Consider the following 113,518-nt stretch of genomic DNA (forward strand, 5'->3'; position numbering starts at 1 on the left):
GAATCTCTATCCCCGACAACGCCTGCGTCTCGAGGCGACGCTCCTCAGCGAAGAGATGGAAGCCAGTGCCCAGCTGTCCGGCGTGGTGCTCGGGCGGGCGGCGTTGCGTGATGCGCTGTATCAGGCGCTGGGGCTGGAGTCCGGCCATCAGGAGTCACCGCGCGGGCCGGCACCTGGTGTCGACGTCTTCGTGGATGTGACGCTGGAAGTCGTGCGCACGGCATTCCAGCCGCTGAGCCGCCAACAGGTGCTCGAGTGGCATCGGCGTCTGGGGCCTTTCCTGCCGCGCAGCAGTGGTCAGCCTCTCGGGGCATGGCGCGAGGCGCGCTACGAGGCGGTCAGCGGTCGTTACGGTCTCAAGCGCTTGCGTTATCGCGCTCCGGCGGAGAACCCCGATGCGTTGGACCGGGAGCTGGATGTCTTCTGGCAGCGTCTGGCGACGGAAGAACCGGATGTGGATAACTCAGGGGTGTTGAATGCCCTGCAGCTGCATGCGCACTGGCAGGCGCTCGCACCGCTGGCCTTGGGCAACGGCTTGATCGGGCGCTTGCTGCTGATGCGCTGGCTGACACGAATCGATGCCCTGGCCGCGTTGCAGCAGCAGGGCGAGTTTGTCGGCAAGGCCGCCGAGCGCTGGGAGTCGGAAGCGCTGGAGCAACTCTGCTGGCGCCGCCAGGCGCTGTTCTCGGTGGTGCTCGAGCATCAGGACGAATTGCGCGAGCTGGAGCAGCGTTATCTCGGCAAGCCCCAGACCTCGGCCAGCGGCCATCCGCTGCCGCCGCAGCTGGACCGCGCGCTCAATGGTGAGGGGGAGGATGCAGCGCCCGGTGACATGAATGTCTGGTCCGAGTGGTGGCTTTTGCGTCTGCGCGACGCCGGTCGTCGGACGGCCTTCCATTACCAGCGCGTCCAGCGCGCCGAGCGACTGTGGCTGGAGCACGCGCGTACGCCGCTGAATGCCCGCCAGCGCGAGCTGGTACTGACATTGTTGGAGCGAGACGACGAAGAGGGCGTGGGGCGCGCCGAATACCGCGCCCTGGTCGATACCTCCGACCCTACCGCCGCCCGCGATCTCGCCGATCTTACCGCCAAACAAGTACTGGAAAGTTACGGTGTCGGGCGCGGTACCCGGTATCGCTTGCCGGTCTTTGCCCCTCAGGGAGATAGCCCTGTGAGAGACGAGCCCTGAAGCGTCAAAAAAATCGCGAAAAAAAGCGGGAAGGGTCATGACGACTCTTCCCGCCTTTTTGAGGTGGCTTGCCGATGTTCTCAGTGCCGTGTTCTCAGTGCCGTGTTCTCAGTGCCGTGTTCTCAGTGCCGTGTTCTCAAGCCGGTGTGCTCAAGAGCGCCGGCCAGCGTGGCGGTTCCCCGATCACGTCATACGGAATACGGCAGCACTGCGGTATAGATGGCGAAGAAGTGGCAGGTACTGCCGCCAAGCACGAACAGGTGCCAGATGGCGTGGTGATAGCGCAGGCGTGTCATCAGAAAGAAGATCACGCCCAGGGTATAGGTGATGCCGCCGGCGACCAGCAGGATGAGCCCCGTCTCGGAGAGCTTCTCGACCAGCATCGGCGAGGCGAACACGATCAACCAGCCCATCAGCAGATAGACGCTCACGCGCAGGGCACTGAAGCGTTCAGGCCAGCGCAGCTTGAGGAAGATGCCGCCCAGCGCGAGCGACCAGATGATGGCGAACAGTGTCCAGCCGGTCGGGCCGCGAAGATTGACCAGCAGGAAGGGCGTATAGGTGCCGGCGATCAGAAGATAGATGGCGCAGTGATCCAGCAGCTGGAAGGCATATTTCAGGCGTGGGTGACGGATACCGTGATAGAGCGTCGAGGCCGCATACAGCACCACCAGGGTCAGGCCGTAGAGGCTGACGCTGACGATCTTCCAGGGGTCGACTTCGGCAGCGAGGCTGGCCATCACGATCAGCACGATCATGCCGACGAGGCCCATGAAGGCGCCGATGCCGTGGCTGGCGCTGTGCAGCCATTCCTCCAGCCGGGTATAGAGAGCAGGCGTTGCGGAGGTGTCGCGTGAATCTGCGTCATCGGCAGGCGATGCGCTGGAAGAGGGTGATGCCTGAGGAGGTGTCGAGGCGGGCCGTGTTGACGAAGGCTGTGATGACTGAGGTTGCGATGAAGAAGGCTGTGATGATGCAGCCGTTGAGTCTTTGCGCATGGCGATGTCTCCGGCGCGGGTTCGACTCCAGCCTACTCCCTGGCGGGTGACGTCGTCATGTCACGCTCGCTGTGCCAGCCAGTCAATTTGCCTATAAAGGAAGGGGGAACCAGTCAGGCTCCCCCTGCGCGCGGCTACTCGCTGCGTTCGATATCCACGTCGCTTGCCTGGGTGAAATCATCCAGTGCCATCATGTGGCCCAGCTTGCCCGCCTTGGTCGAGAGATAGTGCTCGTTGTGCGGATTCAGGCCCGTGGTGATCGGCTGGCGCTCACTGATGGTGACACCATCACGGGTAAGGGCATCGACCTTGCGCGGGTTGTTGGTCATCAGCTTGAGAGTGCTGACGCCGAGATGCTCCAGCATCGGCACACAGATATCGTAGCGGCGCATGTCAGCCCCGAAACCGAGGCGCTCATTGGCTTCGACGGTATCGGCGCCGCCATCCTGCAGCTCATAGGCGCGAATCTTGTTGAGCAGACCGATGCCGCGGCCTTCCTGACGCAGATAGAGCAGCACGCCGCGGCCTTCGGCGGCAATGCGCTTGAGCGCTTCCTGCAGCTGATAGCCGCAGTCACAGCGCATCGAGAAGAGGGCGTCGCCGGTCAGGCACTCGGAATGCACGCGGCCCAGCACCGGCGCGCCGTCATCGATGTCGCCCAGGGTCAGGGCGATGTGGTCCTTGCCGGTGGTCTCATCCTCGAAACCGTGCATGGTGAAGGTCGCCCAGGGCGTTGGCAGCCGCGAGGCGGCGATGAATCGAATGGTCACTGTTCACCTCGAACGCCCGGACAATCGCCGGGCTGAAAAAGCGCGGGCATGCGGTGGTCCGGCAATGTCTCGATGAGTCGCTCGAGATACCGTCGGCCAGCATGCAGTCATGTGGCGAGTTTACCAGTCTGTGGCCGATGACTCATCGCTCTGTATGGAAAAGCGTTGTTGCCGCCACCACCACAATGGTCGGATGACGCCAGCAAAGGAACTATAAAGGCGGGGCGATTTGCCAATGCATTTGTTGCATCACCACGATGGGCGGGATTTTTCTCAGGCTCTGATAGAATGCCGAGACATTCCCCGAGCTGATGTGTGATTCCGATGACCTTGAAGAATGATCGCTTCCTGCGCGCGCTGGCCCGTCAGCCGGTCGACCGTACTCCCGTCTGGATGATGCGCCAGGCTGGCCGCTATCTGCCGGAATATCGCGAAGTCCGCGGTCAGGCCGGTGGCTTCATGGACCTGTGCATGGACACCGCGCGTGCCTGCGAGGTGACGCTGCAGCCGCTGGAGCGCTTCCCGCTGGATGCCGCCATCCTGTTCTCCGACATCCTGACCATCCCGGATGCCATGGGGCTGGGCCTTTACTTCGAGACCGGCGAAGGCCCGAAATTCCGCAAGACAGTGCGGACTGCCGAGGAAATCGCGGCGCTGAGCGTGCCGAATGTCGAGCGTGATCTCGATTACGTCATGCGTGCCGTGTCCACCATCCGCCGTGAGCTGAACGGCCGCGTGCCGCTGATCGGTTTCTCCGGCAGCCCGTGGACACTGGCCACTTATATGGTCGAGGGCGGTTCCAGCAAGGACTTCCGTCATGTGAAAGGCCTGATGTATTCCAATCCGGAAGCCATGCATCAGTTGCTCGACACCCTCGCACAGGCCGTTACCGACTACCTGAACGCCCAGATTGCCGCGGGTGCTCAGGCGGTGCAGATCTTCGATACCTGGGGCGGCACCCTGTCCACGCCGGCCTATCTCGAGTTCTCGCTGCGCTACATGGAACAGATCGTGGCCGGTCTCAAGCCGGACAGCGAAGGCAACCGTGTGCCGGTGATCCTGTTCACCAAGAATGGTGGTCAGTGGCTCGAGCACATCGCTGCCTCTGGCTGTGATGCCGTGGGCCTCGACTGGACCACCGAGATGTCCAATGCGCGTGAGCGTGTCGGCCATCGTGTGGCCCTGCAGGGCAACCTGGACCCGAATGCGCTGTTCGGTACGCCGGCCGCCATTCGTGCTGAAGTCGGTCGCATCCTCGACAGCTATGGTCAGGGGCCTGGCCACATCTTCAATCTGGGGCACGGCATCAGCCAGTTCACGGACCCGGGTAACGTCAATGCCCTGATGGATGCGCTGCATGAGCTGAGCCCGGCCTACCATCAGGATGACGCCGCCAATGCGACACCGGTCGCCCGCGGCTGATGGGAGAGCCCGTCATGGTCTTCTCTGCTGCCACCCCTGTTGCTGCCTATAGAAGGTGGCAAGTAGCAGTGCAGCAAGCAGAAGGGTGCCGGGCAGCGGGGGTGTCAGCATGACGCCGGTCGAGCAGCGTCTCATCCCGCGCCGCGGTTGGGCCTTCGTGGCGCTTCTGTGTCTGTTGCTGATCCTGTTCGGCACGCTCTCCCCGGGCGTGCCGCATCCGGAGCAGACCTTCCCCTGGGACAAGCTGCAGCATTTCTCCGCCTTCGCGTTGCTGGCGCTGACGACACGGCTGGCGGGCTTGACCAGCTTGATCATCCTGCCGCTCCTGCTGCTGCTGGGCGTCGCCATCGAATGTCTGCAGCTGGCGATTCCCTATCGCGGCGCTGAGGTGCTGGATGCGCTGGCGGACCTCGCCGGCATCCTCATCGGGCTGGGAGTGTTTCAGTGCGTCAGACTGATTCTCCATCTGGTCCGCCTCGGACCGGCCTCTCGCTGAGCCTCTCCCCCGGGCCGCGTGTCATCGATACGCGGCCTGTCTGAAATTGTCATGCATCAACACTTTCCACTCCGGCCGTCTTTGGCTATGGTGCAGCGCCTGCGCCATGTTGGCGCTTGCCCGGCATGTCGCGTATCACGACATCACGCCGCGTGGGCGTCATGCGGGCCGTGAACTGCCGGCCTGACGCTGGCGCAGTGCTGATTGGCGCAATTTCCGATGGCCATCGTGCCGTCTCTATCCATACCTTGATATCCCGTCTGTGATATCCAATGCGAGGGTCCCCCATGACCGAACGTCTCGATGGCTCCTGGTTTACCGAAATCTTCGATCGCCACGGCAGCGCCTTCTCGCTCAAGGTCAGCCACAAGCTGCATGACGAGCAGACCCCTTATCAGCACCTCGAAGTCTATGCCACCGAGACCTACGGCAACCTGATGGTGCTGGACGGCTGCGTGATGCTGACTGACCGTGACAACTTCCTCTATCACGAGATGATGTCGCACCCGGCGCTGTTCGCTCATGCAGACCCCAAGCGTGTCGTCATCATCGGCGGTGGCGATTGCGGCACTCTGCGTGAGGTGCTCAAGCACCCGGGCGTGGAGAAGGTCACCCAGATCGATATCGATCCGGCGGTCACGCGTGCCTCCGAGCAATTCTTCCCGGCACTGGTCGAGTCCAATGACGACCCGCGCGCCGAGCTGCTGTTCGAGGATGGCGTCAAGTGGGTCGACAACTGCCCGGACGAGAGCATCGACGTACTGATCGTCGATTCCACCGACCCGGTCGGCCCGGCGGAAGGTCTGTTCAAGACCGACTTCCTCAAGCGCTGCCATCGTATCCTCAAGCAGGGCGGCCTGATGGTGCAGCAGAGCGAGTCCCCGCTCTATCACACCGATTCCATCATCAAGGACCTGCGCAACGACATGGGCGAAGCGGGCTTTGATAGCGTCGCGACCCTGCCGTTCCCGCAGCCGGTGTATCCGTCCGGCTGGTGGAGCTGCACCCTGGCGGGCAAGGGCTGTGACGTGAAGTCCTTCCGCGAGGAAGATGCCGCTGCCGCCACCTTCGCGCGTGACTTCTATACCGTCGAAGGCCATCGCGCCGCCCTGGTGCTGCCGCCCTTCATGCAGCGCCTGCTGGAGAAGTGATCTGCATGCACCTTGCGGTGGCACGGGAGTCCCATCAGGCACGAAAACGTGCCTGACGGGATGAACAAGCGTTGAGTCAGGCAGACCGAGACATTGGTCGCAATCTGCCACTCGCGCCACATCGCTGCACCGCCAACGGCCGTTTCGCAATGAAACGGCCGTTTTTATTTTGCACCGATATGAGGCGAACTGGTCTCGCCATGAGCCTAACTGCGCGGCAATCGCGCGGAATGATCCGCCGCCCCACTCCGAGGCTTTGGCCTATATCACTGGGTTTTAGCGCTTTTTTCAGCGTTGAACGCAGCGGATCACGCGATAGGCGGAAATTGGAACGCGGCTTGCTATTGTCGGTAGGTGCCATGCAATGCATTGCACCACTTCTGACTCGAGGCTGATCGAGCGGACTCCAGACTTTCGCGAGGGAATCACGATGCATAACAACAAGAAGCCACTGCTGATCGCTAGCGCCGCTGTCCTGGCCGCCTCCATGGCGACAGGCGCCAGTGCCGCGACCCTGGATAGCGTCAAGGAAAAGGGCTTTGTCCAGTGTGGCGTCAGCACCGGCTTGCCGGGCTTCTCGGCACCGGATGACGCCGGTAACTGGCAGGGCCTCGATGTCGATGTCTGCCGCGGCGTCGCCGCCGCCGTGCTGGGCGATGCCAGCAAGGTGCGCTATGTACCGCTGACGGCCAAGGAGCGTTTCACCGCGCTGCAGTCCGGCGAGATTGATGTCCTGTCCCGCAACACCACCTGGACGGCGACCCGTGACACCTCACTGGGCCTCAACTTCGCTGGCGTGAACTATTACGACGGCCAGGGCTTCATGGTCAGCAAGGACCTGGGCGTCGCCAGTGCCAAGGAGCTGGACGGTGCCGCCGTCTGCATCCAGTCCGGCACCACCACCGAGCTCAACCTGGCGGACTACTTCCGCCTGAACGACATGTCCTTCGAGCCGGTCGTCTTCGATACCTCCGACCAGACCGTCAAGGGTTTCGAAGCCGGTCGTTGTGACGTCCTGACCTCCGACCAATCCCAGCTCTACGCGCTGCGTATCAAGCTCTCCGATCCGGCGTCCGCGATGGTGCTGCCGGAAGTCATCTCCAAGGAACCGCTGGGCCCCGTCGTCCGTCAGGGCGATGACCAGTGGTTCAACATCGTCAAATGGACCCTGTTCGCGCAGATCAACGCCGAAGAGATGGGTCTGAGCTCCGACAACATCGAAGAGAAGAAGTCGGACACCAACCCGAACGTCGCGCGCCTGGTCGGTGCCGATGGCAACTACGGGGAAGCCATGGGGCTGCCGGCTGACTGGGCCTACCAGGTCATCAAGCAGGTCGGTAACTACGGTCAGATGTTCGAGCGCAACGTCGGTACCGGTTCCGCACTGGGGATCGAGCGCGGCTTGAACGCACTGTGGACCGATGGCGGCGTCCAGTACGCCCCGCCGGTTCGCTGATGCGCGGGCTCGCCCTGTACTGCGGGTGGGCCTTGCCCCTCATGACAGGCTGAGCAAGGACGCTGGCCAGGGGAAGTGAGCGCCTTGCTCCACTTCCTCTGGCCAGCGTCATGTGGGGCCCGGCAACAAGAAGTCCTACATGAGTCCCAGCCTGTGAGTCCCAGCCTGTTCCTCATGACCCATTCATCGAGTGCCGAGAGATAACTGATCTGCCGTTCGATAGGACGGCAGGCGGAAGTCGCATAGCTTTCCGGCGGAGATTGCCTGTATGACACAACCTGCTTCTCGCCCGCCGGCCACGGTCAAGCCGCCATTCTGGCGTGACCCGGCCAAGCGGGCACTGATCTTCCAGCTATTGATGCTGGCAGGCGTGTTCGGTGTGTTGGCGATCATCGTCAGCAATACCCTGACCAACCTCGAAAGCCGTGGCATCACCACCGGCTTTGCCTTTCTGGACAACACCGCAGGCTTTGGCATCCTGCAGAGCCTGATCGACTATTCCGAGCAATCCACCTATGGCGATACCTTCATCGTCGGCCTGCTCAATACCTTGTTGATATCCGCACTGGGTGTCATCGCCGCGACCGTGATCGGCTTCGTCATGGGGGTCGCGCGTCTGTCCCCCAACTGGCTGATCTCGCGGCTGGCGGCGGTCTATATCGAAGTCTTCCGCAACATCCCGCTGCTGCTGCAGATCTTCTTCTGGTATTTCGCCGTCCTGAGAACCCTGCCGAGTCCGCGTGGCTCGCTGTCGCTGGGCGAGGCGTTCTTCCTCAACGTGCGCGGTCTGTTCGTGCCGGCTCCCATCACTTCCAGCGGTTTCTCGGTGGTGATTGCGGTGTTCGTGCTGGCCGTCGTCGCCAGCGGCATCTTCAGCTACTGGAACCGCCAGCGTCAGGCCCGTACCGGTCAGCGCCTGCCGGCGGGCTGGATCTCGCTCGGTCTGATCATCGTGGCGCCGCTGCTGGCCTACTTCGCGATGGGCATGCCGCTGAGCTGGGAGCTGCCGGAACTCAAGGGCTTCAACTTCCGTGGCGGCATCACGGTCGTCCCCGAGTTCCTCGCCCTGTGGGTCGCGCTGTCGGTCTATACCGCAGCCTTCATCGCCGAGATCGTGCGTTCCGGCATCGAAGCGGTACCGCACGGCCAGACCGAAGCGTCACGGGCGCTGTCGCTGTCCGGTGGCATGACACTGCGTCTGGTGGTGGTGCCGCAGGCGCTGCGCGTCATCATCCCGCCGCTGACCAGCCAGTATCTGAACCTGATCAAGAACTCGTCGCTGGCCACGGCCATCGGCTATCCCGATCTGGTCTCGGTCTTCGCGGGTACCACGCTCAACCAGACCGGTCAGGCCATCGAGGTGATCGCCATGACGATGCTGGTCTATCTGACCATCAGTCTGCTGGTCTCCATGTTCATGAACTGGTTCAACGCCCGCATGGCGTTGGTCGAGCGCTGAGGGTCTGCCCATGTCGATTGAAAAGACCCTGTCACGGGTCACCGAGAAGATGATCGATTCCCGTCCGGCGCCGAGCGACAGCATCGGCGCGGTGGCCTGGTTGCGCAGCAATCTGTTCGCCGGACCGATCAATACGTTGTTCACGCTGTTCGCGCTGTATCTGGTCTATCTGCTGGTGGTGCCCAGCCTGCAGTGGGCGCTGATCGATGCCAGCTGGAGCGGCACCTCACGAGAGGACTGCACGGGGGAGGGCGCCTGCTGGGTCTTCATCAGTGCGCGTCTCGATCAGTTCATCTACGGCTTCTACCCGAGCGAGGAAACCTGGCGGGTCGATATCGTCTTCGCCGTCTTTGCGGCTCTGATCGCCTGGCTGGCGATTCCGAAGCTGCCGGCCAAGGGCTGGGTCGCCATCGTCAGCCTGGCGGTGTTCCCCTTCATCGCCTACTTCCTGCTGCATGGCGGCAGCTTCGGCCTCGAGATCGTCGGTACCCACGAGTGGGGCGGTCTGATGCTGACACTGGTGCTGGCGGTGGTGGGTATCGTGGCGGCACTGCCGCTGGGGATCCTGCTGGCGCTGGGGCGTCGCTCCGAGATGCCGATCGTGAAGAGCATCTGTGTGGTGTTCATCGAGTTCTGGCGCGGTGTGCCGCTCATCACGGTGCTGTTCATGGCCTCGGTGATGCTGCCGCTGTTCGTGCCTGGCGAGGTCAATCTCGACAAGCTGGTGCGCGCGCTGATCGGCATCACCCTGTTCCAGAGTGCCTACATGGCGGAAGTGGTGCGTGGTGGCCTGCAGGCGATCCCCAAGGGGCAGACCGAGGCCGGCATGGCGCTGGGGCTGGGCTACTGGCGCAACATGGGGCTGATCGTCCTGCCCCAGGCGCTCAAGCTGATGATTCCCGGCATCGTGAACACCTTCATCGCCCTGTTCAAGGACACCTCGCTGGTACTGATCATCGGGCTCTTCGATCTGCTCGCCATCGTGCAGGCCGGTCTCGCCGACCCCAAATGGCTGGGCTACTCCATCGAGGGCTACGCCTTCGTGGCGCTGGTCTTCTGGGTCTTCTGCTTCAGCATGTCGCGCTACAGCCAGTATCTCGAGCGCCTGCTGCATACCGGTCACAAGAAGCGCTGATCACGGCGCCAAGGAATCTTCATCATGACAACGACAACATCCGCCTCGCAGGGCAACACCGGCGCCGATGAGCGCCCGATGATCGAGCTCAAGGGTCTCAACAAGTGGTACGGCGACTTCCACGTGCTGCGTGACATCAACCTGAGCGTGCGCAAGGGCGAACGTATCGTCATCTGTGGCCCTTCGGGGTCCGGCAAGTCGACGATGATCCGCTGCATCAATCATCTTGAGGAGCATCAGGAAGGCGATATCGTGGTCAACGGCATGCCGCTGACCCAGGACATCAAGCAGATCGAGGCGATCCGTCGCAACGTCGGCATGGTGTTCCAGCACTTCAACCTGTTCCCGCACCTGACGGTGCTCGAGAACTGCTGTCTGGCGCCGATCTGGGTGCAGAAGCGGCCGCGCCGCGAGGCGGAAGCCGAAGCCATGAAGTACCTGGAGCGCGTGCGCATCGCCGATCAGGCCCACAAGTTCCCCGGTCAGCTGTCCGGTGGCCAGCAGCAGCGTGTCGCGATCGCGCGCTCGCTGTGTCTGAGCCCGGAGGTGATGCTGTTCGATGAGCCGACCTCGGCGCTGGACCCGGAGATGATCAAGGAAGTGCTGGATGTCATGGTCGAACTGGCCAATGAAGGCATGACCATGCTGTGCGTGACCCACGAGATGGGCTTCGCCAAGACCGTCGCCGACCGCGTCATCTTCATGGATCAGGGCCAGATCATCGAAGAGAACGCGCCGGAACCGTTCTTCAACAATCCGCAGTCCGAGCGGACCCAGCTGTTCCTCAGCCAGATTCTGGGGCATTGAGGCCACGGACTGATCGGATGCTGTAAGCCGAAAAAGACAACGCCCCGCGTGATTTCCATCACGCGGGGCGTTGTCGTGTGTGAGCCGAAAGGCAATCAGTGGGTGCTCACTATCAACTCATTCCGCTGAATAAAGAGGCTCGCCTAGAGGCTGGGCTCGGTGCGGCGTACTTCGCTGCTGTTGGTGTCTGGCAGCTCTTCATCGCTGCCCAGGCTTGGCTCCTGCGGCTTGGCCGCGGCCTTGGGCGAGGCAGCGGCAGGTGTATCGGCAGATGTCGCCGTCGCCGCTGTGGCAGCGGGGGCTTCTTCGCCTTCGCGCGGCCAGGTGACGCTGCGTGGCTTGCCGACCCAGCTGTCGTCATTGTCGTGCACCGCCGGACGGCGCGAGATGGAGCGCGTCACCAGCGCCGCGGCATCCAGGGTGTGGTTGCCCCCGCGAATGCTCAGCAGGTGATGCGGCGCCATCAGCAACTCGAACAGCAGGCGCGTCATCACGAAGGCCAGCAGGAAGCCGCCGACACCTTGCGCCAGTACCGGCCACTGCGCGACCAGCGAATTGTCAGGCCCGATGGGCGTCAAGTGCTGCAGCGTCCAGCCGCTGGCAGCCGCCAGCAATCCCAGCTGCAGCATCAGGTGAGCGGTGACCAGCACGCGCCGGGGCAGCGGGCGGCGCATCAGGAGCAGATTGCGCATCGAAACTTCTCCGAGAAAAGACCACAGGATGAGGGGAGCGGTGGCAGACGGGCAGGCGGCACCCCGCGTTGGGCGGATGTTAGCACGCACTTCGCCATCGACGTCATGTCCGGGAGTCGCGACGCCAGTGTCGGTTCCGGCGACGATGGAGGAGCGTTGCATGTGGCTGGCGGGGTAAAGGAAAGGCCGGGCATGCCGATACAGAGGGCGGCACGTACCGATGATGACGCCGGTACACCGCATGCCTGCATGCCTTGCCACCGAGGGGCAGACCGACGCGCTCTGCGCTGGCGCCCCCGGCCCCCTTCCCGATGGATTTGAACCAAGGAGTGGCGATGTTTGCCTCGTTACGTGCGCGCATCACGTTAGCCTGTGTGGCGATAGTGCTGGTGGCGCTGGTGGTCGTCAGCAGCCTGAATGCCTGGACCACGTTCCGCAATACGCATGCCGATGAGAGCGACTACCAGCAACAGTTGCTGAGATCGAACGCCGCCCAGCTGAGCCAGTGGTTCAGCGTGCATATCAACGCGGTGAGCGGCATCGCGGCCAGTAGCCTCGAGAACTTCCCCGATGCCGCCTTGACCCAGGCGATGAAGCAGGGTGACTTCAGCAAGACCTATGTCGGCTTCCCGGATGGTCGCTTCCGTTACTTCGATGGGCGCCCGGGGCGGGCAGGTTATGACCCGCGCCAACGTGGCTGGTATCAGGCGGCGGTGGCGACCGGTAAGCCCGTCATCACGGCACCCTATGTCGGTGCCACCAGTGGCGAACTGGAAATCAGCGTGGCGGCGCCGGTCTATCGCGGCTCACGGCTGGTCGCCGTGGTCAGTGGTGATCTGCCGCTGGCGTTCATCACCCGCACGGTCGCCGAACTCTCGCCGACGCCCAACAGCTTCGCCTTCCTGATCGACGATACCGGCACGCTGATCGCCCACCCGGATGATGCCCTGGTGCTCAAGCCGATGAGTGCACTCGCATCGGCCCTGACGCCCGAGACCCTGGCCAGCAGCAATCGCCTGGTGGCCGCTGGCCAGTCGGCACTGGTGGTCGATATCCAGCAGCGTGATTACCGCATGTTCAGTGCCGAGCTGGATTCGGCAGGGCTGGGAGACACCGGTTGGCGTCTGGCGCTGGCCCTGGATGTGGCCGACTCGGATGCACCGCTTTATGCCCAGCTGTGGACCACGCTGGCCATGACGCTGCTGGTGTTGCTGGGGGCGGCCGCCGTGATGTCGTGGATCGCCAGCCGCAGTCTGCGCGGCCTGGCACTGGTGCGTGATGCGCTGGTGGATATCGCTGCAGGCGAGGGCGATCTCACGCGGCGCATTCAAGTCAGCGGGCGTGATGAAGTCGCCGAGATCGGCAATGCCTTCAATCGCTTCGTCTCGACCCTCAATGGCGTGCTCAGCGAGATTCGTCTCGCCAGTGGTGCGGTGCAGACCGCCGCCGCCGAGATCAGCCAGGGCAGTCAGGATCTGTCGTCACGTACCGAGCAGGCGGCGGCCAATCTGCAGGAAACCTCGGCCTCGATGGAGCAGATTTCCGGCACCGTCGCCCAGTCCGCGGACTCCGCACATGAAGCTGACGGGCTGGCCAAGTCGGCCAGTGAGGTCGCGCGTCGCGGCGGCGAGGTGATCGGAGAGGTCGTCACCACCATGCAGGGCATCGATGACGACTCGCGCAAGATCACCGAGATCGTCAGTGTCATGGACTCCATCGCCTTCCAGACCAACCTGCTGGCATTGAATGCCTCCGTCGAGGCGGCCCGCGCCGGCGAGCAGGGGCGTGGCTTCGCGGTGGTGGCCGGTGAGGTGCGTACCCTCGCCCAGCGCTCTTCCGAGGCCTCGCGGGAAATCGCCACGCTGATCAGCTCCGCCAACGAGCGCACGCGCAATGGTGCCGAACAGGTCAGGGTGGCCGGCAGCACCATGAACGAGATCGTCGCCAGCGTGATGCGTGTCAGTGAGGTGATCGGCGAGATCAGCCATGCCACCCAGGAGCAGAATCACGGTGTCGGACAGGTCTCCAGCGCCGTGGCCGAGCTGGACCAGGTGACACAGCAGAATGCGGCACTGGTGGAGGAATCCGCCGCGGCAGCGGATGCGCTCTCCGAGCAGTCGGCGCGTCTGGCCGAGATGGTGGGCCGCTTCCGTCTGGATGGCCCTGCGCAGCCGCCCGCAATGGCGCCGCGTAGCGCAGGCACCCTGTCCGCACAGGGCTCCAGTCCCCGTGCTGCCAGGCCCGTCGCATCGGAGGAGCTGGATTGGCAAGCCTGGTAAGGCCGTCAGCACGCGAGCCTGTCAGTCGCCAGTGACAGGCATCAGACGCCAGGGCCGCCCTTCGGGGCGGCCCTGGCGTTTTTGGTTATCTGCTTGCCTGTCGACCTTCAGGCGTCGGGCTGGCGGGGTGGTGTGCGGGAAATGAGCGGCAAGGGTTGAATGTGCGCAAGGGTGCCAGCATGTAGTCAATTGAAAGCGAAGCGATGATCGTCATTCTTCATCAACGACGCCTCACGAGAGACAGGGAGTGTGTAAATGGTTACTTACATCGTTGCTGCCGACGCCGCACGTGCACGTATCTTTGCCCGTGCCGCTGGCAAGGTCACCGAAGTGGAAAGCCTTGTACATCCTGAAAGCCGCCAGCATACCGGTGACCTGAGAACCGGTGGCAAGGGTGAATCCAGCGGCGGGCACGGTAGCCTGCATCAGACTGGCGATGATGGCGCGACCTCCGACAAGCATCAGGACTTCTTCGCCAAGGAAGTCGCGCAATACCTCAAGCAGACGGCCAATGACGGCAAGTTCGATCAGCTGATCATCGCCGCCGCGCCCAAGTTCCTGGGGGCGCTGCGCGACAAGCTCGACAAGCCGGTCGCCAAGCTGGTGACGGAAACCGTCGACAAGGACCTCTCCCACGAGAGCGCTGATGAGATCAAGGCGCGTTTCACCGGCCTGACTCACTGATCACTCCCCCGTCATCCAGAGACCAGGACGCCGCCAGCGGAAACGCTGGCGGCGTCTGTGTGTGAGTGGTCACTATTCTTATTGTTCCCGTGATAATAGGGATGGTGTCTCAAGGCTATGGTGTCATTCAGGGCTGGTGACAGCAGGCTCGGTTGCTGAAGGCCGTGAATATGCGAATCACGGCACCTGCGGCAGGATGATCTCGTCACTGCGTGAGGCGCTGCCGCTCAGGTTGCGGCAACCGGCGACGAATTCGCGCATTGCCTGGGTGATGAAGCGATCACGATGGTGGACGAAGCGATAGGCGCGCGTCAGCTCCAGCCATGGAGTGGGCAGCTCGACGAGGCTGCCGCGCCGAAAGGCATCTCTCAGCGCGAGGCGCGAGATGCAGCCGATGCCGAGCCCCGCTTCCACGGCGCGCTTGATGGCTTCGGTATGTTCCAGCTCCAGCATGATGTCGAGGCGCTGGGAGACGCTGGTCGAAGGCCCGTCCAGATGTGGGCGCAATGCCTGCTCGAAGGTGCCGCGTGTGCCGGAGCCACGCTCGCGCATGATCCAGCGAGCCGCCAGCAGGCGCTCAAGCGTGACCTCGCCCTGTGCCAGCGGGTGTGACGGCGCACAGAAGATGCTCAGCCGATCACTGACCCAGTGGGTCGCCTCCAGCAGCGGGTGCTCCACCTCGCCTTCCACCAGCCCGATGTCCAGTTCGAAGTGCACCAGCTTGTCGATCAGCTGATGGGTGTTGTGCACGTGCAGCTCGACGCGGCTGGCGGGGTGATGATGCAGAAAGTCACCGATGATCTGAGGCGCCAGATAGTTGCCGATGGTCAGCGTCGCGCCAATCTCCAGCGAGCCGGTGGCGTCCTGCTGGCCGAGCAGCTGCTCCAGCTCCTCGGCCTGGTCCAGCAGCGCGATCGCCTTGGGCAGCAGCTCACGCCCCAGGCCATTGAGCCGCAGGCGCTTGCCATGGCGATCGAACAGCCGGCAATCGAACTGACGCTCCAGCTCGGCCAGTGCCGTGCTGGCCGCTGATTGCGACATGGCCAGACTGTCGGCGGCCAGCGAGACATTGTCATGCCGCGCGACCGCCACGAAGACGGCCAGCTGGCGAAGGCTGTAGCGCATTCGACCTCCCGGGGCATGCAGTGAAGGGGCAGAGATGAGGAGGCGAAAGTGAACGCAACGCAGGATTCGCCGTCAGAGCGGGCGGACCCTGCACGATCAAGGTTGAAATGCGATTCATTCGCAACCAATATTGGTAAACTAGATAACCTATATCCAGATAAACCATTTAACGCATAACCCTACAGTGACTACAATCGCTGCATAGTTCATTGGGTCATAAGCTGTTATTTGTTTATGCCAATAGAGAATATCGAATTCGAGGGGCCACGCCCCGGGAGGCCATCAGGTGAGCAGTCTGACCACAACCGAAGTCATCGACGTCCATCACTGGAACGATTCGCTGTTCAGCTTCCGCACTCAGCGTGAAGACAGCCTGCGCTTCAAGAACGGCCAGTTCGTGATGATCGGCCTGGAAGTCGAAGGCAAGCCGCTGATGCGTGCCTACTCGATCGCCAGCCCGAACTACGAGGAGCACCTCGAGTTCTTCTCCATCAAGGTGCAGGATGGCCCGCTGACCTCACGCCTGCAGCACCTGCAGCCGGGCGATCAGATCATGGTCTCTCGCAAGCCGACAGGCACGCTGGTACTGGACGACCTGCTGCCGGGCGAGAACCTTTACCTGTTCTCCACCGGCACTGGCCTGGCGCCGTTCCTGAGCGTCATCCAGGACCCGGAAACCTATGAGCGCTATGACAAGATCATCCTGATGCACGGCGTGCGCCATGTCTCCGAGCTGGCCTATGCCGACATGATCGCGGAAGAGCTGCCCAAGCACGAGTATCTGGGCGAAGAGATCGCCGAGAAGCTGATCTACTACCCGACCGTGACGCGCGAGGAGTTCCGCAACCAGGGCCGCATCACGGATCTGGTCGAGAACGGCAAGCTGTTCGAGGATATCGGCCTGCCGCCGCTGGACCCGAAGCGTGACCGCGCCATGATCTGTGGCAGCCCGGCGATGCTCGACGACATCAGCGCCATGCTGGATGCGCGCGGCTTCGCCATCTCGCCGAAGATGGGCGTGCCGGGTGACTACGTGATCGAGCGTGCCTTCGTCGAGAAGTGATCCGCGAGCAGCACGCATGAGCGACAAGTGCTGAAACGAAAAAACCGCAGGCCGATGGCCTGCGGTTTTTTGTGTGCTCATGTCACCCGTCGGGGCAGCACGTCACAGTGCCAGGGGCTTGCACCAGAGGCTCAGACGGCGTCCTTGCCGGTCTCGCCGGTACGGATGCGAATGACCTGCTCCAGCGGCGAGACGAAGATCTTGCCGTCGCCGATCTTGCCGGTGTTGGCGACATTGGTGATCGCCTCGATCACGGAATCGATCATGGCGTCATCCACCGCGACTTCCAGCTTCACCTTGGGAAGGAAGTCGACCACGTACTCGGCACCCCGATACAGCTCGGTGTGGCCCTTCTGGCGGCCGAATCCCTTGACCTCGGTCACGGTGATACCCTGCACGCCAATCTCCGACAGGGATTCGCGCACGTCGTCGAGCTTGAATGGCTTGATGATGGCAGTGACCAGTTTCATCGTGTCTCTCCTTGGGTGATGGTGCGGGTAACGAGGCCTGCTCGTCACGCCGGTCTCTGACTCAAGCATACACCGCTTATCCAGTCAGGAAAAAAGACTCCCGCCAGGTGGCGGGAGTCTTGATGCTGCAGGTGCTGTCGCGTCCAGGCTTACTTGCGGCTGGAGGTGAATTCCGGATAGGCCTCCATACCACATTCGGCCAGATCCACACCTTCGTACTCTTCTTCCTCGCTGACGCGAATCCCCATGATGGCCTTGATGATCAGCCACACCACGAAGCTTGCGATGAACACCCAGGCGAAGATGGAGGCGGCGCCCAGCAGCTGTGCGGAGAAGGTGGCATCGTCATTGGTCAGCGGCACGGCCAGCAGACCCCAGAGACCGACCACACCGTGCACGGAGATGGCGCCGACCGGATCATCGATCTTCAGCTTGTCGAGACCGACGATGGAGAACACGACCAGCAGACCGCCGACGGCACCGATCAGGGTGGCAGCACCGACGCTCGGTGCCAGCGGACCCGCAGTGATGGCGACCAGGCCAGCCAGTGCGCCGTTGAGGGCCATGGTCAGGTCAGCCTTGCGGAACCACAGACGTGCGAGGATCAGCGCGGCGATGACACCACCACAGGCAGCGGCATTGGTGTTGACGAAGACCTGAGCGACCGCGTTGGCCTCATCGATGTTGGACAGCACCAGCTCGGAGCCGCCGTTGAAGCCCAACCATCCCAGCCACAGGATGAAGGTACCCAGCGTGGCCAGCGGCAGGTTGGCGCCCGGGATGGCATTGATCTCGCCATTCTTGCCGTACTTGCCCTTGCGAGCGCCCAGCAGCAGCACGCCTGCCAGTGCGGCGGAAGCGCCGGCCATGTGCACGATGCCGGAACCGGCGAAGTCGCTGAAGCCCGCTGCGCTCAGGAAGCCGCCACCCCAGGTCCAGTAACCCTGCACCGGATAGATGACGCCGGTCATGACTACGGCGAAGGCCAGGAAGGCCCACAGCTTCATGCGCTCGGCGACCGCACCGGAGACGATGGACATGGCGGTAGCCACGAACACCACCTGGAAGAAGAAGTCGGAACGTGCGCTGTAGTAGATGTCGCCACCGGAAGCGAGCGCTTCCTCAGCGGTATTCTCGGCACCGATCAGGAAGCCCAGGCTCGGCAGGAAGCCGCCTTCGGCGCTCGAGTACATGATGTGATACCCGACGACCATGTACATGGTGCAGGCGATGGCGAACAGCGCCACGTTCTTGGTCAGGATCTCGGTGGTGTTCTTGGCGCGGACCAGACCGGCCTCGAGCATGGCAAAGCCGGCTGCCATCCATAGCACCAGGGCGCCACAGACCAGGAAGTAGAAGGTATCAAGTGCGTACTTGACCTCGATGATCTCGTTCATGCGGGGTTCTCCTTGTTATTGTGCGCGGGGCTCAGACAGCGTCGGCGCCGCGTTCACCGGTGCGGATACGGATGACATCGTCCAGCGGAGTGACGAACAGCTTGCCGTCGCCGATCTTGCCGCTGTTGGCCGCCTGGGTGATGGCGTCCAGTACCGATTCCACACTGCTGTCATCGACAGCCACTTCAATCTTGACCTTGGGAAGGAAGTCGACGACGTACTCGGCACCGCGATACAGCTCGGTGTGCCCCTTCTGACGTCCGAAGCCCTTCACTTCGGTGACGGTAATCCCCTGCACGCCGTTGTCGGCCAGTGCTTCTCGCACGTCGTCCAACTTGAAGGGTTTGATGATGGCGGTGATCAGTTTCATGTGCTGCCCCCGTTCGCTACCGGAATGATCATTCTTGTTAAGCATGGCCAGTCAGATGAGCTGGCGGCCTGTTCCTGACAAGTGCATCGCACGAGATGTGCCATGCGGCTGAAAATCCTTGTAACTCATCTGGTTATCGCAGGATGGCTGACAGTCTTTCGGCCTGTGCAAAGATGGCTGAATCCGAAGGTCACCTGGCATGCACCGTAATGGTGCTGTTTCTGCGCCTTTGGGTGTGGGGGCAAGTGCTAATGTGGTGCAGGTGTGTGCCTGCCGATGAGGATTGGTTGGTGCAGGACGATGCGGGGCATGCACCCGACTCCAGGGTTGCGTATCCTTGCAGCAGGACACGACGGCCCCATGTACAGGGGTGTCATCATTTTCTGACCGGCAGTCCGCACGACGCGGCCGCCGGCCCGCAACGGCTGAGGTGCAGCATGTTCAAGAATGACGTCATCGGGCGTATGGCCCAGCAGATCGGTGAGCGCCTGCAGGATGCCTCGCATGGTCCGGAAGAGCTGCAGAAGTCCGTGCAAGGGGTGATGCGCGGTGCCTTCGACCGCATGGAACTGGTCTCGCGTGAAGACTTCGACATCATGATGGATGTGCTGACGCGTACGCGCAGCCGCGTCGAGTCGCTGGAAAAGCAGGTCATCGCCCTCGAGGCACTGCTGGAAAAGCAGGGGCTGGTAGCGGCCAATGCGCCGGCTGCCGAGGCCACTACGCCAGTGGATGACGAGGGGGAAGCCGCGGTAGCGAAGCGTGAAGCCGCCAGTCACGCCGCGGAAATCGAGCGCCAGCGCGACGCCTGATTCCCTCAGGTGACGGCTGAACCAAAACCGCCACGCCCTTTCGGGGCGTGGCGGTTTTTTGCGTCATGGGCGCCGCTGATTCTGAGGGGCGGCCTCAGGCAGTCTGGGGACGAGTGCCCAGCATCCAGCGCACCAGACCTACCACTGAGGCGATGATCCAGAAGATCTCGATCACGAAGCTGGCGAGGTTGAAATTGATGCACAGGCTGATCAACAGCAGGATCGCCCCGCTCAGATTCATCAGGTTGTAGGTCAGGCTGCGGGCATCGAGTCTGCCTATCTGCAGCAGGAAGAAGGCGCCGACGACCAGAGTGGTGCCTAGCATGCCGATCACATCCGCCAGGGATGCCAGCGGGGCAAGCATGTCTTGCATGGGTAGTGCTCCTGAAACAAGCCGAAGTCGTCCTGAATGGCTGGCCCTTTCCGTGGGTTGGACGATTCTCTGCCGCGCATCGGCGGCGTTCCGTGAGACAGCTTGGCGGTCATCCCGGCAAGGCCGGGACAACCGATCAAATATACAGCAGTCCCCGTCCGGCGGCACTCTTGTGGCTCTCTCGAGGGCGCTATCGCCCCTGTATGAGCACTTTCTTGGTGCAGGCAGGTCTCGAGCTGGTCTCACACCTTGCCCATGTGACGAATGGTGGCGCTGAAATGCGCCAAAACAGGCGCTTTTGCGTGGAAAATGCTGCCAAAACCGCTACTTTTAACTCGCCGCGAGCGTTTGTCGGCAATGCCGGCAGCGTAAGCATCATGGCGGTGAGCGATACGCAGATGCAGATGCAGATGCAGGGCACCAGACGCTCTCAATCACCAGACAGCAATAAGCCGTCACCCAGCGCCAGGCCCTCAGGCGCCAACCCCCGGCATCAACGACCCGATGCTCGTGCAAAGTCCTCGAACGCAGCGCATGCACCTTCTCTGACTCCTCTCCGCCAGGCGCCTCATGAGCTCCTCTGGCTCAATCTGATCTCTGACATGGCTTTCATCACTCGACTGAGTCGATCGTCGAAGCACCCTGCCTGCAGTTATTTAGTTTAATTTCTGTTGGTTGGTGCCTGTGAGTTGAGATCGGGCTGTTGGTGTCCTGGTCCGACGTTGGCTCGCTTGATCATCGATGGTATCAGTGCCTTGAATGATGAAGTTTTGAGCGCTCAAAAAATGTCCACAAGCGATGATTATGTAATGTTATCCACAGTCTGTCTGTTTGTTACGTATCCAGTAATTGCGGGAGCCTGGGGCGTAAGGGAATTTACGTTATAGACGCGAGAATCGTCACCTGAACACGTATTTCCAGGCGGCGCATGGCAGTGTCGTGGGGGTATGCGAAGCCTTGCGGCAATTGTCGAGCGCCCGAGCGTTGAGGCGCTCGCCTTCTGGGGAGTATGAGGTTTGCCATGCTGGGAGGGTTGGCAGCGGTGTGTGCCTTCGCGCTCATGGCAGGCCGGTGCCTGCTCCGATTGCGCCGTGCAACTGAGAGGCGGCATCACGCAGGGAAGGCTCATGTCATTGGCAATGTTGCGCACGCGCGCGTCACTTGGTCTCGAGGCACCGGAAGTTCAGGTGGAGGTACACCTTTCCAACGGCTTGCCGGGGCTGTCCATCGTCGGCTTGCCGGAAGCGGCGGTGAAGGAGAGTCGCGAGCGGGTGCGCAGTGCGCTGCTCAATGCCGGGTTCGAGTTTCCGGCGCGCCGTATCACCCTCAATCTGGCGCCAGCGGACCTCCCCAAGGAAGGCGGGCGCTTCGATCTGCCCATTGCGCTGGGGATTCTGGTTGCCTCCGGGCAGATACCGGAAGAGGCCGTGGCAGCGATGGAGTGCCTCGGCGAGCTGGCGCTCGATGGCAGCATCCGTGCCGTGACCGGTGTGCTGCCAGCCGCGCTCTGCTGTCGCAAGGCGGGGCGGACGCTGGTGGTGCCGCGCGGCAATGCCGACGAGGCGGCACTCGCCGAGGAGTTGGAAGTACTGGCGGTGGGCCATCTGCTGGAGCTGGTGGCTCACCTGCTGGGGCGCGAGCGCCTCACGCCGCATGTGTGCTCGATCATTCCCCAGGCGCGCCTGCCGGAGCCCGACCTGAGCGAGGTGCGTGGCCAGCATCAGGCACGCAGGGCATTGGAGATCGCCGCGGCCGGCGGCCACAATCTGCTAGCGTTATGTGTCTGGAGACCCATTGTGTGCGCGGAATCTCAGAACAGGGTCTGATAAGGGATTGTCCTTGAGAGGCCCAAACTCTTGGGACATCCACTCCATCGCAGAGGTGCAGTTTCCGTTACTGATAGATGTAAAAGAAGCTCTATGTCTCTTGGTGTCAGGGGCGGAGTACCATAGTTTCATTTCACATTTGAGGTCATTGCTCATGCCCGCGCTAAGGTTCAAGTTGCTGATGCTGAAAGGTTCTTCTCCATCGCTGAAATTCCAATCAGCCCAGTTGGCTTGGTGAGAGTCATATCTGATGTTGATGGTCTGATTCGAGGAAGGGGGGAGCGGGACGGGAGTCTCTAGACTGAAGTATGCGTGTCCCTCATGTAACGTGCTGCGTTCGAGGTAAGTGCTCAAGTCAACGGCAGTCAAGATGGTAGGGGCTTCGCCATAGTTATATACGAGAAAGCTGAAGCCTTCGTCAGTGTATGCAATCACTTGGGCGTCCAGTTTCGGGGAAGCCGGTGGAGGGTTGTTGGCCTTCCATGCAACTACGAATGAGCCTAGGGCTATAATAATCGACACAGTTGAGACTGCTACGGAGGGATGAGCTAAGAACCAGTGCCTCTTCTTCTGAGGCTGTTGGCAGCTTGAACACATATAGGCACTCGGCTGAATCTCCTTCTTGCACCATCTACACGTCCTGCTTTGACTGGGCTGTACACACCATTTGTATGCCTTGTTTCGGCTAAGCAGCTTGCGCCACTTGCGCTCCTTGCGTTGGCTAGGCTGCTTCAGCTTGCTGTTGAACTGCTTCAGCCGCTTGAGCTTCTCTTCCATGAGCTTCTTCTTCCCTTGGCGATTCTATGAGCAGCCTTGTTGTCAGGCTGTCTGGTCTGCTATCCGCTGAGAGCTTCTGTGCGCCTCTCTGAGCTTCACTATGCCATGGCTGGTGTGATTGGGCAGGTAAGGATGATCAACTCTCATGGCTCCACACAGCGCCACACAGTGACTGTCGATTCGTGCCCATTCATGGAGAAGAGCGCTTCGCCTCTCCCTCCGTGCCCCTCTGTGTGCCTCCCTGAGAGCCTCCCTGAGCCAGCGATGGACGTTATCCCCATCATGGATACCCACCCCTGAGAGCGCCTGTGAGAGAAGCCCTGAGACGCCCGTGTGACGTGAGCTAGCGATTAGTGCCCATTCACGGGGGAAACAAAAGGCCAACCTGTTTGTTACCTATGAGAGAGCAGAGAGATTCCTCTTCTAGTCCATCTGCTAGTTCACCTCCTTGCTTTCCCTTAGTGCCTCTCTGGGGAGTATCACCCTCCATGTACATACCTCTCATGAGCCTCCCTCAGTGAGTCCCACGGTAGGCGCTTCGCTTGGCTGACACTCGGCCCAGAGAGAAAGGCTCCATCGAGGGAAGGTGGTATTGGATGATCCCACCACTCACCGGCAACGCACCGACAGCACAGCGACAGCCAACAGCCTCGGCTCAAGACGGCCTTGAAGGCTCACCACTCGCGCTCTCTCGCTCAATCGGCAAGGCGAAGGCCCAGGATCTCTCATGGATTTCACACAGCGACGCCTCTCAGCCCCAGCTGGCGGGCATCACAGCGCAGCAGCACCAGAAGAACAGCACATCGAACATCTCTAGGTCGGATGCTTACGGACTCACTCACCGTTGGCACCGGCCTATTTTTTTGGCGCACATCTCTGAGCCGATATCTATGGGGGTGAACGCGCACAGCTACCCCGTTAGCCCCGTCTTCGTTCGTCGTTAGCCACCCACCCATGGCCACCCACTGTGCTTGTTCATCGCCAGCCTCGTTGCTTCCCTCGCTAACGCGGGATTTCACGCATTACCTACCAGCCAGCCTCGTTGCTGCTCCTCTTGCTAACTTAGGCTTTTCTAAGTTTCCAGCCAGCCTCGTTGCTCTCACTGCTTCTCGCTTAGTCAGGATATCCTGACTTTGCCGCCAGCCAGCCTCGCTGCTCCTCTCACTGCCTAACGCGGGACATCCCGCATTCCCTACCAGCCAGCCAAGCCGAGAGCCTCGCTACTCCTCGCCGTGTTCCCTCTGTCCGTCACGTCCGCCAGCCCTGCCGCCAGCTTAGATCAGAAGGTACACCCTGAGAGCCATGCTAGGGAGTTACCATCATCATGGATCAATAGTGTTTGACATGCCAATGAGCCACTCATAGTATTGAGCCATAGATTGTGATCCACCAAGGAAGGTAACCAACCATGGCAGCAACCATCGCTTACCTGCGCGTTAGCACTGACGACCAGACCACAGCCACACAGCGAGCCTCCATCGAGGAGAAGTACAAGATCGATACGTGGTTCACCGATGAGGCAACCTCGGGAGCGATCAAGGCAGAGCAACGTGAAGGGCTGAGCAAGCTCCTCCAGTACGTGCGCAAGGGTGACACCGTCGTGGTCTATGCGATTGATCGCCTTGGCCGTAACACCATCGATGTGCTGGAGACAGTCGAAGCGCTGGCCGCGAAGGAAGTCGCTGTGATCTCGACTCGTGAAGGCTTCGATCTCTCAACGCCCATGGGAAAGATGATGCTGACAATGCTCGCCGGTATGGCTGAGCTGGAGAGGAGCAACATCAAGGCGCGGCAGATGGCAGGGATCGAACGGGCGAGGACTGAGGGTCGAGCGCTGGGCAGAGAGAAGACCATCGATGACGCTCAGGTGGCTCAGTGGCGTAGTGAGAACAGCGCCAGCATCAAGGCCACAGCAGAGCACTTCGACATCTCAACGGCATCAGTGAAGCGTGCCTGTAGAGCAGCTGGTGGAGGAGAAAGCAAAGCCACTATGGCAATGAAGAGCGCCATGGCTTGGCCTTCAGAGAAGCAGTAGGGCAGCTGTAGAACGGCAGTAGTAGGGCTATCCGCTTAACATCCTGGCCATCCTTGTGACGACTCGCAGGGATGGCTTTTTGCATCAGGGAACAGCAGTGGGTAGATGTATTTTTGTGATCACCCACCCCAGAGACAGCGCCTGTAGATATACATGCCCCTCAGTGGATCACACAGGCTTTGTGAGGGGCTGTACGTACGTCGATGAGTGTATGTTCGTCTTAGGCTAGGTGGCTCTCATGTGGCTTCTGTGAGGCTTCTCTAGGGTCTACCCATTCTTCATCGAGGAAGGTGTAAGTGATCAGGGTTTCCTCACCGCCTTGCTGCCAGTGAAACTCCAGTAGCCCTGTAGTGAAGTCGACGACCACCTTGGAGAAGCACCCACGCATGAGCGTGTTGATCTGTGCCTTGTCCTCCCAGTTCTCCTGTACTGCTGCCACTAGCTTCTGTGCTCGTCTCTGAGCCACGTCATTGTTGAAGCTGATCCTTTGTTGCCCCATCTGATCGATCTCTTCCTTGAGGGCTTCCTGTTGCTCCTGTAGAGCAGTGAGACGCTCACCGATGGCAGGGTGCTTGCTTGGATCAAGACCATTCTCGATAGAGGTTACGATGTTATGAATCAGTCCCTCGACACCTTCGAGCTGCCCAGTGAGGTCATCGAAGCGCTCATCAAAGTCGTCGTCACCAACAGGGCAATGAGCAGCGATGTAGGAGATGTTTTCTTGAATGAGAGGCTCGACCATGTCCACTCTCACAGCGTTGTAGACGCAGCCAGCTCCTTGCTTGGCTCGGTGGCAGACGAGGTAGACCCATCCCTTGGCCTTGTTCTTAGTGACCCTGATCATCCTGCTATCACATAGAGGGCAGACAGCTATGCCACCAACGATGTTCTGTACTGGTGACGATGAATGTCGTCCTCTCCTCGGGGAAGCACTGGCCTTGAGCATCTGGACAGCCTCGAAGGTCTCCCTGTCGATCACCGCTGGGTAGTAGCCCTCGATTGGCTCACAGGCTTCCCTGTGCTCCTTCCTGTCGGCACGGCTGGTGAAGGGAGTGAGTGTTCCGTAGGTGGCAGTGTTGGTGAGGATCTTGCTCACGTAGCTGGTGTGCCACAGCTTCCCTCTACCGAAGATCGGAGCGCCTTCCCTGTTGAGCCTCGCAGCGATGGACTGCTTGCCTGTGCCTTCCAGTGTCCACTTGAAGATGTTCCTGACCACCTCGCCACGCTCAGGGATGATGTCGAAGCTCACACCGTCATCGGATGGCTTGAGCCACTGAGGAGCGCGAGAGGTGAGGCGTACAGGCTTACCCTCAGCGATCATCTTCCTCTTGCTCTCCCACACAGAGCGAAGCCGCTTGGCCTTGGTGGCTGACTCCTCGTTGGCTCGCTGGAAGGTGACTACGGCCTGTAAGAAAGTCATCGGGTCTTGCGATAAGGTCTCTCTGCTGTAGACCCTCTCATCGAACAAGGTCACGACGTTGACGCCCATCTCACAGATGCTGCTGAGGACGCTGGCGGCCTTGTGGGGTGACTGTCGGGAGATCCTGTCGAGTGACTCCACTAGCAGGTAGGAGCCTTCAGCGATGATCTCGTCCTCCACAGCACGGAGGAAGATCCCTAGTGAGCCTGTCTGTCTGTTCTTGCCTTGGTAAGCGGAGATACCTAGATCGTGGAAGCTGTGATCGTCCAATGTGAGGCCGAGCTTCTGGGCGTAGTCCTTGGCTAGCTTGGTCTGTCTTCGGAAGCTGTCACCCTTCATCTGCTCTGGTGTGGAGAAGCGAAGGTAGCTGTAAGCCTTGATGGCTGGGGCTTTGGGCTGCTCGGGGGTCATGACTCAGCTCTGTTACTGCGTGTGTTGATGGCGGCAGCCTACATTGTAGGTCTTCACGTCCACAACCTGCTATTCGCTGGTCCGCCGGGCACCGGCAAGACGATGCTGGCCAGTCGCCTGTCCGGCATCTTGCCGCCACTGGGCGAAGGAGAAGCACTGGAAGTCGCGGCGGTGCGCTCGGTATGTGGTCTGCCGATCATGGAGCGCTGGGGGCAGCGGCCATTCCGTGCCCCGCACCACACGGCCAGTGGGGTCGCGCTGGTGGGAGGTGGCTGTCATTTCCAACAATTGTTGCGACTAAACAATAATTACTGCGACAATCTCTATGTTGAGTTTACATAGAGCACGCCCTTGTGACCGTTTCTCTCAAACAATGCAGAACCTTTAGCTTTCAAGATGGCACCCTTAAAGACGAAACTGAGCGCTTGGTCGTTTGGTGGTACGGGCCTATCTTCAAAAATATCCGCTCACAAAGCGTCCCTAAAATTTATGTATTTTTAAGACCTATTGATCAGGAGAACAAATTAGGAGATGTGATTAAGCGAACGACGGTCTTAACGCATGTCGGGCTATTGAGAATCGGCTCCGTCTGGGAAAAGGGCGTGAGCAACTCCCGCATCGCATTTGAGGAGAAAACATTCCCTGTTTCGTTCTCTCCGGGCGGCTGGCGGATTGTCTCCTTAGACGACTTACACAAAGCAGGGCGCAGCCTCTATACCTCCTTTCATGAGGCAAGCTATTTACCGCTGGACAGAAAACACAAATCGTACCTGATTGAATTTTACCTCCCAGGTGGCAAACATCTGCTCATCCCTTGCACCGAATTTTTTGCACGCGTTTACGGTCGATCATCTGAAATCAAGCGGGTGCTCGCCACTTACCCTTGGGAAGAAGTAAAAGAGCGTCTTTATCGACCGCTTAACGCGCCTGCATCCCCAGGTACGTGGCCTGTCAAATTTACGTATCGTGTTCATAAACACGATGCTATTTTGCTCGCGCATATGCTGTACGATCCCTATGCTGAACAGGCTGCCAGAAGCATTTACTCACAGATTGAAGCCCGCTTCCCCGCAGATAGGATACTTTTTGAGGTCACGCCTTGGTTCCAGGGCAGCGGGGAAATCTCTGTTTCTGGCGTTCCGATTGATGGTGGCAACACATTTCTAGGATTGCAGATATTAGGCTGTACGCAGCCCGACGGTGCCACGATCCACCGCGAAAGAGAGAAGTCAACGACAGTACCAGCCACCGATGGCGATGATGCTCCCACTCAATTTCCCTATCATCAGCTTCAAGACATCCCCGATGTCATTGACCTGACGGATGATGAAGAGCCCGACCATGGCTCTTCTTGGCTAGACCTTCCTGAGGACGAATTCGTTATTTTAGGTAAGCCTCGCGCTGTCTTGGATAAACGATATACTCGAAAAAATGTGCCCGATACACGAGGCGTCCCCGTTCCGGGTGACGAAACCATTTTCTCCACTGGGGAGCCACATGGATCAGGAAAAGGGGTCGGACAGGCCTCTATTCATGCTCCTATTACACTGGAATCACAGGGCTTTCTACGTGATATGTGGAATGCGCTTCTCTATTTACAATCGGCCTATCCCGCAACGATTCGTGGCGTTAGCTGGTTTACCTTTGAAGACGGCTTTAGCACTTCCCCCGACCCTCGGTTGATCAGCCTCGAACCTTTCGAAATAGACGAGGAGGTGAAAACGACAGTCGCTAATTGGGTTTACATTGATACTCAGACCAAGCTACCTCGCGGGGTGCTCGTCATTAGGGTGCATGTGTTAGATCAAACACTCTATCTCATGGAGATTCAACGACGCCCTCCAAAACCCAGAGCTGGCGGTAGCGAGGAGGCATCCAAGCCTCCTTCCTATAAAGGTTTGGTCTTCACGCTGAGCCACCAAGGCAGCTTCGAGCAGTGGTTACGCCAAGTGCTGTCTAACGTGCGGCACGTAGAAGGTGTTGTCCAAAAACTAGTTCGTCACTGCCCAGGATTCGCCGATACGTTTAAGCACCCTAAATCCAAAAAGGAACAGATACCCTGCGAAGCCTCTGTGTTAAATGCTTTTAGCAAGGTCAGTATTGGTCGCAGTGACTTAGCGTAGGTACTATTTGTAACCTTATAAGTAGGCGGTATCTGTTTTGTCGGTAAGAGCAACCAGTACACACCGTGTGCAGGTTGCTCTTCTGACGGAGAACCGATACGGCCATCCCTTCAGTGACGGGCGAGAATCTTCGCTGCGATGGGCGAAGTGATCATTTGAATCACGGCAAAAAAAGCGGCTGGAATCGCGATTTCTGATGGCAAACCGGAAGCAGCGACAAACGCTGCGGCAATGCTGAATTCCTTTTTACTGACCGTGAAAAGATAGGTAATCACCTCTTTGCGATCAGAGGTGAGTAACCGTGAGGACATACCTACCAGGTAGCCAATCAAATTGAGGCACAGGGCCGCGCCCGCAATCACAAACGCATACCAGCCATAGCCAATGATCGTGGTGGCATTCGGCCCGACCACGGCGAGTAGGATCAGCAGATACAGAATTGACCCTATCCCTGCATACGCTGAATCATGCCGTGCAAAGAAAGCCGAAAACTTTGTCCGCAAGCTGACCCCAATCACGGTAGGAACAAGCACGATTAGTGTTAATTCAAGAATAATTGAACCAAGCGGCACGTCCAACTGGAGGCCGGTGAGCCATAAAAACAGGAAGGGGACAATGAACGGACATAACGCGGTGTTGACTGCGTTGAAAACAGCGGCAAGCGCCACATTGCCTTTCGCCATCAGTACCAAAAGAGGAGAGGACACATCCGTCGGCAGAGTGCCGAGCAAGATTTGGCCAGCAGCCAGTGGGCCGCTTCCAAAAAATAGACGGCCCGTTAGCCACCCGGCAATCGACATCGGCCCATAGACCAGCCCCAATGCCAACAACTGCCGTGACGGCTTACGGAACACGATGCGCACTGCATGCGCATCGAATGTGAGGCTGATGATCAACATCAGTAATGCCAGTAATGGCCCAATCGCGAACTCAAGCATTATTCCGGTGGCCGGAAAGAGTAAGCCTACCCCCGCGACGACGATTACAAACCAGACAAGGTGCGCCTCGACAAAATAAATGAATCTACTCATGGTGGATTGGACGTTACCGGTTGAAGTGGATTGAGCCCCGCACCTAAAACATGATCACTTCGGCCCAGCACGCCATGACTTGCTTGGGAGCAAGGGACGCTCTTCCCAATCCAGCGATGCAAATAGACAATGCTCAAGGGTTGAAGCTTTAGTTGCTAGAGGTTTTATAGTACCAAGAACAGATAATTCGAGAGAAGGTAACAGATGGGACATCATCATGATCATCCTCACATTGATCCTGCCTCTGGCGACCGGCGCGTCAGCATCTCCATATGGGCCAATGGGCTCTTAACCATCGCTCAAATCGTCGGTGGCATTATGGCGGGAAGCTTATCGCTGATCGCTGATGCGTTACATAACTTTTCAGACATGGCAGCGTTAGTCATTGCTTTTTCCGCTCGTAAAATCGCCAGACGGCCCGCCGATGCGCATATGACCTTTGGCTATGGCCGCATCGAGATAGTGGCAGCACTCATCAATTACACCACCCTCATTATTGTCGGCGTCTACCTGATTTACGAAGGCGCTATGCGGATGATCGATCCCCCTGAGATAGAGGGATGGACGATCGTGATTATTGGTGGCGTCGCGCTCGTCGTCGATGCCCTTACCGCCATGCTCACGTGGTCAATGCAAAAAGAGAGTGTCAATATCCGCGCCCTTTTTCTGCATAACTTATCGGATGCGTTTGCCTCCATCGCTGTGATTATCGGTGGTTCGCTTATTTTACTGTACGACATGCGCTGGGTAGACCCCGCCATCACGATAGGGATTGCGCTATATATTCTTTACCTTGCCTTCTCTGAAATTGGTGGCCCTATCCGTACGCTAATGCTGGGGTCTCCCCCGGAAATTGACGGGCAGGCAGTCGTTGATACCGTCCGAAATATCGAGGGAGTCCAGGATATTCACCATGTGCATCTATGGCAGATGCAGGAAAACATGGCAGCCCTTGACTGCCACGTGGTTCTGACAGAAACCGGCTGGCAGCAGCTTGAATCCGTCAAAGCAGAGATCAAGGAGCAGCTTAAAATGCGCTTCAGTATTGCTCATTCTAGCCTAGAGTTTGAGCATAGTGATCACGCGCATCAAAATGCCAATCTATATGGGCACGAGTGACAGACCGAGGCCGACTCCCGGCTCAGGTAGGTAGCGATCGACTTACTCCCATAGCGATTGGCTTATTTTTCAACCCTACTTTTCCACCCCATCGTTGAGACAGAGAGAGAAACATGTTCAAAAAAGCGTCTTTTATATTAGCTGGTACGTTAATGCTGACCGCTGCAATCGTCGCCGTATCGAAGCCTGCCCTCTTAGACATGCAAGCTCAGGCAGCAAAAGAGAGCGGTGTCCAGGCCGAGGACTCCTTGGTGCGTCCACACTCCCCCATCTTGGGACGAGAAGACGCGCCGGTGACGATTGTGGAATTCTTCGATCCGGCTTGCGAAGCCTGCCGTGCCTTCTACCCACTGACAAAAAGTATTCTGGAAACCTACCCAGAAAAAGTGCGGCTCATCGTGCGCTACACTCCTTTCCACGGCGACGTATCGGACAAGGCCATTCGGGTATTAGAAGTTGCTCGTCGTCAGGGCGTCTTTGAACCGGTACTGGAGAGGCTGCTGGCTCGCCAGGATCAATGGGCTTCACATGGCAGTTTTGATGAATCCGCCATCCTCGATATCGCGAGCCAAGGAGGCCTTGATTTAGCGGCTGCCGAAGAGCAACTGACTTCTGCTGAGGTGCAGGCGGTGATTGACCAAGACATGGCGGATGTCAGAGCCAATCAGATTCGCCAAACACCCACCTTTTTTGTCAATGGCGAGCCTTTAGACCCCTTTGGTATGCAAGAGCTGATTGATGCCGTCGAGAGTGAAGTAGCGGAGATCTCTGGGGAAGGGGATGGCCAGTGATGCAGCGCTGGTGGTTATTAGGCTTGGTGGGCTTTTACCCCTTGCTAGCCGAAGCCAATTGGCAAACGCATCTGCCATTGCCGCCGTCTGAACTTAGCCCTGTCAAGTTACAGGCGGCTAGCGAGCAAGAAGGCACATTACCGCTCGATAGCGTTGATACCCTAACCTTTGGGCGTGATGTCGTCATTGATACCACCCTCTACGAGGCCTTGGCTGCAGAAGGTGTCCCAACGCGTTTCGCCACTAAACTGGAAACACTGCTCAGCGAGTTTATCGAAGCGCCGTTGGAGTTTTCTGGCAGTGAACGTATTCAATTAGTGTGGGAGGAAGATCGACGCCAGGACGGCACCCGTGTTGGGCCACCACGCCTCAGTTATGCCGCTCTGCCTGATCAGGCAGAGCCCTTGGAGGTCATTTGGCCGGTCACCCAAAAGGGGGACGTAGCTCTTTTCAAAAGCGACACCCTGCTAGGCACGTTGCGGTTGCCCGTGCTTAGTGCCCGCTTAACGTCTCGCTTTGGGAATCGGCGACATCCTGTGTATGGAGGGATGCGTCCTCATAATGGAATTGACTTGGCTGCGCCGACAGGAACGCCGGTCATTGCCACCGCACCTGGGCGCGTATCCTTTATGGGTCGCCAAGGGGGATATGGGCAGGTGATCGAGGTGGAGCACGACACAGGGGCAATCAGTCGCTACACACACCTTAGCCGATTTTCCCCACAGTTAGTGGTTGGGAATTTAGTCAATGCGGGAGAGTCGCTCGGAGAGGTAGGTGCCTCTGGGGTCGCCACGGGGCCCAACCTGCATTACGAAGTGAGAGTCAATAACCAGCCTGTTGACCCCCTTGGTCAAGGTCAACGCATCATGCTAGGCGAACAGCCGACTCAAAGTGAATATCAAGCGTCACTTTACGAGGCAAGAGATCGCTTAGAACAAGCTATCGGTACGGCGTCACTTTATGACTTGATCTCGTTTAACGAGCCGTAACCACTCGTGCTTAACAACGTTGCATGGGGGTTAGTAACGTGAAAGTGCGCTTGTCTCGTTATGGAACCCAAGCCGTGTAATCACTCATCTATCACAACACAGGTAATCGGTATGGAAGAGGTTTCTCCCGTCACCATGGGGGTATTGGCAAGCCTTGCGGCGGGCTTGATGACGGCTGTAGGGGCGCTTCCTGTCTTGTTTACCAAAACACCGAATCGTGGTGTTCGCGATTTAGCGTTGGGGTTCGCCGCTGGTGTCATGCTAGCGGCCTCTTTCTTCTCACTGATCATACCCTCCTTAGAAGCCTCGGAGCTGCGTTATGGCGGTAGCGTTGTGCCGGCTGCCATTGCTTGTGCGGCCATTTTGCTAGGGATTGGAATGGTCGCACTACTGAACGAGCTCTTACCTCATGAGCACTTCGAATAGGGGCGAGAAGGGCCAGAGGCTGCCTCACTACGCCGTATCTGGTTGTTTATTATTGCCATTACGATACACAACCTGCCAGAAGGGCTGGCCGTTGGCGTGGCCTTTGGCGCAGGGGGAAGCGAAGGAGGCATGCCGCTAGCGATTGGCATTGGACTTCAGAATGCCCCAGAAGGACTGGCCGTAGCAGTATCACTGCTAAGCGTGGGCTATTCACGTTGGCGGTCATGGACGATTGCCGCCCTTACGGGGCTTGTTGAGCCGTTGGGTGGCTTATTAGGCGCTGGAGTCATCAGCATGTCACAAGCGCTACTGCCCTGGGGGTTGGCCTTTGCAGTGGGGGCGATGTTGTATGTGATCAGTCATGAGATTATTCCCGAAACTCATCGTAGCGGGCACCAAAAAAAGGCCACGCTGGGCCTCTCCATCGGATTGGTGCTCATGCTGTTTTTGGATGTCTCGCTGGGCTAACCATGGGGCGTGGGGCGTAGCGTTAGTGCTAACCCAAGTCGTGAGCCCCTCCATGCGAGTTTTCAGTGATACAGAGCTGATGATCACTAATGACCTCAATGATTCGACAGCTTTCCACTTTGCCACCGGCACACTGCGTGACCATCCGTTGAAGCTCCTCACGCAGTGCGGAGAGTCGTTGAAGGCGAGACTCCACTTGCTTTAGGTGATGCGTGGCGATGGCATCGACTTCTTGGCAAGGCATATCAGGTTGATCTGACATGGCCAAAAGCTCTCGCACTGACTCCACCGAAAAGCCAAAGTCTCGGGCATGACGAATAAAGGTCAAACGCCGCACAGCGTCGTCTCCATAGCGGCGCTGTCCTCCGCCGGTTCGGGTCGCATCGCGCAGCAACCCAATACGCTCGTAATAACGAACTGTTTCAGGTTTGCAATCAGCTCGTCGTGCTAACTCACCAATGCTGATACTTTGGCCGATCATCGACATGGTAAAACTCCTTAGGCAGGGCTTGAAGCTGTAGTTGCTACAAGGTTTACACTTCAAAACCATAGCCCATTGGCAGGAGAGGCACCATGAAAACATCGACGCCGACAACAGCGCCTACCGTCTTGACGCTGCGTGTTGAAGGCATGGACTGCGGCGGTTGTGAGCGCAAGGTTGTGTCGGCGCTAGAGCGGCTGGACGGCATTGAGGAAGTCACAGCAAGCTCGGTCACGGGATCGGTGAAGATTCACCACCGCGATCAGGGTGGCCCCTCTCAACAGACCATTGAGGGCATCCTGAACGAACTAGGCTATCAAGTGACTTCCCCTGCAGGCCAAACACGCGCATCTGATGCTTCATCCCCTTGGTGGCAAACCGCTAAAGGGCGCTTGGTCATTATCACAGGCAATCTGCTGATCGTAGCCTTCGCGCTTCGTTTAGCATGGCCTGCGCTGGGTAATGTGCCGTTCATTCTGGCCACGCTGGTCGGCTTAATGCCCATTGCGCAGAGTGCCTGGGGCGCCCTCAAAATGCGCAACCCCTTTACTATCGAAATGCTGATGTGCATCGCTGCGCTTGGTGCATTGGCTATCGATGCTGCTGCTGAAGCCGCGATGGTCGTATTCTTGTTCGCCGTAGGTGAGCTACTCGAAGGGGTAGCTGCGTCACGGGCGCGCCGCAGTATCTCAGCCTTGGCAAATTTAACACCCTCAACGGCAAGGCTGATGGACAATGGCCATCTGCGTGACGTCTCGGCGGAGTCACTTAAACTCGGTCAGCGTGTGCTGGTGCGGCCCGGTGATCGCGTTCCTTGCGATGGACGTATCCTGGTGGGCACGTCCGACCTTGATGAGTCGCCGGTAAACGGCGAGTCCATCCCCCGTTCGCGCTCGCCTGGTGATGACATTTTTGCTGGCACAGTGAATCTTGATGCCGCCCTGGAGGTGGAGGTAACACGAGGCGCTGATGACAATACAATCGCACGCGTTATTCGCCTGGTTGAAGAAGCACAAGCCGCCAAGGCACCCATAGCACGCTTTATTGATCGTTTTGCGTATTACTATATGCCCGCCGTCGTCTTACTCGCCCTACTGATGGCGATAGTGCCACCGCTGGTATCGACCATGGCATGGTCGGAGTCGATTTACCGTGCGTTAGCATTGCTGTTAATCGCATGCCCCTGCGCGTTGGTCATTTCCACCCCAGCCGCCATCGCCGCCGGTCTCTCGGCGGGCGCTCGGCGCGGCCTACTGATCAAAGGGGGAGCCGTTCTTGAACAGTTAGGTAAGCTTCGCTTGGTGGCATTAGACAAAACGGGCACCCTCACTGCGGGTACCCCAAGAGTCACAGATGTGGAGTCTTGGATTGCTGAGGAAGACGATAACAGCGTATTGCGGCTCGCCGCCGCAATAGAGCGGGATTCCAGTCACCCTATCGCCACGGCTATCGTTGAGCATGCTCGACAGTCGGGCATCAACCTCCCCACCGTCACCGGCAGCCGCGCTCTGGCGGGGCGCGGTGTTTCCGGCCAGGTGGAGGGTCGCGAGCTGAGCTTAATGACGCCTCGCCACCTTCACGAGCAGGTCATCCTTGAGGAAAGTCTCAGTGCTCGGATTGTCGCGTTAGAAGAAGCCGGTAAGAGCCTCGCTCTCCTCGTCGAAGGCGAGCATTTGTTGGGCTTGATCGCGGTTCGCGATGAGCCACGCGAAGATGCCATTGAAGGCCTAGCGGCGCTATCCCGTTTAGGCGTACAGGCGGTCATGCTCAGCGGTGATAATGCCCGCACCGTCGCTGCCACGGGGGGGCGCTTAGGCATTGAAGCGTACGGCGAACTAATGCCTGAAGACAAGGCAGCGTATGTTCGAGACTGGCAAGCGGCAGGCCGTGGCCCCGTCGGTAAAGTAGGCGATGGCATCAACGATGCACCGGCACTCGCGGCAGCCGATGTCGGTATCGCGATGGGAGGCGGCACGGATGTGGCGTTGGAAACCGCCGATGCAGCCTTGCTCAAGAACCGCGTTACCGGCATCGCTGAGCTGATAGACCTCTCTCGTGCCACGCTGCGCAATGTGAAAACCAACGTTGTTCTCGCGCTCGGCTTAAAAGCCATTTTCCTGGTCACCACAGCTCTGGGTATTACCGGCATGTGGATTGCGGTGATGGCCGATACCGGTGCTACCGTCCTGGTGACGTTGAACGCCATGCGACTGCTGGGTTACCGCTTTTCGCCCAGTACCGCAATGACAGGCCTGTCACAAGGAAAAGTAACCTCATGAGAACAGTGCAACACGATAGCCCTTCACGTCGCTGGCCATGGTTCATATTAGCTTGCGTGATGGCTCTAGCCGATCAACTGGTCAAGGAAATTGTGCATGCCCAGATGTCGTTTGGCCAAGTCATTCCGCTAACGCCGTTTTTTAACTGGGTTTATACCGGGAATACAGGAGCCGCTTTCAGCTTTCTCGCAGAAGCAGGGGGGTGGCAGCGCTACCTCTTTCTAGGTTTAGCGTTGGTGGTCGCCATTGTATTGATGGTGCAGCTATGCAAACCCCTGCCGCGTTTGGAAGCCTGTGCGTACAGTCTGATTCTTGGCGGCGCGCTCGGTAATACCGTTGATCGCTTAGCGCGAGGGTACGTCGTCGACTATCTGGACATTTACTGGGGCGAATGGCATTGGCCCGCCTTTAACATGGCCGATATCGCGCTATTTGCCGGTGTGTTGATGTTCGCGGTGGCGTTATGGCGTGAAAGTCCTGTTTTTAAGCGCTCTGAGTAACGCTATGGATGTGGTCGATCAAGATAAAGAATATACGCTTTTTGCTGGGCGACTCTCACCAATAATCGATTGCGTTGTAGCGCTCGCCGCTGGGGTACTGACCACCTTGAGTGCCGCCCCCTTTTCCCTATGGTGGCTTGGCCCAGTGGCCGTGGCACTGGTCTATTGGAAGATACAGTCGCTAACGCCCGTCATGGCCACCCTGCGTGGGTGGTGCTATGGGGTAGGCCTGTTCGGTTCAGGCACGTCGTGGGTCTTCGTTGCTATTCACGATTTCAGTGGCACCGGGGCCTTGGTGGCGATGTTCCTCACCACTCTTTTTGTCAGCGTCCTGGCGCTCTTCTTTGCAGTCCCCTTTGGGCTCTATCGACGCATCACGGGGCCACGGTTCGCCTTTCTTAGCTTTGCCGGTATGTGGGTGGTGAGCGAATGGCTACGCACCTGGTTGCTCACCGGCTTCCCCTGGTTATTGTTAGGCACCTCTCAGATAGATTCTCCACTAGCCCCATGGGCACCCGTTGGTGGTGTGTACTTGCTGTCACTTATGACCGCGCTGACAGGTACGTTAGGGGTAGAGGTACTGCGTCGCCGCTGGAGTTGCCTTGTCCCAATGGCCGCCTTGTGGGTCGTTCCATTCTTATTGCCCGCCCAATGGACAACCCCGGCTGGCAAGCCCATCCGGGTGGCATTGCTGCAAGGGAATCTTGACCAACGCATTAAGTGGACTGCCCAAGGGCAGCGCGAGGCGGTCAATATCTACACAACAATGACACAAGAGCAAGCAAGGGACATCGATCTCATCGTTTGGCCCGAGGCAGCCCTTCCCATGCTTGAGCAGGAAGCACAGCGAATACTGGAGCAAGTAGCGTCCGACCTGGGGCCTAACACCGCCTTGTTGACCGGCATTTTGCAACGCGACAGTGAAGGGCGCTCTTATAACAGCGTCATAGGGCTAAATGATGTGCAAGGCGAATACCAAAAAGCGCATTTAGTACCCTTTGGCGAGTATTTGCCATTCCAAAGCCTCCTCGCTGACACCCTTGCTTTTTTCGACTTGCCAACACCCCGGCTGACCCCTGGTTCAGACGTACAGGCTCCGTTACACGTGGCTGGCACTACCATTGGCACTGCCATCTGTTACGAGATCATTTTCGCCGATCATGTCGCCCAACAGGCGCGTAATGCCGAGCTGCTATTAACGGTTTCCAACGATACGTGGTTTGGGCGTTCCATTGGCCCACACCAACATCTTCAAATGGCGCGTTTACGTGCCTTAGAAAATGGTCGTCACCTACTTCGAGCTACCAGTAATGGCGTGACGGCCATCATCGATTCACAAGGTCACGTCACAGCCCGTGCCCCACAGTTTGAACAGGCCAGTTTAACTGGCGAGGTGACCCCGATGCAGGGCCTAACTCCTTTCACACGCACCGGTAGTGGCCCCGCTTGGATACTCGCTGCCTTGCTGACACTGCTCGGGTTACAACTGAACTTATCTCGATCAAAAAACGACGCATTAGATGAAAAATGAACCTAGCGATACTCCTGGCAAAGAACGCAGTAATACTTAAGAGATTCCTCCCATGGCCAATGCAGATCGGCTTCATCGTGAGTGTGGTGGTTTCGTTTCTGGCATGGCCCACTGTCGCCATGGAGACACAACCCGACACAACCCGACACAACCCGACACGACCCAGGAGACGGAATGGCCCAAAGGGCATTACCCGCTACCAGAGGAAGGTAATATTATCGGAGAGGCTGACACCTTTATCGTAAAGGATTACGACGATACCTTGATAGATATTGCCAGGCGTCACAACCTTGGCTATTTGGAGATGATCCGTGCAAACCCAGAGGTTAGCATCTGGGTTCCAGGGGTGGGCACGGAAGTGACTATTCCGGGACGTTTTATTCTGCCGAATGTGGAGCGTACTGGGATCGTTATCAATATCGCCGAGCTGCGGCTTTACTACTACCCAGATGTCAAAAACGGTGAGACACCGCGTGTTGAGACCTATCCTATTGGCATTGGTCGCGAAGGGTTTGATACTCCTCTAGGCGTGACCGAGACCACCATGAACATTAAAAACCCCGCGTGGTACCCGCCTGAGTCGGTAAAACGCGAAGCGGAAGCACGCGGTGAAACCGCGCCCAGCGTTGTGCCACCCGGCCCCGATAACCCGCTAGGAGACCATGCCATCATCCTAGGCTTCGATGGCTATTTGATTCACGGCACCAACCAGCCCGATGGCATTGGCATGCGCGCAAGCCGAGGCTGTATCCGCATGTTACCCAAAGACATCGAATCTATATTTGACCGCATTCCACCCGGCACCCAAGTCAACATCATCAATCAGTCGATCAAGATAGGTTGGGAAGGCGGTCAGCCGCTGATTCAAGCCTTTCCGCCGCTTGGAGAAGAAGAGCACAGTATGACCGCACTCACAGAGACCATGACACGCCTAAACCAATACAATGTCGATAACGTAAACCTCGATTACGAGCAGCTCAGCGATGTCCTGTCACTCTCTAACGGGCTTATAACCCCCCTACATCCAAATCAGGAACAGGAACAGGAACAGGAACCACAGCGCCACAGCCCAGAAGAGAAGTCTATCAAGGCATTTATGAAGACCTGGATCTGATGTCATCTCAACGGTCATGACACGCCTTCTGGCACACCGTTGAGCCCTGGCATATAGGTAGAGAGCCATAGCCCCGTCCAAACGGCGGGGCGACATTCGCGCGGAGCCCTCCCCCCACTGTCACGCTAGTTGGAGTATCAGCGGCTGTTAGACTCTGAACCATATGGGGCGTGATGAGGTTCCGATGAAGTACTCCGACGAGCGCCGGGAGGCCATCCTCAAGAAGCTGCTCCCGCCGCACAACCGCACGGTGGCAGAAGTGGCCCAGGAAGAAGGCATCTCCGCTGCGACACTGTACAACTGGCGCAAGAAGGCTCGGCAAGCAGGCCGTTTGCTACCTGACCAGAGCGATGATCCCGAAGGCTGGAGCTCGCAGGACAAGTTCCACGCCGTTCTGGAGACAGCGGCCCTCAGCGAGGCTGAGCGTGCCGAATACTGCCGGCAGCGTGGCCTCTATCCCGAACAGGTCCAGCGCTGGCGTGCGAGCTGTGAAGGCGCTAACGGCCGAAGCGATGCCGCCACCAAGCAGCAGAGTGAGGCACGCAAGGCGGAGCGCCAGGAGAACAAGGAACTCAAGCGCGAGCTCCGCCGCAAGGAGGCCGCGCTGGCGGAAACCGCCGCACTACTGACATTGCGAAAAAAGGCCCGAGCGATCTGGGGGGACGAGGACGAATGATCAGCACCACAGATCGCCAGGACGCCATACAGCTGATCGATGAGGGGCGTGCCCAAGGGGCACGCCTGCAGTCGGCATGCGCTGAACTCGGCATCGGCACCAACACGTATCGCCGCTGGGTGCGGGGCGATCAGGATCGCCGGCCTCAAGCGGTGCGGCCTGTCCCGCGTCATGCCCTATCGCCGGAAGAGCGTCAGCAGGTGCTGGAGATTTGCCATCGTCCTGAGTTCGCCAGCCTGCCGCCTGGGCAGATCGTGCCGCGGCTGCTGGACGAAGAAGGCCGCTACGTGGCGTCAGAGTCCAGCTACTACCGCATCCTCCGGGAGCATGGTGAGCAGCACCACCGTGGCCGCGCTCGCGCTCCACGTCCCAAGGGCGACCCCCAGCGACACCGGGTGACACGCCCCAATGCCTGTTGGAGCTGGGACGTGACCTACTTACCGACCCAGGTGCGTGGTCAGTTCTACTACCTGTACATGATCGTCGACATCTACAGTCGCAAGATCGTCGATGCCGAGGTCTTCGACCAGGAGTCCATGGCCAATAGCAGCGAGGTAATCCAGCGTGCCGTGCTGCGCGAAGGCTGCATCAACCAGCCACTGGTATTATACGCCGATAATGGCTCCGCCATGAAAGGCTCGACGCTTCAGGCGACGCTGCAGCGGTTAAATATCACTCCGTCGTACAGCCGCCCTCGGGTCTCCAATGACAACGCCTTCTCAGAGTCGCTGTTCAGGACCTGCAAGTACCGGCCCGACTACCCGATGGACGGATACGAGAACCTGTCAGCGGCGCAGCAGTGGGTGACGCGCTTCGTGCAGTGGTACAACCACGAACACCGCCACAGCGCCATACGGTTCGTCACCCCGGGGGAGCGGCATGCCGGCCTGGATAACGAGGTGCTGGCAAGGCGAGACGCCATCTATGCCGAGGCGAAACGGCAACATCCCGGGCGGTGGAGCAGTGCCACCCGCAACTGGACACCGCGCCGGACAGTCTGGCTGAACCCCGACCAGGAAGACCCGCTGGTTCAACAGGATCAGCGATTAGAAGCCGCCTGATTACAGGTTCCAACAAGCTTGACAGACATCGCCTCCAAGTGACTGCGCGCTATCAGTGTCTTAGCACTCAATATCCAGAGGCAGCCAGTAGGTAACGTCACTCATTACCACCTGTATCCCGTCTGTCGTCCGCTCTACGGTCTGTTGTCGAAGCATTTTCTGCGTTACTTTTGTGTCATGGAAATACTCCATGGCAGCAACGATCCATGCCTCCCTCCAGGCCTCTCCTTGATCAGCACACCGGGCCATCGTCATCAGGGTGCGGGCTAGTGTTTCTTTTCGCCGCTTTCTTGCCCGTTTTACATCCACCCGAGGAGCCAACGTGGTGGCATGTTGGCGATTCAAGAAATTAGTAAACCCCGTCACCGAGGCTGCTTGTCCAGGCACCGCCTGCAAATAGTTGTCCACATCGCCCTGTTGAGGCAGTCGCTGCCCCTCCCGGTCAGTAGCGAGTAGCAATGCGGCTGCCGCTCTTAGTGCAAGTCGTGCGGAGGTGTGGGACGTTTTGCCCGCCTCTATACGGGTTTCTAATTGCTGCCAATAAGCATGCAGCGCTTTTTCTGATAAAGAAGCGGACGGCATAGACCTGAGACACGCTTTGATACGTCGTTTCTCTGAGTCGATCTTCTTTGCTTGGTGATCCGGCTCTACCCCTTGCTCTTCATGCAGCCATCGCATAAGAAGTCTTACACGCCGCAACCCCTCCGCCCCGAAGTGATGAAGCAGCTCCGAATAGCTCGGTATCCGTGACCATGCCTGGTCGATCTCAAGGAAGAACGAGAAGAAATGATTGATCTTGAGGGCAGCCTTATGCGGCCCTGTGGTACGAATCAGCCATTCACCAAATTCCCCAAAGGCCTCACTTAACGCTTGGGTAGTGATACCGGCTTGGCCAATGGTGATGCGTTTACGGCATGTTCGCGTCCAATAGCAGGGCTCACAGGCATCGCCTCGACCCGCTGGCATGGGATTGCCACACAATGGACAGGCAATTTTCCCTTGCTCATAACAGACGTTGCACAATGCGTCACCGCTGGATGTCATGACCAATAAGCGATGTCGACGACACGCGGAACAGGTACCGTGATCTGCCGTCGCACAGCGTGGACATAAGCGATGATCATGCCCCATACGCGTCACTCGGGTAAGACGTTGAGAGGGTTCCCCACACTCCTCGCAGGACTCTGACTCTCTGAAATAGGGAGCGCAGGCGATACAGACAGGGCCGTAGGGAGTGACCTTGCCGATGTTGTAGTCTGAACTGGCTTTTCCACATCGTGCACACGGTTTGTCGACTTCGCACTGACGACAGACGGCGTCTGGGTCATTCTTAGGCAAACGAGCTAACTCACCACATCGTGGGCACATCCGCTGCTTAAACTCACGAGCATAGCAAGTTGAGCAGTAACCATGCCCCTTATGGCGTCGCCACAATTTGGAGACTTCTCGACCACACTCATCGCAGTCTACCGTTTTGTGTTGCTTCAAGAGGTTGGCTCCGCTTTCATTCTCCGTTTTAAACGCGCCCATGAGGCTCTCACTGCGCGTTCCGACATGGGGCGATGAGCCGGTAGAGCACGGCGGCGATGCGGCCCATGAGGGTGATGAGATAACCGTGATAACAACGGCAACAATATAACGGGGGGTGACTTTCGGGAATCATGAAGCGCACTCGTTTTGACATTACAAGCGACCAGAGCGCTAAACGTTTCTTCAAGGCCTATACTTAGCAAACGCTCCACCGCCGCTAATAAAGCACAACGCTCGTTGACAGGCAGAAGCTCAAACGCCAACCCAGACACAGGCATTCGGCTATCCGTAATCGAAATGCCCAATGTTAGAAGCGCATCTGCGAGGGGTGACGCAGGCCGCCGACTTGCACGCCGAACAACGCCAACAAAGAAAGTCACCATAGAAAACCAATCGGCGGGTGCGATAGGGGCCTCCCTAAACGTCACGTTGCTTCTTGTTAAAGCACGATCAGCCATCACTTGGAAACTGAACGCTTCTGGTAAAGGCGACGTGCATACCGCCTTTCTAAAATCGTTATAACACCGGCTGCACTGAGCTAAATGTTGATCTTCTGCTGACAGGCGATGAGGCTCTATAGGGGCCTTGCATACCGGGCACTCATCTATCAGTTGCACCCCATGAAAGCGGCACCCAGTGTGCCAAGCGAATCGCCAGTGTCGGCGCAAGTAGGGGGCTGAGTCCTCTGCCAAACACAATGCACAAATCTGTTGTCCTCCATGGCGAGTTCGATTTCGGCTACCAAGGGCTAACAACCAGGGCCAAGTCCGCGTTTCCGGTAATGAGTAACCGGCCACTTTCTCACAATCGTCCCGCATCCCAGCTTTCTGAAACTCAGCGGACGATATCCCCGATGCATTGACTAATGGGCGCATTCTTACGAGGGGAATTTCCCTATCAATATCCCTTGTCCATATACGCCATGTTGGCCAGATAGCCCCGGTGAGCGACAAAGGATCACACCCCTGTCTCAACGCCGCCCGTACCAGCCATGAAGAAAGCGACTCTTCAGGCAACAGAGGCACACTCAGCGCCCAAGGCATTACAGCATCACCTCCCTAATGCCACGGGTAGGTCGCACCCATGATTTACTCTGAATAATTTTCTCATCGATACGTTCAGCCCCGGACAAAATAGCGGCATTGGCACACTCAATCAGCAGCCGGTGCAGGTCGCCAAAATTGCCGCCAGAGATCGCGTGAAGCTGGGTCGCCAATTGTGGCTCATGCAGTTGGGAAGGATGTTTGAGCGGTAATATCTTCTCAAAGCCAGCGAGCAGCTTCTGAAACTCCTGATTGAGCTCCCACTTCGGTAATGCAACCACATCAAAGCGACTCGCATGCTGCGGATCTGAATGCAGTACACGCACAGCATCCTGCGTACCCACACCAACGATGGGAATCATTAACTCATTGCATAGGAGCTTAATGGCATTCATCGTTTCGCGCTGCTTGACGGCACCACCGGTTAACAGTGAGTGGAACTCATCAATGATCAACAAGCGGGTATGGCAAGCCCGCAGTTGATGAATCACTTGGTAGCGCAGCTTAGGTACCGGGTCTGAAGGCCGATAGGGAGCCCAAAAGCTCTCTAACACTGCGATATACAGACTTTTCTCATCGGCACTCGGTGGGGCTTGAGTGACGATCACTGGTTTCACCGGTTCTACGTCTTCATTCACGTAGCCCTCACCGTACTGTTTACGAAACCGTTGAACGATGGTTGTCTTTCCGTTGTTGGAGTCACCCACGAGCAAGAGGTTAGGCATACGAGGACGACTAGGCTTCTCCATCAGCCCACGCATGACCTCAATGACACGATTGGCCAATGGATACCCCAACCATCGCGGTTGATCCATAAACTCCATTCGCTCTCTAGCGGACAGCCCCAAGACATGACGAAGATCAGGATGAAGGTGTGTGCTCATGATATGTCCCAGTTCACATCGATATCACCCGATAAGAGACCATCTTCCTGAGTGGGTGACTCTTGGGGGGCCGCGGTTGAGGGCGCATGTAAAAGGGGATCTGCAGGCGTCACCTTCTTCTCATGCTCTTTACGTCGTTGTGCCTGACGGCGACTTCGCTTGGTACGTGCTTGCGACTCCTCCACATGAGTTCGCAGTTCACTAATAGCGCGTAGGATTTCAGACTCATTGACCGAACTCCTGCCTTCCTGGCGAAGGCGCGCTTTGGCCTGGGCATGCTCCCAAACACTCATCGAGGGGAGGGCGAGATTTGCAAAGGGCACGCGAAAATAGTGCCCGAGCTCCGGGTCTTTGAACCAAACGACGCTAATGTCACGAGGGTCACGCCGAAACACAAAGGTGCGTTTCTTGCTTGGCGTATCTGGATCTTTGGCATTGATCCATGGCCTTAGCGCCTCATCGTAATAGTTCATGCCATCGATGGTCACACCAAAGGTCTGGATCGTGCGCTGAAAGCTGGGCAAAAAATCGAGCAATACAGAAAGTCTATCAGCAGGCCGTGGCGCTAAGCCAACTCCCTGCACGTCAGCATTGCCAAACACACCGATTTCCCATTTCCGCACCGGTGACATACCAATTCCAGAATGAAGACGCTGGTGGTAAACCTTACAAATCAACGTCACCAGCCACTCTTCAAACTCGCTTTTCGTCATGGCCGCGTGCTTCTCTGGATCGTACCCCTCTTTCTCTTTAATGGAGGAGAAGGTCGTCCCAGGCAGGTTATGGATTTCTTTGAGAATAGAGCCCAGCACCCGCTCAATATGGCCACCATAACGAGGCTGCTTAACAGGCCGAAACTCAAGGTTGATCCCATAGGCTAGGCATGAGCGCCGAAACGTCTCTGAGCGAAAATCTGGGCCGTTATCGACATGAATCGTGGCGGGTGTGCCCCATACCGGCCACTCAGCCTCCACATTATGCAGTAGCAACCACTCATCTTTAGGAAGCATGGAGTGCGCCACACACATGCCGACAGATGTTTCAGAGGGCGGGTCAAACGACAAGTAATACCCCGTGACCACACGGGTAAACACGTCCATGGCCAACGTAATCCATGGGCGACCAATCGGCTTGCGATACACGTCATCGACCAAAATAATATCGGCAGGCGTGTGGTCAATCTGCATGACCGCTAGCGGATAGTCAGCATTGGGAAACTTCCCGGCTGCTGGCTGGAACTTGTTAATGGCTTTGTCTCTAAAACCATGGCCACGCAACCGGTCACGCTCTGGGATATCACGCAGACGAGCACGAACGGTACCAGGGCTCGGCGGGTCGATGCGCCGTTCATGGCAACGCCGCATCACTTCCTGTACCGCCTTTTGTGCGGACGGACGCTGCAGCGTCAAATACACCTCTTTGATGACTTCCTGAATCACTGCCTCGGCATGCGCGGGAATACGCGACTTTCCCTTCTTCCACCCTGGCTTTTGAGGAATCAATGCGAGCACCGAGCCCGTCGCTTTATACCGCTTTAACCAACGGTAAATCGTAGCCGTATCAACCCCCGTTTGTTTCGCACGCTCCTCCGCTGCATCCCGCCCCACCGTACGGCGATCCACCAAGGGCTTAATGATCGAAAAGCGATGCTCGGCCTCTTGCCAATCGGCATCCCCAATCTCGGATATATCCTGATCAGGGAGCACAGACCCGCTATTGAGAGGCGCTAGTTCTTTGATGCGAAGCGGGCAACTACGCCCGGACTCAACGGCAATGCCAATGACTGTCTCAAAATCAAGCACCTGGGAAATTCGGTAAACGGTGCCATCTTTCTGAACCTGCTCACCCACCATGATCTGCAAGTGTTGGCGTGTTTGAGCGACGCCGCTATTGGGCTCAGTTGTGTTGCCACGATGATTATTCATAATCGGGTACCCACACCTCTGATAGAGGACTGAAAGATTGAGCCATATCGCAATCTAGCTGTCGGGTCGCCAGCAGATGCCATAAATGCGCAATCCCCTCTGCCCGATAAATATCGCCCATGAAGTGCCGAGACAGCAGGTAATCCAAAGTCGCCACCCCCATCTCCCTCACGGTGTTGAGGACTGCCTGGCTTTCGACAGAAGGAAACACCATCCGCTTATAGCGCGCTAGGAAGGTAATGTTGTCCAAGGTCTTATCACGAATGCGGCTTTCATCATGAATGCGAAACGCCCAGCCCTCGTTGTTGGCATGCCGTATCGCCGCCTTCCATTTAGGCGACCATTCACGCCAATGTGCTTGCCACTTTTCCCGTGGTTTGACCTCCACCAGGAGAGGTTTTGGGTAATCCCTGTAATGACGGTTACCGAGACGGTAATACACCAAATAGTCAGGTGTGTAGGTGTAGCGCCTACCGGTCACGGGATGATGAAACGGGATCTCGCACGGCTGGGAAATCACACCAAGGACGCTCACATCAAAGTCAGCCTTGATGAGGAAATCACGTTCGAGCGTCGACTCGAACGCAATAGACTCCTCCCCGCGAAAGGCATAGTAGCCAGACACACTTCGTCGCGTAGGGCCGATTTTACGAACGGATGTAGGCAGTGGCATGGGCAGTCGCACCAAATGTTGAATAAAACAAGGCCTGTCGCATCAATTGCTATTAATTCTGTCGCACTCAATCCTGTACAGACTACCATAATAGCCCGATATTACGCGCTGAGGGTCGCATCAATTGCTGAAAATGACAGTGGCTCCAAGCCGCGTCCGGGCGAGGTGTCGCTGGCGCATCATGGCGTGCTGTTTCTGGATGAGCTGGCGGAGTTCGACCGTGGCGTGCTGGAAGTGATGCGCGAGCCGCTGGAGAGTGGCCGTATCCTGATCTCGCGCGCCAGCCATCAACGCCGTTTCCCGGCGCGCTTCCAGCTGGTCGCGGCGATGAATCCCTGCCCCTGCGGCTACCTCGGTGACAGTCGCCGCAATTGCAGCTGCACCCCGGCGCAGATCCAGCGCTATCAGGCGCGTCTGTCCGGCCCGTTGCTGGACCGCATCGACCTGCAGGTCGAGGTGCCGGGCCTGCCCGCCGAGGAGCTGACATCCGCCACTCCCGGCGAGGCCTCGGCCGGCGTGCGCGAACGAGTGCTGGCCGCTCGCGCGCGCCAATTGGCACGCGGCGGCCTGAATGCTCATCTGGATACCCACGCGCTGGAAGCCGCCTGTCAGCTGGAAGACGGCGAGCGCCAGTGGTTGGCCGGCGTACTGTCACGCCTCAATCTCTCGGCGCGCGCCTATCACCGGGTGCTGCGTGTCGCGCTGACACTCAGTGATCTGATCGACCAGGACGGTGTGCAGCGGCCACAGCTGATGGAGGCCATCGGCTATCGCCAGCTGGACCGCATGATGGGCAGGGACCCGGCTCGCCTGGGCGCCAGTTCCCAGCAGCGCAGCGCCTGATGTCGGCGGATCAGGATGTCAGCGCTGCTCGGGCTCAGTAGGAAGGTCTGTCCGCGCCGGGAATGCCTGCACGAATCAGGTGTGAGAAGTCGCCGTCCGGATGCTCATCGGCGGCGATGGCGGCGGGATTGATCAGGCTGCTGGCCTTGAGTTCCGCGAAGGGCGCAGCATCACTGAGGGCGTCCTGGTCCGCGACATATTCCGGCAGATAGCCGGAGAGCAGCAGACGGTAGTCCAGCGGCAGACCGTCGGTCAGGCGCGTCATCATCGCGTAGACGAGGGTGGTGCAGTTGCTGGTGGCGGTATTGTAGAAGCGTGGCTGAGTGCGCAATGTCTCGGCTTCGTCGACGTAGGCCAGCAACAGCTCGCGGATCATTTCGCGCGGCATCTGCACCCGATAGAGGTGTACCTGCTCGCCGCGCACGTTGCTGCGCACGCGGATGATGTCGCGTTCGTCGGCGGCGATCACCGCCAGTTCGTACTGCTTGAACATGCCGCCGAGGGTCGAGAACTGCTCGGTGCGCTCCTTGCGGATCTCCACCGAGAAGGCCAGATAGCGGCCATCGGCAAAGCCGAAGCTGACCAGCGTATGGGCGATCTGCGGGCCCATCCAGTGACTGGTCAGCAGGTCCACCGAGGTCAGCTCCTCCAGCGGATAGTCGCGGCTTTCCCAGCGCGGCGTGTAATCCTCGGCGCTGTGCCACACGAAGTTGCGTACCTGCTCGAGATGCAGCACTTCCCCCTGTGTGGCAGCCTCGGCCCTGGCGCTTGCCGGCGATGCCTCGTCCCGTGCTGGCGTGACCATCTGCCCCTCGACCAGATGTGCCACCTCCGGCGCCCAGTCGCGGTCCGCCCGTGGCGTGATGCTGGCCCACCAGGCAAGGCTTGCGACCAGCAGCATCAGGTAGCTGCCCATCAGCCGCCAGCGAATCGCGCTGGCCTGCGGCCACCACAGGACAATCACGCACACGAGGCCCAGCACCGCTGCGAGAGCCGCCACGGTGGTGCGCAGCCCTTCCGGCCCCGGCAGGCGGAACCATAGTGCGGGCACCAGCCAGAGGCTCGCGCCCACCACGGCGAGGCTGCTCAAGGCACGGGCCGCGAGGCTGACCAGCGTCATCGCGAGGCCCTCACGATAAATCGTTCATGAACGGCGCTCTTCGGCGATGGCCTGCTCGAGACGCGCGAGACGGCCCGGCACCAGGCTGTCTTCGAGTGTCGAGATGCGCAGGATATGGCCAAGCGAAGGATGCGGGGAGCGAGTGATCAGCACGCCTTGAGCCATCAATTGCTGCTGCACCTGTGCTGCCAGTTCGGCGCTCTTGAGGCGCACGCAGAGGAAGTTGGTCGCGCTGGGCAGCACTTCCGCGCCCAGCGAGCGCAGGTGCTCGGCGAGACGATCGCGACAGTCGATCACGCCGGCGACGTGCGCTGCCGCCTCTTCAGGGTGCGCCAGCAGCAGCTCACCTGCCGCCATTGCCGGGGCGCTGACCGCGAAGTGAATCCGCACCTTGGTCAGCATGGCGACATCGTCAGGCTCGGCGATCATGAAGCCGAGACGCAGGCCCGCCAGCCCATAGGCCTTGGAGAAGGTGCGCAGGCGGAAGGTGCGTGCCATCGGCGCATGGTCGGCGTGGGCGGCGTCCGGGCGGAAGTCGTGATAGGCCTCATCCAGCAGCAGGCTGCAGTTCTCCGGCAGGGCGTCGCGCAGAGCACGCACATCGGCGTCAGAATGCAGGTGGCCGCTGGGGTTATCGGGGTTGGCGAGATAGACGACGCGGGCATCGTGCTGCCTTGCCGCGGCGAGCAGCGCCGCGAGGTCCGGGGCCAGTCGCGACGATGAGGCGTCATCGGCCGTGGCGAAGCTCTCGCTGTAGGGTACCTCGATGACCTCGGCACCCAGCCCGCGGGCGAAGTACGCCAGGGTCGGATAGGTGCCGGCGCTGGTGATCACGCGCTCGCCCGCACAGACGGTGGCGCGCATCACCAGTGCCAGCAGGCTGTCGGCACCGGCATCGACCAGCAGGTTCTCGTAGGCGACTCCCAGACGCTCAGCCAGTTGCTGGCGCAGTTGCCAGGCATCGGCGTCGGCATAGCTGCGGCTCAGGTCGGCCAGGGCAGTGCCCAGCGCGCCGCCCAGCGTGTGGTGGGGCATGTCGAGCCCTTCGTTGGAGCCATACTGATACGGCAGCGCGTGTCCCAGTCTGCGTTCCAGCGCCTTGATGCCGGGGAACGGGTTATGCGGCCCATCCTGATAGAGGTGGGCAAGAAAGCGACGGGGACTGGCGGTGGTCATGTTGGCTCCGGAAAAGCAGAAAACGATAAAGGGTGTATCAGGGGTGGCGGGGACCTCGGCGCAGCTGGGCGCAAGACTCTGGGCTCAAGACTCGGATCTCAGGGCGCGGGGTGATTGCGCGCCAGCGACTCGAGGGCCGCCTGGTCGAAGGCGCCGCTCAGGGTGAAGGTGCGCGTCTCATTGCGCTCGGCACTGGCGCTGCGGACCAGTGTCAGCTGCAGCTGATACGGCTGCAGCGTTCGGTCTGACAGGGTCAGTGCGACGCCACTGGCCTCGAGAGTGGTCTCGAGACGCCACTGGCGGCTATCGACGGCGGGGCGGTCAGTGCTCCAGTTGAGCACCTGAGGCCCGTTCTTGAGCGCCAGCAGGGCGCGGGTCAGCGCCTCGTTCAGCGCGCCCGGGTTGGCCTGCAGCGTGGCATCCACCTCGGGCGGCGCGAGCAGCAATACCTGTTGCTCGAGCGGGGGTGTCCAGGGTTGCTCGGCGATCAGACGCGCCGCGCTCTGGCCGAGACCATAGATGGGGTCGCGTTCGGCACGCGGCACCTGGTCCAGGCTCATGCAGCCCGCCAGCGTGGAGAGTAGCAGGGTCGCGGCCAGCATGCGCAGGCGATGCATGGCCATCATGCCGTGCGCCCCTGCTGCGGCAGGTCTGACGGGCGCTGCGACAGGGCATCGAGAAAGGCGTCCAGCTCGGCAAACAGTTCCTTGCGAATCGGCTCGGCTTCATTGACCAGGTGGTGCTGGGCCTCGGGATGGCGGTAGATGCGCGCATTGGGGAACTTGCTCGCCAACACGCCGAGGTTCCATTGCCAATCGACGGTGGTGTCCTGCTCGCCCTGCAGGATCAGGGTCGGCAGTGAGCAGGGGGGCAGGGCGCGGAGACGGGGGATCCACTCCCGCATCGCCGTCACCCACTTCACCGCGAGGCGATCGGCCTGCAGCGGATCATTGGTGCTGAGAAACTCGTAGAAGGCCACATCATTGGTATTCGCGCGGTACTTGCGCGGAATGGAGTCGATGAAGGGGCGCGCCATGCTGTGCAGCCAGCGTGACTGCGACCAGCCCCATGGCCGTACCAGCGGTGCGAGCAGGGCGATTCCCTGCCAGCGCGATTCATCGCCGCGCATCAGGGCGTCGGTGGCCAGCACCGAGCCGCCGGTGCTCTGGCCGATGCCGAACCACGGGTGCGGCGCCAGGCTGTGGTCTTCCAGGTAATCCTGGAAGGCCTGCAGGCAGCCGACATAGTCGCCGAAGTCATCGATGGAGGCGGGCTCGCCGGATGACAGGCCATGGCCCGGCAGGTCCCACAAGGCGACCTGCCAGCCGTTGCGCAGCAGGTGCGCCAGCAGATGACGATAGAGGGCGAGGTGATCGAAGTAGCCGTGGACCACGAAGACCGTGCCGCGCGGCTTGCGCGGTGTCCACAGCTGGGCCCACAGGCGAAAGCCCCCGGCCTCCAGGTGGCCGGCATGCACGGCGATGTCCTCGCTGCGCAGCGCATCGAGACCATAATGGCCCAGGTAACGCTCCAGTGGACTGGACGTCTGGCCCGGCAGCATGTCAGGCAGGCGGATAAAGGGGCCGTGGTCGAGCAGTTCACTGAAATCGGGCATGGTCATCTCCATAATGCTGCCATGCTAGCGGCTGGCGCGGCTGCGAGCTACACAAAGAACAGTGTTTCTTCACTGTTTTCCCCGCCTGTCGCCGAGCAACAACAGCGACGCGGAATCAACGCTGGGCGGGTAATCGGGCTCCATGAGCTTGTTCATTGGTCATAGCAGTCCTTTCGCCGGCCTCGCCATCGGGTATGGTGATGGGATTCGTCCCCGCCCGGCAGGTGACAGCGTCTTCCTGCCCGGCGTCTCGATGGCTCACGCTTGTCGGGCAGTCGCGCGTCAGCAGACGCGTCAAGCGCCGTGCCAGTGAGTGCCGTCTGGCGAAAATCCTTTTGAACACCACTGCTTGCAGTGTTGTCAGCCGTGAGGGTTTCCAGCGATTCGTTTTCAGGGAGAGCAAACGCATGACCGACCGTATTCAACTTCAGCGCCTGGCCATCGACGCCAGCCTGCACCGCTTCATCGAGCAGGAAGCGCTGCCGGGCACAGGGATCGCGCCGGAGACCTTCTGGGCGGGTGTCGATTCACTGCTGCACGAACTGGCACCGCGCAACCGCGAACTGCTGGCGACCCGCGAGCAGCTGCAGGGCGAGATCGATGCCTGGCACCGCGAGCATCCGGGCAAGGTAGACCTCGAGGCCTACAAGGCGTTTCTGCACGAGATCGGCTATCTGCTGCCGGAGCCGAATACGGTCGAAGCCAGCACCGCCTTCGTGGATAGCGAGATCTGTCAGCAGGCCGGCCCGCAGCTGGTGGTGCCGGTGATGAATGCCCGCTACGCCCTGAATGCCGCCAATGCGCGCTGGGGCTCCCTCTATGATGCGCTCTACGGCACCGACGCGATCAGCGAAGAAGATGGCGCCGAGCGTGGCAAGGACTACAACCCGGCGCGCGGCGCCAAGGTCGTCGCCTATGCGCGCCAGGTGCTGGATACCATCGCGCCGCTGGCCGGCGGCAGTCACCACGACAGCGAAGGCTACACGATTCGTGATGGTCATCTGCTGGTGCGTGCCGGAGGACGTGACCTCAGCCTCAAGTCGCCGGAACGCTTCCTCGGCTATCGCGGCGATGAAAGCGCGCCGAGCGCGATCATCTTCGCCCACAACGGTCTGCACGCCGAGCTCGTGATCGATGCCGAGCACCCCATCGGCAAGACCGACCCCGCCAATGTCAGTGACCTGATCATGGAGGCCGCGCTCTCCACCATCATGGACTGCGAGGACTCGGTGGCCGCCGTCGATGCCGAAGACAAGGTGACGGTCTATCGCAACTGGCTGGGCCTGATGAAGGGCGACCTGACCGAGACGCTGGAGAAGAATGGCCGCAGCATGACGCGCAAGCTGAATGCGGACCGCGAATACACCGGCGCCGATGGCACCACGCGCGTGCTGCATGGTCGTTCGCTGATGCTGATTCGCAACGTCGGTCATCTGATGACCAACCCGGCCATCCTGCTCGAGGACGGCAGCGAAGCGCCGGAAGGCATCATGGATGCCATCTTCACCAGCCTGATCGCGCTGCACGACCTCAAGGGCGACAAGCAGGACCGCGGTGGCATCTGCAACTCGCGCACCGGCTCCGTCTACATCGTCAAGCCCAAGATGCATGGCCCCGAGGAAGTCGCCTTCGCCGATGAGCTGTTCGCGCGGGTCGAGCAGCTGCTCGGCCTGCCGGACTCCACGCTCAAGATGGGCATCATGGACGAGGAGCGCCGCACCACCGTCAACCTCAAGGCCTGCATCGCGGCTGCCAGTTCCCGCGTGGCCTTCATCAACACCGGCTTCCTGGACCGCACCGGTGACGAGATGCACACCTCGATGGAAGCCGGCCCGATGCTGCGCAAGGGCGACATGAAGGGCGCCGCCTGGATTCAGGCCTACGAGAAATGGAACGTGGATGTCGGCCTGGAATGTGGCCTGCGCGGTCGTGCCCAGATCGGCAAGGGCATGTGGGCCATGCCCGACCTGATGGCCGCGATGCTCGAGCAGAAGATCGGCCATCCGCGCGCCGGTGCCAACACCGCCTGGGTGCCGTCACCGACCGCCGCCGTGCTGCATGCGCTGCACTATCACCAGGTCTCGGTGAAGGACGTGCAGCATGATCTGCTCAGTCGTCCGCGTGCCAGCCTCGATGACCTGCTGACCATCCCGCTGGAGCTCGACCCCCAGTGGAGTGCCGAGGAGATCCAGGCCGAGCTGGACAACAATGCCCAGGGGATTCTCGGCTATGTGGTGCGCTGGATCGATCACGGTACCGGCTGCTCCAAGGTGCCGGACATCCATGATGTCGGCCTGATGGAAGACCGCGCCACGCTGCGCATCTCCAGCCAGCACATCGCCAACTGGCTGCATCACGGCATCGTCGACAGCGCCCAGGTGCAGGACACGCTGGAGCGCATGGCTGGCGTGGTGGACCGCCAGAATGCCGCGGACCCCAGCTATCAGGCGATGACGGATGACCTCGAGGGCTCCATCGCCTTCCAGGCCGCCTGCGAGCTGGTCTTCCAGGGTCGTGTGCAGCCGAGTGGCTACACCGAGCCGGTCCTGCATCGCCGTCGTCTCGAGAAAAAGCAGCAGGCGCGCTGATCGCAGGGCGGTTGGCTTGAGGAAACACTGAACACGACAACGGCGACCCTGGGTCGCCGTTGTCGTCTGTCGCCGAGCAGGAATTGCCCGGCCACTATTTTGCCAGGCGCATGTTTCCCGAGACCGCATTTGCCGCTAGCCTTGCCCCAGAAACCGCGTAACCGCGCGATCGGACCCAGTGTGTCGAGGAGAATGTCATGCCCGTGATGAGCGCCGCCGCCATCGAGGATTTCCTCGATGAAGTCTTCCCCCAGCGTCTGGGTACCATCGAGGCCGTCGGCGATCGCTGGGCGACCATGGGGTTGGCCATCGAGGACGAGCATCTGCGTCCCGGCAGCTGCGTGTCCGGGCCGACGATGATGGCGCTGGCGGATGTCTGCCTGTATGTCGCGATTCTCGGCGAGATCGGCCCGGAGCCGATGGCCGTCACCAGTGACCTCAGCATCCACTTCCTGCGTCGCGCGCGCGGCGACCGCGACCTGATGGCCACCGCGCGTATCCGCAAGCTGGGCCGGCGACTGGCCGTCGGCGAGATCGAGCTTTTCAGCCACGGAGACACCGACCCGGTCGCCATCGTGACCGCGACCTATACCTTGCCGGACAGCGATGACTGACCCCGGGGCGGTCGTGGGCCACGCCTTGGGCCAGTCCGCTACAGCTTGTTGATATCCTTCTCTTCGCTGCCGCGCTGACGCCAGCCGGTGACGGCCAGGCTCAGCCAGCCGGCGATCAGCAGCAGGCCGCCGATGGGCGTGATGATGCCCAGCTGGGTGCGCGCCGTGGTCGCCAGGGCATACAGCGACCCCGAGAACATCAGGATGCCGGCGGCCCACAGCCCCAGCGTCAGCATCTGGCCGCGCAGCGGCTGCACCGAGCGCCAGGCGAGTACCCCGACCGCCGCCAGCACGTGCCACATCTGATAGCGTACGCCGGTCTCGAACACGCGCAGCATGTCCGCGCTCAGGGTGCCACGCAGGCCATGACTGGCGAAGGCGCCCAGCGCGACGGTGGACATGCCGGCCAGTCCCATGGCCAGCCACCAGTGGCGGGAGTGGGAGTCGTTGTGACGCATAGACAATAATTCCTTGAGGGCAGGTGGCGCGGCACGATGTGCCTACGCCTGTCCACGTAAAGCCGCTACAATAGCGGCCTCTTTTCGCGGGAGGACAGCATGCAGATACAGCTCAACGGTGAAGACCACGTGGTGACGGACGACACGACGATTGCCGCCCTGGTCGAGAGTCTCGGTCTCCAGGGCCGCCGACTGGCAGTGGAACGCAATGAAGACATCGTGCCACGTAGCGCGCACGCCGACACCCGTCTGCATGCCGGTGACCGCATCGAGATCGTCCATGCCATCGGTGGTGGCTGATCCGTCCTGTTTCCAGGATTGACACTTTTCACTACTCGCTCGCGCTCAGCGCTTTCACGTCCAGCTCGATGAGGTCATCATGACAGACAGTTCTGCCCCGACATTGAACAACCCCGTCACCCAGGTCGCCGGCGACAGCCCGTTGATCGTCGCCGGCCGCGAGTTCTCTTCGCGCCTGCTGGTCGGTACCGGCAAGTACAAGGACATGGACGAGACACGCTCCGCCATCGAGACGTCCGGCGCGGAAGTGGTCACCTTTGCGGTCCGCCGTACCAATCTGGGTCAGAACGCTGACGAGCCGAACCTGCTCGACGTGCTGTCACCGGATCGCTATACCTTCCTGCCCAACACCGCCGGCTGCTACAACGCGCGTGACGCGGTGCGTACCTGCAAGCTGGCCCGTGAACTGCTGGATGGCCACAACCTGGTCAAGCTGGAAGTGCTGGGCGATCAGGACACGCTGTATCCCAATATCGTCGAGACGCTCAAGGCCGCTGAAGAGCTGGTCGCCGATGGCTTCGACGTGATGGTGTATACCTCCGACGACCCCATCGTCGCGCGCCAGCTCGAGGAGATCGGCTGCTGCGCCATCATGCCGCTGGGCTCGCTGATCGGCTCCGGCCTCGGCATTCTCAACCCGCACACCCTATCGCTGATCATCGAGCGCGCCAATGTGCCGGTGCTGGTCGATGCCGGTCTGGGTACGGCGTCAGAAGCCGCCTTCGCCATGGAGCTGGGCTGTGATGGCGTACTGATGAACAGCGCCATCGCCCACGCGCGCCAGCCGCTGTTGATGGCAGATGCCATGCGTCAGGCCGTGATTTCCGGCCGTGGCGCCTTCCTGGCCGGCCGCATGCCGACTCGCCTGACGGCACGTGCTTCTTCACCGGGCGCTGGCCTGATCACCGGCTGAGCCCTGAAACATTCGAATCCGATGCACGCGCATCGTTCATGCAAAGACCAAGACGACCCCATGACTGACGAGACTTCCAAGCCGCAGGACGACACGTCCACTTCTGCTCCCGCTGACGATGCGCAGCAAGAAAGTGTGCAGAACGAGCGCGCGCAGCCCGAGAGCGTGCAGACCGAAAGCGCGCCAGCGACCCCTTCCGTTGCCGATGAAGCCGTCGCCCGCAAGCGTGGCATCAAGAGCTACGTGATTCGTGGTGGCCGCATGACCCAGGCCCAGACTCGCGGGCTGGAAGAGGTCTTCCCGCGCCTTGGCCTGCGTCACGAGCAGGGCGAGCTGGATCTCGACGCGCTGTTCGGGCGTCGGGCACCGCTGGTGATCGAAGTCGGCTTCGGCATGGGCAAGTCACTGTGTGAACAGGCCCAGGCCAACCCGGACACCGACTTCATCGGCATCGAAGTGCACGCGCCGGGCGTCGGCAAGCTGCTGGATGATGTCGACAAGCTGGGTCTGACCAACCTGCGTGTCTATCGTCACGACGCGCTGGAAGTGCTGGCGGATTGCGTGCCGGCCGGTTGCGCCGACACCTTCCAGCTGTTCTTCCCGGACCCGTGGCCGAAGAAGAAGCACCACAAGCGTCGTATCGTTCAGCCGGCCTTCGTCGAGCTGGTGCGTCGTGTGCTCAAGCCGGGCGGCCACTTCCACATGGCCACCGACTGGGCCAACTACGCCGAAGCGATGGCGGAAGAGATGGCCGAAGCGCCGGGCTTTGCCAACACCGCTCCGGCGGAAACCGCGCCCTACGTGCCGCGTCCGGACTTCCGTCCGCTGACCAAGTTCGAACAGCGCGGCGAGCGTCTCGGCCACGGCGTGTGGGACCTGATCTTCGTCAAGCAGGACTGATCAGCGCCTCGTGCGCAGTGGCGGTGTCTTCATGACGCTGCATCGCGGCCGCCTTCGGGTGGCCGCTTGCGTGTGAGGCCCATCGCCATGGCGCGGTTCTGCGTGCCAAGGCCATCTGCCTGCGTGGCGGTCTGTGCCGCTTGCCGTGTTTGCTGTCCCTTTCTTTCCTCGTCCCGAGAGTTGCTGACCATGACGACGCCTACCGCCGACTCGGCTGATCGCCCGACCATGACCCCGCTGACGGCCCTGACCTGTCCGCTGGATGCCCAGCCGCTGGTACGTGATGGCCAGAGCTGGTGCTGTGCCGACGGGCATCGCTTCGATATCGCACGCCAGGGGCATGTCAATCTGCTGCCGGTGCAGCGCAAGCGCAGCCTGGACCCCGGCGACAGCAAGGCGATGGTGAGCGCTCGTCAGCGCCTGTTCGCCCTCGGCGGCTATCAGCCTCTTGCATCAGCCCTGGCCAGTCGTGTGCTGGCATTGGCAGCGGCCCAGACGACTCAGGCGCCGCTGGCCGTGCTGGATGCCGGCTGCGGCGAAGGTTTCTATCTGCGTCAGCTGGCGTGCGCTGCCGGTGAGCAGAATCTCTCGCTGACGGCGGCGGGGCTGGATATCTCTAAGCACGCGGTGCTGGCCGCGGCGAAGCAGTCACGTGATGCCGCCTGGCTGGTGGGCACCAACGCCGCCCTGCCGCTGGAAGATGCATGTGTGGATGTCGTCATCTGCGCCTTCGGCTTCCCTGTCTGGCAGGAGTTCGCACGTGTCCTCAAGCCCGGTGGCCACGTCGTGCTGCTGGAAGCGGGGGCCGAGCATCTGCTGGCGTTGCGCAAGATTCTCTACCGCGAGCTGAAGCCCGCGCGCGGTGAAGGCGGGCTGAGCGCTGCCGAGTCCGCTGGCTTTGCCATCAGCGGCGAGGTCGAGCATCTGCATGCGGGGCTGTCATTGACCAGCAATGAGCAGATTCGGGACCTGCTGACCATGACCCCGCACCTGTATCGCGCCGAGCGTGATGGCCTTGCGCGTGCGGAAGCCATGACGGCGTTGGAGGTCGAATTGCATGCGGAACTGAGGGTGTTCTCGCTCGAGGGTGCACAAGATAAATCTTAAATAGAAATTCTTCGCATTTGCCTTGCAAAATCAAATGAGAATGATTATCTTGTATGTGCGGTGTCCGGGCAGACATCGCAGGGCGCAAGCCCAGCCGTAGCGGCGGAGTCAGGCCCCCGCTACGGTGTTTCTCCTCATCAAGCTAGTCACGGTCTTGGGCATCCTCATCTGGGGATGCCCTTTTTCTTGTGCGCTTTGCGCATTTTGTTGTGCGCTGCGCACACTGCGCGCTCTCACGTCGCGTTCGGATGTGCGGTCGTCAGCTCGACAGCTCGACAGGAGCTCAGGTCGACAGGAGCTCAGTTCGCCAGCCACAGGGGCAGGGTCAGCATCGCCAGCAGCGTCTGGGCGGTGATCAACGCCGCCATCAGCTCGGCATTGCCGCCCAGCTGGCGGGCCAGAATATAGGCGGAGGTCGCGGTGGGCAGCGCCGCGAACAGAATCGCCACATCGCGCGCCACTCCTTCAAGGCCGAACCACCGGCAGAGCACGACCACCAATGCCGGCATCGCCAGCAGCTTCAGCAGGCTCGCCAGCCACGCCACGCTGCCACTGCTCACCAGCACACGCGGGCGCAGCGCCACGCCCACCGCGACCAGGCCGAGCGGCAAGGCGGCGCGTCCCAGCAGGCTGATGGCGTCGCCACTCCAGCCCGGCAAGCCGATGCCGCTCAGGTTGAGCGCCGTGCCGGCCAGACACGCCAGCACCAGCGGATTGCGGGTCAGTGCCTTGAGCGAGCGCAGCAGGCCGCCTTCGCCCAGGGTGCCTGCCCCGATGAAGGCCATCACGCACAGCAGGTTGGCGGCAGGCACCATCAGCGCCAGCGCCACGGCCGCGACGGTCGCCCCGGCACTGCCATGCAGCGCTGCTGCCCCGGCCACGCCGACATAGCTGTTGAAGCGGATGCTGCCCTGGAAGAGCGAGGTAAAGGAGGCGGCGTCGCCCATATGACGGCTCAGCCAGTCCGGCGCGTGACGCCAGCTCAGCCATAGCGCGGCGGCGAACAGCAGCATCGCGCCCAGCATCACGCTGGCCAGTGCCACGACTGGCACGCTGGCCATGTCGGCACGTGCCAGCGTGGACACCAGCATGGCGGGGAACAGCACGTAATAGATCAGGCGTTCCAGTTCGCTCCAGAAGCCTTCGCCGGGGAAGCGCTTCCACCCGAGTAGCGCCCCCGCGAGGATCAACAGGAAGAGGGGGCCGAGCGCCTGCTGTACACTTGCCATGCTGACTCCTTGTCGGGGCTGAGTGCGAATGCCTTGAGAGCGATGTGGCGTGCGCGTGACATGATGTCTCGCCTGCTGCCGCGGTGAGGCGGGCTGGTAAGCTTGTCATGACTCGCTCAGCGCTGCACTTGGACTCAGGTCTTGTTCGCCGGTCACGCGCTGGCGTCATGTCGTGGCTGAGCGCAGACCATTCCCATCACGTCACTTTCTTTCCCATTCGGGGCGCCTTGCCTGTCGATGCGCTGCCGGACCGTTGCCGGAACTGCCATGTATCGCGTAGAAGAAGACAATGCCCGCCCGCGGCTGCTCAATCTGCTGATCATCGTCACGCTGATCACCATCGTGGTCTCGCTGTATTACCTGATCGACTATTACCTGGTACGCGACGGCAGCAACGGCAAGGTGACCTGGTTTGCGCCCAATCAGTCCTGCGAGCTCAATCATGCCCCCTGTACTGCCGAGCTGGGCCGCTTCGGGCGTATTACCCTGGCGCTGGAGGGCGATATCAGTCCGCTGACGCCGCTGGGCATTCGCGTGATGACGGAAGGCGTCTCACCGGAGGGGGTCGAGGTGGACTTCATCGGCCGCCACATGGACATGGGCGTGAAGCGCAGCGTGCTGAACACCACCGATGCCCAGAGCCTCGAGCGCCAGCATTGGCAGGGGGAAGGGCAGCTGGGGTTCTGCAGCAGCGCGACCATGGCGTGGCGTGCGCAGGTGATCGTGACCACCGAGCGTGGCCGACTGGGCAGCTGGTTCGATTTCGATAGCCACCCGCAGGCCACCACGGCGGAGCAGCTCGAAAGCTCGGTCGATCAATTGTTTCGCAGTGATACCCGCCCGACGCATCAGGGCAGCTAGCCGCTGGCGCTGAGCCCGGCCGGCAGGGACGTCGTTTCAGGCAGAAGGCATCGGGAGGCAGGGATGGGCGCAGAGCGAAAGTCACAGGACGGGCAGGCAAGCACTCGCCGACAAGAGAGCCATCAGCTGGACAATAGTCGACAAGAAAGCCATCAGCTGGACAAGGGCGTCGCCAGACGCTGGTGGTTGCTGGGTGCCGTCGGCCTGGCGGCCGTGATCGGTGCCGGTGTCGCCTGGCAGCAGGCGCAGCGGGATCTGGCACCGGTCGCGGGAATGCAGGCCTGGGCCAGTCTGGGCGGCCCCATCCAGCTCGAATCACAGCAGGGCGACTTCACGCTCGCGGAGGTGACGATGGGCGAGGCCGCAGATGCGCAGGCCACGCCGGTCGTCGCGCTCTACTTCGGCTATACCCAGTGCCCGGATGTCTGCCCGATGACGCTGGCGGCGCTGCGTCAGGTGATGTCTGAACTGCCACCGCAGGCGGCGGCGCGCGTGGTGCCGGTGATGGTCTCGCTGGACCCCGAGCGCGACACCCCTGCCCGGCTGGCCGAATACACCGGGCACTTCGGGCCGCGCTTTCAGGGCATCACCGGCAGTCAGGCGGCACTCGCCGATGTGGCGCGGCGCTATGGCGTCAGCTATCGGCGTGTCGAGGCACAGGACTCCGCGCTGGGTTACACCATCGATCATGGCGCCGCGCTCTATCTCGTCTCTGCCCAGGGGCGCATCTACGATCGCATTCCATTCACGCCGGGGCCGGCCGGTGTTCGCGCTGGCGTGACGCGTGTCCTGAGCGCGACCGCTGATTGAGCGCTGCGTGGCACCCGCTGAATGCGCCGCGCCTTGAGGCCTTTCTCAGCGGTGAAATACACATTGTCCACAAGTTGGCAAGCGCTCAAGGAAAATTTTGTGGATAATCATGACGCCTCGAACACGCAACGCAGTGCCGTCAAGTGCTGATTTATAAAGACTAGTAAAAACAAACTGTTACGAGATGTCGACTAAAAATATCAAGTCAGTGGTTGCTTTGCGTTCAACCAGCATCACTGCCGCGACAGGCACCGGAAAGGCCGGTTGTCAACCTGTGGTCAATAGCTTCCCCACAGATTTATCCACAGGCTGGCGGCGTCCGCACAGGGCCTTCTGGAGGGGAGAATCAGCGGACATCAGCCATTGCCGTAGTGATGGCATGCCCCGTTGTCCTGTGCGCAGCATGCGCCTAGATGAGCTTGCCGCTGGCCCTCATCCGGCCTTGCCAGAAACGCAAAGAGCCGCCCGATGGGCGGCTCTTTCGTTGCTACCGGCAGCAGTGCTTGCCGGTTACCAGCAGGGGAGGCTCACGCCGCCATTACTGCTTGGCGTCGGCCTTGGTCACGTCGAGCAGCTCGACCTTGAAGGTCAGCGTCTCGTTCGGGCCGATCGGGCCGCCAGTGCCAGCCTTGCCGTAGGCAAGCTCGGCCGGGACGTAGAGCATCCAGGTGTCGCCGACGCTCATTTCCTGCAGTGCTTCCTGCCAACCCTTGATGACCTGGTTGACCTTGAAGCTGACCGGCTCGCCACGCTGATAGGAGCTGTCGAAGACGGTGCCGTCCAGCAGCTTGCCTTCGTAGTTCACCTTGACGGTATCTTCAGCGGACGGGGTCGCGCCGTCACCGGATTCCAGCACCTTGTACTGCAGGCCGGAATCCAGCGTCTTCACGCCGTCCTTCTTGGCGTTATCGGCGAGGAACTTGTCACCCTCTGCCTTGTTGTCGGTCGCTTCCTGCTCGACCATCTTCTTCTGCTCTTCCATCTTCTTCTGCTGGAAGCGGGAAAGCGAATCCGCGATTTCCTGGTCGCTCATCTTCATGTCGCCCTTGGCGTAGACATCACGCACGGCTTGAGTGAAGGCGTCGAGATCCAGATCGGTGATGTCCTGGGAGAGGCTCTTGCCCAGAGTTGCACCGATGCCATAGCTGAGCTGTGCCTGCTCGTCTGCGAGGCTGTCATCGGCGGCAAAGCTGAACGGGGTGACCAGGAGGGCGCCGAGCGCGACGGCACTGACCAGCTGTTTCATGAAAACTCCTTCAGGATGGAATGGGCCTGAGACGGGCCCGAAACACGCAATTGGCACCGAGGCGGCATGGCCTGCCTCGGGCACTAGTGTTACTCCGACTCTACCAGCCGCGTACAAGTTCCGCATCTCGCTGGCGTTGTCAGGCGCCGGCGGGCACGCGGGCCAGTGCCAGCCTGCGCAGGGCACGTGCCGACGGGTGGTCCCCCGCGGTGAGCGTCGTCTTGCCGCTCAGCAGGGCCAGCGATTGCTGAAAGGCCTGCAGCGGGTCCGCGACATGCGCGAAGGGCGCCCGCAGGCCGGTCGCGCCTTCGGCTGACGACAGCGCAGGACTCAGCTCTTCCAGCTGGGCGAGGGTCTCCTGCTCGGCGGAAAGCTCGCAGGCCTTGAGCTGCTGATAGAGGCGTTCCAGGCGTTGCACCGCGGCCGGGGCCTGGGTCGCGGGCAGCGTCGTCAGCTCCTGCTTCAGCTGGCGGCGCCGCTCGCGCAGCATGCCGGTCATCCAGCCCTGCCAGTCGCGCACACCTTCCAGCAGGCGAGTGGGCGAGGCGGCCAGGGCGATGCCGTGGGCGGACAGCCAGTGAATCCACAGCAGCTCGCAGACATCGAGGCCCGCCTCGTCCTGCAGCAGCAGGCAGGTACTCATCATGTCCGGCGTCGGCTGAGGGTTGCCCGCAGAGCCGACCTCGCCGGGCAGGACATACAGAGACAGCGCGTAGTCCCACAATCCGATAGAATATGCGCCCATCAAGTCGGCCTCTTCGTGTGTCACGGATGATGTCTCTTCATGTGCCACCGATGATGTCTCTTCACGAGTCGCGTCCAGCAGCTTGCTGAGTCGTAGCGCTCGTGTCGGTGGCGGTGAACGGGAGCCCGACGTCCCCCGTATTTTCTGATCGAGGTTGTCATGATTGCACTGCGCCAGCTCGCCCTGCAACGCGGCGGAGCACCGCTGATCGACGAAGCGGACCTGACGCTGCATGCCGGTCACAAGGCCGGTATCGTCGGCCCCAACGGCGCCGGCAAGTCGAGCCTGTTCGGCCTGATCCTCGGCGAGCTGACGCCCGACAGCGGCACGGTATCGCTGGCCGGTGGCGTGCGTGTCGCGCACATGGCGCAGGAAATCGATGCGCTGGAGCGTCCGATCGTCGACTACGTCATGGACGGGGACCACGCGCTGCGCGAGACCGAGCGCGCCCTGGCGGCCGCCGAAGAGAGCGGCGAGCACCAACGTCAGGCCGAGCTGCACGCCCATTTCGACACCCTCGATGGCTACACCGCACGGGCACGTGCCGAGCAGCTGCTGGTCGGCCTCGGCTTCAGTCAGGCGCAGCTCAGTCAGCCGCTGGCGGCCTTCTCGGGGGGCTGGCGCATGCGTGCCAATCTGGCGCGCACTCTGTTTACGCCGTCCGACCTGCTGCTGCTGGATGAGCCGACCAACCACCTGGATCTCGATGCGTTGCTGTGGCTGGAGCAATGGCTGGCGCGTTATCCCGGCGCGCTGCTGCTGATCTCCCACGATCGCGACTTCCTCGATGCGGTGTGTGATCACATTATCCACTTCGACCGCCGCAAGCTGGTGGTCTACAAGGGCAATTACAGCCGCTTCGAACGCACACGTTCCGAGCGTCTGGTGCGCGAGCAGGTCGAGCACGAGAAGACCATGGCGCGGCGCGCCGAGATCGAGGATTTCGTGCGTCGCTTCAAGGCCAAGGCCACCAAGGCACGTCAGGCCCAGAGCCGCATGAAGATGCTGGAGCGCATGGAAGAGACGGCGGCGGTCAAGGCCGATTCCCCGTTCCACTTCACCATCCCGTGCTCCGACAAGATCTCGCATCCGCTGCTGGGGCTGGACCGCGCGGTGATCGGCTATCCCGGTCAGCCGCCGCAGCTCTCCGGGGTGCGCTTCTCGCTGCTGCCGGGGCAGCGCATCGGTCTGCTCGGCCCCAACGGCGCCGGCAAGTCGACGCTGATCAAGGCGCTCACCGGCGAGCTTGCGCTGGTCGAGGGCCAGCGGACCGCCGGCGAGCATCTGGCCATCGGCTACTTCGCCCAGCATCAGGTGGACGGGCTCGACCTGTCCTCGACGCCCTTCAATCATGTGCTGCGCCTGTCACCGTCGGCGGGTGAGCTGGAGATCCGCACCTTCCTCGGCAGCTTCGGCTTCCACGGCGATGAGGTCTACGCCGCGGTGGAGTCGTTCTCCGGTGGCGAGAAGGCGCGTCTGGCGCTGTCGCTGATCGCGTGGCAGAAGCCCAATCTACTGCTGCTGGATGAGCCGACCAACCACCTGGACCTCGACATGCGCGAGGCGCTCACCGATGCACTGGCGACCTTCGAGGGCACAGTGATTCTGGTCTCCCACGACCGCCACCTGCTGCGTGCCTGCGTCGATGAATTCTGGTGCATCGCCGATGGTCGCGTGACGCCCTTCGATGGTGACCTGGATGACTACCGTGCCTGGCTCAAGGCGCGGGTCGAGGGCGAGCGGCGGGAAGCGCGCGCCCAGAAGGATGCCGATGCGGGGACTGACAGCACGCGTACGCCGGACCGCAAGGAAGCGCGCCGTCAGGCGGCTGAACTGCGCGAGAAGCTGCGTCCGCTCAAGAAGGTCAGCGACAAGGCCGAGCAGAAGATGAGCAAGGCGCAGGGCGAGCTGGACAAGATCGAGGAAGCGCTGGGCGACGCCACGCTCTACGAGGCGGACCGCAAGGCGGAGCTGACCAAATTGCTGGCCAGCCAGGGCGAGATCAAGAGTCGCCTCGATGAGGCCGAAGCCGAATGGTTCGAGGCTCAGGAAGCGCTGGAAGAGATGGAAGCCCAGCTCAAGGCGGCGGACTAGGCCATGCGGCTGGACCGCTGGCTGACACGTCAGCCACAGCTCAACCGTCGTCATGCGCTCTCGGCGCTGGCGGCGGGGCGTGTGCGGGTCAACGGCGCGACGATCAGCGACCCGCTGCATGAGGTCGGCCCCTTCGATGACATCCACCTGTCAGCGCCTGACGCGACCGTCTGCCTGCAGATCGCGCGGCGTCCACGTCATATCCTGCTCAACAAGCCTGCCGGGGTCGTGACGGCCTGTCATGACCCCGAACTCCCCACCGTGATCGATGTGTTGCGTGACACGCTGAATGCACGCGGCGAGGACAGCGGCTGGCTGGCCGAGATCCACCATGTCGGGCGTCTCGACCGTGCGACGACCGGTGCCCTGCTGCTGACCAACGACGGCGATGTCTCGGCGCGCATCAGCGATGCCGGGCTCGAGGGCCCCGCCAAGCGCTATCGCATGGGGCTGGAGCGGCCCCTGACGGAGGCCGAACAGGAAAGCGCCATCACACAGGTTCGTCAGGGGGTGCTGCTCGAACATGATCCGCGCCCGACACTGCCGGCACAGCTTGCGTTTCTCACCGCGGATCAGGCACGCCTGACGCTGCACGAGGGACGCCATCATCACGTCAAGCGACTGTGGCGCAGCCTGGGCAATCGCGTGGTGTGGCTGCACCGTGAGTCGGTGGCGGGCTTGAGTCTCGAGGGGCTGGCGCCGGGGGAGTGGCGCGAGCTTACCCGCGAGGAGTGTTCACGGCTGGGGGCCGCGCAGCCTCGCGGGTGAGGCCACCCGGCGGGTGGCGTCTTGCCGACACCGGGTTATCCACACCCGCCTGGTGCGCCGCCAGCGCGTGACGGCTGCGATGGGGTGTGGATAGATCGTTCTGAATCGTCGTCAGCGCTGCTCAGCTGCCGGTCGCCTGACTGGGCAGGTCCTCTGCCGTGATGCTCGCCTGGTCATCGTCGACGGGGCTGGCATCAGGCGTCGACAGGCTGACCAGCTCGCCCTCGGCGTTGCGCGTGAAGTTGCGCACGATGACCCCGATATCCTCCGGCAGCGGCGCAAACTGGCTGCAGCGGCTCAGCACTTCCTGCATGTCCTGATAGCCACTGTCGCGACGCGAGTCGATGGTCGCGCGCGAGAAGTCGATATCCTTCAGTGAGGTCTCGCCCGGGCGCGCCGAGGCCAGCAGACGCACCACGTTGATCGAGGGCTGCTGGGTCATGGCGAGGATGCGCTGGATCTTCGGCGACTGGCGCAGCTCTTCCGGCAGATGGTCGGCGAGATTCTCGATTCCCATGCGCAGCGCCTGATTCTCTTCCAGCAGATTGAGGTGCTCGCCGGCACGGCTGGAATACTGGATGTCCTTCTCGCGCAGCTGCGCCTCCTGCAATGTCTCCGGCACCTTGCCATCGGCACTCCACAGGTCGATCACGTAGCAGTTGACCACCGTTTCGCCATGCGGTCGCTCCGACAGCACCCAACTGACGGGCGTATTGGAGTACAGGCCGCCATCCCAATAGGCTTCGCCATCGACCCACACCGGCGGGAAGGCCGGTGGCAGGGCGCCGCTGGCCAGAATATGGCGGTGGTCCAGCGCTTCATGCGAGGAGTCGAAGTAGCGCAGTGCGCCGGTGCCGATATTCACTGCCCCGACCGACAGGCGAACGTTCTCCGGATGGCGGGCATCGAGGCGCTCGAAGTCCACCAGCCGGTTGAGCGTGTCGCCCAGCGGCTCGGTGTCGTAGAGGCTGGGCGGCTCGCCGAAGAAGCTCTGCCAGATCGGTACCGTCCACAGTGGGCGCGGGCGGAAGAAGCCCGGAATGCCCCACAGCATGGCAGAGGTGCGCGCGACACTGCGCTCCCACGGATGAAAGGCGGGACCCATGCTGGCAGCGGGTTGGGCGATGCCATACCAGAATGACTCGAGGGCCTTGAGGCGCTCGCCCTCCGGATTGCCGGCGATCAGGGCACCATTGATGGCGCCGACCGAGGTGCCGACCACCCAGTCGGGCTGGATGCCGGCTTCGGCCAGCGCCTCGAAGATGCCGATCTGGTAGGCGCCGAGCGCGCCACCGCCTTGCAGCACCAGAATGTTGAGCGCATCGGCGCAGAAGTCGCAGGATGTATCACGCATGAAACCTTCTCCTCTCTAGCAGTGCAGCACTCCGCCGGGGAATGCCCGAGGTCAGGGGGACCGTCGCGAGCGAGACGCCATGTGATGGGGGAGGCGTGGACTCGTGGAGGCGGCGAAAGGGTGACGAGGTGCATATCAAGGGCAATGAAGCACCTGATCAAGGCAATGAGGCACTGGTGAAAAGCAATCGAAGTGCTTTTATTGTGCAGTGCAGCATGGCGCTTGTCAGCATAGCACGCATCCTCGCCTTGCGTGTCTGCGATCTCATTCAAGCGACTGACTGAGGCTGCAAGGGCAGTGGTAAAGGTGAGGGTGAGGACAGGAGCAGCGGCCGTGCGGCGGTCATTGGCACCAGGGCGTCAGCCACAGGTCGGCTGCCAGCAGCAACAGGGCATAGCGTCCGCCCTTGGCGATCACGATCAGGACGATGCTCTTCCACCACGCCAGCCGGAAGACGCCTGCCAGCACCGTCAGCGGGTCGCCGATCAGCGGGGCCCAGCTCAGCAGCAGGCTCCAGGCGCCGAAACGGCGATACCACAGGGTGCCGCGCGCCAATGCGCGCCGCGAGACCGGAAACCAGCGCCGTGTGCGCAGACGACGGGCGCCACGCCCCAGGGCGACGTTGATCAGGCTGCCGAGCGTGTTGCCCAGCGTCGCTGCGACCCACAGCGCCCAGGGCGCGTGCCCCTGGCACCACAACCCCGCGAAGGCCGCCTCCGATCCGCCGGGCAGCAGGGTGGCGCTGGCCAGCGAGATCACGGCGAGCGAGGTCAATGCCGGCAATGACAGTAGGGCCACTTCACTCATATCACTTTCTTCTGTTTTTCACGGTGGCAGGGCGCTGGGGGTGGCTTTCTTCCCTCCTCAGCTCGGGTATGCTGTTGGCACGTCAAAGCCATATTTCGGGAGCTTCCTGCATGCATATTCCGTGCGTCCTGACGATAGCGGGCTCAGACCCCTCCGGGGGAGCCGGCATTCAGGCGGACCTCAAGACATTCTCTGCGCTGGGCGCCTACGGGGCCAGCGTGATCACGGCGCTGACGGCGCAGAATACCTGCGGCGTGCGCAGCGTGGAGGCGGTCTCGCGGGAATTCATCGCCGCACAGCTGGACGCCGTGCTGGATGATCTCGATATCCGCGCCGCCAAGATCGGCATGGTGGCCGATCCGCTGGTGGTGGAAATGCTTGCCGACCGCCTTCAGCAGCGTCGCCCGCGCTGGGTCGTGCTGGACCCGGTGCTGGTCGCCAAGAGTGGCGATGCGCTGGTCAATGATGCTGCCATCCAGTCGGTGGCCGAGCACCTGGTGCCGCTGGCCGATATCATCACGCCCAACCTGCATGAAGCCGCGGTACTGCTGGGTGAGCGGCGCCTGATCGGGCGCTCCGACATGCCTGAGGTCGCCCGCGAGCTGCGTGCCAGAGGCGCGAAGGCAGTGTTGATCAAGGGCGGGGCGCTTGAGGGGCAGGCCTGTGATGACCTGCTGGTCAGCGATGCCGGCGAGCAATGGCTGTGCGCACCGCGTATCGAGACCGACAACCTGCACGGCACCGGCTGCTCGATGTCTTCCGCCATCACGGCGCGCCTGGCGAATGGTCTGCCGTTGCCACAGGCGGTGGTCGAGGCACGCGAATGGCTGCTGGGCGCGCTGCGCGCCTCCGACCAGCTCAACGTCGGCAAGGGCCGTGGGCCGGTGCATCATTTCCACGCCCTGTGGTAAGCCAGCGAGAGCCAGGCCCGTGAAACCCGGTCTGCAGGAGTGATGAACCCCGCAAGCTCACCTTGATCACTGCCAGCCAACGAGTAGATGCCATGCCTATATCGCCGCTGTATCGCTTGTCCGTGTCAGCTGTCCGTGGCGCCGCTTGCAGCCTGAACGCCGCCTGTCATGCCGTCAGCCTGCCGGTGGCGAGTGCGCCGCGCTGGCTGGCTGCGGGCGTGATGGGGGTGCTGCTTGCCACCACCAGCCCGGCGGCGCTCGCCGTCGAGATCAAGGGGATGACCTTCGCGGATCAGGTGACCACGCAGTCCGGCCAGCCGCTGACGCTGATCGGCAGTGGGCTCTTCACCTACCTGCTGTGGGACGCCTATGTCGGCGCCTATTATCAGGATGCGCGTCGCCCGCGTCCGGCGCCGCTCAAGGATGTCTCGCGCCGCCTGGTGCTGGAGTACTTCCATGCCATCGATGCCGAGGACTTCGCCAAGGCGACCACCAAGGGCGTGCGCAAGAACCTGTCAGCGGCGGATTTCGCGGCGATCGAGCCTGAATTGACGCGCTTCAATCGCGCCTATCAGGACGTCGTGCCGGGGGATCGCTATGCGCTGCAATGGCTGTCCGCCGGCAGCGGCAGCGGCACGCTGTCGCTGGTGCTGAACGGGCAGGTCATCTTCGAAAGCGATTCACTGGCGCTGGCCAACGGCCTGTTCGCGATCTGGCTGGGCGACGAGCCGGCTCAGCAGGATTTCCGTACCCAGCTGCTGGGGCAGTAGCGCGCCTCTCCATCTGGCCCCTCTCTAGCTTATCTAGCCTATCTGGCCCATCTGTCGCGGCATCGCCATCGTCTTGCACCTCTATCGCGCCTCTATCGAGACACCACGAAAAACGCCCCTGCCGGGAGTCCCGGCAGGGGCGTTTTTTCATGCTCGTCTTTCTATCTTTCTAACATTCTATCTTTCTATCACTCTTTCGATCCTTGCTATCTACCTGGCGGGGCTGACGCGCTTGCCAGGGGCTTACTTGCCTTCGGCAGCCTTGATGTCGGCCTGCAGGGTGTCGAGGATCTTGCTGCCGCGCTCACCGGATTGCTCACGATAGACTTCCCAGCCCTTCTCGCCGACCGGGCGGAAGGCTTCGCGCTGCTCATCGGTCAGTGTGATGATCTCGATGTCGCTGTCTTCCTTGATCTTCTCCAGACGGTCGGCGTTGTACTCCTCCTGCTTCTCGAAGATGTACGGACGCATCTCGTTGGTGACCTTGTCGAGCATCTGCTGCTGCTCGTCATTCAGACCGGAATAAAAGTCACTGGAGGCCACCAGCGTGGTGATGAACTGCGCCTGCTTGGCCTGGATCATGTAGTCCTGAACTTCGTAGAAGCTCATTTCCTGGATGGCGAACACCGGGTTCACCTGGCCGTCGATCTGGCCCAGCTGCAGGCCGGAGTAGACCTCGGAATAGGGCATCGGCGTCGGGTTGGCACCGTAGCCGCGATAGCTCTCGACCAGAATCGGCGAGGTCATGGTGCGGATCTTGAAGCCTTCCATGTCCTCGGGGGTCTTGATGTCGCGGTTGCCGGTCCACACCATCCAGCCTTCCGGAATCACGCCCAGCAGCTGGAGGTTCTGCTCGGTGTAGGCCTCGGACAGCATGTCGATGGCCTTGGAGTTGCCAAGCACCTCTTCATTGACGGCATTGTCGTCGGAGAACAGGAAGTGCAGCGTGAAGACGCCCGACTCCGGGATCACCGAGGCCAGGTGCCCCGGTGAGGCAAAGGTCAGCTGGATGGCATCGCTCTGCACCAGTTCGGTGAGCTGTGAGGAGGTACCCAGTGCACCGTAGGGGTAGATCTCGACATCGATGTCACCGCCGGAAGCCTCTTCGATGCGCTTCTTGAATTCCTGGGCGTAGGCATCCTGCACACTGCCGGAGACTTCCTCCAGCGCGAAACGCCAGGTGTCAGCCTGCACGCCCGCGGAGGCCAGCGCCGCCATGCCCAGGCCGGACGCGAGGGCACCTCCCTTGATGAACGCGGCGAGACGAGAAAGGGGAACAGGAGTCCTGGACGTCTCGCGATTCTGCTCGGGTGACGGGTTCCATTGCATCGTCATCTTGTTCTCCTTGTGTGATTTCCATCAGCGTCGGGCGGCTCTGGGCATACCCGGCGTGCAACTTGCATCATTTAGATAATATTGCCATTCTTAATATAATAAAAAAATTACCAAATTGGATAGTATGATTAGAATTTATTATGAATAAGCTGAGCCTGTGCGCATGAGGCTCTAGTACTCGAGCTCTGGTGCTCGAGCTCTGGTGCTTGAGGCTCTGTCCGTCGCTCGCCAGACCGACATGCCGCGCGTCGGCCGCATACTGATTTCAAGCGCCGCTAATAAAGCTAGAACAAGAGTAGCCAAAGTGAAAATCACGGCGGCGCCGCGGAAAATTTCAATGGATCGTACTGGCAAATGCAGGCTGTCTGGCGCAAACCACTGCGCTCATGACGTCTGGTAGAAAGCCTATCTGGCAGGATGCCACATCAACAGGAAGCTGCTTCATGAACTCGCCCCCCTCCAAGTCTCCCTCCGCTGACGAGACCCGCCCCGCCCCGGCCGAGACGAATGGCGGTCAGGACCCCCTCGCACATCTGCCTGCGCCGCTGCGCCGTCTGGCCGCCTGGTTCGAACGTGGTGACCAGGGCCTGGCGCATGTCGAGCGCTGGTTGATCGCCCTGTGCGTGCTGGGCATGGCGACGGCCAGCATCGCCAACGTCATCGGGCGCAACGTCTTCAACTACAGCCTGCCGTTCACCGAAGAGCTGATGCAGATCCTGCAGCTGTGGCTGACCTTCCTCGGCATCAGTTACGGCGCGCGCGCCGGGCGCCATATCCGCGTGACGGCGCTGCTGGACTTCATGCCGCCGTGGTTGCGCAAGGTGCTGCTGATCGCCGGACAGGTCATTACCTGTGCCTTGCTGGCCTACCTCGCCTGGCTGGCGGTGGATTATCTGCAGAGCCTGGCCAAGTCCGGGCGTGTCACGCCGTCGCTGCGCTGGTCGCTGGCGGCGCTCTATGCCGTGGTCCCGCTGGGACTGGCGCTCGGGGCGCTCCAGTACCTGATGGCGATTCTGCGCAACCTGCTGGCGCAGGGCGCCTGGTTGTCATGGCGTACGGCGGAGATGGACGAGAACGAGGAAGTCGACGGCAGTGGCGCGCTCTAGCCACTGCACCGGGAATGTCTTCCCGATGTCTCGATAGACGATTGATCACACTTCATTGACCCAGGGACGGAAGCTGCGATGTGGATTCTGCTCGTGATGGTGGGGCTGCTGTTGCTTGGGGTACCCATGATGGTGCCATTGAGCGTCGGCACCTTTTTCTTGTTGTTCAGCGATTTTTCCTTCCTCAAGCCGGAGCTGGTGATCCAGCAGATGATCGGTGGCCTGCAGCCGGTGGTGCTGACGGCGGTGCCGATGTTCATTCTGGCGGCCGATATCATGCTCAAGGGCTCCACTGCCCAGCGCCTGCTGGATCTGGTCGAGCGCTTCGTCGGCCACTGGCGCGGTGGCCTGCCGGTGACCACCGCGCTGGGCTGCACCCTGTTCGGCGCGGTGTCCGGCTCCACCCAGGCCACGGTGGTGGCGATGGGGCGCCCGTTGCGCCCGCGGCTGCTGGAAGCCGGTTACAGTGACAAGTTCACCATCGCGTTGATCATCAATGCCTCCGATATCGCGCTGCTGATTCCGCCCTCCATCGGCATGATCATCTATGGCGTCGCGACCGGTACCTCGGTGGGTGACCTGTTCATCGCCGGTATCGGCCCGGGGCTGATGATCCTGGTGCTGTTCTCGCTCTACTGCATGTGGAAGTCGTGGAAGCTGGGCATCGCTCCGCAGCCCAAGGCGGACTGGCCCGCACGCCTCAAGGCCTTGAAGCGCGCCAGCCTGCCGGCGGGCTTCCCGGTGATCATCATCGGCGGCATCTACTCGGGCATGTTCTCGCCGACGGAGGCCGCCACGGTCTCGGTGATCTACGCGCTGATTCTCGAGATGCTGATCTATCGCGGCGTGACCCTGAAGGACCTGCCCAGTGTGGCCTTCTCCACGGGGCTGATCACCGCGGTGGTGTTCATCCTGGTGGCGGCGGGCGCGGGCTTCTCGTGGATGATCTCCTTCGCCAAGATTCCGGATGCCATCCTCGGCGGCTACATCCCCTACCTGTCGGAACATTCGCTGGCGCTGTTGGCGGTGATCGCGGCGGCCTACTTCGTCGGCTGCATGTTCGTGGACCCCATCGTGGTGATCCTGATTCTGGCGCCGGTGTTTGCGCCGGCAGTCGATGCCGCCGGGCTGGACCCGGTGCTGGTCGGCACCCTGGTCACCCTGCAGGCGGCGATAGGTTCGGCGACTCCGCCCTTCGGCTGCGACATCTTCACGGCGGTGGCGGTATTCCGAAAACCGTACATGGAGGTCATCCGGGGGACGCCACCCTTCATTGCCCTGCTGTTGCTGGCGACGGTGCTGCTGATGCTGTTCCCGCAGATCGCGCTGTTTCTGCCCAGCCTCGCCAACTAGCAGCTCGCCCACTCAAGTAGCACCTGTCGCGCCCCGCAGGCCCAGTCTGCGGGGCGTTCGCGTCTGGTATGCTCCCGAACACGAAATGTCATGAATCATCATCCATCTCTTGAAGGAGTAAGCGGCATGCGAGCATTGATCCAGCGCGTCACACGGGCGGAAGTCGTGGTCGAGGACGAGAGCGTCGGCGCCATCGGGGGCGGTCTGCTGGTACTGGTGGGCGTCGAAAAGGGCGATGATGAGGCGCGTGCCGACAAGCTGCTGCACAAGCTGCTGCATTACCGGGTCTTCGCTGACGAGAACGACAAGATGAACCTCAACGTCCAGCAGGCGGGCGGCAATCTGCTGCTGGTCTCGCAGTTCACGCTGGCGGCGGACACCGGCAGCGGCATGCGCCCCAGCTTCTCCTCGGCGGCGCCACCGGCGGAGGGCGAGCGGCTGTTCACCTATCTGGTCGACAAGGCGCGTGAGCGCGGGCGAGAACTCGGGGTGGGAATCGAGACCGGACGCTTCGGCGCCAACATGCAGGTCTCGCTGCTCAATGACGGGCCGGTGACCTTCCTGCTCGAGAGCTGATCGCGCAGACCCAAAAAAGCCGCCCCCGAGGGGGGCGGCTGCAAGCATTGGATGACAAGACTGCGCCGTCTCGCGGGAGCGCGGCGCAGGTAACGCAGTCTTACTGCACGCCTTCCGGATTGCGTGCGTTCAGGTAGGCCTGCTCAGAGACCTCATGCCACTTCTCGACCTTGCCTTCGAAGGTGGTGTAGGACTCGTAGATGCGACCGGCCAGATCGTTGGAGTCGCCGAGTTTCTTGACCACTTCGCCGGACAGCTCGCGTGCCTTGTCGAGCACGTCCTGCGGGTAGCGGCGCAGCTCGACCTTGTGCTCGTTGAGCAGTGTCTCGAGGGCGTCGTTGTTGCGCGCGGTGTACTCGTCGAGCATGTCCTGGTTCACGTCACGTACCGCGGAACGCAGGATGGCCTGCAGGTCCTTGGGCAGCTCGGCCATGGCGTCGTCATTGACGATGGCCTCGAAGGTGACGGTCGGCTCGTGCCAGCCCGGATAGTAGTAATACTTGGCGGCCTGATAGAGGCCGAAGGCCAGGTCGTTGTACGGGCCGATCCACTCGGTGGCATCGATGGCCCCGGACTGCAGCGAGGTGAAGATCTCGCCGCCGGGCATGCTGACCGTCGCCACGCCCATCTGCTGCATGACATCGCCACCCAGGCCCGGCATACGCATCTTCAGACCATCGAGGTCGGCGACCGAGTTGATCTCCTTGTTGAACCAGCCGCCCATCTGCACGCCCGAGGCGCCGCCCGCCATGACTTCGACGCCGAACTTGTCGTAGACCTCGTTCCACAGCTCCAGACCGCCGCCGTAATGCAGCCAGGCGTTCATTTCCTGCGCGGTCATGCCGAAGGGCACGGCGGCGAAGAACTGGGCTTCCGGCGCCTTGCCTTTCCAGTAGTAGGAAGCCGAGTGACCGATCTGCGCGGTACCCGAAGACACGGAGTCGAGGACCTCGAAGCCCGGGACCAGCTGGCCTGCTCCATAGACCTTGATCTTGAGACGGCCGTCGGACATCTCATCGACCAGACGTGCGAGGCGTTCCGGCCCCTGGCCTACCCCCGGGAAGTTCTTCGGCCACGAGGTGACCATCTTCCAGGTGAAGGTATCGGCGGCGTTGGCGACGGCCGGCAGGGTGCCCATGGCGGTCATGGTGCCGACGGCGATGCCGAAGGCGAGTTTGTTGAGTTGCATGGCATGCTCCTTGAAGTGCCCGATTGTTGTTGTGCACCGGTCATGAACTGGCGCTGGGCAAGAGGTGGGCCGCGAACGGCCCCCGGATATGATGCATCTGCATGAGCCGACTGGCGGCTCTCCCATCAGCTGGCGGGGCAGGCCCCGCCAATTCAGTTGCTGCTCTGTCCTTGTTCTGTTTCTTGTCCTGCTCTTGGTTCTGGCCCGTTAGTCGTCGTCTAGAACTGGGCCGGCAGCCAGGTGGCCAAGCCCGGGAAGGCGGCGAGTGCTCCCAGCATGCACAGCTGGATCAGGATGAACGGGATGACGCCCTTGTAGATCTGCTTGGTGCTGACTTCCTTGGGGGCCACGCCGCGCAGGTAGAAAAGCGCGAACCCGAATGGTGGTGTCAGGAAGGAAGTCTGCAGGTTGATGGCGATCATGATGCCCAGCCAGATCGGATCGAGGCCCATGGCCAGCAGCACCGGACCGACGATCGGCACCACCACGAAGGTGATCTCGATGAAGTCGAGGATGAAGCCGAGCAGGAAGATCACCAGCATCACCACCAGGGTGGCACCGATGACGCCGCCGGGCATGTTCTCGAAGATCTCGGTGACGACCTCTTCGCCGCCGAAGCCGCGGAACACCAGCGAGAACAGCGCCGCACCGATCAGGATCAGGAACACCATCGAGGTGACATTGGTGGTGGAGCGCACCACTTCCGTCAGGGTCTTCAGGCTCAGCTTGCGGTTGGCGAGGGCCAGCATCAGCGCACCGAAGGCGCCCACGGCAGAGGCTTCGGTCGGGGTCGCCAGACCGCCGAGAATCGAGCCGAGCACACAGACGATCAGCACGATCGGCGGCACCAGACCCTTCATCAGCAGCCAGAAGATGCTGCCGGTATGTCCCAGCTCTTCCATCAGCGCATCACGATCGACGGCCGGCGCCTTCTCCGGCTTCAGCCAGGCGACCATGGCGATGTAGACGATATAGGCGAGCACCAGGATCAGGCCCGGAATCAGCGCGCCGATGAACAGGTCGCCCACCGAGACGGTCTTCGGGCTCCAGATGCCCATCGACAGCTGCGCCTGCTGATAGGCGGAAGACAGCACGTCGCCCAGCAGGACCAGCGCGATGGACGGCGGGATGATCTGCCCCAGGGTGCCGGTGGCACAGATGGCGCCGGTGGCCAGTGACGGGTCGTAACCGCGCTTGAGCATGGTCGGCAGTGACAGCAGGCCCATGGTGACGACGGTCGCGCCGACGATACCGGTGGAGGCAGCCAGCAGCATGCCGACGATGGTTACGGAAATCCCCAGCCCGCCCCGCAGCGAGCCGAACATCAGCGCCATGGCGTCGAGCAGCGTCTCGGCGACCTTGGACTTCTCCAGCAGCACGCCCATCAACACGAACAATGGCACGGCCAGCAGGGTCTGGTTGGTCATGGTGCCGTAGAGGCGGTTGGGCATCGCGGACAGGAAGCTGGCATCGAATACGCCCTGGGTAATGCCCAGCGCATCCAGCCCCATGCCGAGTCCGGCGAAGGCAAGCGCGGTACCGGCCAGTGACAGCGCCACCGGATAGCCCAGCATCAAGACGATACAGATACACACGAACAGCAGCAGTGGCATGATCTCGAGCATTACACCAGCTCCTCATCGTGGTCAGGGGTGTCATCGCTCGCATGCGGAGAGGGCAGGCGGCCCATCAGGAACAGCAGGTGGCGGCCGGCTTCCGCCACGCCTTGCAGCATCATCAGGATGGCGATGGCCGGAATCAGGGTCTTGAGCAGGTAGACGCCCGGCAGGCCGCCGGATTCGGGCGAGGCTTCCTTGATGCCCCAGGAATCGCCCACGTAACCGAGGCTGGAGAGCAGGATGAAGGTCATCACCGGGAACAGCAGGAACAGGGTGCCGCCGAGATCGACCCACGACTTCCCGCGGTGCGACATGCGCTGATAGAAGATATCCACCCGCACATGGCCGTCGTGCTTGAGCGTGTAGCTGGCGGCGAGCAGGAAGACGGCCGCGTGCATGTACATCACGGATTCCTGCATGGGGATGCTGTTGATGTTGAAGGCGTAGCGCAGCATCACGATGGTGAATTCGACCAGCATCATGATGACGACCAGCCAGGACACGCAGCGTCCCAGCCCCTCGGTCATGCGGTCGAGCCCTGTGAGCCAGCCGGGGGTAGAGGCATTGGCAGACATGGAGTCCCCTTGGCCTGCGGGTAGCAGGTGGTGATTGTTGGTGTTGTTGTTGCTTTGCCGACAGCGTCTGCTGTGTCTTTGCCAAGCGCTTGTGTTGCAAGCAGTTGTGTTGCAAGCGATTGCTGGCAAGGTCGCCAATTCAGATGTTGCTCATGTTGTGGTCAGTCGCGGTGTCCAGCAAGCCGTGATGGCATCGCTTTGAACAACGCTATTCCACGCTTCATCCCTGTAAGTGACGTCGCTCGGATGCGGCATGCCATCAGTCATCGCTAAGTCAACGATTAATCCACGTCATTGGCAGACAAAGAGTAGCGAGCGGCGTCGCAACAACAAATGGATCATTGGTCTGACAGGCGGTTTTTGTCTTTGCTTACAGTGAGATAGGCGAAGAAATACCGGCAGGCAGGCAAGGAAACGGGCAAGTAAGGGCGCGGCAGATCGCGTTATGCGCATCCAACAGCCCGCAAGCGATGCGCCGCAGACGCGGCGGCAGGGGTGAGCATCATGGCGCAGACAGCTGCCGGCAAGCCGTAGCTGAGGGAAGCCTGGGTCGGGAAAGCCAAGCGGGAGAGCCAGGCAGTAGAGGGCGATATGCGAGGGATCGATATCCGAGGGGCAGGCGTCAGAGATGCCTATGCAAGAGAGGCAGGCGTCAGGCGAGCCCGATCGCCTTGCGGCATGCGGCTGGCAGATGGACTTCTACCGCAAGCGGCAGATGGTCGGAGAACAGGTGCGACAGCGTGGTCGGGTGGCTCAAGCGCAGCGTCGAGGAGACCAGGATATGGTCGAGTCCACGGCGTGGCTGCCAGGCCGGGTAGCTGTTGATGGCCTTGCTGGGGCGGGAGTCGAGTGCCTCGCTGAACGCCTTGTGCTGACGAAGCTGGGCCAGCGTGCAATTGAGGTCGCCCATCACGATGACATGCTTGAGGGGCGCGATCAGCTCGCCGAGATACTGCAGCTGACGATGCTGGATACGGGCGCCGAGTGCCAGGTGGGTCACGAAGACATGCAGGGCGTGTTCGCCCTCGCCGAAGCGGGCATGGATGGCCCCGCGTCCCGGCAGCGTCCCGGGCAGACTGTGCTCCTCGAGATGGCGGATCGGCAGGCGCGACAGCAGGCCGTTGCTGTGCTGAGCCAGGCGGCCCAGGTTGCGGTTGAGCTGCTGATAGCGGTGCGGGAATTCGGCCGTCTCGGCCAGTGAGTCGACCTGATTGACGTTGCCGGAGCGGAAACTGCCACCGTCGACTTCCTGCAGCCCGACGATATCGTAGGGCGTGATGGCGGCGGCGATCAGCTCCAGACGCTTGCGACGCATCGGGTGTGGCAGCACATGCTGCCAACCGCGGGTGACATAGTGATGCCACGCCGCGGTATGGATACCGACCTGCATGTTGAAGGTCAGCAGACGCAGGGGAGGTGCCGTCTCGTCGAGTCCGGCACCTCCCGCGGCGCTGGCGGCCACTGGGTCAGCAGCCGCTGCCATCAAGCGGCGTCCTTGCTGCCGGCTTTCTCTTCACGCACCTGCTCGACCAGCTCGTCGGTGATCTTGAGCATGTTCTGCAGTGAGCCAGCCGTGCTCGGCGAGATGACATAGCGGCCATCCACGATCAGTGCCGGTACGCCCATGATCTTGTAGGCGCGCATCTGGGCGTGGGCCTGATTGACCTGGCTCTTCACGCCGAAGGAGGTCAGCGACTTCTTGGCGTCTTCTTCGCTGACGCCGTAGTCGCTGTAGAACTTGGCGATATCATCCGGGTCGGTCAGGCGCTGGTGGTCCTGATGGATGGCATCGAAGAAGGCCTTGTGGGTCTCGTCGAGGATGCCCAGGTCCTTGGCGGCATAGAAGGCATAGGCGTGCTTGACCCAGTCCTGCCCCATGGTGGCCGGCAGACGGTTGAAGGTCACGTCACTCGGCAGCTCGTCGACCCACGGCTCGAGGCTGGATTCCAGCTTGTAGCAGTGCGGGCAGCCATACCAGAACGCTTCGACCACTTCGACATTGCCCGCCGGCGCGTCGGTCTTCACCGGCTCGTCGAGTACCTGGTAGTCCTTGCCAGCTTCAGCGGCGAACACGCTTGCTGACAGGCCAAGGCCCGCCACCAGAGTCAGTAGGGGTTTCCACTTCATGGAACATCTCCATCGGATTGAGGCATGCCCGGGCATGATACCCGGCAACATTAGTGATGCATCGAGTATGCGTGTCAGCCACCACTGCTGTCGAGACTGCCGGGCGGGACACGGCGGATCACTCTCGGGCCAGCCTAGCGTGACAAGGTTGACCGTTGGATGAACGCCGTTCGATCACGCCCAGAACAAGGCGTCGCTCGAACACGCCCCGTGAACGGCGTGCTGGTGGCGGTCGTCATCAAGTCGGTCATACTCGACACCCGGCTGAACGGATGCCTCAGCGCAGGCCGTGGAGATATTCGGCCACCTGCTGCATGTCGCTGTCACTCATGCGCGCGGCGATGCTGCTCATGATGGCGTTCGGGTCGTTGTCGCGGCTGCCGTCACGGAAGGCCTTGAGGGCCGTCACGGTATAGGCGGGGAATTGCCCGGCCAGCGCCGGATAGCCTGCTGAGTCGATGCCTTCACCGCGCGGGCCATGACAGGCTGTGCAGGCCGCGATGCCGCGCTCGAGCGAGCCTGCCCGATACAGCACCTCGCCGGCTCGGGCCGCCTCTGGCTCGGCCTGGCCGCGATTGGCGGGCTGCGCGGCGTAATGGGCCGCGATATCGGCGATGTCCTGATCGCTCAGGTTGTCGGCGATACCGGCCATCTGCGGCACCGAGCGGCGACCATCCCGGATGTCGGCCGTCTGCTTGCGCAGGTAGTGGGCCTGCTGGCCAGCAAGATGGGGGAAGGCCGGCGTCGGCGAGATGCCCTGGGCGCCATGACAGGCAGCACAGACGGCAGCCTTGGCCTTGCCTGCCGCGGCATCGCCGACCAGCGACTCGGCGGCGGCCCCCGTCGGCAAGGTGGCGGCCAACATAGTGGCAGCAAGTGCCAGCAGCAGGCGCAAGGGGCGCGCGGGGGTCTGCCTTGGTCTCATCAGCTCATCCATTTCACTGGTCCCTGTTTCACGAAGAGGCCCGTTCGGGGCTTGTATCATCCGGCGTGGATGGTGGCCTCTGTCATTTCCCCGGTGCCCGCGCCGTGCTGCGCGCGGTGAGAAGTGCACCCCACTCTCGCAGCCCGTGAGAGCAGGGTGGTACACTAGGCCTCATGATCGCCATGCTGACCTTGCAGGCAGTATAGCGAATCCCCTCAGGGCGCGTGAGCGTGCCTGTCGCCAGTCGTGTCATCGCAGTAATCCAGTGCATCTTCCCGCTGTCGTCGGCAAGTTGCAGCGCCGATGACAGGGCATGCGGCACTCTTTTCGTTACACCGGTCGTTTCTTCTGCTCTCTCGTGATGTCGCGCGGGCGAGACGTCCGCCTTCAACAGGTATTCAGAACTCCCATGGCCGAATCAGCTTCTTCGACCCCCAAGCTCCATTATCGTCAGGCGCGCTTCCTGATCAGTGCCGCGACTCTGGCCCAGTGCCCGACGGACGTGGGTGCCGAAGTGGCCTTCGCGGGTCGCTCCAATGCCGGCAAGTCCAGTGCCATCAATGCGCTGACTTCGCAGAAGGCGTTGGCCCGTACCTCCAAGACCCCCGGCCGCACCCAGCTGATCAACTATTTCACCATCGGTGAAACGGGCCGCCATCTGGTCGACCTGCCCGGCTATGGCTATGCCAAGGTGCCGGACAAGGTGAAGCGCGAGTGGCAGTCCCATCTGTCCAACTACCTGCGCAACCGCCAGTCGCTGCGGGGCCTGGTGCTGCTGATGGATGTGCGCCATCCGCTGTCCGAATTCGACCAGATGATGCTGGGCTGGGCCGATGAGGCCAAGATGCCGGTGCATATCCTGCTGACCAAGGCGGACAAGCTGAAGCGCGGGCCTGCTGCGGCAAGCCTGCAGAAGGTGCGTCACGCGCTCAAGGAGTGGGAAGACCTGGTCACGGTGCAGCTGTTCTCGTCGCTGAAGTACTCCGGTGTCGAGCAGGTGCATGCCAAGCTCGACGAGTGGCTGGCGGACCCGTCGGTGATGGATGGCGTGGAAGAGATGGCAGGCGATGAGGCACCGCAGGACCCCTTCGACGACTGACTGAAGGTGTAAGGCGATTTGGGGCGAATCCTCGAACTACGCCACCTTGCATGACGAAACGGCCACCCCTCGGGGTGGCCGTTTGCGTTACGACAGGCGCGTTGTCACTCACATCTGCATTGTTGCCCTTCCCCAAGGGCCAATCACATGAACAGGCTGCGCGGCGCGCTGCTGATGGGGTCAAGGCGGGTCAGGGAGCTCGTCTCCCTGGGCGCCGAGAGAATATGCGGCACCTTTGCCGCGGGCTCGACGACTTCCGGCATCGTCACGGCCTCGCTGGGGACGAGCAGGCTGCGCATGGCCTCCTGTGGTGAGGCCGCCGGCGCTTCCTGCACGCCGGATTGCGATGTCGCGAGGCTGGCACGCCCACTGTAGACCGCCACGATGACCAGCAACGCGGATGCCAGCACGATGGCGACGCCTTTCAGCAGGGCGCGGCTGGACTGACGCGAGGGCGTCATGATCGGCGCACGCTGCTCGCCTTCACCATGCAGGGGCGGCCTCTGGGGAGAGGAAGATGACACACGGTAGCGCGGGAGTGAGTGGGTGCTCATGCTGGCCTCTCCTTTTGAGGTCGAGGTGGCAGGCATCCCCAGCGCAGACTCAGGAACCCCAGACAGGGTTCAATATCGACGACGCTGAGAAACTTGTACATGAAATATGGTTGAGGCGTCATTTTTGTACAAGTTTTAATTCACTCAGCCATTGGGCACATCAGGCGCGCCACACCTTGAGCCTCAGCCGTCGGTTGCTCAGTCATTCCGTCACTCAGCCATTCAGGCGTGCAATCAGCGCCGGCAGTTCGCGGACATGCGTGATGACATGTACGCCTGCCGGGACGGGGCCCGGCGCGCCCTGGCCCTTGACGTCGATCCAGGCGGCCTGCATGCCCAGGCGCGCGGCAGGCAAGGCATCTTCCTTCCATGAGTCACCGACATGCAGGGTGGTGGAGGGGCGGCTGCCCAGGCGTGCCATGGCGGCGAGGAAGGGGCGCGCATCCGGCTTGGGCGCCAGCCATTCGCCGGCGGCGATGCTGAACTCGAAATGATGATCCAGCGCGAGGCGAGCAAGGTCGACATTGCCATTGGTGATGGCACCAAGACGGTAATCGCGGGCGAGGGAGTCGAGCAGCTCGCTGGCTTCCGGGAAGGGCGTCAATTCGTGGCGCAGCGCCAGGAAGCGCTCGATGGCGGCGCGTGACCAATGGCCCGCCTGCTCATCATCATGCCCGGCATCGCGCAGCATGGCGTGCATGGCCTCGCGGCGCAGCCAGGTGAAGTCACCGCGGCGCAGCGGGTGCTCCAGCCCCAGCGCCATGCGACGACGCGTGTATTCCTCGAGGGGGAAATCGTTGGCATGCCCGATCTCGCCATCCAGCCAGGCGTAATGCTCGGCCTCGGCGCGCTCCATCACCGCGCGATTGGCCCACAGGGTGTCATCGAGATCGAAGGTCAAGGCCGTCAGGCGAGGCGCATTGGCAGGCGTCACAGGGTGTCATCCTTGAGTGGGGCATCAATAGGGGAGGTGGCGTCGGTGTCTGATGTTGCCGTCGCTGATCCGCGCTGGCGGCGGGCGCGAGGGTGCGCCTGATCATAGGCGCTGGCCAGTTGCTGCCAGTCGAGGCGCGTGTAGACCTGGGTGGTCGAGAGGTGGGCGTGCCCCAGCAGTTCCTGCACGGCGCGCAGGTCGCCGCTGGATTCGAGCAGATGACTGGCGAAAGAGTGGCGCAGGCGGTGCGGGTGCAGATGCTCGGGCAGGCCGCGTTCTTTCGCCTGCGTCACCAGCCTGAGCTGCACGCCACGCTGACCGAGGCGCCGCCCCTGCTGGCCGACGAACAGTGCCGGCTCGTCCTGGGCGGCGAGCTGGCCACGCACCACCAGCCAGGCATCCAGCGCCTGGCGGGCGCGTGAGCCGATCGGCAGCTGGCGGGGCTTGTCGCCCTTGCCGCGTACGCGCAGGCGGCGGGTTTCCAGCATGTCGAGGTCGAGGCTGACCAGCTCCGAGAGACGCAAGCCTGCGCCGTAGAGCAGTTCCAGCATCGCCTGATCGCGGATCGCCAGCGGCGTGCCGTCATGTGGGCAGTCGAGAAAGCGCGCCAGGCTGTCGATATCCACCGGGCGTGGCAGATGGTCCGGCAGGCGTGGTGTCTGCACCAGCCCCGCCGGGTTGTGTGGCAGCACATCCTGCTCGACCAGCCAGCCACAGAAACGGCTGATCGCCGCGCGCCGCCGCGCCAATGAGCGCGGCGCGAGGCCACGACTGCGCTCGGCACCCAGAAAACGCCTGAGCGTCGGTACGTCCAGCGCCTGCCAATCCTGCGGCAGGGGCGGCGCATCCTTTGCACCAGCGGCGCTGCTGTCCGCCGCGGGACGCAGCATGAAGGTGGTCAACGCCTGCAGATCACGCGCGTAGGCGCTGACGGTCGCGTGGCTGCTGTCGAGGGCAAGCTCGGCCAGAAATTCCCGACAGGTCGCGGACAGCCCCTGCTCGGCGGCAACACGCTCGGCGCTGTTCGCTGCGGCGCTGTTCGCTGAGGCGTCGTCGGTGGATGTGTCGATGACCGAGGCGCCGTGGGCCGACTCGAGGCGACTCATCGGCTGGCCTGGTCGTCACGGCTCGAGGAGCGCAGTGGCGGCTGGCCCGGGGCATCGCGGCCCAGGCAGCGGGCCAGCACGTCACCGAGGTATTCGGGAAACAGGGTATCGAGACCGGCACGGAACTGCTCGGCATCGGCACTCGCCACCACCAGATAGCCCAGGCACTCGCCCCGGGTCAGGCGCACGATGACGGCGGAGCCGCGCGTGGCATCGGCCTGGCTGGCATCGACGAGGTCTGCGCAGTCGGCGCCGAGTGGCCACTGATGGTCGGGCAGCAGAGCTTCCCAGCGCGTGCGCGGCATGGCCAGGCAGCGACTGGCGCGACCCTCGAGCAGACGCTCGAACTGCTCGCCGCGCGCATCGTCGAGCGCCTGGCGCGGTGGCTGTGCCGAGGCACCGGCGTCGCGCTGCCACAGACAGACGGCCGCGATGTCGAACAGCTCGCTGAGACGCGTGGCCAGCGTTTCGGCCAGCGCATCATCGGACTCGGCATCGAGCAGATCCAGCACCAGCTGACGCAGACGCTGATAGCGACTCTCGTTGTCGCGCGCGGCGGTCAACAGCTCCTCGAGGCGCTCTTCTGCCTGATCGGTCCGCCCGCGCAGGTCATGTACCAGCCGCTCCAGCAACGAGATGCTGCCGCCGCGCGCTTCCGGGTGTGGCACCCGCATGCGTTGCAGCAACCCTTCACGCCCCTCGAAGAAATCGGGATGCGTGGCCAGCCATTCGGCGACCCGATCCGGGTCCAGCGTGCGCGGGCGACGTGACACGGGTGACTCGGCCATGTGGGACTCCTTGCGGACGGTTGGCAGCGGGACGCCGTCGGCCATGTTTCCGGCAGCGTCCCTCGGCTGGGGCTGGCGCTCTACAGGATGATGCGGCCTTCGAAGACGGTCTCGGCGGGGCCGGTCATGAATACCGGCTGGCCGTCGCCACCCCATTCGATGCTCAGGGTGCCGCCGGGCAGCGTGACATTGACCGGGCTTGCCAGCAGGCCACGGCGAATGCCGGACGCGACCGCCGCACAGGCGCCGGTGCCACAGGCCAGCGTCTCGCCGACACCGCGCTCGAAGACACGCAGGCGCGCTTCATGTGGCGAGACGACCTCGAGGAAGCCGGCATTGACGCGCTTGGCGAAGCGCGGATGCGCCTCGATCAGCGGGCCCAGCGTCAGCACCGGGGCCTGTTCGACACTGTCGACCAGCAGCACCGCGTGGGGGTTGCCCATCGAGACGACGCCGATTTCCAGCGTCTCGCCGTCGACATCCAGGGTGTGCACCGGCAGGTCGGCCTCGGCCTCGAAGGACAGCGCGGCGGGGGCGAAGCGCGGCGCGCCCATGTCGACGCGCACACGGCCATCCTCGGCGACGACCAGGGTCAGCGGGCCGCCGGCCGTCTCGACGCGAATCTCGCGCTTGGTGGTCAGGCGCTGTTCACGCACGAAGCGCGCGAAGCAGCGCGCCCCGTTGCCGCAGTTCTCGACTTCACTGCCATCGGCATTGTAGATGCGATAGCGGAAGTCCATGTCCGGGTCGCGGGGCGGCTCGACCACCAGCAGCTGGTCGAAGCCGATGCCGAAGTTGCGGTCCGCCAGACGGCGGATATCGGCATCGCGCAGGCGGCTGCGCTGCGAGATCAGGTCAATGACCATGAAGTCATTGCCCAATCCGTGCATCTTGGTGAAGTTCACCAGCATCAGGCATCACCTTCCGGCAGCAGTTGCTCACCGGTCCACAGTTCTTCGAGGCGCTCGCGACGACGCACCAGGTGCATCTCGGGGCCATCGACCATCACCTCGGCAGGACGGCAGCGGCTGTTGTAGCTCGAGGCCATCACGAAGCCGTAGGCACCGGAAGAGCGCACGGCGAGCAGGTCGCCCGGCGCGATGGCCAGTTCGCGGTCCTTGCCGAGGAAGTCACCGGTCTCGCAGACCGGGCCGACCACATCGTAGCTGGCGGACTTGCGCGTCTCGCGCGTGTCGACGGTGACGATGTTCTGCCACGCCTGGTACAGCGACGGACGGATCAGGTCATTCATGCCGGCATCGATGATGGCGAAGTTCTTCTCTTCACCGGGCTTGAGGTATTCGACGCGGGTCAGCAGCACGCCGGCGTTGGCGGCGATGGAGCGGCCCGGTTCGAACAGCAGCGTCATCTCGCTGCCGTGCTCATAGCGGGCCAGACGCTCCAGCAGGGCGCTGGCGTAGGCGAAGGGCTCCGGCGGAGTCTCGTTCTGGTAGGGCACGCCGAGGCCGCCGCCGAGATCGAGGTGCTCGATGACGATGCCGCGTTCCCGCAGGCGATCCAGCAGCACCAGCAGGCGTTCGAGGGAATCGAGGAAGGGCGCCAGCTCGGTCAGCTGGGAGCCGATATGGCAGTCGGCACCGACCACCTGCACGTGCTCCATGGCGTTGGCGATCTCGTAGACCTCCAGCGCCTGTTCGACCGGAATGCCGAACTTGTTGGCCTTGAGGCCAGTTGAGATGTACGGGTGAGTGCCGGCATCGACGTCGGGATTGATGCGCAGTGACACCGGTGCGACGCGTCCGAGACGGCCCGCGACGGCGTTGAGGCGCTCAAGCTCCGGCAGCGACTCGACGTTGAAGCACTTGATACCCAGCTCCAGTGCACGCTCCATCTCGCCTGCCTGCTTGGCGACGCCGGAGAACACCACCTTGGCGGGGTCGCCGCCGGCCTTGATGACGCGCTCCAGCTCACCGGCGGAGACGATGTCGAAGCCGGCGCCCAGACGTGCCAGCACATTGAGCACCGCCAGGTTGGAATTGGCCTTCACGGCATAGCAGATGAGATGCGGGTGGTCGCCCAGCGCATCCTGATAGGCCTTGAAGTGGCGCTCGAGCGTGGCACGGCTGTAGACGTAGCACGGCGTGCCGAACTGCTCGGCCAGCGTGGCGAGCGAGACGTCTTCGGCGTGCAGCACGCCATCCTGATAAACGAAGTGATCCATGATCCGGCCTGCAAGATGTCGCGCCGGCGGGCATCACCCGCCGGAGATGAATAAGGGGGCTCAGGCGTCGCTGCCGGAAGTCTCGGCAGCGGCGGTGCTCTCTGTCTCGGAGGCGTCAGGTGCCGGCGCGGGAGCTTCGGCGCGCTGACCACCGGCATCGGCGTCCGCCGGCAGATAGAGCGGGCCTTTCTGGCCGCAGCCGGCCAGCAGGCCAGCACCCAGCAGCAGCGCCGCGAGGGTGCGAAGGGTATGACGGGCGGACTGGCTCATCAGATGACGCATCGGGCGGCCTCCTGGCAGCAAGCGATAGAGCGATGCGGGCCCGGTTGCCATGGGTGGCGACCAGGCCCGAAAGAGGATGATCAGGCGCGCGAGGCCAGGGCGTCACGCGCACGCTGCACGGCAGCGCGGACCTGGTTCGGCGCGGTGCCACCGATGTGGTTGCGCGCCGCGACGGAGCCTTCCAGCGTCAGCACGTCGAAGACGTCCTGCTCGATGGTGTCGGAGAACTGCTGGAGCTCTGCCAGGGTCATCTCGGACAGGTCGCGCTGCTGTTCGATGCCGAAGGCGACGGACTTGCCGACGATCTCGTGGGCATCACGGAAGGCGACGCCCTTGCGCACCAGGTAATCCGCCAGGTCGGTCGCGGTGGCGAAGCCCTTGCTGGCCGAGGCGTACATGTTGTCGGACTTGGCGCGGATCGCCGGAATCATGTCGGCGAAGGCACGCAGGCTGCCGCGCACGGTATCGATGGTATCGAACAGCGGCTCCTTGTCTTCCTGATTGTCCTTGTTGTACGCCAGCGGCTGGGACTTCATCAGGGTCAGCAGGCTCATCAGGTGGCCATAGACACGGCCGGTCTTGCCGCGCACCAGCTCCGGCACGTCCGGGTTCTTCTTCTGCGGCATGATGGAGGAGCCGGTGCAGAAGCGGTCCGGCAGGTCGATGAAGTCGAACTGGGCGCTGGTCCACAGCACCAGCTCTTCGCTCATGCGTGACAGGTGCATCATCAGCAGGCTGGCGAAGCTGGTGAATTCGATGGCGAAGTCACGGTCGCTGACCGAATCGAGGCTGTTCTCGGTCGGACGGTCGAAGCCGAGCAGCTCGCTGGTGACGTGACGGTCGATGGGGAAGGTGGTGCCGGCCAGCGCCGCGGCGCCCAGCGGCAGCACGTTCATGCGCACGCGGCAGTCACGCAGGCGGTCCTGGTCGCGGGCGACCATTTCCTGCCAGGCCAGCAGGTGGTGGCCGAAGGTGACCGGCTGGGCGCTCTGCAGGTGAGTGAAGCCCGGCATGATGGTGTCGGCTTCCTGCTCGGCCAGCCCCAGCATGCCTTCGCGCAGACGCGTCAGTTCGGCGTCGATGGCGTCGATCTCGTCACGCAGATAGAGGCGGATGTCGGTGGCGACCTGGTCGTTGCGTGAACGGCCGGTATGCAGCTTCTTGCCGGTGATGCCGATCTTGGCGGTCAGGCGTGCCTCGATGTTCATGTGCACGTCTTCCAGTGCCACGGACCACTCGAATTCGCCCCGCGCGATCTCTTCACTGATTTCCTTCAGTCCCGCGATGATGACGTCGCGTTCTTCTTCGCTCAGCACGCCGACACCGGCCAGCATGGTGGCGTGGGCGATGGAGCCCTGGATGTCGTGCTGCGCCATGCGCTGATCAAAATCGACGGAGGCGGTGAAACGTGCCACGAAGGCATCGGTCGGCTCGCTGAAGCGGCCGCCCCAGGACTGATTGGTAGATTCGCTCATCGGGATCTCGAATTGTGGTGACGTGTCCAGAGTTCGGCGTCCGGTGCACGGTCGCGCAGCCGGTATCGTTGACCTTGGAGTGTACCAGACTCCTGCGCGTGGGCGAGGGGCCGCGGCCAGTCCGGCGGATCGCAGGAAAGCGTGCCACGGATTTTCCCCCTGAGGTGACTGGCTTTATGATAAGTGTCATCAGAGGGCAGCGCTGTTCGTCAGTCAGGTTTGCTCAACAACTTCGAATCAGATGGCGTGCGTTGCGCGCCAGCAAGGAGAATGCCGTGCCCCGCCGTGAGATTCTGCGTATCGCGACCCGCAAGAGCCTGCTCGCCCTGTGGCAGGCCGAACACGTCAAGGCGCGACTCGAGGCCCTGCATCCTGGCTTGAGCGTCGAGCTGGTGCCGATGTCGACGCGTGGTGACAAGATTCTCGATACCCCGCTGGCCAAGATCGGCGGCAAGGGGCTGTTCGTGAAGGAGCTGGAAGAGGCGATGCTCGACGGTCGCGCCGATATCGCCGTGCACTCCATGAAGGATGTGCCGATGCACTTCCCGGAGTCGCTGGGACTGGCGGTGATTCTCGAGCGTCACGCCCCGACCGATGCCTTCGTGTCCAACACCTGTGCCAACTTCGATGCCCTGCCGCAGGGCGCGCGCCTGGGCACCTCCAGCCTGCGCCGTGGTCTGCAGGCCAAGGCGGCACGCCCGGACCTGGAGGTGCTGAGTCTGCGCGGCAATGTCCAGACGCGTCTCGGCAAGCTGGATGCCGGCGAGTTCGACGCCATCATCCTGGCCACCTCCGGCCTGCAGCGCCTCGAGCTGGATGCGCGCATCACCGCCGAGATGGACGCCGAGACCTGCCTGCCAGCCTGTGGCCAGGGCGCGCTCGGCATCGAGTGCAACCTGCAGGACGAGGAGATTCTTGCGCTGCTCGAGCCGCTGGCCCACGAAGACTCCAGTCGGTGCGTGCTGGCCGAGCGCGCCATGAACACGCACCTGGAAGGTGGCTGTCAGGTGCCGATCGGCGGCTATGCCGTGCTCGAGGAAGGCGGCAGCCAGCTGTGGCTGCGTGCGCTGGTCGGCAACCCCGACGGGACGGTCATCCTGCGCGCCGAAGCGCGTGGTCCGTCCGATGCGCCGGAAGCGCTGGGCGTCGCCGTCGCCGAAGACCTGCTCTCCCAGGGTGCCGGCGAGATTCTGGCGGCGGTCTACGGCGACGCTCGTGGCTGAGGTGTCAGCGATGGCAAAGGCGTCGCGTCTTGAGGTGTTGACGACGCGGCCGGGCTCGCGCGGAGCGGTTCTCGATGCGATGCTGAGTGAGGCCGGCTGCGAGGTGGAATGCCTCAAGCTGATGGCGCTCGAGGCCTTGCCGCTGGAACCCGCCGCGCGCCAGGCGATCATCGATGTCGATCTGTATCGCGGCGTGATCGTGATCTCGCCCCAGGCCGCCGGCTATCTGGCCGATTGTCTGGAGGAGTGGTGGCCACAGCTACCCGAAGGCGTCAGCTTCTATGCCGTCGGCGCGGCCACGGCCGAAGTGCTGCATTCGCGGCTGGGCGTGCCGGTGCGTGTTCCGCCGCGCGCCACGCGCGGTGAGCATGCCGAGCGCGATGCGCCAGTCGGCACCACCAGCGAAGCCTTGCTGTCGCTGCCGTCGCTCAGGGCGCTTGCGGGTCAGCGCTGGTTGCTGGTGGCCGGTGAAGGCGGGCGTCCGCTGCTGGAAGAGACGCTGGTGGCACGGGGTGCTCAGGTCACGCGTCTGGCACTTTATCGACGCCTTCCGTTGGCTTTGTCGCCGCAACAGGCTGGCCGTCTGGCGGCGGGCGCGTATGATGCAATGGTGGTGACCAGCAATGAACTGCTCGAGACGGTGATGGCATCGGTGACGCCGCAGGCCTTGCACCAACCGCTAATCGTGTCGAGCCACCGTTTGGCTACACTGGCACACGCTCATGGTTTCGAGCGCGTGACGGTCGCCGAGGACGCTTCACCCGGGGCCCTGACGCAGGCAGTACTTCGCGCCTGCGCCCCCATCAGCAAGACTCGCCATGCAGTGACCGGCGCCACTGCGCCTGGTCCGCGTGAGGCCATCGATTCCCAAGAATCCGGAAAAGGGCAAGCGTAGATGAGCAACCGAGAACACGATCAGGAAGATAACGGCTCTGCCGGCATGACGCCCGGCAAGTCGGGCGACAAGGATGCTGCCGCTCGCGCATCAGATGCTTCTTCCGCTTCCGGCGTTTCCGCCGATGACACTGCCTCTGGCCGCCCTGGCGCCGAGGCCTCCCGTTCGTCCTCTTCCTCGTCATCCGACACGGCTGATGCCCCGCGCGAGCGCCGCTCGCGAGGTGGGCGCAATCGTCGTGGGCGTGGCAAGGGGCAGGGCAGCTCCTCCTCTTCAACCTCATCCTCCACTGCCAGTGAGTCCACGCCCGTGAGCCAGACTTCAGACGACAACGCATCGACGCCTTCCGGCGCAAAATCGCCGCTTCCGGAGCGTAGCGAACCCGCCAAGGAGGCGTCTGCCGCCAAGCCGAGTGCTGGCAAGGCCTCTTCCAGCAAGGCGACTCCCGGCAAGCCCTCCACGCCGGCTGGCAAGACGGCCAGCGCGGGTGGTGCAGGCCTGGGTGGCACGACGGCACCCGGCACGCCGCCGCCCGGCGAGCCGCAGGGCAAGAAGAGCAAGGCCGGCAGCATCGCGCTGATTCTCGTCATCGTGCTGGCCATCGTGGTCGCGGTGCTGGCGTGGTTCGGCTGGCAGCGTCTGAATGCGCTGCCGGATGCGCAGGGCCTCGACAAGCAGGTCAGCGAGAGCGTGACCCAGCAGGTCGGCCAGGTCTCCAGCAAGGTCGAGGGTCTGTCGAGCACGCTGGAGAAGAACGAATCCCGCGTCAGCGAACTCGACAAGCGTCTGTCCAGCGAGAGCCAGGACACCGAGCAGGCCCTCAACAAGGTGCTCGAGGAGCTCAGCAAGTCCCAGCAGACCGACGCGCGTGACTGGCACTACGCGGAAGCCGAGTACCTGCTGCGCCTCGCCAACCAGCGTCTGCAGCTGGAGCGTGACGTGAACGGTGCCGATGCGCTGCTCGAGAACGCGGATGCGCGTATCGCGGCGGCCAACAACCCGGCGCTGCTGCCGGTGCGCAAGGCCATCCAGTCCGAACTGGCCAGCCTGGACAGCGTGCCGCGCGTCGACCGCAGCGGTATCTATCTGGCGCTGCTCGCCGAGCAGGAACAGCTGGCGCGTCTGCCGCTCAAGCAGGACGTGGCCGAGATCGCCGCCAAGGTCGAGAACGACGCAGCGCCGACAGGCGGTTGGCAGCAGCAGCTGGCCCGCTTCGGCAACGAGCTGAAGGACTTGGTCACCGTGCGTCGTCATGACGAGGCTCTGGAAGCCCTGATCACGCCGGAGCAGGAATCCTACCTGCGTCAGAACGTGCGTCTGGTGCTGGAGCAGGCGCAGCTGGCGCTGCTCAAGGAAGAGCCGAAGCTCTACCAGGCCGCCATCGACAAGGCCATCACGCTGGTCAATGGCTACTACGACACCAAGACCGATGGCGTGCAGAATGCCGTCGCCAAGCTGGAAGAGCTCAAGAGCAAGACCATCCGTCCGGAGCTGCCTGACATCTCCGCCTCTCTGAGCAAGCTGCGTGAGCTGATCGAGCGTCGCGCCCAGCAAGGGGGTGGCAACGCATGAGAGTCCTGATACTGCTGATCATCATCGGGCTGGCCATCGGTGCCCTGTTCGGGCAACTGATGCAGGCCTTCCCGGGCTACTGGTTGATTCGCGTCGGCGATACCTCGGTCCAGACCTCCTTCTGGTTCGGCTTGATCCTGCTGTTCGCGGGCTTCGTGGTGCTGCACTTCGGTCTGCGCCTGCTGTCGCGCTTCGCGCATCCGTTCTCCCGCCTCAAGGTGTGGAACAGCCGTACCCGTCACCGCAATGCCACGCGCAAGACCGTACGGGGTCTGGTGGCGCTGGCCGAAGGCCGCTGGAAGCGGGCCGAGAAGTCGCTGACCCACTCGGCGGAAGATTCCAGCACGCCGCTGGTCAACTACCTGTCCGCCGCCCTGGCCGCGCACTATCAGGGACGTTTTGAGCAGGCGGACACGCTGCTCAAGCGGGCGCACGAGTCCACCCAGGGCTCCGAGAGTGCCGTGGGTCTGGTGCAGGCGCAGCTGATGCTGGACCGCCAGCAGCACGAACAGGCGCTGGCGACCCTGACGCGTCTCGACAAGCAGCTGGGCGAGCACCCGCAGGTGCTCAAGCTGCTCAAGCAGGCCTATCTGGCGGTCAATGACTGGGATGGTCTGCGTCGTCTGATGCCGCGTCTCGACAAGCAGGACCTCATCTCCCCCGAGGAGAAGAAGGAGCTGGAACAGCGGGCCTATGTGGCGCTGATCCAGCAGGCCGCGCGCAATCCGGAAGACATCGAGCGCGTGCGCAACCTGTGGGCCGACATGCCGGACCACCTGCGCACCGACGTGAATCTGGTCGCGCTCTACGCCGAGGCGCTGATCGCCGGTGGCCAGGAAGGTCTGGCCGAGCGTCTGCTGCGTCACTCCCTCAAGGAGTGCTGGGATTCGCGTCTGGTACTGCGTTACGGCCTGCTGGACGTGGATGCACCGCGTCAGCTGGTGTATGCCGAGAAGTGGCTGCAGGAGCGTCCGAATGATCCGGACCTGCTGCTGTCGCTGGGCCGTCTGGCACTGCGCAACGCCAGCTGGGGCAAGGCTCAGGAGTACTTCGAGGCTAGCCAGCGCCAGCGTCCGAGCGGTACGGTGTGTGCTGAACTCGCGCGTCTGTTCGCCAACCTGGGCGAGCACAACAAGAGTCAGCTCTACTACCGTCAGAGCGTCGAGCTGCTGGATCGCTCACTGCCGGCCCTGCCGCAGCCGAGCAAGGACAACGCCTGAGGGGCGGCCGCCGAGTGTTAGTCAACCGTCGAGCGCCAGCCGTCTAGTGCCAGCCGTCTAGTGCCAACCAGGGCATGCCAGGCGTCATGAGGGCTGGCGGACAAGACACTCGGCGGCTTGCACGATGTTTCCTTGTTTGATGAAAGGTATTGCCCAATTGCACCGGTCGCGCTGTCGGCCGGTGATGCAGGTTTCTCTCCAGGGTATCCACGTTCACACGCTGTGTGACGGGATGCCCTTCTTTTTTGCCCGTGTGACGGGCGCTGAGGGCATTCTCGCCCAGGCTTTCGCCCTGTCAGCACGCCGCCGTGAGATGTCGGCGGGTGCATGCTGGCGTGGGCATGGCCGGTGCCGGATTTCTCGTTGCTGATCCGGCAACGATGCGTCCGGGACTGCACGGCCAGAGCGTGAGCGTGTGGCGCTGGCTGGAAGCGATTCCTCCGTGCGATGATTCTGCGTGTCGGATGCGCCCATGCACGTGGCGCATCTACGGGCCGAGTCCGGTCCGTTTCCCCAAGCGATGATGGAGTCTGCATGTTGCATAAGTCCCTGGCCCTGATGGGCGCCTCTGTACTGGCCGTGTCACTGGCCGGTTGTGCCGCTACCGGTAACAGCTCTTCCAGCAACGCCGCCAGCTCCTCCAGCTCGTCCAGCTCCATGATGAGCCTCGCCAGCAGCATGCTGAGCAGCCAGACAGGCCAGACCCTGCCGGCAGCCGACCTGATGTCCAGCCTGACTTCCCAGCTGGGTGTGTCCTCCACTCAGGCGCTGGGTGGCTCTGCTGCCATGCTGGCACTGGCCCAGTCCCAGCTTGGCACCAGCGCGACCTCCGAGCTGTCCACTGACGTGCCGCAGCTGTCCAGCCTGACCAGCAGCAGCTCGCTGTCCACGCTCTCCAGCCTGGCGAGCCTGAGCGGCAACGACAATGCCACGGCATTGGCCAGCACCGTCGGCAATGTCGATGACAGCGCATCTCTGGACAGCGCCTTCTCCGCGCTGGGCATGGACAGCAGCATGGTCTCCCAGTTCGCGCCGGTGCTGCTCAGCTACATGGGTGGCGAAGGCGTCAGCTCGACGCTGCTGAGCTCGCTGTCCAGCATGTGGGGCACCGGCTCCTGAGCCAGTCCCTTGCATGAGGTGTGAGGCAGTGTTTTATGCCCGCACATGAAAACGCCCCCAAGCCACTGGCTCGGGGGCGTTTTCGTTTCAGTACGGCTGCCTGCGCAGGCAGCCGTGTCGGGGCAGCCGTGTCGGAATACCGCAGGCGCTTGATCAGTCGCCGTCGGCATCCGGCTGGGTGGTCTGACGGATGCGCTGTTCCTCGGCATCCACGACTTCCCCGTCTTCGGTGGCATGACGCGTCAGCGGATTCTCCTCGCGACGCTTGGCGACCTTGGCGGCTGCCTCGCGCTGCTCGGGGGTCTTCGGCTGACCGGCGGCGGAGCCATCGATCACGAACGGTGCCTGCATGGTGCGCACGTTGGCCGGCGGCGCACCACCGTCCTTGTCCTGACCGAAGTACATGGTCATGTGCGGGAACGGGATCTCGATGCCAGCGGCGTCGAAGTGCTGCTTCACGAGCTTGTTGTACTCGCGGCCGATGGCCCACTGGTTGCCCGGGCTGGTCTTGATCATCACGCGGATATTGACCGAGCTGTCGGCCAGGGCCGAGACGCCGGCAATGGTGACCGGCTCGAGAATCTCCGGACCATAGCTGCCTGCCTCGAGCTCATCGAAGGCCGCACGCAGGTGCACGATGGCGTGGTCGACATTCTCGCGATAGGAGATGCCGTATTCGCCGACATGGTAGGCGAAGTCACGCATGTAGTTGGAGACGGTATCCACCGACGAGAACGGCACGATATGGAAGGTGCCGGACAGGTCGCGGATGCCCACCGAGCGGATGGTCAGGCGTTCCGCGGTACCGGTCACGCCACCGGCAGAGACCACATCGCCGGTGTTGATGGCGTTCTCCAGCTGGATGAACACCCCGGTGATGATGTCCTGCACCATCTTCTGGGCGCCGAAGCCGATCGCCAGACCCAGTACCCCGGCACCGGCCAGCAGCGGCGCGATGTCGATGCCGATCTCGGACAGCACGATCATCGCGGTGAAGACGATCATCGCGATGGCGATGGCATTGCGGAACAGCGCCAGCAGGGTTTCTACCCGCGAGGACGGCTTGCCCTTGCCGGTGTCCGGATTGAGCTTGTGCTCGATCAGGCTGGCGATGCCGACCCAGACCGCGATGGCGAAGGCGAGAATGAACAGCACATGGAAGATGCGCGACAGCAGCAGGGCACCGGCATCGGTTGCCAGCCACTCGCCGAGCGCCACGATGTGCCAGGCATTCAGCACCATGCCGACCACCACGATCAGGATGATGGCGCGCATGATGCGCAGCGCGGTGGGGATGTAGGAGTTGAGGCGCTTCTCCAGCAGCGGCAGCTGGCCGCGCAGCTTGTCGGAGATCTGGATGCGCTTGCCGATCAGCTGTGTCACCACGCGTGACAGCAGAGCCCCGCCGCCGATGGCGAGCAGCGTCTTGAGCGTCGCCCCCATCATGAACGGCAGCGCCTCTTCAGGCGTCGTCTGCGAGATGATGAACAGGGTGGCGAAGTAGGCCAGCGCGATCAGATGCCAGGTGCGCGCCAGAATGCGCAGACACACGGCGATGATCGCGTTGTTCGCCTCGCGGGCTTGAGTGAGCAGGCGGTCACGCAGAATGATGCGATTGCGCGAGATCACCACGATGGCCCAGACGAGGGTGATGGCCATGATCAGCAGGTTGACGAAGCTGCCGACGGCCGGCGCCAGGTTGTTGTTGATCATCGGCACCACGACCAGGATGCCGTAGCCGATGAAGCCGGCCAGCATGGCCAGGGAGCGGTTCCAGTAACGCGCCACGTCATCCGGCATCGGCAGCAGACGCAGCCCCTTGTAGCCTGAGGAGAACAGCATGCGCATCAAGGCCTTGAACAGCTCGATGACCAGATAGGCGTTCAGGAACATCGACTCGCGCTGACCGATCACGCCCTGTTCGCCATAGGCGAAGATGGCGAGCAGATAGCCGCCGAGGAAGGCGAGGCCGATGACCGCGATGTCCACCACCGCCGCGACCAGTACCGCCAGCAGGGTGCGCAGCAGCGGGCTGCGGTGCTGGCCATCCAGTGACCACTGGCTGACACGTGAGAACAGCGGCTTGGCGAGTCTGCGCAGCACGAGGAACAGCGCGATGGTCGAGATGACGACCAGCCCGAGGCTCACGGCCTCGCTGGTGAAGCGACTCCAGTCGATCTCGTCGGCGTCCTCGTTGGCCAGGCCATCGAGGGTGCCCAGCATGCGGTCCAGCGTGGCGGAGAGATCCGCGACCAGGTCCTGGCTGATGGCCGCCAGCTGGCGCGACAGTGACGGCGAGTCCTCGCTCAGGGTGACGTCTTCCCCTGCCACCTCGACGGCTTGTTCACTCGCCTTGCTGTCCAGCTGTCGCAGGCCTTCGATCAGGGCCTCGCGCTGACTGGGGTCTTCCAGCAGCGTGGCCAGGCTCTCGTAGGAGGATGTCGCGCCATCGCCGCTGCCGTCCTCGGCCGGGGCGGCATGGGACAGGCTGCTGAACCCGAGGCTCAACACCATCAACAGCATCATCAGGGCGGACATCAGCCAGGCAGGTCGCCATGAGTCCGGTTGGCACGAGGCAGCAAGGGCGGGAGGGGAATGCGGGGGTGTCGGAATCGCCACAGATGGCTTCTCCATGTCGGTGAGTGTGTGAGGCGTCGGGGTAGAGAGTGAGAGCAGGCTCCGGTGGTGCATCAGAGGCTCGCAAGCGTCCCATCACTAACGCGAGGATCTGTCAGGTAGATGTTGAAGGGGCGTCACGCGCGTCCTGCGCGCACGCCGAGCGAGAGTCCATCCTTCAGTTATCGGGGCACTTGGGGCTATCCCAACCCCTGCGGGGACTCCGCCAGAGACATTCTTGCGCACAGCCTGCGGCAGGCGCCGCCAACCTTCAAGGTCTTCAGGCGCTGCTCGGGGGAGAGACGTGACCTGCTGCCACGCAGGATGTTGCAATGTCGCGTTGCATGAACTGGTGTGGTGAGTCACAGGATGAGCCGGTATTGTTGCGATTGATTATTATTCGTTGCTCGAGTGTGATAGTCATGCGCACAGGGGTCACCTTGCGGTATCGTCCTGCGCAGGATCACGCCTGCCTTCGCTTGAGTGCGAGATCATTTCCTTCATTTCGGAGTACTGCATGACCGTCTCGTCGACTGCTTTTACTGCTCGTGGCATGACCCGGCCTGCATGGTTAAAACAGGGCCTGATGGCGACCTTGGCGGTAGCGCTGATGGGGGCTTCCCTGTCTGCCGAGGCACGCAGTGTCGAGACGGCCTACGGTGAGCTGGACATCGAGGGCACGCCGCAGCGTGTCGTCACCCTGTACGAAGGCGCGCTGGATGTGGCCGTCGCCAGTCAGGTGACGCCGCTGGGCACCGTGACCACGCGTGGCGGTGATGGCGTGGCGAGCTATATCCAGTCGCAGGTGCCGGACATCAAGATCATCGGCACGCCGCGTGAGTTCAATCTCGAGGCGATCGTCGCGCTCAAGCCGGACCTGATCCTGGCGCCGCCGGGCCTCGACAAGACCCAGTACCAGCTGATGTCGCGTCTGGCGCCGACCGTCGTGCCGAGCGCTTCGGCGCTGAGCCAGCAGGGCTGGAAGGAGCAGAGTCGTGTCTATGCCGAGGCGCTGGGCGAGACGGCCGAAGCGGAACTCGAGACACGTCTGGCTGCCATCGACGCGCACGCCGCGCGTCTGAAGGCCGAGATGACCACCCCGGAAACCGCCAGCCTGGTGCGTCGCATGCCGGGTGGTCTGATGGCGATGTCCGACCAGCTGTTCGCGACCGGCCTGATGGCGGCCAGCGGCTATGAGCTGGTCGGCGGTGATCTGGTCAAGCCGGGTCGCCCGCATTCCGATCCGCTCAGCGACGAGAACATGGCACGCATCGATGCGCAGACCATCTTCCTCGCCACCATGGACGATTCCTCTGATGCCGCGGTCGACGCCCTGGCGGCAGAGCCGGCCTTCCAGCGTCTCGAGACAGCGGACCGCGACAGCCTGGTCGGCGTGAATGGCCAGCTGTGGACCAGCGCCAGCGGCCCGTTGGCCGCGGAAGCATTGCTGAAGGATATCGACCGGGCGCGCGATGATGGCTAGTCGCAGTCATGTCGGTGCACGACGTTTGACCCCTGCGCAGGCAGGGGACCTCCCGCAACCGCGACGCGGGAGGTGGTATGCAGGCTGAAGAGACCTCTCCACAGGTCCGCAGGCCACGCGCACATGCCGCCCGGATGACCCACAAGGTCTCCGGGCGTCTTGCGTTGCGTCAGGTGATGCCGCTGGCCTGCCTGAGCGCCCTGCTGACCTGTCTGGCCAGCCTGCTGTGGGGGGCTGGCGATGTCGGCCCCTGGCAGGCGCTGCAGGTGCTGGCCGGACAGGGCAGTGATCAGGCGCGCTTCGTGGTGCTCGAGCTACGCGCGCCGCGTACCCTGATCGGCATGGTGGTCGGCATGATGCTCGCCTGTGGCGGCGCCCTGATGCAGGTGGTGGCACGCAACCCGCTGGCGGAGCCGGGCTTGCTGGGCGTGAGTGCCGGGGCCTCCTTTGCCGTGGCCGTGGCATTGTTGCTGGGGATGGAAGCGACCGGCATGCACGTGATGGTGGCGCAGAGCGGTGCGCTGCTGGGCTGCCTGTTCGTGATGAGCACCGTGCGGATGAGCGGCGCACGTCAGGACCCGGTGCGTCTGGTGCTGGCCGGCGCGGCGCTGTCGAGCCTGCTGGTGGCGCTGACGTCTCTGGCCTTGCTGATCGATCAACGTGCGGCCGACGAGATCCGCTTCTGGGTGATCGGCAGTCTGGCCGGGCGCTCGCTGGAGGCGCTTTACAGCAGCCTGCCCAGTATCCTGCTCGCGGTGCTGCTGACGCTGTGGCTGGCGCGGCCGCTCTCCGCGATGGTGCTGGGTGAGCAGGTCGCCAGTGGCCTGGGCCACCATCCCAAGCGCGTGCGCAAGGTCGCGATCCTGGTGGTGGCGCTGCTGGTCGGTGCCGCGACGGCACTGGCCGGGCCGGTGGCCTTCGTCGGCCTCGCCGTGCCCTATGTGGCGCGTGCGCTGTGCGGCGCCGATGTGCGGCGCACGCTGTGGCTGTGCCTGCCGCTGGGCGTGACCATGCTGCTGAGCGCCGATGTGGTGTCGCGGCTGGTCGTGCCGCCCTCGGAGCTGCCGCTGGGGGTGCTGACGACCCTGATGGGCGCGCCCGTGCTGATTGCCGTGGTGCGTGCCCGCCGTCTGCCCACCCTGTAGCTCTGGCGCTTGCGGCGTGAACGATGATGGAGGCCAGGCTGGCGCGCATGCCGGCGCCATCGCCTCATTGCTTGAATCGACCGGCCCTGTCAGGCGTTGTCCTGACAGGGCCTTGTTTGGAATCGATGATGTCTAGACCTTCACCGCTTGATCCCCTCCGCTCGGCCCCCACAGGCACGCTCTGGTGGCGACATGGCAAGCTGTCCCTGCTGCTGTTGCGTGCGCCATTGCTGGCGGCCGGCATACTGCTGCTGGCGCTGCTGATGGCCAGTGTCGCCTCGCTGATGCTGGGCAGCGCCGGCCTTGGGCCGTGGGATGCCTTCAAGGCGGCCTTCGGGCACGGCGAGTTCGCTACCGTCTTCGTGGTGCAGGAGCTGCGTCTGCCGCGCCTGCTGGCCGGCATCGCCACGGGCGCTGCCTTCTCGCTGGCGGGCTGTCTGATGCAGACCCTGGCCGGCAACCGTCTGGCGACGCCGGGTATCATCGGCATCGACAATGGCGCGACCGCCTTCGCGGTGGCCTCCGTGGTCGGGATGGGCATCTCGCTGGCGCCGCCGGTGATGGCGCTGAGCGGTGCCGTGATCGCCACTGCGCTGGCCTTCGGGCTCTCTGGCGGCATCGGCACGCGCGGCTATCGCTTCCTGGTCGCCGGTATCGGGGTCGGGGCGCTGTTCGGTGCCGGCACGCAGCTGATGCTGGCAAGAGTCTCCATCGATGCCGCCAACAGCGCCTACCCGTGGACGGTCGGCAGCCTCAATGCGCGTGACGCCGATTCGCTCACCTGGCTCGGGCTGGCCCTGCTGATCGGCGTGCCGATCGCGCTCTGGCTGGGGCGCGGGCTGAATACGCTGCGCTTCACCGACCGCGTGGCAACGGGGCTGGGACAGCCGGTGTCGCGTGTACGCCTGATCACGCTGTGGCTGTCGGTCGTGCTGACGGCGGCGGCCGTCGCGGTGGCCGGGCCGGTAGGCATGGTGGCGCTGGTGGGCCCCGAGATCGCACGCTACCTGTCGCGTCACAAGGGCGTGCCGCTGCTGGCCTCGGCGCTGGCCGGCGCGCTGGTGATGGTGCTGGCAGACCTCGCCGGTCGTACTCTGCTGTCGCCGCAGGAAATCCCGGTCGGTATCGTGATGGCCGTGGTCGGCAGCCCTTATCTGCTGTGGATACTGCTGCGCAGCCCGCGCTAGCCGTTGCCCCTATTTTCCTGCTGAGCGGCCCAGGGCCAGCCCTTGCCGCTCAGCGTCGCACGACATGTTTCAGCGGCTGATGATGTACCAGCGGCCGATGATGTTTCAGGAGAGTGCGCCATGAGCGCTGAGACGATGCTTGATCCGCGAGCGATGAATTCCCCGGCCGATCGCCACGCCGCGGCCACCACCGATACCCTGCGAGCTAACGAGCTGTCGCTGGGCTATGGCGCGCGCCAGCGCCATGTCACCGTGATCGATTCGCTGACCCTGGGGCTGCCCGACGGCAAGGTGACGGCGATCGTCGGGCCCAATGGCTGTGGCAAGTCGACACTGCTGGCAGGGCTGGCACGCCTGCAGTTGCCTGAGTCAGGCGCGGTGCTGCTGGAAGGCAAGGACATTCACGCCTACAAGCGGCGCGAAGTGGCCCAGCGCATCGCGCTGCTGCCTCAGGAGACGCATTCGCCCGAGGGGGTAACGGTACATGAGCTGGTGCGTTTCGGTCGTCAGCCCTATCAGGGCGCGCTGAGTCAGTGGTCTGAGGAGGATCAACGGCTGGTGGCCGAGGCGATGGCCGCCGCCGACATCGAGAGCCTGGCGGACCGTGAGCTGGCCTCGATGTCCGGCGGGCAGCGCCAGCGCGCTTGGATCGCCATGGCGCTGGCACAGCAGACGCCCTTGCTGCTGCTGGATGAGCCGACCTCGGCGCTGGATCTCGGCCACCAGATCGAGGTCTTCGAGCTGATCCAGCGTCTGGCCCATGAAGAGGGCAAGACCATCGTGATGGTGGTGCATGATCTGGCCAGCGCCTGCCGCTATGCCGACCACATCGTGGCCATGCATGCAGGCCACGTGATCGCCGAGGGCGCGCCCGCTGAGGTGGTGACGCCGGAGCTGGTGCGCAAGCTCTATGGAGTCGAGTGCCGCCTGATCCCCGACCCCGACACCGGCACACCGCTGCTGATCGGCGTGCGCCGCACCAGCGAGCGCCTGAGCGGCAGCGCGACCTGAGGCCGAGACTGTGGCCATGACGGGTGCTGTGGCGCCTGCGTGGCCGCTGCCGGGCCTTGCGCAGGCCTGAGAGAGGGGCTTTAGAGGCCTGAGAGGGTGACTTGAGAGGGCAGCTTGATAGGGCGACTTGAGAGAGCGCTCGGCCTCTGACAGGAAAGCCCCAGCCAGCACTGATCGCCCACAAACAGAAAGGCCTCCCCGAAGGGAGGCCTTTCTGTCACGGATATGGTGGAGGCGACGGGAGTCGAACCCGTGTCCGCCGGCACTCCGCCTTCGGCTCTACATGCTTAGTTTCATTATTTGATTTAACACTACTGCCGCCAATGAACAGGCTACAGCAATGCGATTCTCTGAGTTTTAATCTCGACCTTAGAGACGTCGGCCAAGACGATCCTGTTTATACGGGCTCGTTCTCAATCCACCTTGAACAGGCGCAACGGTATCATGAGCAGCTTATGCAGCTAGAGCGTAGTTGTCGTCGTTTGCGACTATATATTTGCAACGTTTTATTTACGAGATACGTTACGATCTCGGCATGCACCTCAGGGTTTGCCACCAGCGTCGAATGCCAGAACGCCCCCATAACAGTGTTACCACTTTACTGCGTTGCTACGTCTTCATCATAACAGGTGGGGACTGTGCTACGCCAGTTCAAGCGTTCAGGAAAATTTCTGACCTGACAGTAGCTTGCTGGCGTGAGCTGCCTCACGCTGCCCTCAGCGGTCGCGCAGGATACGGGCTTTCTGACGGTTCCAGTCACGGTCTTTCTCGGTGGCGCGCTTGTCGTGCAGCTTCTTGCCTTCCACCAGCGCGATCTCGCACTTCACGATCGCATTCTTCCAGTACAGCTTGACCGGCACACAGGTGTGGCCCTTGTCCTGGGTGCGCGAGAAGATGCGTGCGATCTGCTTCTTGTGCAACAGCAGCTTGCGCGTGCGCTGCGGGTCCGCCACCGCGTGGGTGTTGGCGGTTTCCAGCGGATGGATGTGGCAGCCCAGCAGCCAGGCTTCGGCATTCTTGATCACGATATAGGTATCGGTCAGCTGGCCCTTGCCTGCGCGCAGCGCCTTCACTTCCCAGCCTGCCAGTACCAGACCCGCTTCGAAGGTTTCCTCGATGTGGTACTCGTGGCGTGCCTTCTTGTTCTGGGCGATCAGATTGCCGCCCTGTTCGGGTTTCTTTTTCTTGCCCATGTTGCCTCATTTGTCGTGTGCGCCTGCCGTCATCCAGTGTGGATATGGCACATCCTTCTGGATGGGGGGAGGCGTGTTACCATTCAAGGCCAGACGGCACTTCATGCGCCGGCCCATTGTTCATGATACGCATGCTGCGTATCCAAGTCAGCGGAGAGCTAGATGCCTACGGTCAACCGGTCTGCCCTGGTGCGGCATTCGGCCCGGGCAATGTTCGATCTGGTCAATGATTTCGAGCGTTATCCCGAATTCCTGTCCGGCTGCAGCAACGCGGAATTGCTGGAACGTGATGAGGACCATCTCAAGGGCAGGCTCACCCTGTCCAAGGCAGGCATGCAGCAGAGCTTCGTTACGCGCAATGACCTGTATGCCCCCGAGCGGATAGAGCTGAACCTGGTCGATGGCCCCTTCAAGCGTCTGCAGGGGACCTGGCTGTTCACGCCACTGGGCGAAGACGCCTGCAAGGTCTCGCTCGAGATGGACTTCGAGTTCAGCAATCGCCTGCTGGGCATGGCGTTCGGCAAGCTGTTCAGTCAGGTCGCCGCTCAGATGGTCGAGGCCTTCACGCGCCGCGCTGACCAGATCTACACCCAGCGCTGACACCTGGCCGTTGGCCAGGGTGCAACGCCGCGCAGGTGATATATCGCACAGGTGGTATATAAAGGTGGCGAGAGCAAAGGAGCAGACATGACAGATAGAATCACGGTCGAGGTGGCCTATGCGCTGCCCGACAAGCAGAAGATCGTCTCGCTGGCGGTCGCCCCCGGTACCACGGCGCGCGAGGCCGTGCGCATGGCGCGTCTGGAGCAGCACTTTCCGACGATTGCCGCCGAGGTGTTTCTCGAGGCGGACCTGGGTATCTTCGGCAAGGCGCTGCGCAAGCCCGATGAGCATGTGCTGGACGCCGGGGACCGGGTCGAGGTCTATCGCGCCTTGATCACCGACCCCAAGCTTGCGCGCAAGCGGCGCGCCGACAAGGCCGCTCGCGCCGCTCAGTAAGACGAGATACAGGCGAGAATCAAAAACAGCGGGGCACCTTGAAAGGTGCCCCGCTGTTGTTCTGGCTTGTCACTGAGTGAAGAGGTCAGTGATCAGCGCTCTTCAGGCAGGTCGGCTGCGCCTGCCTTGGGTTCAGCACGGTTAGGCTGTGCCGCGCGAGGGTCGATGTCCAGGTCCGGCACGATGACGGTTTCCTGGTCGATGTCGCCGCTCTTGTCGATGTTGGAGAGTGAATCGCCTGCGAAGGTCAACGTCACGCGCTTGTTGATGATTTCGCCATCCGCTTTCTTGAGGCGATAGACGTAGTCCCAGCTATCCTCACTGAAGGGGGCGGTCAGCAGCGGTGAGCCCATCACGTAGATGACCTGTTCGCGGCTCATGCCCGGCTTCAATTGCTCGACCATTTCCGGCTTGATCAGGTTGCCCTGAGGAAGGTCGCGCTTGTAGACGCTGAAGTAGCTGCACCCGGTGAGCAGCGACAGGGCGCTGCAAAAGGCGACTGTTTTGATCAAGTTTTGCATTTGCCCTGAAGATTCCCTATCGTTTTGCCTTGGCCGATCATACCTGATACATCAAGCGACTGCGAAGAGTACCCCAGCATGGCCGATCAGAACCATGAACTGCGCAAGGCGGGACTCAAGGTAACCCTACCGCGAGTCAAGATCCTGCAGATCCTCGAGAAATCGACGGATCGACACCTGAGTGCCGAGGACGTGTACAAGGCGTTGCTTGAGGCTGGCGAAGATGTCGGTCTGGCGACGGTTTATCGTGTGCTCACCCAGTTTGAAACAGCGGGACTGGTGATGCGTCACAACTTCGATGGCGGTCACGCCGTCTTCGAACTGTCCCAGGAAGAACACCATGACCACATGGTATGTCTGGACAGCGGCGAGATCATAGAGTTCTGTGATCCCGAGATCGAGCGCCGTCAGCGCGAGATCGTCGAGGAGCACGGCTATGAGCTGGTCGAGCATGCGCTAGTGCTCTACGTGCGCCCCAAGGGCGACAAGAGCGATAGCTGACGCGGGTTGCGTCAGGGATGACGTGGCTGGAGAGCCTTCTCCGGCCAGATACACGAACGGCCGCCCTCAGGGGCGGCCGTTCATGTATCTGGCGTGCATGTTTCCTCAATCCATGACTCTGGCGTTCGTCTTGTTGAGGAGCGTCATTGGACGAATGGACGTCGCTGGCAGTGCATGAACGGCGACTTAGACGACAGCGCTCAGTGGCGGCTGTCGGCAGCGCCCAGCATCTCGCGGGCATGGGCGAGGGTCTGCTCGGAGAGATGAATGCCGCCCAGCATGCGTGCCAGCTCGCGCACGCGGCCGCTTTCATCCAGCAGCGCCATGTGGGTGCGGGTCGTGTCCTTCTCGGCCTGCTTCTCTATATGCAGGTGCTGATGCGCCTGTGCGGCGACCTGCGGCAGGTGCGTGACGGTCAGCACCTGGCCCTTGTCGCCCAGGCGACGCAGCAGCTGGCCGACGATCTCGGCGGTGGCGCCGGAGATGCCGACATCGACTTCATCGAAGACCAGGCTGGGGATGGTCGAGCGACTGGCGGCCACGACCTGGATCGCCAGTGACACACGCGAGAGCTCGCCGCCGGAGGCCACCTTGGCCAGCGCACGTGGCGGCTGGCCCGGGTTGGCGCTGATGCGGAAGTGGATACGCTCCATGCCTTCCGGCTGCGGGCGCTCCCGCGCCTCGATGGCGACCTCGAAGGTGGCCTTGCCCATGCCGAGGAAGGCCAGCTGGTCCTGGATGTCGCTGGCCAGTTGCGGGGCGGCAGTGGCGCGTTTGGCGCTCACCTCACTCGCCAGCCCCTTCCAGGCCTCGCGACGCTGAGCCACTTCTTCCCGCAAGGCTTCGATGGCCTCCTCATCGCCACCCAGGCCGTCGAGTTCTTCGCTCAGACGCTGATGAAGGCCATGCAGCTCGTCCGGCATCACATGATGCTTGCGCGCGATCTGGTGAATGCGGCTCAGGCGCTCATCGACGAAGGCGAGACGCTCGGGATCGAGTTCGGTGACTTCCACGAACCGATGCAATTCACGCGCCGCTTCTTCTATCTGGATGCGCGCTTCCTCGAGCATGCCCAGCGCACTGGCCAGTGAGCCATGCTCGTTGCCCGGCAGATGCGCCAGACGTGCCAGGGCCTGGTTGAGGCGTGGCAGCGCACCTTCTTCGTCGTGATCACAGCATTCGGCGGCGGACTGCGCCTCGGCCAGAATCTGCTCGGCATTGGCCAGCGTTTCCTGCTCCTGTTCCAGGGCTTCCAGCTCCCCTTCGCACAGCGCCAGTTCATCGAGCTCCTCGACCTGATAGCGCAGCAGCTGGCGACGTGCACGCACCTCATCGCCATCATTGCTCATGCGCTTGAGGCGACGATGCGCCTCCTGCCAGTGACGGAAGTCCTCGCGCAACTGGGCAGCCTGAGTCTCCAGGCCCGCATATTCGTCGAGCTGACGCAGATGCGTCTCTTCCTTGAGCAGGGAGTGATGGGCGTGCTGGGAGTGGATGTCGATCAGGTGCTCGCCCAGCTCGCGCAGGTCGGTGATGGTGCAGGGCGTGCCGTTGATCCAGGCCTTGGAGCGGCCGCTGGCGGTGATGACGCGACGCAGCAGGCAGTCGTCGCTGCCCAGTTCGCGCTCATCCAGCCACTGACGGGCGTCGCCAAGCTCACTGATATCGAAACGCGCGATGAGGTCGGCGCGGTCGGCGCCATGGCGCACGCTGCCGGCATCGGCACGCTCGCCCAGACACAGGCCGAGGGCGCCGAGCAGGATGGACTTGCCGGCACCGGTCTCGCCGGTGATGGCGGTCATGCCGCGGCGGAAATCGAGTTCCAGCGTTTCGACGATGGCAAAATCTTGGATGGCGAGTTGCAGCAGCATGACTACCTCCGAGGGGGCTTTGACGTACGCCGTGCTGGGAGAACATCAGCGGACCCGGACTCGATGGGCGGGCTACGGTGTCGCCATACAGTATGTTTATACAGTGAACATGGCTTTTTATACAGCACGTTCGGGTGGCCTTCAATCCATGCCGGACTCAGTGGGGAGAAAAGCCCGCGGCAAGGCTTGAGAAGCGATGTGCTGTCCCCATATAGAGGCACTGACACTTTCAGTCGGCAGCAATGGCCTGGCCTTGCTGCCTCTCAAGGCAACTCATGGCCTGTCTGTCAGCCAGTGCGCGTGATGCTTCGCGACAAGCTCAGCAGGCCACGAATCAGGGCAATGGCGCATAGACGCCGGCCCGCAGGAGATCAGCATGGCTCAGGACCCGCAGACCCCGATGGATGAAGAGCTTCAGCGTGCCGCTCGCGATGCCGAGCCGCAGCCGGAAACGCCGGAAGGTGAAGTGATCGACAACGTACTGGATGCCGACGATACCGGCGCCGAAGGCTCTCTGGTGGACAACCCGGAAGCCGAGATGCTGGCCGCCCAGGTCGAAGAGCTTGAGCAGGCCGTCAAGGAAGCCAAGGACCAGGCGCTGCGTGCGGCTGCCGATGCGCAGAACGCGCGCCGTCGTGCCGAGCAGGACGCCGAGAAGGCGCGCAAGTTCGCGCTGGAGAAGTTCGTCAAGGAAATGCTGCCGGTGGTGGATTCCCTCGAGAAGGCACTGGAATCCATGTCGGGTGACGAAGCGGCCAAGACCCACGTCGAAGGCATCGAGATGACCTTGAAAATGCAGCTGGATGCCCTGAACAAGTCAGGCGTCGAGCAGCTGGATCCGCACGGCGAGCCCTTCGATCCGGAATACCATCAGGCTGTCGCCATGGTGCCGTCCCCGGACGCGGAGCCGAACAGCGTCATCGACGTGATGCAGAAGGGTTACACCCTCAATGGTCGCCTGGTGCGTCCGGCGATGGTGGCAGTCAGCAAGGCCTCCTGAGGCCTGCGCGCTCCCGACGCCCGATAGGCGTTGGATCGCGCCCTGTGGGGGCTCAGGGCGATCCGGCCCGGGAAAATTTGCCCGGCCGGGTCTTGAAACCCTGACACGCGACCCCATCTAGAGAAACAAGTTCAGGCACCGACACAAGGTGCCGACATCCAGACTTATCTTTCAGGCTAGCAACAGATTCGAGGTATACGATTATGGGACGCATCATCGGTATTGACTTGGGTACTACCAACTCCTGTGTGGCAGTGCTCGACGGCGAGAAAACCAAGGTCATCGAAAACGCTGAAGGCGGTCGCACCACACCGTCCATCATCGCTTACACCGACGACAACGAGATTCTGGTCGGCCAGTCGGCCAAGCGTCAGGCAGTGACCAACCCGGAGAACACCCTCTTCGCGGTCAAGCGCCTGATCGGTCGCAAGTTCAAGGATGATGTGGTTCAGAAAGACATCAAGATGGTGCCGTACAAGATTGTCGAAGCCGACAACGGTGACGCCTGGGTGCAGGTGAAAGACAAGAAGATGGCACCGCCGCAGATCAGTGCGGAAATCCTCAAGAAGATGAAGAAGACCGCGGAAGACTACCTCGGTGAAGAAGTCACCGAAGCCGTCATCACCGTGCCGGCCTACTTCAACGATTCCCAGCGTCAGGCGACCAAGGACGCCGGCCGCATCGCGGGTCTCGACGTCAAGCGCATCATCAACGAGCCGACTGCCGCAGCCCTCGCCTACGGCATGGACAAGTCTCGTGGTGACAAGACCATCGCGGTCTACGACCTGGGCGGCGGTACCTTCGATATCTCCATCATCGAAGTCGCCGACGTCGACGGTGAGACCCAGTTCGAAGTGCTCGCCACCAACGGCGACACCTTCTTGGGTGGTGAAGATTTCGACATGCACCTGATCAACTACCTGGTTGACCAGTTCAAGGCAGACAGCGGTATCGATCTGTCCGGCGACAACCTCGCCATGCAGCGTCTGAAGGAAGCTGCCGAGAAGGCCAAGATCGAGCTGTCCAGCGCTCAGCAGACCGACGTGAACCTGCCGTACATCACGGCTGACAACACCGGTCCGAAGCACCTGAACGTCAAGGTGACCCGTTCCAAGCTCGAGTCTCTGGTCGACGACTTGGTCGCACGCTCCCTGAAGCCGTGCCAGACCGCGCTGTCCGACGCCGGCCTGTCCGCCTCCGAGATCGACGACGTCATCCTGGTCGGTGGTCAGACCCGCATGCCGCTGGTGCAGTCCAAGGTGGCCGAGTTCTTCGGCAAGGAAGCTCGCAAGGACGTCAACCCGGATGAAGCGGTCGCCGTCGGCGCCGGCATCCAGGGCGGCGTGCTGGGCGGCGACGTCAAGGACGTGCTGCTGCTGGACGTGACCCCGCTGACCCTCGGTATCGAGACCATGGGTGGCGTGCTGACGCCGCTGATCGAGAAGAACACCACCATCCCGACCAAGAAGTCCCAGGTGTTCTCCACCGCTGATGACAACCAGGGCGCGGTGACCATCCACGTCCTGCAGGGTGAGCGCAAGCAGGCCGCGCAGAACAAGTCTCTGGGTCGCTTCGACCTGGCCGACATTCCGCCGGCGCCGCGCGGTGTGCCGCAGATCGAAGTCGCCTTCGACCTGGATGCCAACGGTATCCTGAACGTGTCCGCCAAGGACAAGGCGACCGGCAAGGAGCAGTCCATCGTCATCAAGTCTTCCGGCGGCCTGTCCGACGACGAGATCGAACAGATGGTGCGTGACGCGGAAGCCAACGCCGACGAAGACAAGAAGTTCGAGGAAATGGTCCAGCTGCGCAATCAGGCCGACGGCATGATTCACGCGACCAAGAAGACCCTGACCGAAGCCGGTGACAAGGCCGAAGCCAGCGAGAAGGAAGCCATCGAGACGGCGATCTCCGAGCTGGAAGAAGCCCTGAAAGGCGACGACAAGGATGCGATCCAGGCCAAGCTGGATGCACTGACCGAAGCGTCCGGCAACCTGGCGCAGAAGCTCTACGCCGAGCAGGGCGCCCAGGGTGAGCAGGCTGCCGAAGGTCAGGCTGGCAAGAAGCAGGACGACGACGTGGTTGACGCCGAGTACGAGGAAGTCAACGACGACAAGAAGTCCTGAGGGATTTCTTGAACGACGTCTGATGACAGCGCGGGAGCCTTGTGAAGGTGTCCCGCGTTGTCGTTTGCATCGGTGGCGCCTTGCGCTAGCCGCGAGCCACCGGTGACAACCGGCATTCCAGAACAGACCGGCAGCCTCAGGCTGCCAGCAATCCAGGCGGACCTGATCCATGTCCAAGCGTGATTATTACGAAGTGCTTGGTGTCGAGCGTGGCGCCGACACCAAGGACATCAAGAAGGCGTACCGACGCCTGGCCCAGAAGCATCACCCGGACCGCAACCCGGATGATGAAACTTCGGCCGAGAAGTTCCGTGAAGTCTCTGAAGCCTACGAAGTGCTGTCCGATGCTGACAAGCGCGCCGCCTATGACCAGTTCGGTCATGCCGGTGTCGATGGTCAGGGCGGCGGTGGCTTCGGTGGCGGCGGCTTTGGCGGTGGTGGTGCCGGCGGCTTCGGCGATGTGTTCGGCGATGTCTTCGGTGACATCTTCGGTGGCGGCGGTGGTCGTCGCAACCCGAACGCTCCGCAGCGCGGCAGCGACCTGCGTTACAACCTGGATCTCGATCTGGAATCGGCGGTTGCCGGTACCACGGTCGATATCCGCGTGCCGCGTCTGGCGGCCTGTGGCCACTGTGATGGCGATGGTGCCGAGCCGGGTTCCAGCAAGGAAACCTGCCCGACCTGCAATGGCATGGGCAAGGTGCGCATGCAGCAGGGCTTCTTCGCGGTCGAGCAGGCGTGTCCGACCTGCCACGGTCGTGGCGAGAAGATCAGCGTGCCGTGCCGCAAGTGTCACGGCGAAGGCCGCGTCCAGGAATCCAAGACCCTCTCGGTCAAGATTCCGCCGGGCGTCGACACCGGCGACCGCATCCGTCTGAACGGCGAAGGCGAGGGCGGTGTCAACGGCGGGCCGTCAGGTGATCTGTATGTGCAGGTCAACCTGCGCGAGCACGAGATCTTCAAGCGCGATGGTCGTCATCTGCAGTGTGAAGTGCCGATCAGCTTCGTCGATGCGGCGCTGGGCGGTGAGCTCAACGTGCCGACCCTCGACGGACGTGTCGTGCTGAAGATTCCGGCCGAGACCCAGACCGGCAAGCTGTTCCGTCTGCGCGGCAAGGGCGTCAAGCCGGTGCGCGGCGGCCCCGCCGGGGACCTGCTGTGCAAGGTGGTCATCGAGACCCCGGTCAGCCTGAATGAAGAGCAGAAGGAGCTGCTGCGTCAGTTCCAGCAGAGCCTCGGTGATACCGGCAAGAGCCATTCACCGAAGGAGAATAGCTTCTTCGATGGCGTGAAGAAGTTCTTCGAAGACATGAAGCCCTAGGCCTTCGCCTTGCCGTCTGCGGGCCAGCCCCGTGGATGGCCTTCATGCCAGAGAGCCCCGCACTCGACTTGTCGAGTGCGGGGCTCTCGCGTTTCAGGCCCAGTGGCTCAGTACAGCAACTCAGTTCGGTAACTCAGCCCAGTAACACAGCCCGGGGACATGGCTATTCCGGCGCTGATTCAGCCGTGAAGGCCTCGGGCTCGATGACGGCAAAGCAGCTCAGCAGCGTGGTCTGGAAGCTGCTGAAGTTGTCATCCGAGATCATCAGGAAGCGATTGCCTTCCAGATGCGTCAGCCCTTCGAAGTTGTCCAGCGACCAGCCATCGCCGCTCGACAGGCGTGCCAGGGTGCGCACCTCGGCCTGGGTGCCGGGCTCACCGAGATGCGCGCGGCGCAGACTGATCACCAGCGGGAAGGGCGGCGAGAAGGCGCGCTCCAGCATCAGCATGTCACCGTCGGGCAGCATCTCCATCGCGGTCAGGCTCGAGCCGGTGTCGCTGGCCAGCGGGTAGCTCCACTCGTGCTTGTCGTCGAGGCTGAAGATGCGCGTCATGCCGTCGCTCATGCCCTCCGGCGTGGCTTCCAGCCCGGCGAGCATGCCGTATTCCGGGTGCAGGGTCAGGGCTTCCATGCCGTTGTTGGGCGCCGCGCCGCGCGCGCCCATCGGGGTGAAGGGCTCGCTGACGGCCAGGCCGCTGGGCAGGAAGTGCTCGACGCGTGGCTGCTGCTCGAAGCTGATCACCAGGCGGGAATCGCCGCGGCGGTCATTGTTCGCGCGCAGCAGCTGCAGGCCCTCGGCA

The 113,518-nt window shown here is 62.1% G+C and carries 98 protein-coding genes, 1 other RNA gene and 6 pseudogenes (2 of these 105 running past the window's edge); 58 read left to right on the top strand and 47 right to left on the bottom strand.

Annotation, left to right across the window (positions count from 1 at the left end):
- Positions 1–1,189, top strand: the 3' portion of a protein-coding gene (locus LCW13_RS00255; RefSeq protein ID WP_225347458.1) for a DUF4172 domain-containing protein. The gene continues 113 nt to the left of window position 1, outside the view; only the last 1,189 of its 1,302 coding nucleotides appear in the window; its start codon lies off the left edge, out of view; its stop codon occupies positions 1,187–1,189.
- A 188-nt stretch (positions 1,190–1,377) separates the two neighbouring features.
- Here the strand turns inward: LCW13_RS00255 and trhA are convergent, their stop codons facing one another.
- Both trhA and ribA read right to left on the bottom strand, forming a co-directional pair.
- Entirely contained in the window at positions 1,378–2,187 is an 810-nt protein-coding gene (gene trhA / locus LCW13_RS00260) for a PAQR family membrane homeostasis protein TrhA (protein WP_225347459.1), read from the bottom strand.
- A gap of 134 nt (positions 2,188–2,321) precedes the next feature.
- Positions 2,322–2,957, bottom strand: coding sequence for a GTP cyclohydrolase II (gene ribA, locus LCW13_RS00265; protein ID WP_043331593.1), 636 nt, complete (start codon positions 2,955–2,957; stop codon positions 2,322–2,324).
- Positions 2,958–3,281: 324 nt separating this feature from the next.
- Between ribA and hemE the strand changes: the two genes are divergently transcribed.
- From hemE to LCW13_RS00300, 7 genes are all read left to right on the top strand, one after another.
- Positions 3,282–4,379 carry a uroporphyrinogen decarboxylase gene (gene hemE / locus LCW13_RS00270; protein WP_225347460.1) on the top strand — a complete coding sequence of 366 codons (1,098 nt, stop codon included), beginning with the start codon at positions 3,282–3,284 and terminating at the stop codon, positions 4,377–4,379.
- Between the two features lie 109 nt (positions 4,380–4,488).
- Positions 4,489–4,875 (top strand): VanZ family protein, encoded by a 387-nt coding sequence (locus LCW13_RS00275; protein WP_215823670.1) that lies wholly within the window; start codon positions 4,489–4,491, stop codon positions 4,873–4,875.
- A 287-nt stretch (positions 4,876–5,162) separates the two neighbouring features.
- A complete protein-coding gene (gene speE / locus LCW13_RS00280; RefSeq protein WP_043331591.1) occupies positions 5,163–6,026 on the top strand; it encodes a polyamine aminopropyltransferase in 864 nt (287 codons plus the stop codon).
- 430 nt (positions 6,027–6,456) lie between these two features.
- The gene (locus tag LCW13_RS00285) at positions 6,457–7,482 is read left to right on the top strand and encodes an amino acid ABC transporter substrate-binding protein (protein WP_225347461.1); all 1,026 of its coding nucleotides are present in this window, start codon (positions 6,457–6,459) and stop codon (positions 7,480–7,482) included.
- A 268-nt stretch (positions 7,483–7,750) separates the two neighbouring features.
- Complete coding sequence (locus LCW13_RS00290) at positions 7,751–8,941, top strand: amino acid ABC transporter permease (RefSeq protein ID WP_043331589.1); 1,191 nt, start codon at positions 7,751–7,753, stop codon at positions 8,939–8,941.
- A gap of 10 nt (positions 8,942–8,951) precedes the next feature.
- Positions 8,952–10,076 (top strand): amino acid ABC transporter permease, encoded by a 1,125-nt coding sequence (locus LCW13_RS00295; RefSeq protein ID WP_043331588.1) that lies wholly within the window; start codon positions 8,952–8,954, stop codon positions 10,074–10,076.
- A gap of 78 nt (positions 10,077–10,154) precedes the next feature.
- Entirely contained in the window at positions 10,155–10,883 is a 729-nt protein-coding gene (locus tag LCW13_RS00300; protein WP_043331784.1) for an amino acid ABC transporter ATP-binding protein, read from the top strand.
- A 143-nt stretch (positions 10,884–11,026) separates the two neighbouring features.
- Here the strand turns inward: LCW13_RS00300 and LCW13_RS00305 are convergent, their stop codons facing one another.
- The gene (locus tag LCW13_RS00305; protein ID WP_225347462.1) at positions 11,027–11,575 is read right to left on the bottom strand and encodes a hypothetical protein; all 549 of its coding nucleotides are present in this window, start codon (positions 11,573–11,575) and stop codon (positions 11,027–11,029) included.
- Between the two features lie 335 nt (positions 11,576–11,910).
- Here LCW13_RS00305 and LCW13_RS00310 point away from each other — a divergent pair, with 335 nt between their 5' ends.
- Both LCW13_RS00310 and LCW13_RS00315 read left to right on the top strand, forming a co-directional pair.
- Positions 11,911–13,854 (top strand): methyl-accepting chemotaxis protein, encoded by a 1,944-nt coding sequence (locus LCW13_RS00310; RefSeq protein WP_225347463.1) that lies wholly within the window; start codon positions 11,911–11,913, stop codon positions 13,852–13,854.
- A 255-nt stretch (positions 13,855–14,109) separates the two neighbouring features.
- The gene (locus LCW13_RS00315) at positions 14,110–14,538 is read left to right on the top strand and encodes a host attachment protein (RefSeq protein WP_043331587.1); all 429 of its coding nucleotides are present in this window, start codon (positions 14,110–14,112) and stop codon (positions 14,536–14,538) included.
- Positions 14,539–14,715: 177 nt separating this feature from the next.
- On the opposite strand, the gene LCW13_RS00320 is transcribed toward LCW13_RS00315, so the two are convergent.
- Positions 14,716–15,663 (bottom strand): LysR family transcriptional regulator, encoded by a 948-nt coding sequence (locus LCW13_RS00320; RefSeq protein ID WP_107335730.1) that lies wholly within the window; start codon positions 15,661–15,663, stop codon positions 14,716–14,718.
- 286 nt (positions 15,664–15,949) lie between these two features.
- On the opposite strand from LCW13_RS00320, the gene LCW13_RS00325 reads away from it, so the two are divergent.
- Complete coding sequence (locus LCW13_RS00325; RefSeq protein ID WP_043331585.1) at positions 15,950–16,726, top strand: ferredoxin--NADP reductase; 777 nt, start codon at positions 15,950–15,952, stop codon at positions 16,724–16,726.
- A gap of 131 nt (positions 16,727–16,857) precedes the next feature.
- Here LCW13_RS00325 and glnK read toward each other — a convergent pair whose 3' ends face one another.
- From glnK to LCW13_RS00340, 3 genes are all read right to left on the bottom strand, one after another.
- On the bottom strand, positions 16,858–17,196 hold the full coding sequence (gene glnK, locus LCW13_RS00330) for a P-II family nitrogen regulator (RefSeq protein WP_024951507.1): 339 nt from the start codon (positions 17,194–17,196) through the stop codon (positions 16,858–16,860).
- 149 nt (positions 17,197–17,345) lie between these two features.
- Positions 17,346–18,593: an ammonium transporter gene (locus LCW13_RS00335; protein WP_043331583.1), complete on the bottom strand. Its 1,248-nt coding sequence runs from the start codon at positions 18,591–18,593 to the stop codon at positions 17,346–17,348.
- A gap of 31 nt (positions 18,594–18,624) precedes the next feature.
- Positions 18,625–18,963, bottom strand: coding sequence for a P-II family nitrogen regulator (locus LCW13_RS00340; RefSeq protein ID WP_043331582.1), 339 nt, complete (start codon positions 18,961–18,963; stop codon positions 18,625–18,627).
- Positions 18,964–19,400: 437 nt separating this feature from the next.
- Here LCW13_RS00340 and LCW13_RS00345 point away from each other — a divergent pair, with 437 nt between their 5' ends.
- Complete coding sequence (locus LCW13_RS00345) at positions 19,401–19,775, top strand: accessory factor UbiK family protein (protein ID WP_225347464.1); 375 nt, start codon at positions 19,401–19,403, stop codon at positions 19,773–19,775.
- Positions 19,776–19,869: 94 nt separating this feature from the next.
- Here the strand turns inward: LCW13_RS00345 and LCW13_RS00350 are convergent, their stop codons facing one another.
- Positions 19,870–20,148, bottom strand: a complete 279-nt coding sequence (locus tag LCW13_RS00350) for a CBU_0592 family membrane protein (protein ID WP_043331581.1) — start codon at positions 20,146–20,148, stop codon at positions 19,870–19,872.
- A gap of 1,127 nt (positions 20,149–21,275) precedes the next feature.
- Between LCW13_RS00350 and LCW13_RS00355 the strand changes: the two are divergent.
- A pseudogene (locus LCW13_RS00355) lies at positions 21,276–21,920 on the top strand (magnesium chelatase domain-containing protein); the annotation flags it as partial.
- A 2,239-nt stretch (positions 21,921–24,159) separates the two neighbouring features.
- Positions 24,160–24,786, top strand: coding sequence for a recombinase family protein (locus LCW13_RS00360; RefSeq protein ID WP_225347465.1), 627 nt, complete (start codon positions 24,160–24,162; stop codon positions 24,784–24,786).
- 220 nt (positions 24,787–25,006) lie between these two features.
- Here the strand turns inward: LCW13_RS00360 and LCW13_RS00365 are convergent, their stop codons facing one another.
- Positions 25,007–26,617, bottom strand: a complete 1,611-nt coding sequence (locus tag LCW13_RS00365) for a recombinase family protein (RefSeq protein ID WP_225347466.1) — start codon at positions 26,615–26,617, stop codon at positions 25,007–25,009.
- A 60-nt stretch (positions 26,618–26,677) separates the two neighbouring features.
- Between LCW13_RS00365 and LCW13_RS00370 the strand changes: the two are divergent.
- Positions 26,678–26,890, top strand: a pseudogene (locus LCW13_RS00370) (ATP-binding protein); the annotation flags it as partial.
- 80 nt (positions 26,891–26,970) lie between these two features.
- Positions 26,971–28,740: a hypothetical protein gene (locus LCW13_RS00375; RefSeq protein WP_225347467.1), complete on the top strand. Its 1,770-nt coding sequence runs from the start codon at positions 26,971–26,973 to the stop codon at positions 28,738–28,740.
- A 110-nt stretch (positions 28,741–28,850) separates the two neighbouring features.
- Here LCW13_RS00375 and LCW13_RS00380 read toward each other — a convergent pair whose 3' ends face one another.
- Positions 28,851–29,771 (bottom strand): bile acid:sodium symporter family protein, encoded by a 921-nt coding sequence (locus LCW13_RS00380; RefSeq protein ID WP_175088977.1) that lies wholly within the window; start codon positions 29,769–29,771, stop codon positions 28,851–28,853.
- A 204-nt stretch (positions 29,772–29,975) separates the two neighbouring features.
- Here LCW13_RS00380 and LCW13_RS00385 point away from each other — a divergent pair, with 204 nt between their 5' ends.
- From LCW13_RS00385 to LCW13_RS17555, 5 genes and pseudogenes are all read left to right on the top strand, one after another.
- Positions 29,976–30,890 (top strand): cation diffusion facilitator family transporter, encoded by a 915-nt coding sequence (locus tag LCW13_RS00385; protein WP_225347468.1) that lies wholly within the window; start codon positions 29,976–29,978, stop codon positions 30,888–30,890.
- 113 nt (positions 30,891–31,003) lie between these two features.
- Complete coding sequence (locus LCW13_RS00390) at positions 31,004–31,681, top strand: DsbA family protein (protein WP_175088979.1); 678 nt, start codon at positions 31,004–31,006, stop codon at positions 31,679–31,681.
- Entirely contained in the window at positions 31,681–32,670 is a 990-nt protein-coding gene (locus tag LCW13_RS00395; protein ID WP_175088980.1) for a M23 family metallopeptidase, read from the top strand. The genes LCW13_RS00390 and LCW13_RS00395 overlap by 1 nt, the downstream gene beginning before the upstream one ends.
- A 111-nt stretch (positions 32,671–32,781) precedes the next feature.
- Positions 32,782–33,096, top strand: coding sequence for a ZIP family metal transporter (locus LCW13_RS17550; RefSeq protein WP_254627027.1), 315 nt, complete (start codon positions 32,782–32,784; stop codon positions 33,094–33,096).
- A gap of 33 nt (positions 33,097–33,129) precedes the next feature.
- Positions 33,130–33,564: pseudogene (locus tag LCW13_RS17555) on the top strand (ZIP family metal transporter); the annotation flags it as partial.
- 28 nt (positions 33,565–33,592) lie between these two features.
- On the opposite strand, the gene LCW13_RS00405 reads toward LCW13_RS17555, so the two are convergent.
- The gene (locus tag LCW13_RS00405; protein ID WP_175088981.1) at positions 33,593–34,051 is read right to left on the bottom strand and encodes a MerR family transcriptional regulator; all 459 of its coding nucleotides are present in this window, start codon (positions 34,049–34,051) and stop codon (positions 33,593–33,595) included.
- 86 nt (positions 34,052–34,137) lie between these two features.
- On the opposite strand from LCW13_RS00405, the gene LCW13_RS00410 reads away from it, so the two are divergent.
- From LCW13_RS00410 to LCW13_RS00430, 5 genes and pseudogenes are all read left to right on the top strand, one after another.
- Positions 34,138–36,324 (top strand): heavy metal translocating P-type ATPase, encoded by a 2,187-nt coding sequence (locus LCW13_RS00410; protein WP_225347469.1) that lies wholly within the window; start codon positions 34,138–34,140, stop codon positions 36,322–36,324.
- Entirely contained in the window at positions 36,321–36,824 is a 504-nt protein-coding gene (gene lspA, locus LCW13_RS00415) for a signal peptidase II (RefSeq protein ID WP_175088983.1), read from the top strand. The genes LCW13_RS00410 and lspA overlap by 4 nt, the downstream gene beginning before the upstream one ends.
- Positions 36,825–36,828: 4 nt before the next feature.
- On the top strand, positions 36,829–38,355 hold the full coding sequence (gene lnt / locus LCW13_RS00420) for an apolipoprotein N-acyltransferase (RefSeq protein WP_175088984.1): 1,527 nt from the start codon (positions 36,829–36,831) through the stop codon (positions 38,353–38,355).
- A gap of 52 nt (positions 38,356–38,407) precedes the next feature.
- The gene (locus tag LCW13_RS00425; RefSeq protein ID WP_225347470.1) at positions 38,408–39,469 is read left to right on the top strand and encodes a L,D-transpeptidase family protein; all 1,062 of its coding nucleotides are present in this window, start codon (positions 38,408–38,410) and stop codon (positions 39,467–39,469) included.
- 184 nt (positions 39,470–39,653) lie between these two features.
- Positions 39,654–41,206 (top strand): annotated as a pseudogene (locus tag LCW13_RS00430) (IS3 family transposase).
- A gap of 60 nt (positions 41,207–41,266) precedes the next feature.
- Here the strand turns inward: LCW13_RS00430 and LCW13_RS00435 are convergent.
- From LCW13_RS00435 to LCW13_RS00455, 5 genes are all read right to left on the bottom strand, one after another.
- Entirely contained in the window at positions 41,267–42,250 is a 984-nt protein-coding gene (locus LCW13_RS00435) for a hypothetical protein (protein WP_225347471.1), read from the bottom strand.
- 440 nt (positions 42,251–42,690) lie between these two features.
- Positions 42,691–43,779 (bottom strand): TniQ family protein, encoded by a 1,089-nt coding sequence (locus LCW13_RS17500; protein ID WP_175088986.1) that lies wholly within the window; start codon positions 43,777–43,779, stop codon positions 42,691–42,693.
- Positions 43,779–44,663: a TniB family NTP-binding protein gene (locus LCW13_RS00445; RefSeq protein WP_175088987.1), complete on the bottom strand. Its 885-nt coding sequence runs from the start codon at positions 44,661–44,663 to the stop codon at positions 43,779–43,781. The genes LCW13_RS17500 and LCW13_RS00445 overlap by 1 nt, the downstream gene beginning before the upstream one ends.
- On the bottom strand, positions 44,660–46,588 hold the full coding sequence (locus tag LCW13_RS00450) for a Mu transposase C-terminal domain-containing protein (protein WP_175088988.1): 1,929 nt from the start codon (positions 46,586–46,588) through the stop codon (positions 44,660–44,662). Before LCW13_RS00450 ends, LCW13_RS00445 begins: the two co-directional genes overlap by 4 nt.
- Positions 46,581–47,213: a TnsA endonuclease N-terminal domain-containing protein gene (locus LCW13_RS00455; RefSeq protein ID WP_225347472.1), complete on the bottom strand. Its 633-nt coding sequence runs from the start codon at positions 47,211–47,213 to the stop codon at positions 46,581–46,583. The genes LCW13_RS00450 and LCW13_RS00455 overlap by 8 nt, the downstream gene beginning before the upstream one ends.
- 189 nt (positions 47,214–47,402) lie before the next feature.
- Here LCW13_RS00455 and LCW13_RS00460 point away from each other — a divergent pair.
- Positions 47,403–48,104: pseudogene (locus LCW13_RS00460) on the top strand (ATP-binding protein); the annotation flags it as partial.
- A 34-nt stretch (positions 48,105–48,138) separates the two neighbouring features.
- Here LCW13_RS00460 and LCW13_RS00465 read toward each other — a convergent pair.
- From LCW13_RS00465 to LCW13_RS00480, 4 genes are all read right to left on the bottom strand, one after another.
- Positions 48,139–49,224, bottom strand: coding sequence for an Lnb N-terminal periplasmic domain-containing protein (locus LCW13_RS00465; protein WP_225347473.1), 1,086 nt, complete (start codon positions 49,222–49,224; stop codon positions 48,139–48,141).
- A gap of 24 nt (positions 49,225–49,248) precedes the next feature.
- Complete coding sequence (locus LCW13_RS00470) at positions 49,249–50,400, bottom strand: pyridoxal phosphate-dependent aminotransferase (RefSeq protein WP_213114154.1); 1,152 nt, start codon at positions 50,398–50,400, stop codon at positions 49,249–49,251.
- 98 nt (positions 50,401–50,498) lie between these two features.
- Complete coding sequence (locus LCW13_RS00475) at positions 50,499–51,026, bottom strand: hypothetical protein (protein WP_052384899.1); 528 nt, start codon at positions 51,024–51,026, stop codon at positions 50,499–50,501.
- Positions 51,023–52,015 carry an alpha/beta hydrolase gene (locus LCW13_RS00480; protein WP_043336976.1) on the bottom strand — a complete coding sequence of 331 codons (993 nt, stop codon included), beginning with the start codon at positions 52,013–52,015 and terminating at the stop codon, positions 51,023–51,025. The genes LCW13_RS00475 and LCW13_RS00480 overlap by 4 nt, the downstream gene beginning before the upstream one ends.
- 407 nt (positions 52,016–52,422) lie before the next feature.
- Between LCW13_RS00480 and LCW13_RS00485 the strand changes: the two genes are divergently transcribed.
- Together LCW13_RS00485 and LCW13_RS00490 are read left to right on the top strand one after the other, a co-directional pair.
- On the top strand, positions 52,423–54,603 hold the full coding sequence (locus LCW13_RS00485) for a malate synthase G (RefSeq protein WP_043336977.1): 2,181 nt from the start codon (positions 52,423–52,425) through the stop codon (positions 54,601–54,603).
- Between the two features lie 197 nt (positions 54,604–54,800).
- The gene (locus tag LCW13_RS00490; protein ID WP_043336979.1) at positions 54,801–55,217 is read left to right on the top strand and encodes a PaaI family thioesterase; all 417 of its coding nucleotides are present in this window, start codon (positions 54,801–54,803) and stop codon (positions 55,215–55,217) included.
- A 38-nt stretch (positions 55,218–55,255) separates the two neighbouring features.
- Here LCW13_RS00490 and LCW13_RS00495 read toward each other — a convergent pair whose 3' ends face one another.
- The gene (locus LCW13_RS00495) at positions 55,256–55,675 is read right to left on the bottom strand and encodes a DUF423 domain-containing protein (RefSeq protein ID WP_043336980.1); all 420 of its coding nucleotides are present in this window, start codon (positions 55,673–55,675) and stop codon (positions 55,256–55,258) included.
- A gap of 99 nt (positions 55,676–55,774) precedes the next feature.
- Here LCW13_RS00495 and thiS point away from each other — a divergent pair, with 99 nt between their 5' ends.
- The 4 genes from thiS to LCW13_RS00515 all read left to right on the top strand — a co-directional run bounded on the left by thiS (position 55,775) and on the right by LCW13_RS00515 (position 58,895).
- Positions 55,775–55,975, top strand: a complete 201-nt coding sequence (gene thiS / locus LCW13_RS00500) for a sulfur carrier protein ThiS (RefSeq protein ID WP_043336981.1) — start codon at positions 55,775–55,777, stop codon at positions 55,973–55,975.
- Positions 55,976–56,054: 79 nt separating this feature from the next.
- Positions 56,055–56,888, top strand: coding sequence for a thiazole synthase (locus LCW13_RS00505; protein WP_052384900.1), 834 nt, complete (start codon positions 56,055–56,057; stop codon positions 56,886–56,888).
- Positions 56,889–56,948: 60 nt separating this feature from the next.
- Complete coding sequence (gene trmB / locus LCW13_RS00510; RefSeq protein WP_225347474.1) at positions 56,949–57,788, top strand: tRNA (guanosine(46)-N7)-methyltransferase TrmB; 840 nt, start codon at positions 56,949–56,951, stop codon at positions 57,786–57,788.
- Between the two features lie 189 nt (positions 57,789–57,977).
- Entirely contained in the window at positions 57,978–58,895 is a 918-nt protein-coding gene (locus tag LCW13_RS00515; protein ID WP_225347475.1) for a putative RNA methyltransferase, read from the top strand.
- A 299-nt stretch (positions 58,896–59,194) separates the two neighbouring features.
- Here LCW13_RS00515 and LCW13_RS00520 read toward each other — a convergent pair whose 3' ends face one another.
- Complete coding sequence (locus LCW13_RS00520) at positions 59,195–60,124, bottom strand: AEC family transporter (protein WP_043333313.1); 930 nt, start codon at positions 60,122–60,124, stop codon at positions 59,195–59,197.
- Positions 60,125–60,391: 267 nt separating this feature from the next.
- Between LCW13_RS00520 and LCW13_RS00525 the strand changes: the two genes are divergently transcribed.
- Both LCW13_RS00525 and LCW13_RS00530 read left to right on the top strand, forming a co-directional pair.
- Positions 60,392–60,985 (top strand): hypothetical protein, encoded by a 594-nt coding sequence (locus LCW13_RS00525; RefSeq protein WP_052384509.1) that lies wholly within the window; start codon positions 60,392–60,394, stop codon positions 60,983–60,985.
- Between the two features lie 63 nt (positions 60,986–61,048).
- Positions 61,049–61,795: an SCO family protein gene (locus LCW13_RS00530; RefSeq protein ID WP_052384510.1), complete on the top strand. Its 747-nt coding sequence runs from the start codon at positions 61,049–61,051 to the stop codon at positions 61,793–61,795.
- A 538-nt stretch (positions 61,796–62,333) separates the two neighbouring features.
- On the opposite strand, the gene LCW13_RS00535 is transcribed toward LCW13_RS00530, so the two are convergent.
- Together LCW13_RS00535 and LCW13_RS00540 are read right to left on the bottom strand one after the other, a co-directional pair.
- Positions 62,334–63,041, bottom strand: coding sequence for an FKBP-type peptidyl-prolyl cis-trans isomerase (locus LCW13_RS00535; protein ID WP_043333314.1), 708 nt, complete (start codon positions 63,039–63,041; stop codon positions 62,334–62,336).
- Between the two features lie 139 nt (positions 63,042–63,180).
- A complete protein-coding gene (locus tag LCW13_RS00540) occupies positions 63,181–63,786 on the bottom strand; it encodes a TIGR02444 family protein (RefSeq protein WP_167333689.1) in 606 nt (201 codons plus the stop codon).
- A gap of 159 nt (positions 63,787–63,945) precedes the next feature.
- On the opposite strand from LCW13_RS00540, the gene LCW13_RS00545 reads away from it, so the two are divergent.
- Together LCW13_RS00545 and LCW13_RS00550 are read left to right on the top strand one after the other, a co-directional pair.
- On the top strand, positions 63,946–65,880 hold the full coding sequence (locus LCW13_RS00545; protein ID WP_043333315.1) for an ATP-binding cassette domain-containing protein: 1,935 nt from the start codon (positions 63,946–63,948) through the stop codon (positions 65,878–65,880).
- 3 nt (positions 65,881–65,883) lie between these two features.
- A complete protein-coding gene (locus tag LCW13_RS00550; RefSeq protein ID WP_043333317.1) occupies positions 65,884–66,648 on the top strand; it encodes a pseudouridine synthase in 765 nt (254 codons plus the stop codon).
- A 121-nt stretch (positions 66,649–66,769) separates the two neighbouring features.
- On the opposite strand, the gene LCW13_RS00555 is transcribed toward LCW13_RS00550, so the two are convergent.
- The gene (locus LCW13_RS00555) at positions 66,770–68,002 is read right to left on the bottom strand and encodes a patatin-like phospholipase family protein (protein WP_052384512.1); all 1,233 of its coding nucleotides are present in this window, start codon (positions 68,000–68,002) and stop codon (positions 66,770–66,772) included.
- 342 nt (positions 68,003–68,344) lie between these two features.
- Positions 68,345–68,809 (bottom strand): YqaA family protein, encoded by a 465-nt coding sequence (locus LCW13_RS00560; RefSeq protein ID WP_378080089.1) that lies wholly within the window; start codon positions 68,807–68,809, stop codon positions 68,345–68,347.
- Between the two features lie 110 nt (positions 68,810–68,919).
- On the opposite strand from LCW13_RS00560, the gene thiD reads away from it, so the two are divergent.
- Both thiD and LCW13_RS00570 read left to right on the top strand, forming a co-directional pair.
- Complete coding sequence (thiD, locus tag LCW13_RS00565; RefSeq protein ID WP_043333319.1) at positions 68,920–69,720, top strand: bifunctional hydroxymethylpyrimidine kinase/phosphomethylpyrimidine kinase; 801 nt, start codon at positions 68,920–68,922, stop codon at positions 69,718–69,720.
- A gap of 92 nt (positions 69,721–69,812) precedes the next feature.
- Positions 69,813–70,490, top strand: coding sequence for a chalcone isomerase family protein (locus LCW13_RS00570; protein WP_052384513.1), 678 nt, complete (start codon positions 69,813–69,815; stop codon positions 70,488–70,490).
- A 243-nt stretch (positions 70,491–70,733) separates the two neighbouring features.
- Here LCW13_RS00570 and LCW13_RS00575 read toward each other — a convergent pair whose 3' ends face one another.
- Positions 70,734–71,825, bottom strand: a complete 1,092-nt coding sequence (locus LCW13_RS00575) for a TRAP transporter substrate-binding protein (protein ID WP_225347476.1) — start codon at positions 71,823–71,825, stop codon at positions 70,734–70,736.
- Between the two features lie 443 nt (positions 71,826–72,268).
- Between LCW13_RS00575 and LCW13_RS00580 the strand changes: the two genes are divergently transcribed.
- The 3 genes from LCW13_RS00580 (at position 72,269) to dtd (ending at position 74,860) form a co-directional block, all read left to right on the top strand.
- On the top strand, positions 72,269–72,931 hold the full coding sequence (locus LCW13_RS00580; RefSeq protein ID WP_052384515.1) for a TRAP transporter small permease: 663 nt from the start codon (positions 72,269–72,271) through the stop codon (positions 72,929–72,931).
- A gap of 78 nt (positions 72,932–73,009) precedes the next feature.
- The gene (locus LCW13_RS00585; RefSeq protein WP_043333322.1) at positions 73,010–74,284 is read left to right on the top strand and encodes a TRAP transporter large permease; all 1,275 of its coding nucleotides are present in this window, start codon (positions 73,010–73,012) and stop codon (positions 74,282–74,284) included.
- Between the two features lie 126 nt (positions 74,285–74,410).
- The gene (gene dtd, locus LCW13_RS00590; protein WP_043333323.1) at positions 74,411–74,860 is read left to right on the top strand and encodes a D-aminoacyl-tRNA deacylase; all 450 of its coding nucleotides are present in this window, start codon (positions 74,411–74,413) and stop codon (positions 74,858–74,860) included.
- A 100-nt stretch (positions 74,861–74,960) separates the two neighbouring features.
- On the opposite strand, the gene LCW13_RS00595 is transcribed toward dtd, so the two are convergent.
- The 6 genes from LCW13_RS00595 to LCW13_RS00620 all read right to left on the bottom strand — a co-directional run bounded on the left by LCW13_RS00595 (position 74,961) and on the right by LCW13_RS00620 (position 81,295).
- A complete protein-coding gene (locus LCW13_RS00595; RefSeq protein WP_225348088.1) occupies positions 74,961–76,007 on the bottom strand; it encodes a TRAP transporter substrate-binding protein in 1,047 nt (348 codons plus the stop codon).
- A gap of 260 nt (positions 76,008–76,267) precedes the next feature.
- Positions 76,268–77,674: a TRAP transporter large permease gene (locus LCW13_RS00600; RefSeq protein ID WP_043333325.1), complete on the bottom strand. Its 1,407-nt coding sequence runs from the start codon at positions 77,672–77,674 to the stop codon at positions 76,268–76,270.
- Positions 77,674–78,243 (bottom strand): TRAP transporter small permease subunit, encoded by a 570-nt coding sequence (locus tag LCW13_RS00605; protein WP_043333327.1) that lies wholly within the window; start codon positions 78,241–78,243, stop codon positions 77,674–77,676. Before LCW13_RS00605 ends, LCW13_RS00600 begins: the two co-directional genes overlap by 1 nt.
- A gap of 652 nt (positions 78,244–78,895) precedes the next feature.
- On the bottom strand, positions 78,896–79,726 hold the full coding sequence (locus LCW13_RS00610; RefSeq protein WP_084589364.1) for an endonuclease/exonuclease/phosphatase family protein: 831 nt from the start codon (positions 79,724–79,726) through the stop codon (positions 78,896–78,898).
- Entirely contained in the window at positions 79,726–80,370 is a 645-nt protein-coding gene (locus LCW13_RS00615; RefSeq protein ID WP_043333328.1) for a thiol:disulfide interchange protein DsbA/DsbL, read from the bottom strand. The genes LCW13_RS00610 and LCW13_RS00615 overlap by 1 nt, the downstream gene beginning before the upstream one ends.
- A gap of 277 nt (positions 80,371–80,647) precedes the next feature.
- Positions 80,648–81,295, bottom strand: a complete 648-nt coding sequence (locus LCW13_RS00620) for a c-type cytochrome (RefSeq protein WP_318527668.1) — start codon at positions 81,293–81,295, stop codon at positions 80,648–80,650.
- A gap of 409 nt (positions 81,296–81,704) precedes the next feature.
- Between LCW13_RS00620 and yihA the strand changes: the two genes are divergently transcribed.
- On the top strand, positions 81,705–82,394 hold the full coding sequence (yihA, locus tag LCW13_RS00625; RefSeq protein WP_052384516.1) for a ribosome biogenesis GTP-binding protein YihA/YsxC: 690 nt from the start codon (positions 81,705–81,707) through the stop codon (positions 82,392–82,394).
- A 143-nt stretch (positions 82,395–82,537) separates the two neighbouring features.
- Here the strand turns inward: yihA and LCW13_RS00630 are convergent, their stop codons facing one another.
- The 8 genes and pseudogenes from LCW13_RS00630 to argH form a co-directional block, all read right to left on the bottom strand.
- Positions 82,538–82,948, bottom strand: a complete 411-nt coding sequence (locus LCW13_RS00630; protein WP_043333330.1) for a hypothetical protein — start codon at positions 82,946–82,948, stop codon at positions 82,538–82,540.
- 214 nt (positions 82,949–83,162) lie between these two features.
- A complete protein-coding gene (locus LCW13_RS00635) occupies positions 83,163–83,882 on the bottom strand; it encodes an HAD family hydrolase (protein ID WP_043333331.1) in 720 nt (239 codons plus the stop codon).
- Positions 83,879–84,988, bottom strand: a complete 1,110-nt coding sequence (locus tag LCW13_RS00640) for a tyrosine recombinase XerC (RefSeq protein ID WP_064503269.1) — start codon at positions 84,986–84,988, stop codon at positions 83,879–83,881. Before LCW13_RS00640 ends, LCW13_RS00635 begins: the two co-directional genes overlap by 4 nt.
- The gene (locus LCW13_RS00645) at positions 84,985–85,776 is read right to left on the bottom strand and encodes a DUF484 family protein (protein WP_052384517.1); all 792 of its coding nucleotides are present in this window, start codon (positions 85,774–85,776) and stop codon (positions 84,985–84,987) included. The genes LCW13_RS00640 and LCW13_RS00645 overlap by 4 nt, the downstream gene beginning before the upstream one ends.
- 80 nt (positions 85,777–85,856) lie before the next feature.
- On the bottom strand, positions 85,857–86,687 hold the full coding sequence (gene dapF, locus LCW13_RS00650) for a diaminopimelate epimerase (RefSeq protein WP_043333332.1): 831 nt from the start codon (positions 86,685–86,687) through the stop codon (positions 85,857–85,859).
- Positions 86,687–87,958 (bottom strand): diaminopimelate decarboxylase, encoded by a 1,272-nt coding sequence (gene lysA / locus LCW13_RS00655; RefSeq protein WP_043333334.1) that lies wholly within the window; start codon positions 87,956–87,958, stop codon positions 86,687–86,689. The genes dapF and lysA overlap by 1 nt, the downstream gene beginning before the upstream one ends.
- 135 nt (positions 87,959–88,093) lie before the next feature.
- A pseudogene (gene lptM, locus LCW13_RS17560) lies at positions 88,094–88,228 on the bottom strand (LPS translocon maturation chaperone LptM); the annotation flags it as partial.
- A gap of 92 nt (positions 88,229–88,320) precedes the next feature.
- Entirely contained in the window at positions 88,321–89,715 is a 1,395-nt protein-coding gene (gene argH, locus LCW13_RS00665) for an argininosuccinate lyase (protein ID WP_043333338.1), read from the bottom strand.
- Between the two features lie 275 nt (positions 89,716–89,990).
- Here argH and hemC point away from each other — a divergent pair, with 275 nt between their 5' ends.
- The 5 genes from hemC (at position 89,991) to LCW13_RS00690 (ending at position 95,744) form a co-directional block, all read left to right on the top strand.
- The gene (hemC, locus tag LCW13_RS00670; protein WP_043333340.1) at positions 89,991–90,938 is read left to right on the top strand and encodes a hydroxymethylbilane synthase; all 948 of its coding nucleotides are present in this window, start codon (positions 89,991–89,993) and stop codon (positions 90,936–90,938) included.
- Positions 90,939–90,948: 10 nt separating this feature from the next.
- Entirely contained in the window at positions 90,949–91,833 is an 885-nt protein-coding gene (locus LCW13_RS00675; RefSeq protein WP_064503270.1) for a uroporphyrinogen-III synthase, read from the top strand.
- A complete protein-coding gene (locus tag LCW13_RS00680) occupies positions 91,834–93,405 on the top strand; it encodes a uroporphyrinogen-III C-methyltransferase (protein WP_084589367.1) in 1,572 nt (523 codons plus the stop codon).
- Complete coding sequence (locus tag LCW13_RS00685) at positions 93,402–94,625, top strand: heme biosynthesis HemY N-terminal domain-containing protein (protein WP_043333341.1); 1,224 nt, start codon at positions 93,402–93,404, stop codon at positions 94,623–94,625. The genes LCW13_RS00680 and LCW13_RS00685 overlap by 4 nt, the downstream gene beginning before the upstream one ends.
- A gap of 534 nt (positions 94,626–95,159) precedes the next feature.
- Positions 95,160–95,744: a DUF2780 domain-containing protein gene (locus LCW13_RS00690; RefSeq protein ID WP_052384518.1), complete on the top strand. Its 585-nt coding sequence runs from the start codon at positions 95,160–95,162 to the stop codon at positions 95,742–95,744.
- A gap of 153 nt (positions 95,745–95,897) precedes the next feature.
- Here LCW13_RS00690 and LCW13_RS00695 read toward each other — a convergent pair whose 3' ends face one another.
- Positions 95,898–98,282, bottom strand: coding sequence for a mechanosensitive ion channel domain-containing protein (locus tag LCW13_RS00695; RefSeq protein WP_064503271.1), 2,385 nt, complete (start codon positions 98,280–98,282; stop codon positions 95,898–95,900).
- 664 nt (positions 98,283–98,946) lie between these two features.
- Between LCW13_RS00695 and LCW13_RS00700 the strand changes: the two genes are divergently transcribed.
- The 4 genes from LCW13_RS00700 (at position 98,947) to LCW13_RS00715 (ending at position 103,186) form a co-directional block, all read left to right on the top strand.
- On the top strand, positions 98,947–99,843 hold the full coding sequence (locus LCW13_RS00700; protein WP_209443791.1) for an ABC transporter substrate-binding protein: 897 nt from the start codon (positions 98,947–98,949) through the stop codon (positions 99,841–99,843).
- A gap of 176 nt (positions 99,844–100,019) precedes the next feature.
- Positions 100,020–100,988, top strand: a complete 969-nt coding sequence (locus tag LCW13_RS00705; RefSeq protein ID WP_043333495.1) for a FecCD family ABC transporter permease — start codon at positions 100,020–100,022, stop codon at positions 100,986–100,988.
- A 128-nt stretch (positions 100,989–101,116) separates the two neighbouring features.
- Positions 101,117–102,175, top strand: a complete 1,059-nt coding sequence (locus tag LCW13_RS00710; RefSeq protein WP_225347477.1) for a FecCD family ABC transporter permease — start codon at positions 101,117–101,119, stop codon at positions 102,173–102,175.
- 153 nt (positions 102,176–102,328) lie between these two features.
- Complete coding sequence (locus LCW13_RS00715) at positions 102,329–103,186, top strand: ABC transporter ATP-binding protein (RefSeq protein WP_052384524.1); 858 nt, start codon at positions 102,329–102,331, stop codon at positions 103,184–103,186.
- A gap of 226 nt (positions 103,187–103,412) precedes the next feature.
- Here LCW13_RS00715 and ssrA read toward each other — a convergent pair.
- Positions 103,413–103,767: a transfer-messenger RNA gene (ssrA, locus tag LCW13_RS00720) on the bottom strand.
- 135 nt (positions 103,768–103,902) lie between these two features.
- Complete coding sequence (gene smpB, locus LCW13_RS00725; protein ID WP_043333345.1) at positions 103,903–104,379, bottom strand: SsrA-binding protein SmpB; 477 nt, start codon at positions 104,377–104,379, stop codon at positions 103,903–103,905.
- Between the two features lie 162 nt (positions 104,380–104,541).
- Here smpB and LCW13_RS00730 point away from each other — a divergent pair, with 162 nt between their 5' ends.
- Both LCW13_RS00730 and LCW13_RS00735 read left to right on the top strand, forming a co-directional pair.
- Positions 104,542–104,979, top strand: coding sequence for a type II toxin-antitoxin system RatA family toxin (locus tag LCW13_RS00730; RefSeq protein WP_043333347.1), 438 nt, complete (start codon positions 104,542–104,544; stop codon positions 104,977–104,979).
- 87 nt (positions 104,980–105,066) lie between these two features.
- Positions 105,067–105,378 carry an RnfH family protein gene (locus LCW13_RS00735; RefSeq protein WP_043333350.1) on the top strand — a complete coding sequence of 104 codons (312 nt, stop codon included), beginning with the start codon at positions 105,067–105,069 and terminating at the stop codon, positions 105,376–105,378.
- Between the two features lie 92 nt (positions 105,379–105,470).
- Here LCW13_RS00735 and LCW13_RS00740 read toward each other — a convergent pair whose 3' ends face one another.
- Positions 105,471–105,899, bottom strand: coding sequence for an outer membrane protein assembly factor BamE (locus LCW13_RS00740; protein ID WP_052384519.1), 429 nt, complete (start codon positions 105,897–105,899; stop codon positions 105,471–105,473).
- 78 nt (positions 105,900–105,977) lie between these two features.
- On the opposite strand from LCW13_RS00740, the gene fur reads away from it, so the two are divergent.
- Complete coding sequence (gene fur, locus LCW13_RS00745; RefSeq protein WP_043333352.1) at positions 105,978–106,400, top strand: ferric iron uptake transcriptional regulator; 423 nt, start codon at positions 105,978–105,980, stop codon at positions 106,398–106,400.
- 200 nt (positions 106,401–106,600) lie between these two features.
- Here the strand turns inward: fur and recN are convergent, their stop codons facing one another.
- Entirely contained in the window at positions 106,601–108,271 is a 1,671-nt protein-coding gene (recN, locus tag LCW13_RS00750) for a DNA repair protein RecN (protein WP_043333355.1), read from the bottom strand.
- A gap of 376 nt (positions 108,272–108,647) precedes the next feature.
- Here recN and grpE point away from each other — a divergent pair, with 376 nt between their 5' ends.
- The 3 genes from grpE (at position 108,648) to dnaJ (ending at position 112,718) form a co-directional block, all read left to right on the top strand.
- Positions 108,648–109,271: a nucleotide exchange factor GrpE gene (gene grpE, locus LCW13_RS00755; protein ID WP_043333357.1), complete on the top strand. Its 624-nt coding sequence runs from the start codon at positions 108,648–108,650 to the stop codon at positions 109,269–109,271.
- A gap of 203 nt (positions 109,272–109,474) precedes the next feature.
- Entirely contained in the window at positions 109,475–111,397 is a 1,923-nt protein-coding gene (dnaK, locus tag LCW13_RS00760) for a molecular chaperone DnaK (protein ID WP_043333360.1), read from the top strand.
- A gap of 169 nt (positions 111,398–111,566) precedes the next feature.
- Positions 111,567–112,718, top strand: coding sequence for a molecular chaperone DnaJ (gene dnaJ, locus LCW13_RS00765; protein ID WP_043333362.1), 1,152 nt, complete (start codon positions 111,567–111,569; stop codon positions 112,716–112,718).
- A gap of 163 nt (positions 112,719–112,881) precedes the next feature.
- On the opposite strand, the gene LCW13_RS00770 is transcribed toward dnaJ, so the two are convergent.
- Positions 112,882–113,518 carry the 3' portion of an esterase-like activity of phytase family protein gene (locus LCW13_RS00770; protein ID WP_052384520.1) on the bottom strand. The gene runs 392 nt beyond the window's last position, so only the last 637 of its 1,029 coding nucleotides appear in the window; its start codon lies off the right edge, out of view; it ends in the stop codon at positions 112,882–112,884.

It is taken from the genome of Cobetia amphilecti (genome assembly GCF_020217465.1).
GTDB classification, from domain to species: Bacteria; Pseudomonadota; Gammaproteobacteria; order Pseudomonadales; family Halomonadaceae; genus Cobetia; species Cobetia amphilecti.

Bases quoted from the DNA above. Each gene is read 5' to 3' on its own strand.
- LCW13_RS00630 (WP_043333330.1), bottom strand. From the start codon at position 82,948: ATGAGCACCCACTCACTCCCGCGCTACCGTGTGTCATCTTCCTCTCCC.
- LCW13_RS00435 (WP_225347471.1), bottom strand. From the start codon at position 42,250: ATGACATCCAGCGGTGACGCATTGTGCAACGTCTGTTATGAGCAAGGG.
- dnaJ (WP_043333362.1), top strand. From the start codon at position 111,567: ATGTCCAAGCGTGATTATTACGAAGTGCTTGGTGTCGAGCGTGGCGCC.
- dnaK (WP_043333360.1), top strand. From the start codon at position 109,475: ATGGGACGCATCATCGGTATTGACTTGGGTACTACCAACTCCTGTGTG.
- LCW13_RS00345 (WP_225347464.1), top strand. From the start codon at position 19,401: ATGTTCAAGAATGACGTCATCGGGCGTATGGCCCAGCAGATCGGTGAG.
- fur (WP_043333352.1), top strand. From the start codon at position 105,978: ATGGCCGATCAGAACCATGAACTGCGCAAGGCGGGACTCAAGGTAACC.
- LCW13_RS00550 (WP_043333317.1), top strand. From the start codon at position 65,884: ATGCGGCTGGACCGCTGGCTGACACGTCAGCCACAGCTCAACCGTCGT.
- LCW13_RS17550 (WP_254627027.1), top strand. From the start codon at position 32,782: ATGGAAGAGGTTTCTCCCGTCACCATGGGGGTATTGGCAAGCCTTGCG.
- LCW13_RS00645 (WP_052384517.1), bottom strand. From the start codon at position 85,776: ATGGCCGAGTCACCCGTGTCACGTCGCCCGCGCACGCTGGACCCGGAT.
- LCW13_RS00695 (WP_064503271.1), bottom strand. From the start codon at position 98,282: ATGTCCGCCCTGATGATGCTGTTGATGGTGTTGAGCCTCGGGTTCAGC.
- LCW13_RS00290 (WP_043331589.1), top strand. From the start codon at position 7,751: ATGACACAACCTGCTTCTCGCCCGCCGGCCACGGTCAAGCCGCCATTC.
- LCW13_RS00570 (WP_052384513.1), top strand. From the start codon at position 69,813: ATGCCTATATCGCCGCTGTATCGCTTGTCCGTGTCAGCTGTCCGTGGC.
- LCW13_RS00390 (WP_175088979.1), top strand. From the start codon at position 31,004: ATGTTCAAAAAAGCGTCTTTTATATTAGCTGGTACGTTAATGCTGACC.
- LCW13_RS00360 (WP_225347465.1), top strand. From the start codon at position 24,160: ATGGCAGCAACCATCGCTTACCTGCGCGTTAGCACTGACGACCAGACC.
- hemE (WP_225347460.1), top strand. From the start codon at position 3,282: ATGACCTTGAAGAATGATCGCTTCCTGCGCGCGCTGGCCCGTCAGCCG.
- LCW13_RS00540 (WP_167333689.1), bottom strand. From the start codon at position 63,786: ATGGGCGCATATTCTATCGGATTGTGGGACTACGCGCTGTCTCTGTAT.
- LCW13_RS00380 (WP_175088977.1), bottom strand. From the start codon at position 29,771: ATGAGTAGATTCATTTATTTTGTCGAGGCGCACCTTGTCTGGTTTGTA.
- LCW13_RS00295 (WP_043331588.1), top strand. From the start codon at position 8,952: ATGTCGATTGAAAAGACCCTGTCACGGGTCACCGAGAAGATGATCGAT.
- LCW13_RS00700 (WP_209443791.1), top strand. From the start codon at position 98,947: ATGGCGACCTTGGCGGTAGCGCTGATGGGGGCTTCCCTGTCTGCCGAG.
- LCW13_RS00580 (WP_052384515.1), top strand. From the start codon at position 72,269: ATGAACTCGCCCCCCTCCAAGTCTCCCTCCGCTGACGAGACCCGCCCC.
- trhA (WP_225347459.1), bottom strand. From the start codon at position 2,187: ATGCGCAAAGACTCAACGGCTGCATCATCACAGCCTTCTTCATCGCAA.
- glnK (WP_024951507.1), bottom strand. From the start codon at position 17,196: ATGAAACTGGTCACTGCCATCATCAAGCCATTCAAGCTCGACGACGTG.
- LCW13_RS00490 (WP_043336979.1), top strand. From the start codon at position 54,801: ATGCCCGTGATGAGCGCCGCCGCCATCGAGGATTTCCTCGATGAAGTC.
- LCW13_RS00705 (WP_043333495.1), top strand. From the start codon at position 100,020: ATGCCGCTGGCCTGCCTGAGCGCCCTGCTGACCTGTCTGGCCAGCCTG.
- LCW13_RS00350 (WP_043331581.1), bottom strand. From the start codon at position 20,148: ATGCAAGACATGCTTGCCCCGCTGGCATCCCTGGCGGATGTGATCGGC.
- LCW13_RS00715 (WP_052384524.1), top strand. From the start codon at position 102,329: ATGAATTCCCCGGCCGATCGCCACGCCGCGGCCACCACCGATACCCTG.
- LCW13_RS00535 (WP_043333314.1), bottom strand. From the start codon at position 63,041: ATGAAACAGCTGGTCAGTGCCGTCGCGCTCGGCGCCCTCCTGGTCACC.
- LCW13_RS00740 (WP_052384519.1), bottom strand. From the start codon at position 105,899: ATGCAAAACTTGATCAAAACAGTCGCCTTTTGCAGCGCCCTGTCGCTG.
- LCW13_RS00515 (WP_225347475.1), top strand. From the start codon at position 57,978: ATGACGACGCCTACCGCCGACTCGGCTGATCGCCCGACCATGACCCCG.
- LCW13_RS00615 (WP_043333328.1), bottom strand. From the start codon at position 80,370: ATGAAGTGGAAACCCCTACTGACTCTGGTGGCGGGCCTTGGCCTGTCA.
- LCW13_RS00335 (WP_043331583.1), bottom strand. From the start codon at position 18,593: ATGAACGAGATCATCGAGGTCAAGTACGCACTTGATACCTTCTACTTC.
- LCW13_RS00710 (WP_225347477.1), top strand. From the start codon at position 101,117: ATGTCTAGACCTTCACCGCTTGATCCCCTCCGCTCGGCCCCCACAGGC.
- LCW13_RS00680 (WP_084589367.1), top strand. From the start codon at position 91,834: ATGAGCAACCGAGAACACGATCAGGAAGATAACGGCTCTGCCGGCATG.
- speE (WP_043331591.1), top strand. From the start codon at position 5,163: ATGACCGAACGTCTCGATGGCTCCTGGTTTACCGAAATCTTCGATCGC.
- LCW13_RS00640 (WP_064503269.1), bottom strand. From the start codon at position 84,988: ATGAGTCGCCTCGAGTCGGCCCACGGCGCCTCGGTCATCGACACATCC.
- LCW13_RS00365 (WP_225347466.1), bottom strand. From the start codon at position 26,617: ATGACCCCCGAGCAGCCCAAAGCCCCAGCCATCAAGGCTTACAGCTAC.
- LCW13_RS00285 (WP_225347461.1), top strand. From the start codon at position 6,457: ATGCATAACAACAAGAAGCCACTGCTGATCGCTAGCGCCGCTGTCCTG.
- LCW13_RS00475 (WP_052384899.1), bottom strand. From the start codon at position 51,026: ATGATGGCCATGCATCGCCTGCGCATGCTGGCCGCGACCCTGCTACTC.
- LCW13_RS00555 (WP_052384512.1), bottom strand. From the start codon at position 68,002: ATGCGTGATACATCCTGCGACTTCTGCGCCGATGCGCTCAACATTCTG.
- LCW13_RS00340 (WP_043331582.1), bottom strand. From the start codon at position 18,963: ATGAAACTGATCACCGCCATCATCAAACCCTTCAAGTTGGACGACGTG.
- LCW13_RS00685 (WP_043333341.1), top strand. From the start codon at position 93,402: ATGAGAGTCCTGATACTGCTGATCATCATCGGGCTGGCCATCGGTGCC.
- LCW13_RS00530 (WP_052384510.1), top strand. From the start codon at position 61,049: ATGGGCGCAGAGCGAAAGTCACAGGACGGGCAGGCAAGCACTCGCCGA.
- LCW13_RS00275 (WP_215823670.1), top strand. From the start codon at position 4,489: ATGACGCCGGTCGAGCAGCGTCTCATCCCGCGCCGCGGTTGGGCCTTC.
- LCW13_RS00735 (WP_043333350.1), top strand. From the start codon at position 105,067: ATGACAGATAGAATCACGGTCGAGGTGGCCTATGCGCTGCCCGACAAG.
- LCW13_RS00405 (WP_175088981.1), bottom strand. From the start codon at position 34,051: ATGTCGATGATCGGCCAAAGTATCAGCATTGGTGAGTTAGCACGACGA.
- dtd (WP_043333323.1), top strand. From the start codon at position 74,411: ATGCGAGCATTGATCCAGCGCGTCACACGGGCGGAAGTCGTGGTCGAG.
- LCW13_RS00305 (WP_225347462.1), bottom strand. From the start codon at position 11,575: ATGCGCAATCTGCTCCTGATGCGCCGCCCGCTGCCCCGGCGCGTGCTG.
- LCW13_RS00575 (WP_225347476.1), bottom strand. From the start codon at position 71,825: ATGACGATGCAATGGAACCCGTCACCCGAGCAGAATCGCGAGACGTCC.
- LCW13_RS00545 (WP_043333315.1), top strand. From the start codon at position 63,946: ATGATTGCACTGCGCCAGCTCGCCCTGCAACGCGGCGGAGCACCGCTG.
- LCW13_RS00600 (WP_043333325.1), bottom strand. From the start codon at position 77,674: ATGCTCGAGATCATGCCACTGCTGCTGTTCGTGTGTATCTGTATCGTC.
- LCW13_RS00560 (WP_378080089.1), bottom strand. From the start codon at position 68,809: ATGAGTGAAGTGGCCCTACTGTCATTGCCGGCATTGACCTCGCTCGCC.
- grpE (WP_043333357.1), top strand. From the start codon at position 108,648: ATGGCTCAGGACCCGCAGACCCCGATGGATGAAGAGCTTCAGCGTGCC.
- LCW13_RS17500 (WP_175088986.1), bottom strand. From the start codon at position 43,779: ATGCCTTGGGCGCTGAGTGTGCCTCTGTTGCCTGAAGAGTCGCTTTCT.
- thiD (WP_043333319.1), top strand. From the start codon at position 68,920: ATGCATATTCCGTGCGTCCTGACGATAGCGGGCTCAGACCCCTCCGGG.
- argH (WP_043333338.1), bottom strand. From the start codon at position 89,715: ATGAGCGAATCTACCAATCAGTCCTGGGGCGGCCGCTTCAGCGAGCCG.
- lspA (WP_175088983.1), top strand. From the start codon at position 36,321: ATGAGAACAGTGCAACACGATAGCCCTTCACGTCGCTGGCCATGGTTC.
- LCW13_RS00410 (WP_225347469.1), top strand. From the start codon at position 34,138: ATGAAAACATCGACGCCGACAACAGCGCCTACCGTCTTGACGCTGCGT.
- LCW13_RS00445 (WP_175088987.1), bottom strand. From the start codon at position 44,663: ATGAGCACACACCTTCATCCTGATCTTCGTCATGTCTTGGGGCTGTCC.
- LCW13_RS00585 (WP_043333322.1), top strand. From the start codon at position 73,010: ATGTGGATTCTGCTCGTGATGGTGGGGCTGCTGTTGCTTGGGGTACCC.
- LCW13_RS00470 (WP_213114154.1), bottom strand. From the start codon at position 50,400: ATGACCACCGCCAGTCCCCGTCGCTTTCTTGCCCACCTCTATCAGGAT.
- LCW13_RS00620 (WP_318527668.1), bottom strand. From the start codon at position 81,295: ATGAGACCAAGGCAGACCCCCGCGCGCCCCTTGCGCCTGCTGCTGGCA.
- LCW13_RS00675 (WP_064503270.1), top strand. From the start codon at position 90,949: ATGGCAAAGGCGTCGCGTCTTGAGGTGTTGACGACGCGGCCGGGCTCG.
- LCW13_RS00425 (WP_225347470.1), top strand. From the start codon at position 38,408: ATGGCCAATGCAGATCGGCTTCATCGTGAGTGTGGTGGTTTCGTTTCT.
- LCW13_RS00320 (WP_107335730.1), bottom strand. From the start codon at position 15,663: ATGCGCTACAGCCTTCGCCAGCTGGCCGTCTTCGTGGCGGTCGCGCGG.
- LCW13_RS00610 (WP_084589364.1), bottom strand. From the start codon at position 79,726: ATGGCAGCGGCTGCTGACCCAGTGGCCGCCAGCGCCGCGGGAGGTGCC.
- LCW13_RS00315 (WP_043331587.1), top strand. From the start codon at position 14,110: ATGGTTACTTACATCGTTGCTGCCGACGCCGCACGTGCACGTATCTTT.
- trmB (WP_225347474.1), top strand. From the start codon at position 56,949: ATGACTGACGAGACTTCCAAGCCGCAGGACGACACGTCCACTTCTGCT.
- LCW13_RS00520 (WP_043333313.1), bottom strand. From the start codon at position 60,124: ATGGCAAGTGTACAGCAGGCGCTCGGCCCCCTCTTCCTGTTGATCCTC.
- LCW13_RS00480 (WP_043336976.1), bottom strand. From the start codon at position 52,015: ATGCCCGATTTCAGTGAACTGCTCGACCACGGCCCCTTTATCCGCCTG.
- LCW13_RS00595 (WP_225348088.1), bottom strand. From the start codon at position 76,007: ATGACCGCCATGGGCACCCTGCCGGCCGTCGCCAACGCCGCCGATACC.
- LCW13_RS00730 (WP_043333347.1), top strand. From the start codon at position 104,542: ATGCCTACGGTCAACCGGTCTGCCCTGGTGCGGCATTCGGCCCGGGCA.
- LCW13_RS00450 (WP_175088988.1), bottom strand. From the start codon at position 46,588: ATGAATAATCATCGTGGCAACACAACTGAGCCCAATAGCGGCGTCGCT.
- thiS (WP_043336981.1), top strand. From the start codon at position 55,775: ATGCAGATACAGCTCAACGGTGAAGACCACGTGGTGACGGACGACACG.
- lnt (WP_175088984.1), top strand. From the start codon at position 36,829: ATGGATGTGGTCGATCAAGATAAAGAATATACGCTTTTTGCTGGGCGA.
- LCW13_RS00385 (WP_225347468.1), top strand. From the start codon at position 29,976: ATGGGACATCATCATGATCATCCTCACATTGATCCTGCCTCTGGCGAC.
- yihA (WP_052384516.1), top strand. From the start codon at position 81,705: ATGGCCGAATCAGCTTCTTCGACCCCCAAGCTCCATTATCGTCAGGCG.
- LCW13_RS00495 (WP_043336980.1), bottom strand. From the start codon at position 55,675: ATGCGTCACAACGACTCCCACTCCCGCCACTGGTGGCTGGCCATGGGA.
- LCW13_RS00310 (WP_225347463.1), top strand. From the start codon at position 11,911: ATGTTTGCCTCGTTACGTGCGCGCATCACGTTAGCCTGTGTGGCGATA.
- LCW13_RS00485 (WP_043336977.1), top strand. From the start codon at position 52,423: ATGACCGACCGTATTCAACTTCAGCGCCTGGCCATCGACGCCAGCCTG.
- lysA (WP_043333334.1), bottom strand. From the start codon at position 87,958: ATGGATCACTTCGTTTATCAGGATGGCGTGCTGCACGCCGAAGACGTC.
- LCW13_RS00525 (WP_052384509.1), top strand. From the start codon at position 60,392: ATGTATCGCGTAGAAGAAGACAATGCCCGCCCGCGGCTGCTCAATCTG.
- LCW13_RS00505 (WP_052384900.1), top strand. From the start codon at position 56,055: ATGACAGACAGTTCTGCCCCGACATTGAACAACCCCGTCACCCAGGTC.
- dapF (WP_043333332.1), bottom strand. From the start codon at position 86,687: ATGCTGGTGAACTTCACCAAGATGCACGGATTGGGCAATGACTTCATG.
- smpB (WP_043333345.1), bottom strand. From the start codon at position 104,379: ATGGGCAAGAAAAAGAAACCCGAACAGGGCGGCAATCTGATCGCCCAG.
- LCW13_RS00465 (WP_225347473.1), bottom strand. From the start codon at position 49,224: ATGACGCTGGTCAGCCTCGCGGCCCGTGCCTTGAGCAGCCTCGCCGTG.
- LCW13_RS00605 (WP_043333327.1), bottom strand. From the start codon at position 78,243: ATGTCTGCCAATGCCTCTACCCCCGGCTGGCTCACAGGGCTCGACCGC.
- LCW13_RS00395 (WP_175088980.1), top strand. From the start codon at position 31,681: ATGCAGCGCTGGTGGTTATTAGGCTTGGTGGGCTTTTACCCCTTGCTA.
- recN (WP_043333355.1), bottom strand. From the start codon at position 108,271: ATGCTGCTGCAACTCGCCATCCAAGATTTTGCCATCGTCGAAACGCTG.
- LCW13_RS00690 (WP_052384518.1), top strand. From the start codon at position 95,160: ATGTTGCATAAGTCCCTGGCCCTGATGGGCGCCTCTGTACTGGCCGTG.
- LCW13_RS00300 (WP_043331784.1), top strand. From the start codon at position 10,155: ATGATCGAGCTCAAGGGTCTCAACAAGTGGTACGGCGACTTCCACGTG.